Genomic DNA, 115,343 nt, shown 5'->3' on the forward strand with positions numbered 1-115,343 from the left:
GCGGTAATCATGGTTTCAACACCGATGATTGTATTGACACTTTCGGCATTGATCATGAAGGAACGCATGCAAAAACGAATGGTTTTTGGGATTATCCTTGGTTTAATAGGAACGGCTTTTCTTATTCTGTACGGAAAATCCATTGGCAGCGCCACAAATGCCGGATTGGGAAATTTTCTGGTTTTGGTCAACGCCATTTCCTATGGATTTTACCTGATTATCGTCAAGAAATTAATGGATAAATACAATGCCTTTACGTTTGTAAAATGGATCTATTTATTCGGTTTTATTATGGTTTTGCCTTTTGGCTGGAGCCAATTGCAAGCTGTTGAATGGGCTTTTGTTCCCGTGGACATTTGCTGGAAAATAGGATTTGTAGTCGTTTTTTCGACTTTTCTGACGTATCTCCTGAATTTACTTTCGATGAAAGAATTAAAACCAACCACGGTTGCCGTTTTTATTTATTTACAACCGCTGTTCGCAACTATTTTTGCGATACGCTTGGGCAAAGACGAATTAAATTTGGTAAAAATTGGTTCAGCAGTTTTAATATTTTTCGGCGTTTACTTGGTGACACAGAAAAAAAATTAGTTTTCAGTCTCAGTTTTCAGTCAAAGCGCTAAACTTAAATCGAGTCCGTAAATAATTTACCTTTGTAGTATGTTTTTTACCATTTAAAGACATTTGAGAAAATTAAAATTTTAAATAAATGAAATTTGCTCTGCTCCCAACTGAAAACTGTGACTGAAAACTGAACACTTTTTTCTTATCTTTGACCTCTTTTATATAACTATATGATACAATCAATGACGGGTTTTGGTAAAGCAACTTTGCAGTTACCAACCAAAAAAATAACGGTAGAAGTAAAATCTTTAAACAGTAAAGGTTTGGATTTAAATGTGAGAATGCCTTCGCTGTACCGCGAAATGGAATTGGGTTTACGCAACCAAATCGCACTGAAACTGGAAAGAGGCAAAGTAGATTTTTCTATTTTTATCGAAAGTACCGCGGAACAAACCTCGACCAAAGTAAATGTACCGATTGTAAAAGCCTACATCAATCAGCTTAGAGAGGTCTATGCTGATGCTAATGAAACGGAACTTATGAAAATGGCTATTCGCATGCCGGATACCATGAAAATAGAGCGTGATGAAATCGATGAAAACGACTGGGTACAAATCCAAACCGTTATCGAGGAGGCTTTGCAAAACATCTTGACTTTTAGAAGAGACGAAGGTATGTCTTTAGAGAAAGAATTTCAGTTGCGAATAGGCAATATTCGTCAGTACATGACCGAAGCTTTGGCACTTGATCCAGAACGTGTTCAAGCAATAAAAGACCGTCTGCAAACTGCAATCTCCGAACTTAAAGTGAATGTAGACGAAAATCGATTTGAGCAGGAATTGATTTATTATTTAGAAAAATTAGACATCACCGAAGAAAAAGTGCGTTTGACCAATCACTTGGATTATTTCCTGGAAACCATCAACGGAACTGAAGCCAACGGGAGAAAATTAGGTTTCATCACTCAGGAAATGGGACGTGAAATAAATACAATGGGTTCTAAATCCAACCACGCACAAATGCAAAAATTAGTCGTTCAAATGAAAGACGAATTGGAAAAAATCAAAGAACAAGTATTGAATGTCCTCTAAGATTATATAAATATCATTTAAAAAACTAATATATTAAATTATGATAAATTTTAACCTCTTTTATGTGATTTCAGGAATTGTTGTGTTTTTTATTTGTGTTTATCTAACCAGATGGATATTTCAATTAGATGAATTAATAAGACTAAAAAGAGAAAATAACGATCTTTTAAAATCTATTAATGAAAAATTAGACAAAAAAGAATAGGAATTATTGTAAAGAAACAAATGAGTACAGGAGGAAAATTAATCGTATTCTCAGCACCATCAGGATCGGGAAAAACTACTATCGTTAGACATTTATTAAGCAAAGAAGATTTGAATCTTGAATTTTCAATTTCGGCAGCTTCCCGCGAACCAAGAGGCGAAGAGGTAAACGGAAAAGATTATTATTTTATGTCTACCGAAGAATTTAAAAAACACATCAAGAACGAAGACTTTCTCGAATGGGAAGAAGTATACCGCGATAATTTCTACGGTACTTTAAAAAGCGAAGTGGAACGCATTTGGGCCAAAGGAAAAAACGTGATTTTTGATATTGACGTATCTGGCGGATTGCGTATCAAGCATAAATTTCCCGAAGAAACCTTAGCTGTGTTTGTGAAACCACCCAGCGTAGATGAACTTAAAAGACGATTAAAGGAACGTTCCACTGAAAGTGAGGACAAAATCAACATGCGTATCGCTAAAGCTTCTGTTGAACTGGCAACAGCACCACAATTTGATGTTATTATAAAAAACTACGATTTAGATATTGCTTTGGAAGAAGCGTATCAATTGGTAAAGAATTATGTGAAATAAAAAATTGGTTTTAGGTTTTAGGTGTTGGGTTTCAGTTATAATCAACACCTAAAATCCAAAACCTAAAATCCAAATAAATGAAAATAGGATTGTATTTCGGAACGTTTAATCCCATACATGTTGGGCATCTGATCATCGCTAACCACATGGTGGAGCATGCTGATTTAGACCAAGTATGGATGGTGGTCACGCCGCACAATCCTTTGAAGAAAAAAAACACTTTACTCGATGATTACCATCGCTTGCAAATGGTACATCTTGCTACCGAGGATTTTCCAAAGATAAAACCTTCGGATATTGAGTTTAAGCTGTCGCAACCCAATTATACCGTAAATACGTTAGTCCATTTACAGGAAAAATATCCACAGTACGAGTTCTCGTTAATCATGGGCGAAGACAATTTGAAATCTTTGCACAAATGGAAAAATTACGACGCGATTTTGGAGAATCATGACATTTATGTGTATCCCCGAATATCCTTGGAACCAGAAAATGTAACTTTCAAGAATCACTCAAAAATTCATGTGATTGACGCGCCTGTTGTCGAAATATCATCGACATTTATTCGGGATAATATTAAAAAAGGGAAAAATGTACAACCTTTATTACCTGCTAAAGTTTGGGAATTTATTGATCATAATAACTTTTATAAGAAGTAATTACGCCAAAACCTTTTTCAATTCGAGTTGGATATTCTCAAAAATAGAATTCAAACTATCGTTTTTACCTGACAATAAAAATACTTCTGTACAGGGCATTTGCTTGCTGTTCCACAACAATTGGATTTTGTTTTCTTCTATTAAATTTTTCGCATTGCAATTCCAAACGACAGCTATTCCGGTATTTTCCGAAACTATTTCCAGCATTTCATATTCGGATGGAATAATGTAATTGGCAATCATCGACGGTCTTTTTTTATTAAAAACATGCAGCCAAAACAATTTGATATGCGGAATTTGCGCATTGTTACTAAACCATTTTTGGTCGTTCAACCATTGTTCAATCGCTGCGAAATCTTTCCTTTTAATATTGGACTTTAATTCGGAAGCATCAATAGTATTTGAACCTACAATCACTTGTTTAATTTCTCCAACCTTTTTTTGAACTGTGTCAAACGTATCATATTGTTGGGTGACAATAGCAAAATCAAGTTTTTTAGAATCGACTAGTTCAAAAAGAATGTCGTTTTCATGAAAACGGAAGTCGATAAAATCAAATTTCGAAACCAAAGCACTACCCAGACTTCGCATCAAATGTTTGGAAATTCCAATTGAGATTAAACGATTGGCATTGAGCGCTTTGGCGCGAAAACCGTTTTCTACATTTTCCAATCGATCGAGTGCTTCTATAATTAAATTATTGAGTAACTTAGCATATTCAGTTGGCTCTACTCCTTTCGACTTTCGATTGAAAAGTTTATACCCTACATGGGCTTCCAACATTGATATCTGCTGACTAACAGCAGGTTGACTGATAAATAATTCTTTGGCAGCAAAAGAAAAATTGCCGATTTTATAAACGGATTTGAACGTTCGATACCATTCCAGATTAACCATGATATAAATATATTTATCACAAACATAATTTAAATTATTTTTACTAATAGCATATTCGCAGTAAATTTGTAACAAGAAAATTATAAATGAAGAAAATCGCATTATTTGCCATTATAGCATTAACCGCAAGTTGCATTTCCGCAACGGCACAAACTAAAAAAGATATGAAAAAGGTATTATTTGTTGTTACCAGTCATGATAAATTAGGCAACACAGGAGAGAAAACAGGATTTTGGATAGAAGAATTCGCAGCTCCATATTACGAATTATTAGATAAAGATGTTGTTATTGACATTGCCACTCCACTAGGAGGACAGCCGCCGATTGACCCAAAAAGTCAAGAAACATCTGCTGCCACTGAGTACACTAAACGATTTGATGCTGATACTGAATTATTGGCAAAACTGAAAAACACAAAAAAATTAGCGGATGTAAAAGAGTCTGATTACGATGCCGTTTTCTATCCAGGAGGTCACGGTCCGTTATGGGACTTAGCTACGGATAAAAATTCAATCGCTTTGATTGAAGCATTTTACACCAGTAACAAACCAGTCGCTTTTGTTTGTCATTCACCCGCAGTGTTGAAAAACGTAAAAATAAATGGAGAATTTTTAGTAAAAGATAAAAAGGTAACCGGATTTTCTAATACGGAAGAGGAAGCTGTTAACTTAACTAATGTCGTTCCCTTTTTATTAGAAGATGCTTTGCGAGCCAATGGTGCAATGTATTCAAAAGCAGATGACGGGCAGCCTTATGCCGTAGAAGACGGTTTATTGATTACAGGACAAAACGCAGCTTCGCCAAAACTAGTTGCAGAAAAATTATTAAACCAATTAAATTTAAAAAAATAAAAAGATGTTAAATTTTGAATTATACAACCCTACCAATTTAATTTTTGGAAAAGGACAAATTGAAAAACTACCCACTTTAGTGCCAAAAGGAGCAAAAATTCTTTTGGCTTATGGAGGAGGAAGTATTTTTAAAAACGGAATACACGATCAAGTAATCAAGAATCTGGCAGGTTTTGATATTGTGGAATTTGCCGGAATAGAAGCAAATCCGCATTTTGAAACATTGATGAAAGCCGTAACTATTATTAAGGAACAAAACATCGATTTTATTCTTGCTGTAGGTGGAGGATCTGTAATTGACGGCGTAAAATTCATTTCGGCTGCGGCACACTTTGACGGAAATCCAATAGACATTCTTCAGAAAAGAATAATGACTACTGATTTGACAACGATTGTCCCTTTTGGAACCATTTTAACTTTACCCGCTACAGGAAGCGAAATGAATTCCGGCGGAGTAATAACTATTGAATCTACACAAGAAAAATTATCCTTTGGCGGTAGTGCCTTGTTTCCGAAATTTTCAATTTGCGATCCAACCGTAATTGAATCTTTGCCAAAAAGACAATTGCAAAACGGAGTTGTTGATGCTTACACGCATGTTTTGGAACAGTATTTAACCTATCCGCATGAAGGGTATCTTCAAGACAGAATCGCTGAAAGTATTTTACAAACCTTGATACAAATTGGCGCTGACGTTGTAGAAAAACCGACTGATTATGCTTTGGCTTCTAACTTTATGTGGAGTTGTACAATGGCGTTGAACGGATTAATCCAAAAAGGAGTTCCATCGGATTGGGCGACACACATGATCGGTCATGAATTGACGGCTTTATACGGAATCGATCACGCGAGAACTTTGGCTGTTGTGGGTCCAAATTTATACCGCGTTATGTTTGAAACTAAAAAAGGAAAATTAGCTCAATACGGAAAACGTATTTTCAATTTAATTGGAACTGATGACGAAATCGCAAATGAAGCCATCACTAAAACAGTTGAATTTTTCCATACCATGGGAATGGAAACTAAATTATCTGATTACACCAAAGATTTTGACAAAACAGCTGATTTTATTGTAAATCGTTTTGAAGAAAGAGGTTGGTTAGGATTAGGAGAAAAACAAAACATCACTTTAGAAAAGGTAAAATCTATTGTTGAAATGAGTTATTAATTCAAAAATTATCATTGCTGGTCGTTAGTACCGCATAAAAAAAGGCGTTCTCATTTTGTGGGAACGCCTTTTAAAATTCTAAATTATAACTAACTAACTCAATTCTCATTATTTTGTTAAATTATTAAACTATAAATAAAGATAACGAAATTCTATTATTTATATTGTGTTAAAAAACAAAAAAAATTAAAATTATTTTTCAATCGTTATAAATCCCCTTTTTTAATCCGGTTAAATCGCAACGTTCTTGGCCTATTTTTATTTGTATAATCAATAGTTTTTTAAGTACTTTTGATGAAATTGAATAAAAAAATGGCTGATAAAGTAAAATTCGCAGTAATAGGTGGTGGAAGTTGGGCGACAGCGATAGCAAAAATGTTATGTGTAAATCTTACCGAAATTTCATGGTACATGCGTAATGACGCTGCTATAGAACACATTAAAGCATACAAACACAATCCAAACTATTTGAGTTCAGTAGAATTCGACGTCAATAAACTGAAACTGACCAGCGATATCAATGCAGCTGTAGCGTATGCCGATTACATTATTTTTGCAATTCCGTCCGCTTTTTTGGATGCCGAATTAGAAAAATTAACGGTTTCATTATCAGATAAAATAATATTCTCAGCGATTAAAGGCATTGTACCAGAAACAAGCTTAATTGTAGGAGAACATTTTCATGTGAAATATAACATTCCTTATTATAATATAGGTGTAATTACGGGTCCTTGCCACGCTGAAGAAGTAGCAATGGAGCGCCTTTCTTACCTGACCATTGCGTGCGGCGATCCCGACAAAGCAAAAACTATAGCTAAAAATTTATCTGGAAATTACATCAAGACTAAAATCACAGATGATATTATAGGAACGGAATATGCAGCCATGCTAAAAAATATTTATGCCATAGCGGCAGGAATGGCACACGGCCTAGGTTACGGCGATAATTTCCAGTCCGTATTAATGAGTAATGGGATTCGGGAGATGAAAAAATTCATCAAGAAAGTTCATAAAATGAAACGTAACATCAATGATTCTGCTTATTTAGGGGATTTATTGGTTACTGGTTATTCTATATTTTCCAGAAACAGAATGTTTGGCAACATGATTGGTAAAGGCTACACGGTTAAATCAGCAATGATGGAAATGAGTATGGTTGCCGAAGGCTATTATGCGGCCAAAAGTGCGTATCAGCTCAATCAAGGGTACGGAGCCAAAACTCCAATTATAGATGCCGTTTACAGTATTTTGTATGAAGGACAGGACGCTAAGTCCGTGTTTAAAAAACTTACTGATAAGCTGGATTAATTCACTTGTAGATGTAACAATTAAAATACAATCATTTTATGAGCGAAAGATGGAAATATCAAATTAAAACTGGCGGGATTTGGGGTGTGTTTATGACAATTTTCAATGTTTTATTCGACATCAAAGAAATTCCTTTTTCAGAACAGGTTGCTACCGCTAATTTTTATATTCGAGCAGCTGCTTACATCCTTGTAGGGATATTTGTTTTAGGTTATTTCACTTGGAAATCCAAAGTCAAACAACAAGCCGTTAAATAATTTTTATGAGCGAAAGATGGAAATTTCAGATTAAAAATGGGATGATTTGGGGATTCCTATTTTCATTTGTCCTGGCTGCATTTGACTTATTCCAAATGTCTTTTGAAGATGCCTTTTTGTCCAAAAAAAATCTACTCCGAACACTTTATTTCGTTTTAGCCGGAATATTTTTGGTCAGTTATTTTCGTTGGAAGAAAAAAACAAGAATAGAAAATAATACTGAATTATCTCACGACAACTCCGTCAACAAATAAAATAGGCACTTCTTCGACTTCGGTTTCATTAATGGAATTTGCTTTAAAAGCGAACTTTTTATCGTATAATTTGCCGTCCATGAAAAACGTGAGCATGAATTCATTGTTTAGTGCCAAAACACTTTTTTCAATCATTTCGACTTTAACAACAGAAACCGCAGGAATTTCAGCAAAAGCGTGACGTAACAATGATGTTTTTTTCATTTCACCATTGATGGTTCCAAAAGCTTTGGAAACTACCATGACACTTTCAACTAAGAAATCGCTGTCATTGACTAAATAAGCGTACCACACTTTTTCCATGAAATCGTCACTCCATTCTTGGACTGCTGCAAAAAATACGTTCTCTACTTCGGGGATAATGATGTCTTTTTTCATGTCATTTGGCAGAACGAAGCAACTCTTCATTCATTATTAATTATTGTTTCGCATTCAAAATAAATGTATTGTGAACTTAAAAGCCCTAGCCCAGATAGCAGTGGAAATCCTTTTTTTAGGCTTTTGGCCTCAAAAAAGATTGTAACGAATAGCTGGAAATAGCTCTTAAAAACGCAAATTTAAAAATTGTATCAGCTTGTATCGTTTCTCGAAATGCCTAAATGCTTGATTTAAATTGCTCCAAAAAGCGAACGTCATTTTCGTAAAACATACGGATATCGCCGATTTGATACAGCAACATCGCAATTCTTTCAATTCCCATTCCGAAGGCAAAACCGTTGTATTCATCTGGATTGATGCCGCAGTTTTTTAAAACATTTGGATCCACCATTCCGCAACCCATGATTTCTAACCAACCGGTTCCTTTGGTAATTCTATAATCGGTTTCTGTTTTCAGACCCCAATAAATATCGACCTCAGCACTTGGCTCGGTAAACGGGAAATAGGACGGACGCAAACGGATTTTTGATTTTCCGAACATCTCTTTGGTGAAATATAAAAGGGTTTGTTTTAAATCAGCAAAAGAAACGTCTTTGTCAATATATAATCCCTCCACCTGATGAAAAATACAGTGAGAACGGGACGAAACAGCCTCGTTACGGAATACTCTTCCCGGAGAAATGGTACGAATGGGCGGTTTATTTTCTTCCATGTAACGCACCTGAACGGATGATGTGTGCGTGCGCAACAAGATATCAGGATTGGTTTGAATGAAAAACGTGTCTTGCATGTCACGCGCCGGATGATATTCCGGTAAGTTTAATGCGGTGAAATTGTGCCAGTCGTCTTCAATTTCCGGACCTTCGGAAACGTTGAAACCAATGTTTGAAAAGATATCTATAATTTGGTTTTTCACCAATGAAATAGGGTGACGGGAGCCAATAATCATCGGTTCAGCCGAACGGGTCAAATCTCCATAAAACCCTTTGATTTCTTCTTTACTTTCTAAAGCTTCCTGTATGGTTTTTACTTTGTCTTCGGCAGAAGTTTTAAGCAAATTGATAACTTGTCCAAATTCCTTTTTTTGATCGTTTGGAACGTTTTTAAATTCAGCGAAAAGATCTTTTAAAAGACCTTTGCTTCCAAGAAATTTAATTCGGAACGTTTCTAACTCTGCTGCGTTTTGCGTTGAAAAAGCTTGTGCTTCACCAATATATTCTTTTATCTTGTCTATCATTTTCATCCAATAATTGAGAGTGCAAATTTAGGAAAAAGTTTTCAGTTTTCCGTCTCAGTTTTCAGTAGATTCGTTCTGAAAACTGAGACTGCGACTGCAAACTACGAAATTAGTTCTCTTTCCAAAAAATAATTGACAATGGCTTCTTTCATCAAAACGGATTGTTCTCCCGCTTTTAGCGGAGGCAATTCTTCTTTTACTTTGTAATGAGGCCATCCTTCTTCATCAAAAAATTCAAATTCATAGAAGCCATACGGTTCTAATAACCTGCAAATCGCAATGTGCATCAGGTTTAATTTTTCGTCTTTTTTATATTCACTGTGTACTTTTCCGAGTTCTTGCACTCCAATTAAATAAATAATAGCGTCTAAATCTAAATCCTCCCCTTGAGAGAATTGATTGGATAATATAGTTACAAGCTGTTCCCAGCGTTCTTTAAGTTGCGTGTCTCTTGACATTTTGATTTTTGATTGTAGATTAATGATTTTTGAATGCAGATTTGTATCGCAGATTTTCAAAAAGAATAATCAAATTATTTTGCGCAAAGATAAGAACTTGAAAATTGGCAATTGATACGGAACAATTCTTTTATATTTGCAATTTTATTTTTCTAATTTAAGTATCATGGGACTTTTGGATATTATTTTGGGTGTACTGCTCGCTTTTGCTTTTTTCAAAGGCCTTCAAAATGGTCTTTTCATAGAGCTAGCTTCTTTGGTTTCGTTGTTAGCGGGAATTTATTTTGCGGTCAAATTTTCTTCGTTTATGAAGGATATACTATCGGGACTTGTCAAATGGAATCCAAATACAATTCAAGTAGTAGCTTTTATTCTCACGTTTATCACCGTGGTGGTAGTAGTGTCACTAATAGGAAAGTTCCTGACCGGAATAGCTGATTTTGCCTTTTTAGGATGGCTGAACAAGCTAGGCGGCGGTTTCTTCAGGGTGCTAAAAACGATTTTAATTATTAGTATCGTTTTTGCAATTTTCGAAAAAATAAATTACAATCATATCTTAGCCAAAAAAGAAACGCTGGACAGTTCTCTTTTCTACACTCCAATCCAAAAAACAGCGGGTTACATATATCCTTCATTAAAGGAATGGTATAGTAGTTTGAAGAAAAAGTAATTTGTAATACATTTTAGTCGCAGTTCGCAGCCTCAAACTACAAGCGCAAAATCTTGATTATTTGCCTTTTAAACCCATAATTGTTTGTGTAAGCTTTTCTATTTTTTCTCCGTATTGCACATTTAGTTTTTCAAAAAGTTACTTTATATTAATTGCATTATTGAAAATTGGATTGGGGAGAATTACGAATCCGTTGGTCAATGTTGGGATACTATTTAAGCAACGTACTTTTTACAGCGAATATTGGAGTACTTTTTAGATCGTGTATTTAATCCCTGAACTCTAAACTACTTCACCTCCTTTATCGCGCTACTCTCCATCCAGCCTTCGGTTCCGTCCGTTAGTTGTACTTTTTTCCATTTTCCAATGACTTCTTCCACATAAACTTTAGTTCCTTCGTGCAGTATAAAAATAGGTTTACCGCCATTTCTAGGTTCACTTTTTACATTGGCTATTTCATCAAAAACGATGGCTGGCTTTTCGTTATCAAAATGACTTTTTTCAAAAATTGTAGCCGAAACACTGATTAGAATTAGCAAAAAAAGCATAAACATTCCAAAAAAGAAAATCCTTTTTGACAGTGTAATTTGTGAAAAATAATACCCAATAAAAACCAACAGGAACGCCATTGCCAATCCAACAGAAATCCATGCCCACGTATTGTACGGATAGATTCCCGTAAAATCCCGAATCAGCTTTCCAAAACCTACTTTTGGAATTACTTTAATTTCATCGATAGTTCGTTTTTGAGCGAATTTCAAGTTGTTAATCGCCTCGTTATTATTTGGGTTTAATACCAATGCTTTTTCATAATTGTAAATAGAAGGCGCTACTTTATTCAACTTATAATACGCATTACCTAGATTAAAGTACAATTCAGAAGAGTGTTTCCCTGCTGTCAAAACACTTTCATACGCTTGAACTGCCTGATCGAATTCCCCATTTTTATACAATTCATTTCCTCTTTCAAAACCATTTTGGGCAAAGAAAATTTGGGTTGTCAATAGTAATATATAAAGTATGTTTTTCATAAAAATTTAAACACGAAGTTCACAAAGAAGCCGCAGAGGTCACTATTTAAAGTGACCCATTTATAACTCTTCTCACTCCTTCTTTTAGTAATTTAACATTAAAATTGATTAGTAATCCTAATCTGCAATCTGACAATCTCAAATACGTTAATAATTGAGCCAAATGAACATCTGTTAAAGCTTCAACAGACCTCAACAATAAACTTATCCTCAATAATTATATCAATTCTGTAACCAACATCCAGTTTCACTTCTTCATAAGTCAAGGGCAGTGCGTTTTGTTTTTCAACTTTTAAATCAAATTTTCTAAGCTCATAAAACAGGCATTCTTCGTAAGCACTTTCCAATAATCCGGGACCTAAAACCTTGTGAACTTTTAGCGCACTTTCAAATACAATTTTTGATATTTCGTTTTCAGTCATTTATTTTTTAAACTTAGTGTACTTAGCGTCTTCTTTGTGCCCTTTGTGGTCAAGCAATCTGTTTTTCTAAGTCTGAAATAATCAAAACGGCTTTGTCAAAATCCTGTTGAATAGCCACACTTGATGACGGTGCATATCGTGCCACTTCACAGTTCTCCGTAAGTGCAATAAAATCATTCACCGCTTCTGGATTAGCATTTCTTGACAACAACAATTCCTGAATATTATCCTTGCTCATTTCAGACGTTTCAATATGCAACTTGGCTTTCAAGAAATTGTGCATCGCTCTTTCAAGCGCAATGTAAAACAGTTCTTTGTTATTGATTTGTTTCTTGGCTTCTGATAAATATTTCTTAGCCAATCTATTATTCATTCGAATTCTGTTTCCGGAAATATCACCATCAATAGCTTCTTTTTTCTTTTTGAATAATACGATTAAAGGCAGCATTAAAAATGGGAAAAAGAACAATCCATAAAATAAAGTAGATCCAAAGAAATCTTTCTTATTAATCGTCAAAAGGTTGCTTTTCAACTTTATGAATTTAAATTCCTCTACTTTGTCTGTTGCATTCTTGTTTGCATCCGCACCAGAAGCTACTGTCGCATCAGTAGGCAAAGGACCATCGAGAACATTAATCATGATCTCTGGAGAACTTAGCGTTTTATAGGTTTTGGAACCCAAATCAAAATACGTGAATTTTAATGGTTTTATCGGGTAATTCCCTCTGTACTGCGGAACGATCGTATAACTGTCTGAAATTTTTCCGGCCATTCCTGACAGCGGTGTGTTGACCTGCTCGCTGTGAGCGGCGTCATACATTTCCAAGGCATTTGGCGCGATCGGTTTTGGTAAGCTGAATAACTTCAAATTTCCTTTTCCGGTTACACTTACCACTAAATCCAGACTTTCTCCGTTTTTTAAATTGGTTTTTGTTGGCGTCACTTTGAAATCAAAATTTCCAACTGCGCCTGAGAAGTCCTCTGGTTTTCCTGCTTCGGGAAGGGCCTTTACATTTATGGTTTTAGATCCAGCAGAAACTCGCTTCCTTCCTTGGGTGACAACCATTCGACCAAACATATCCCTGCGATTCGACGGTAATTCAACGTCAATATCTAATGCCAGCGGTTCAATGACTAACTTTCCTGATTTTTGAGGATATAAAACTATTTTTTTAAGCACAATAAAACGGTATTTCTCCCCTTTAAACATACCTTCTTCAGCAACAAACTGTTTTATATCAATATTTTGGCTCCAAAAATCGTTGTATTTTGGCTTATTAATTTCAGTAGAGTTTGTAATTCCGATATTGTTAAAATACAATTTATAAACCACCGTAATGGGCTCGTTGACATATGGATTTGTTTTAGAAATATCAGCAACCAAATAGAGATTTCCATCCGCAGAATTTTGAGGATCATTAGGATCTCCCGGCTGTTCCGTCGCTGCAGTAACATTTATTTTTATGGGCGATGTTTTATAAATTTGCCCATTATATTCTATAGCCGCTTGCTTGATAACCAATGTTCCTTTTTGATTTGGCAAAAGAAAATAAGAATATATTTTTTCAAAAGAACTTCTTCCATTGACCCAAGACTGACTTACCTGCTGACTTGGTCCTGCAATAATTCTAAATCCTTCAAAAGACGGTTGGACAAAATTATCCCCATCGACATTCATCATAAAATCGATGCGAAGTCTCTCGTTGATTCCTAGCGTAGCTTTACTGACTCTAGCCTCAAATTGTACTTGAGCGCTAAGTAAATTGCACACCATAAAAACAAGTACTGCTATAAATCTTTTCATTTTCAAATTGTCTAATTGAACTACCAATCTTTCTCTGTCTTAACTGGTTTTCCTTTTACTTTCTGGGCGTTCACTTTATCCTGCACCTTTTTTTCTTCTCTATTCACTGCATTCAATAAGTTCTCTAAACGTTCTTTAGAAATTCCTCCTGGAGCTGGTTTTGGCTCTCCATTTTCATTAGGCTTAGGCTCTTTATTTTGTTTGTCTTTATCTCCCTTATCGTCTTTTTTGTCGTTGTCTTTTTTATCCTTTTCTCCGTCTTTCTTATCGTCTTTTTTGTCTTTATCGCTCTTTTTGTCGTCTTTTTTATTGTCATCCTTTGGAGGATTTTCTTTCAGCATTTTTTTTGCCAACGCATAATTATAACGTGTTTCATCATCTGTTGGGTCATTTCTCAAAGCATTTTTGTACGCCTCAACTGCTTGCGTATAATCTTTTTCATTCATAAAAACATTTCCTAGATTATGAAAGGCCCTGTGTTTTTGCGGTCTTGTTTTGGAATTTTTCAATGCCTTAGCATACGCAAATTTTGCTTCCGAGGATTGTTTTTGCTTGTAAATAGTGTTCCCAAGATTGAAAGGTGCAGTGGCTTTATTTGGAAATTTTGAATCCGAAATTCTATAATTAGCTTCGGCATCTACAAATTTATTTTCGGCATATTCCTCGTTCGCTTTGGGCAATATTCTATCTTTCTGTTGGGCGTTTGCACCAAAAGAAAAAAGCAATACCAGATATAAAATTATGTTTTTCATTGTGTTTTTAAATGTAAGTGTCAAAGTATCCGAGTATTTTTGTTCCAATAATGGAGCCAATGCAATACGTTACTTTTTAAACTTTTTTATTCTCGTTAAATAAATTCAATTTGTTTACCCAACTTGTTTTTCTTTCCAAAAGGAAAATATCCAGAAATAAGAAAACAAAAGCAAAACCTAAAAACCATTGAAATTGCGATTGAAAATCAGCCATTTCTGTCGCTTCAAATTCTGTTTTTTGAATGTTATTCAATGCGTTCTTAATATATTCAAGCACCTCTTTAGTGTTATTTCCATTTACATAACCGCCTTTGGTTGCTTTGGCAATCGCTGTCAGGCTTTGTGGAACTAATTTTGTTATAACCACTTCATTATTGTTATCTCTTTTAAAACCTTCGACAATTCCATTTTTTTTCAATGGAATAGTTCCTCCTTTTTCAGTTCCAACACCTATTGTAATGATTTTTATTCCAAGTTTATTTGCCTCTTCTGCGGCTTCTTCTGCACCTTCATTATGGTCTTCCCCATCAGAAATCATAATGAGCAGCTTACTTGTTTTTTTATCATCAAAATACGTTGACGATAATTTGATTGCGTCGTTAAATGATGTTCCTACGGAGGAAACCATATCTGTATTCATGCTTTGCAAAAACATTTTTGCAACGCTGTAATCCGTAGTAATGGGCAGTACCGGGAAAGCGCTTCCTGCATACGCGACAATTCCTATCCTGTCGCTTCCAAGCTGGTTGATGATTTGCGAAACGATTTGCTTGCTTTTATCCAGACGGTTTGGCGCCACATCTTCTGCAAGCATACTTTTAGAGACATCTATTGCAAAAACAATGTCGATTCCTTCTCTCTTTACGGTTTCCATTTTAGTGCCAATTTTTGGATTTACCAATCCAAGAATTAATCCGGTCAATGCCAAAAGCAACACTCCTAATTTTAAAACTGGTTTAAAAACAGAACTTTCCGGGCTCAGTCTTTTCACCATCTCTAAATCCCCGAATTCGCGCTGTTTCTTTCTTTTCCAATATAAATTGACTAGAAAAACCAACACCAAAAGAGGCAGTACAAAAAGGAGGTATAAATATTTTTTTTCGTCTAATTCCATTTTTTTACTTTTAGTCACAGTTTTCAGTCGCAGTTTTCAGTTTGCGACTGAAAACTGCGACTGTCATTATATAAAGCTTTTAAAAACTGTATTTCGCAATCCTAATTCCAGCAATAATAAAAAACCGGCAAACCATATAAAAGGTCTGAATTTTTCATCATAATCATAAAATTTTAATTCTTCGATTTCGGTAGTCTCTAATTTATTGATGGAGGCGTAAATCTCCGCTAATTTGCTGTTGCTTGATGCTCTAAAATATTTCCCATCGGTCTTTCTAGCAATGCTTTTCATCAATTGCTCATCAATCTCCACCTTCATCATTTGGAATAAAAACTGACCATTTGCACCAATTGCATAAGGAGACATTGCCATTCCATTTGTTCCTATTCCTATTGTATATACTTTTATTCCGTATTGTTTTGCAATGTCCGAAGCGGTTTCGGGCTCAATAAATCCGGCATTATTTACTCCATCCGTCATTAATATCACCACTTTGCTCTTCGCCTTACTATCTTTTAACCTATTTACTGCGGTGGCTAATCCCATTCCAATTCCTGTTCCGTCTTGTAAAACCGTATCGTATTTTATGCTTCCTATTGCATCAAGAATAACAGCTTTGTCGCTGGTTACCGGTGTTTTTGTGTACGCTTCCGAGGCATACACTACAAGTCCAATCCTGTCGTTTGGTCGTTCGTCAACAAAATCAGCGGCAACTCTTTTTAGGGCTTCCATTCTATTTGGTTTCAAATCTTTGGCTAGCATACTTCCTGAAACGTCTATTGCCATAACAATATCAATTCCTTTTGTAGTTTTTGTTTTATTACTGACATCAACCGTTCTTGGTCTTGCCATGGCTATAATCAAAGAACACAATGCTAAAATCCGAAACACATTCAACATCGGCTTTAGCTTTGTCAAATACGAAGTAGAACCTTTAAATCCTTGCAATGAACTTATTTTTAAGGTCGCTGATTGATGGTTCTTTTTTCGCAACAACCAAACAATCGCCACTGGAATCAACAGAAACAACCAAAAAAATTCTGGGTTTAAAAAAGTTATTTTCTCCATTATTTATTTGCTTGTTTTAATTCGACAGAGTTCAAAACTCGTTCTGATATTTCATTTGAATAGGTATCCCCTTCTTCGTGAAAAAGTAAAATCTGCTGCAATCCGCCTTCTTGACTGAACAATATTGCTTCATAGTACATTTTTACACTTGACTTGCTGTCCCCATTAATTTGCGAAAAAGTGCCATACGCTTTAATTCCTTTAACACCTTCTTTAGTTTCAAATTCTTCCTGTTTTACAATCATGTTTTGAGCTCCTTGAGCTTCGAGTGATTGTAAAGCTCCATCCATAGATTTAGCCAAATCTATTTGTGTTTCCTGTTTAAATTTTAACGTAGAAACCATCAGATAAAAACGATCTAAAACACTTCCATAGGCAAAAGATTGCATTTCTTTAATTAAAGCCATTCCATCTTTAGGGAGTGTTTTAGTCAAATCTACTCTCTTAAGCACTTTTGGTGTTTCTATGATAATTCCAGGATTTCCATACTCGCTTTTTACCCATTCGCCTTCCAATAATTCTTTGGTCGGATGGCCTATAACATTATCTTTTACATAACTAAATCCTTTGGTAACAATGAAAAAAGTTGTGGTCGCTGCCAATAGAAAAATAACTGAAACCACCGCAGTGACAATGCGTTTGTTCCTTTGTTTGCGCAATAGAATTTGTATCTGTTTTTGTCTTTGCGCTTCATTCAACAACACATCTTCCTCGACTGGTATTTCCACAGGAATTGAACTGTCAAGTGTCAAGATGGCTTTTTGAATCTTATTTCGGTCTTCGGTAATTTCGAAATCCAATGGTTTTGATTTAGCAAATTTCACTAAATCGGCTTGTTTTAAAACACGCTCCAGATTTTCGATGATTTCCTGCGAAAGTGTCATTTTCTTTTTAACAGAAGCCGCTCTAAGTCCTTGAATCAATTCTGAAGTAGTGCTCTCCATTGCTGGTATTTCTATTGCTTCTTCAATATAATTTCTAGCAATATCCGTTAACTCGCTGTAATAGGCTTTGACTTCTCCCTTTTGCCAAAGTTCTTTTTTCTCTAATGTGTCTAGCAAGCTGGTCGCTTTCTCAATAGGGGTTTTATAAATTTCTTGACGTAATTTCTTTTCTTGACGTAATTTTATGAACCAATAAATAAACGCTCCAATGCCAAGAATCAATGCGACAATCAACAGGTATTTCCACCAGTCTCCAATCAGGTTGTCCGCTGGAGCAATGTCCTTGATATCGAACATTTTTTGTTTTAATGTATCCACTTGAACATTCGCTACTTCAACCAAAAGCGAATCGGTCATAAACGGTTTGCTGTTGATAAAAATATTGATACTTGGAACAACATATCTACCGGAATCAAATTGGGTTAAACCGTATTTTTTGATTAATTCATATTGACCATCGATCTTGACGGTATCAATAGGATAGGACTGAATCACCTCTAAAGCGCCTAAATTTTTTAATTTTGGGAAAATTACTTTAGACGAAGTATCAACGGTGGTTTTTATGGATAGTTTAAATTCGGCACCAATTTTATTTTTAATCGTGTCAATACTAGTGACTACTTGCTTTTGTTGTGCAAAAACAGCCGTGGAAAGCAGCAATAATAGTAGGTAAAGTCTAATTTTCATTTTTATATTAAATATTTTTTCCTCTCCCCAACCCTCTCCAAAAGAGAGGGAGCCGAGTCGTGAAAATTATAATCCTCTTTCAACTCCTCCCCTTTGGGGAGGCTGGGAGGGGATTTATCTCGATTTAAAATAACTCAGCAGTTTTGTCACATAACTTTCGTCAACTCTAGTATTTACCACACCTGAACCTGATTTGCTAAATGTCTCTTTAAAATAATTTACTTTGTCGTGGTACTGCTTTTCATACTTCATTCGCACTGATTTCGAACCCGTATTTATCAATTCAATTGCTCCAGTTTCGGCATCAAGCATCGAAACCATGCCTAAATCCGGCATTTTTTCTTCTCGAATGTCGTATACGCGAATGCCTGTTATATCGTGTTTTTTGGATGCGATTTTCAATGTTTGTTCATAATCTTCTGAAATAAAATCAGAAATTACAAATACAATTGCTTTCTTTTTTTGGGTTCCCGATAAAAATTTCAGAGCTTGAGCAATATCTGTTTTTCGACTTTTAGGCTGAAATTCGATCAATTCTCGAATGATTCTCAACACGTGTGATCTCCCTTTTTTAGGAGGAATATACAATTCGATGTCATCCGAAAACAAAATCAAACCTATTTTATCATTGTTTTGAGTCGCCGAAAAAGCCATCGTTGCCGCAATCTCCGTAACAATGTCCTTCTTGAACTGATTTTTCGACCCAAAACTTTCTGAACCCGAAATATCCACCATTAACATCATCGTCAATTCACGTTCTTCCTCAAAAACTTTTACGTGTGCTTCGTTGTACCGTGCCGTTACATTCCAGTCAATCGCACGAATATCATCTCCGTACTGGTATTGACGCACTTCGCTAAACGTCATTCCACGTCCTTTAAAAGACGTATGATACTCTCCCGAGAAGATATGATCGCTCAATCTTCGGGTTTTGATTTCTATTTTTCGTACTTTTTTTAAGAGGTCTTTTGTATCCATTTTTTTTAGTTTTCAGTCGCAGTTTTCAGTCGCAGTTAACAAGACACAGCCTGTAAACTGGGACTGAAAACTGAAAACTAATTTTTAAGGTACTTCTACTTCGTTTACGATTTTGTTAATGATATCCACTGAAGTAATATTTTCGGCTTCGGCTTCATAGGTAACTCCAATTCTGTGACGCAGCACATCATGAACTACAGCACGCACATCTTCCGGAATTACATACCCGCGACGTTTGATAAAAGCGTAACATTTTGCGGCATTCGCTAAATTAATACTTCCACGTGGCGACGCTCCAAAACTAATCAATGGTTTCAAATCAGCTAATTTGTACTGCTCTGGATACCTGGTGGCAAAAATAATATCAAGTATGTATTTTTCTATTTTTTCATCCATATAAACCTCACGAACTGCTTCTTGCGCGCGTAAAATTTGTTCAACGGAAACTACAGCATTTACTTTTTCGTAACTTCCTTTTAAGTTTTGACGAATCACTAAACGCTCGTCTTCCATTTTGGGGTAATCGATAACCGTTTTTAGCATGAAACGATCGACTTGGGCTTCAGGCAATTGGTAGGTTCCTTCTTGTTCGATTGGATTTTGAGTAGCCAAAACCAGGAATGGTCGATCTAACTTGAAAGTAGTATCACCAATAGTCACTTGTTTTTCCTGCATGGCCTCCAGTAAGGCCGATTGTACTTTAGCAGGCGCACGGTTAATCTCATCGGCAAGGACGAAATTAGCGAAAATTGGTCCCTTTTTTATCGAAAATTCATTTTGTTTAATGTTGTAAATCATAGTTCCCACAACATCAGCTGGTAATAAATCCGGTGTAAATTGTATCCTGCTGAAAGAGCCGTGTATCGCTTGTGAAAGGGTATTTATTGCTAGGGTTTTAGCTAATCCCGGAACTCCTTCTAACAAAATATGTCCTTGACCTAAAAGTCCAATTAACAAACGCTCCACCATGTGCTTTTGACCTACGATGACCTTATTCATTTCCATTGAGAGAAGGTCTATAAAAGCACTCTCTCTTTCAATTTTTTCATTGATTGCTCTAATGTCTAAAGTCGCTGTATTTTCTTCCATTTTATAAATTTTAAAACCTTGAATTTAATGCCGTCGTTTTGATGGTGCAAATTGAATTTTTTTTTAGAAGTAAGATGTTAAAAAATGGTTAAAACTTCGACAAAAGCCTTAATTTTAAGGATGAATTATGATACAATTTTTATATTTTTAAGAACTTTGAAAAATATACTTTGAAATCGAAGAATTATGAATTTCAATAAAAAACAAAAACGATGAATAAAACAAAATTATCACCTATCGTAGCAGGTGTGATGAATTGGGGAATCTGGGATAAAAATCTCAGTACCAAAGAAATGGAAAACATGATTAATGTGTGCTTGGAAAACAAAATTACGACGTTTGATCATGCCGATATATACGGTGATTATACAACCGAATTTGATTTTGGAAAAGCTTTTGACTCCAGTAAAATTGACAGAGAAAAAATACAATTAATATCCAAATGTGGCATTCAGATGGTGACCGAAAACCGAGTTAACACTATAAAACATTATGAATACTCCAAAGATTATATCATTTGGTCTGTTGAAAATTCACTAAAAAATCTGCATACTGATTATCTGGATGTGCTTTTATTGCATAGACCCAGCCCTTTAATGCAGGTAGATGAAATTGCCGAAGCCGTTTTAAAACTAAAATCAGATGGTAAAATTATTGATTTTGGACTTTCTAATTTCACGGCTACACAAACCGAATTGATTCGTCAAAAAACAGCAGTTTTGTACAATCAGGTGCAGTTTTCAGCTACCAATTTTGAGCCTATGGTAAATGGAAGTTTTGATTACATGCAAACCAATAACATTCGTCCGATGTCCTGGAATCCACTTGGGATCGTTTTTAGACAAGATATTCCACAAACCAGACGTTTGAAACAATTACTGGCGACCTTAGTTTCAAAATATCATTTTGGTTCTGATACCATATTGCTTTCCTGGATTTTAAAACATCCTGCAAAAGTGATTCCTATTGCGGGAACGGTAAATGTGGCCCGAATTCAATCCCTAATGAAAGCTGTCGAATTAGAATTAGACAAAGAAGATTGGTTTGCGATTTGGTCCGCTAGCATGGGAAATGACGTAGCCTAAAATTAGTGTTCCGTTCAAAAATTTAGACTTTAAAACAGAAAAAACTCATGACAAAGACAGCCTTAGTAACCGGAGCCACCAGTGGCATTGGTAAAGCAACAGCCCAAATATTAGCTAAAAATAATTATAAAATTATTCTTTGCGGACGCCGCGAGGATCGATTAATAGCGCTTGAAAAAGAACTTTCGGAATTTACCGAAATTCACAGTTTATCTTTTGATGTTCGGGATAAAAAAGCGGTTTTTGAAAGCATCAATTCCTTGCCGGAAGCCTTTTCTAAAATTGATATTTTGATTAATAATGCTGGAAATGCACATGGTTTAGACTCCATACAAAACGGAGATTTAGACGATTGGGATGCGATGATCGATATTAATGTAAAAGGGCTTTTATATGTTTCGAAAGCTATAATGCCGCAAATGATCGAACGCAAATCGGGTCACATCATCAACATTGGTTCCATCGCAGGGAAAGAAGTATATCCAAACGGAAACGTCTATTGTGCCACAAAACACGCTGTTGACGCGTTGAACAAAGCCATGCGCATGGACTTAAATCCTTACGGAATTCGAGTGGGTGCCATTCATCCTGGAATGGTGGAAACGGAGTTCAGCGAGGTACGTTTTAAAGGCGATACCGAAAGAGCTGACAATGTGTATAAAGGTTTTCAGCCATTGCTTCCAGAGGACATTGCTGACATTATTCACTTTGTTGTTTCTAGACCTTATCATGTTAATATCGCTGATTTAATGGTGTTACCAACGGCACAAGCTGCTGCTACTATTTTAAAAAGAGATTAATTATTTTTTATTTCTATTATTATTTATAAAACCTTCGAATATGGCGAATTACAATTCTTTCGAAGAAATGGGAATAAACGATAATCTTAACGGGTACAAAAAATTTAACCGCTAATTCGCAGATTATAAAATTAATTGAAAAATCTGCGAATTAGCGGTAGTTTATTTTCAAAAGTTCTGATCGAAAAGGGTCAAAATATGATTAACAAACGTGCCTTAATAACAATAAAAAATAGAAATAAAAAATAAATAGCAATGATCAACAAACGCATTCTTATTAAAAATCTGCTCGCTCACAATGATGAGAGCAGTTTTTATGATAAAAAGCGTCAGTTGAATTTGCATACACGAGAAGGAAAAGCCAAGTTCCTCAAACACATTTGTGCGCTGTCCAATTCAAATCCTACCAATAATTCCTATATCGTTGTGGGTGTTGAAGATCAGGATAACACAATCGTGGGTGATGATTTCTTTGACGACAGCAGGATTCAAAACTTAGTGAATGCCTATCTCGAGAATCCTCCCAAAATTCAATACGAAAATGTGCCTTTTCCAAATTTGCCAAAAGACAAAGTTATTGGACTGGTAACGGTCAAGCCCAAAAACAAAACCTCGCATTTCAAAAAAGGAATTCATACCATCCCTGCCAACAGCGTTTTTATGCGACGAGGAAGTAATACGATGCCAGTTGAGGGCGAAATCGAAAAGAATTATCAAAATACTGAAACCGTTATTGGCATTGAAAACAACTCCAGAAACAGTATCGAATACACACTCGATGGCGTAATTGATTTCATGAATTTTCGCCACAAGGATATGGCGCCAAAGTACAAAGTATTCAAGGAATTATTTGTGATTTGCTGGGCAGGAATTGCCAAGAAATCCCGCGACAAAACCTATTTGTCCCGCGTAGATATTGAATTAATAAATGAGCAAATCAAACTATTTTATTCGGCTCAGGATGTCGTTGAAATTATTTTCGACGAAGATACTTTTACGATTATTGAATACGTTCCTTTGGGTTTGAACGACAAAACAAGCTATTATCCTTTAGAAAAACAGACCATTCATTTTCATGATAATGGCTACTACAAAATAGAACGAGAGATACTTTTTCAACCGCCAGAATTCAACAAAAAAATGTTATTCCATATTTACAATGCCAATATTGCTTTGTTAAAAAAACTCCAAAAAGGACTATCGTTAACTGAAAGAGAGCACAAAGATTTAGAAAACCTGCCTTCCACCTTCATGATCTGTTACCTCAACGGTTTTGAAGAAGCCAAACAAAAACTGATTGATGCAAAAGAGCTTTTGAAACCTTTCAACCACGTGTATTTATCGTTCAAAGAAGCGTTGCGAATTTTGAGGAAAATGAAATATGATGTGCAGTAGGTAACCTTTACAAAAATCTTTTTTCAAAGCTAATTAAGAATTCAAAGCAAAAAAAAGCGGTTTTAGGATTGAGCAAAAACCGCTTTTAAAACTATTTTATTCTCTAATTTTTAATGATTTTAAGCGTCATCATTTTGTCTTTTACCTGCGCTTTAATAACATAAATCCCAGCTTTCAAATTAGATAAATTAATTTGGTTAGTTGTATTTGTCTTGAATACCATACTTCCGTAAATATCGTAAACTGAAACTTTAACCTTATTTGTATCCTCCGGAACATTTATTATCTCGTATAAATCATTGCTTATTTTACTTATTGAGGGCTGAGAATAACCTATACGACTATCCGCATATCCTGACATCAAAACTACGGGATAACTTGTAGTGCCACAACTATTTGTTAGAGATACATTTATAGTTATACTCGAATTATTATTGGGAAACAATACTGTTCCGTAAAAACCATCACCGCTAAAATAAACATCGCCTCCTTCCTGGGCTATTTTATTCCACGAAATTGCATTAATATCCACCCCTTGTTCATCTAGAGCAGCACTACCATAATCCGGTGATAATGATAAATCTATAAACAAATCACGTGGCACATAATTTATTTGAAACATCGGTTTACCAATAGTCAGCGTTTTGGTAAGTGTTTTTTGCTGTCAACAAGCATTCGTTATTGCAGCAATTAAATTAAATGTCCCTTGCGTAGCAACTGGATTTACAGTTACTTGACTGCCGGAAACAGGGGTAACCGTCGCAATTGAAGCATTTGATGTACTCCAACTAATAGCAGAGGCCATTACCAAAATCAGATACGCTATAAACAGCCGAAGTAGATGGGCAAATCGCGTTATTTCCTGTTATTGATAACGAGTTTGTAAAAGGAGCTAAACTAACTGTAATCATTTTTTGCGCTTGTGTAACACCATTCAAAACAGGCCAAACATAAATATTTGAAGGTGAGAATGAATTTGGGACTAAATTAACAGTATTGGTTGTCGTAATGAACGTATTAACAGCAACACCATCCTTTTTCCATCCAGAAACACTCCAATAATAAGACAAAGTACCCGGAGAATTATATACATTATTCACAGTAAATGTTACAGGAGCTGTTGAACTACATGGAATACTTACACTTGCTGGTGAAATTGTAAATGTTGGCGTTGGGGTTTTCTTTAATGGATATTCACAACTGCTAGTTTTCACACTGCTATCAGTTGTACATTCAATTAAAATACTACTGCCTGAAACCTGGATTTCACTTTCCGAAATATTACAGGTGATTGTTCCAATAAATTCAGTATTATTATTTGCCCAACTTCCCGATTGAATAATAACATTCGCTCTTTGAGAACCAGAAGTAGAAGTAGAAGTAGAATATTTGAGCAAAATTTTTAAATTACAATTTCCAATAGCTTGAGAAGAAGGCTTTGTCAATTTAAAATGAACCGTTAAATTATTATTGGAAACTGAACCAAAATCAATTAATCCACAATTATTAACGGTGGTCTGATTGTTAACCAAAATATCTGTTATTGTTGTTGAAACTTTCGCAAAAGATTTACAAACACAAAATATTGTAAAAAATAGGAAAAAGCTTGATATTACGTTTCATAATGATTATTTTAAAAGTTATTTTTCTAAATGTATTTGAAATCCAAAAGCTATATTAAAATCATTTGAAGTATTGCGGTTGAATTTGCTTGAGCCGTAATTTAATGTTAATTCTAAACCAACACTACTATTGAAATAAATTACAGGACCAGCCTTGAACCTATAACTACTGCCATTGGCTGAATCAAATCCTTGTGTTTTTGAAATGAAATAATTGTAGTTTGCCTCTACTAAAACATTAACTCTTTGCTCATGTTTTAAAAAATAATACCTAACAAAAGGACCTCCACCAAAACCAGTATTTGAAGAGCCTCCAGATGGCTTACCATAATTAAAATTCCCATTAATTCCTGCGACAAATTTAGTAAGGAAAAAGTACCCTATATTAGGATATATCCTGATTCCATTACTACTGCCTAATGTTTGTCCGTTTTCATCTTTTACATTGGAATTAAAGAAACTTGCATCTCCTCCTACCATCCAGTTGCCTTTGATAATTTGAGCATTGGCTGCTGCAGTGAAAAAAAGTGTAGCGATAAAAAGTAATTTAATTGGTTTTATAATTGGTTTTAAATTTATAATTGTTAAAGGTCCGTTATTCTGGTTTTTTTGGTGGACTATTGACCTGCAATAGATTTCTTTCCATACCTTTATATTCTGGCTATTTCCAATAGCTTTTTGCAGCTACTAAATTTCAATAAATACGTACAACTTTTCCGAATAAAATGAATAAATATATGTTCTTTTTCTTTCTTTTTAATACCTTTTAAAATTATTGAGTATATCTTCTGGATTTAAATTCAAAAGGACTATCGTTAACTGAAAGAGAGCACAAAGATTTAGAAAACCTGCCTTCCACCTTCATGATCTGTTACCTCAACGGTTTTGAAGAAGCCAAACAAAAACTGATTGATACAAAAGTGCTTTTAAAACCTTTCAACCACGTGTATTTATCGTTTAAAGAAGCATTGCGGATTTTAAGAAAGATGAAATATGATGTGCAATGATTTTTGTTGAAAAAATTGTTTTCTCATGCCTTTATTTTGACAATTGGAATACCCTTTTTTGATCTTTAACAAAAATTGCTTTTGCTTTGGGAATCAATATTATATACTCATTAAAATCTCCATAGTATCTTGACAACTGCGAAATTTTAACTGACTTTCCATCTTTTATAAAAACCAAAAGATTAAAGCTATCAAACGAATTTTTACGAATTTAATTTTTTCTGGATTCGAATTAATTATTATCAGACTACGAAGCAAAATTAAAATTCAGCAGCAATAAAAATATTTTAGTTTTCATAAATTTTAAATAAAAGCCAACATTTCTTTTAAAACTTGACAGATTAGTTTAGCTAATAGCAGCGATAATGCGAGGAGTGCATCCATTTGTAAAATAATTTTGTTTTTGTAAAATTAATCTGAAAAAACCAATAAAACAATCACCTAAAACAGTGATATTTTGGCTTCCAATTAAAATACGATTTCGAAGAATTTCCAGCTCCAATTTTTAAAAAAATTATACCCTTCAAAATACAACTCCTTTTAATTTAGTTAAAAAAATAAGTTAAAAAGTATTACTTCATCACTCTTTTCCTTAATTTTATGACTTGTAAAATAGCATTTACGTCCCGTTATTTTCATACTAATAAAAGAACAACCAGTACATGAGAACACTTGTTATAGGCGACATCCACGGTGGTTTGCGAGCACTACACCAAATTATGGACAGAGCCAAAGTTACTAAAAGCGATACCCTGGTATTTCTGGGAGATTATGTTGATGGCTGGAGTCAATCCCCTCAGGTACTTGATTTTATAATTGATTTAAAAACCAAACAAAACTGTATTTGCATCCGCGGGAATCACGATGATTTATTGCTGGAATGGCTAGATAAAAGTAAAGACAATCTGCAATGGTATAAACATGGTGGAGAAGCAACTGTTGTGGCCTATGAGTCCGTCAGCGTAAAGACAAAGCAAAAGCATATTGAATTCTTAAAATCATTAGAAAATTTTTATTTGGACGAGCAACGTCGTCTGTTTGTTCATGCTGGTTTTACCAATATGAATGGTGTCGATTTTGAATATTTTCCCGGGCTTTTCTATTGGGACAGAACATTATGGGAAACGGCTTTGGCATTGGACAAGACTATGAAAAATGATGACGTTTTCTACCCAAAACGCTTTACTTTATATACCGAAATTTATATAGGTCATACTCCCGTAACCCGAATTGGGGAAACAATCCCAATACAAAAAGCAAATGTTTGGAATATAGATACCGGAGCAGCTTTTAAAGGACCATTGACTATTCTGGATGTTGACAGTAAGGAATTCTGGCAAAGCGAACCTTTAGACCAATTGTATTTTGACGAGAAAGGAAGAAATTAGATTTTATTGACCTACTTTTGCACCCACTTTAAAAATTAAGAGTATGAAAAAGATTACCACATTGGTATTGCTATTGACAGTTGGCTTAATCAATGCACAAGCGTTCAAAGGAAAAGGAGATGTTAAATTTGATGTTGGAGGTAACTTTCAAAACGGAGGATCTGGAATTCGTGTTTCTTCTGATTTTGGAGTTGGAGAAAACATGTCATTCGGATTTGTCACTTCTTATTTGTTATCCGTTTCTAATGATGATTTAGGAAATAAACCTGATTTTGGAGACAGAGTAGATATTAAAGGAAGATTCAATGCAAATTTGGGAAATGTTTTTGAATTAGATCCAAAGATGGATCTTTACCCGGGATTGGATTTAGGTCTGAGAAATTTTGGTGCACATTTAGGTTTCCGTTATTTCTTTACGGAAGGTTTTGGTATTTTCACCGAAGCAGGAATTCCAATTGCCAGTTACAAAACAAATCCAATAGGTTTCGATAAATTAAATAACCAATTCACGTTTAACATTGGTGCTTCTTTCAATTTGTAGAACGATTACCCGCAACGTTTACGAAGCAATTTTTAATAAAAAAAGGCAATTTGAATATTTCAAATTGCCTTTTTTTATTTAATATATTTTGGTCCTACAAATCAAATTTGATTCCTTGTGCTAATGGTAATTGAGTTCCGTAGTTAATGGTGTTAGTTTGTCTTCTCATGTAGGCTTTCCAGGCATCGGAACCGGATTCACGTCCGCCACCAGTTTCTTTTTCACCGCCAAAAGCACCACCAATTTCTGCTCCCGAAGTCCCAATATTCACATTGGCAATTCCACAATCAGAACCCGATTGAGAAAGGAACAATTCCATTTCTCGCATGCTGTTTGTAAAAATAGAAGAAGAAAGTCCTTGTGGAACTCCGTTTTGCAATGCAATCGCCTCTTCAATTGTGCTGTATTTCATTACGTATAATATAGGCGCAAACGTTTCTGTTTGAACGATATCAAAATGGTTCTCCGCTTCAATGATGCAAGGCCGTACATAACAACCGCTTTCATATCCTTCACCTTCGACTAATCCGCCTTGAACAATTATTTTTCCACCTTCTTTTTTGGCGCTTTCAATTGCAGTCAAATACTCCTGAACAGCGCCTTTATCGATTAGTGGACCAACGTGATTATTCTCATCCAGTGGATTTCCAATTTGCAGCTGACCATAGGCATTTTTCAGTACACTGATGGTTTTATCATACACACTTTCGTGAATAATTAAACGTCTGGTTGATGTACAACGTTGCCCTGCTGTCCCTACTGCGCCAAAAACGGCTCCAACCAATACCATACTAATATCCGCATGTTCCGAAACGATAATCGCATTGTTTCCTCCTAATTCAAGGATGGTACTTCCGAAACGTTCTGCTACAGTTTTTGATACGTGACGCCCAATTCTTGTTGATCCCGTAAACGACACCAACGAAATTCTTTTGTCGTTATTGATTAAATCTCCAGATTCATTTCCTGTTACTAAACAACTAACGCCTTCAGGAACATTATTTCTTTTTAAAACAGTTTTGATAATATTCTGACAAGCAATTCCACACAACGGTACTTTTGAACTTGGTTTCCAAATGGCAACATCACCACAAACCCAGGCAATCATCGCATTCCAGCTCCAAACTGCTACCGGAAAATTAAATGCTGAAATGATTCCAACGGTTCCTATTGGATGGTATTGCTCATACATTCTGTGCAAAGGTCTTTCAGAGTGCATTGTTAATCCGTACAATTGACGGGATAATCCCACCGCAAAATCACAGATGTCAATCATTTCCTGTACTTCGCCATATCCTTCTTGAAGGCTTTTTCCCATTTCATACGAAACTAGTTTTCCAAGCGGTTCTTTGAATTTTCGTAATTCATCGCCCATCTGACGAACGATATCCCCTCTTTTTGGAGCTGGAACCATACGCCATTCCAGGAAAGCTTCCGAAGCTTTTTGCATTGCTTTTTCATAATCTTCTTTAGAAGACGTTTTTACTTTTCCAATTAAAGTTCCGTCTGCAGGTGAATAACTTTCGATGATTTTACCGTTTGCAAAATTAGTTGCTCCGGTTGATGTTCCTTCATTTATTTCGTCAATCCCTAATTGCTTAAGGGCTTCTTTGATTCCGAATTTATCTGCTATTGTTATCATTGTAACTTTTTTATTAAAAATTGTTATATTTTTTTACAAATATATTGATTTAACGTGAAATTCTAAACATTGCTACTTTTATTTATTATACTGTTCGCATAGAAAAATATCTTCGATAAGATTGCTCCGTTTGCGCCAGGAAAAAACTCATTAATAATAAATCTTGTTATGAGATTATAGCATGTGGCAATTACTTTCCTTTAATTTTATTTTAACCGGCGATCCATAAATTTCTCTTGCAGTGGCATCTTTTCGTGGATTTATTAAAGGCTAAAAGACGAAACGGATATGGAACACAAGCGAAGCGCCCTGATGAAGTAAAAAGCTCCTAAAATTATTTTTTGGCAACAAATCGTGGATCCGTTTCCATTTTGGTTCCACATTTCTCGCAGGTTCTCAACTTTTCTGAATTAAAGAAATATTCAAAATGAGGCAGAAAATCGTTCTCGATATTATGCAGTTCAAAATAAACATCATGCAACTTATGATTGCAATTATCGCAAAACCACATTAACCCATCGGTATATCCTTTTCCAACTCTTTTTCGCTCAATGACAAGGCCTATTGAACCTTCGGAACGCACTGGAGAATGCGGGATTTTAGCGGGATGAAGGTACATGTCACCGGCATGCAATTCCATTTCTTTACGCTCACCATCTTCTTGAATGATTACTTTAATGGAGCCTTCTAGCTGGTAAAACAATTCTTCGGTTTCGTTGTAATGATAATCTTTTCGGGCGTTTGGTCCCGCCACAATCATAACAATATAATCACCAGATTCTCTGTACAAATTTCTATTGCCAACAGGCGGTTTAAGAAGATGACGGTTTTCTTGAATCCATTTGTTGAGGTTGAAAGGTTTTGCTACTGCCATAATTTTGATTTTAATGTAAAGTTATGAAATAATAAATCGTTATTTTTTCTCCTTGATCAAATAAACATAGACGGGGAAGTGGTCGCTAAATCCTATTTCGGTGGTGGAATGGCGCAGGGGATATCCTTTATATTGTCCGCTGCTTTGTATCAAAAATGACTTGTTATAAATTCCGGCTTTCCAATATCTAAAACTTGAATAATCAGGTTTTAATAAGTTTGCTGAAACCATTATTTGGTCAAAAACATCCCAGGCATCCCGAAATGCGATGGTTCCAAATCCTTTTTTGGCTAGTTCTTCGAACGGATTATAAATTCCAAACGGAAGTACCTCCGTCTTTTTTGCTTTGGCACCAAGTCCTAATTTGACACTTTTATTATACGGTCCATCATTGAGATCACCCAAAATAATCACTTTTGCATTTGGATTTATCCGTTGCAAAGAATCAATTATTTTCCGGTTTAATGCTCCGGCGGCTTCCCGGAAAGGACTGGATTTTTTCTCACCACCAGAGCGGGATGGCCAGTGATTGACAATGATATTGATTTCCTCGCCATCTAGAAATCCCGTTACCAATAATTGATCTCGCGTGTAAACCCGATAATTTTTAGTGCTTATTTGCAGTTCATCATCTGTTTTTTCCTCGAAAGTGGCTTTGGAACTTTCAGTCTTCATTCCTCCTTCTTTATAAATATATAAGGGAACGTTTGCATAACTTGTAGGCTGAAATTTATTTTTCTGATACAACAGCGCCACATCGATTCCTCTTTTGTCTGGCGAATCAAAATGGACGATTCCGTAGTTTTTTTCGATTAATTTGGGTTGCTTGACTAAATCTTCCAAAACACCTCTGTTTTCTATCTCACAACCTCCTATAAATGTAGGTGCATCGGCGTTTTCAGCAGACCCGATTTCAGATAAGACGCGGGCTAAGTTCACCAGTTTTTTTTCGTACTTATCGAATGTCCAACGTTGCAACCCTTTTGGCGTCCATTCTTCATCAAAAGTGGCCGGGTCGTTTATGGTATCAAAAAGATTTTCGAAATTATAAAATGCAACGGTATGAATGACATATTTTTTTTGTTGCGCAGTCGATCTTGCAATTGGAAAAAATAAAAAAAGAACAGGAATCCAGCGCGTAATTCTCATAAGTTTCATTTATTTCCAGCGGTTTATCTGACTCGTTTTTGAATCTTGTTGTTGTAAAAATAGTCATTTGACCCTCAACTTAAAATTATTTTCAAATAGTCTATCTTTGTTTTTTGTCTTTTACAGACGCTATGATTCCAATTATTTTAGAAAAATCCTAAAACATGAATACAAACCGATTTACTTTTACGCCTCGCCTTCCTGTTTTATATAAATTTCTTTTCCTTATTTTTGTTTTACAATCTTTCAATAGCCAAGCCCAATCACAAATGATCACACCACCACAATTACAAAAAGGAGATACAATAGCTATTTTGGCAACAGCCAGAAAAAATACTGATAACAACTTGAAACCCGCCATCGATTTGTTGCAGAGTTGGGGACTGGAAGTTGTCATTGGCAGTACGATTGGCTTAGACTACAATCAATTAGCCGGGACTGACGAACAGCGTGCAGCCGATTTTCAGCAGCAACTGGACAACCCAAATATCAAAGCGATATGGTGCGTGAAAGGCGGATATGGAACCGTGCGTATAATTGATTTATTACATTTTACAAGGTTCAAAAAAAAACCAAAATGGATTGTTGGCTTCAGTGATGTCACCGTTTTACACAACCACTTGAATACTATGGGTTTTAAAACCATCCACGGTATCATGCCCATCACCGCTCCCAGAGCAACGCCGCAAGCCAAAGAAACACTACGAATTGCTTTATTTGGCGAAAAATTGTCGTACCAAATTGATTCTTTCTTGATGAATAGACCCGGAAAAGCTACTGGAGAATTAGTGGGCGGTAATTTATCGATTCTTTACAGTTTGTTCGGTTCTCCATCAGCGATTGATTGCACTGATAAAATCTTATTCCTGGAAGACTTAGATGAATATCTGTATCATATTGACCGAATGATGATGAATTTAAAACGGAATGGTTGTCTGGAAAGCATTAGAGGAATTGTTGTGGGTTCCATGACAAAAATGAAAGACAATGATATTCCTTGGGGCAAAAATGCAATTGAAATTATTGAGGATATCACAAAAAAATACAATATTCCAATCTTATATAATTTTCCTGCCGGTCATATTCAAGACAATAGAGCCTTAATTTTAGGAAACAATGTAACTCTTGATGTCAATGAAAAATTCAGTACGCTGGTTTTTGAATAAAGGCAATTTGAATTAAAATTACCGATTTTTGATTTCCTAAATTTGAAAACAGGAACAAGACACAGAAAACTTACTTCATGGCGGAACACAACGAACTTGGAAAACTTGGAGAAGAAATGGCGGTTGAATTTCTAAGGAAAGACGGCTATATTATTTTAGAAACTAACTGGACCTTCCAAAAAGCCGAAATAGATATTCTCGCCCAAAAAGAAAATACACTTGCCGTTATCGAAGTTAAAACACGCACTTCGTTAGAATTTGGTTTGCCTCAGGATTTTGTAAAACCAAAAAAAATCCGGCTTCTTGTGAAAGCAGTAGATGCCTTTGTTAACGAAAGAAATTTAGAAATGGATGTTCGTTTTGATATAATAGCCATACATAAAGAAGGTAAATCTTTTATAATTGAGCACCTTATCGATGCTTTTTATTATTTTTAATTCATTTTTTTTGAATGTTATATTTGTAACAAATTGTTTTTTATTTACATTTGCACTGTTTTTAACACACAATCTACCTTAACTTACAAATCTAACTAACTAAAAAAACTCAGAAATTATGAAAACTGTTTCTTCGATAGTAGAAAATTATATTAAAACTAAGCCCTTTCTGCTAAATGCTTTATCACTTGGAATCATCAATTTGACGTCATTATCTAGAAACATAATGACTGAATTAGAAAGTGAATTTGGCAAAGAAGTAAAACAAGGCGCTGTTGTAATGGCATTAAAAAGATTAACCGAAGAATTAGACTTTAGATTAAATCATAAGATCAATAAAGTAATAAAAAACATTGGAGAAATCACCGTTCGTTCCGCTTTGACTGACTATACCTTTGCCGCCTCTGACACCGTTCTAAACAAACAGGCCGATTTAATTACGGACATCAATTCATTTCCGGATATTTTTTACACGTCATCCCGTGGTGTGAATGAGACTAACATTGTGGTTAGTAATAGCATCACTCACTTAGTTGACAAGCATTTTGTTCATGAAAAATTGATTCAAAAACTAGACAATCTCGCTTCGATCACGGTAAAACTACCTAAAGAAAATATTGTCGTTCCAGGGATTTACTATTTCATTTTTCAGCGTTTGGCTTGGGAAGGAATCATCATCAATGAAGTGATTTCGACTTCAAATGAGTTCACCATTTTAGTAAGTGAAGACCAAGTGGATGTGGCTTTCAAAGTAATTAAAGATCTGAAAAATTAAAATAATACTCATTAGTGATTAATAAATCGTCGTCAGAGTAGTCTTAAATTCAAAAACAACAAATCCCTTTGTATAATTTAATTAAAATTATGATTAAAGGGATTTTGAATTTGTAGACTTTACCTTAAGTACTTAAAGTCATAAAAAAATAATTTATGCTAGAAACCAGCGCTGTAATACAATGCAATAAACAGTAACCTCAGAAATAAGCTTAACGCCATTTCAATATGTAATTTTGAAAAATTAATAAGACACGAATTTTAAAATTAAACTTTAGCTTTGCTAAAACAAAAACTAAGACAATGAATTTTCGATCCACACAAATGTCGCTAACACTTTCGATCACCAAAAAAATAGCTTTATTGCTGTTTGTGTGTGCAAGTCCGCTCTGGACACAGGCGCAAGTGATAACATCTCCAAACAAGAATCTTTCTTTTGAATTTGAACTTACTGCAAACGGAACACCTACTTATCAATTAAGTTACAAGGGAAAACCAGTTGTAAAACCGAGTACTTTAGGGCTAGAACTAAAAAATGCGCCATCGTTTATGGATGGTTTTAGTATTACGAATTCAGCACAAAAATCAGTTGATGATTCTTGGAACCCTATTATGGGGGAGGAAAAAACAATTCGTAACACTTACAACGAATTGGTCGTTACTTTGGCGCAAACCAAAAACAACAATCGATACATTCGCATTCGTTTCCGTTTGTTTAATGATGGTTTAGGCTTTCGATATGAATTTCCAAAACAAAATGATTTAAACTATTTTGTAATCAAGGAAGAACATTCTGAATTTCAATTGGCGGGAGATCATAAAATTTTCTGGATTCCGGGCGATTATGACACCAATGAATATGCCTATACCACATCGAAGATTTCCGAAATTCCTTCGTTGATGAAAAAAGCGACTATCGAAATCAATTCGCAATTTCCCATCAAAAATCTGGCGGTACAAACACCTTCCATGATGAAATCAACAGATGGACTTTACATCAACATTCACGAAGCGGCGCTGATCAATTATCCGGCAATGTCTTTGAACGTTGATGCAACTACTTTTAAAATGAGCAGTCATCTTACACCTGATGCCGTAGGAAGCAAAGGATACATGCAGACAGATGCGCAAACACCATGGAGAACTATTGTGGTAAGTGACAAAGCAACGGATATTTTGGCTTCAAAATTAATCTTAAACCTCAACGAACCTACTAGTTACAAAGATGTTTCTTGGATAAAACCCGTGAAATATATTGGCATTTGGTGGGAATATTTTGTCGCTGGAAAAAGCACTTGGGCTTATGGTAAAGAAACTAATGTAAAACTAAACCAGGATTTTACGAAGCTTACGCCAAATGGGAAACACGGCGCTACCACAGAACACGCTAAAGAATACATTGATTTTGCTGCTGCAAATGGTTTTGATGCCATTCTTATCGAAGGATGGAACATTGGTTGGGAAGATTGGATCAACAACTGGAAAGAAGAAGTTTTTGATTTTGTAACTGCTTATCCTGATTTTGATGTAAAAGCGGTACATTTATACGCTGCTTCCAAAGGAGTAAAAATCATCATGCACCATGAAACTTCAGGAGCGGCGACAAATTACGAGCGTCGCTTGGATCGTGCTTTCGAATTCATGAATGAAAACGGTTATGATGCTGTAAAAACTGGTTATGTAGGCCAGATTATTCCCCGCGGTGAACACCATGACGGACAATGGATGGTGAATCATTACATACACGTTGCCAATCGTGCTGCTGATTATAAAATAATGGTAAACAGTCACGAAGCAGTACGTCCTACTGGTTTAAATCGTACGTATCCAAACTGGATTGCACAGGAATCAGCGAGAGGATCTGAGTTTGAGGCTATGGGCGGACTAGCACCGGAACACACTACTATTTTACCTTTTACAAGATTGATGGGCGGACCAATGGATTATACGCCTGGTATTTTTCAAACGGATCTTACCTATTACAAAACTGGTGGAAATCAACGTGTGAATACGACTTTGGTCAAACAATTGGCGTATTACGTGACTATGTACAGTCCCATTCAAATGGCGGCGGATCTTCCGGAGAACTACAACCGTTTTCCAGATGCTTTTCAGTTTATAAAAGATGTTGCCGTAGACTGGGATAACAGTTATATCCTAGAAGCTGAGCCAGGAGATTATATAACTATTGCACGTAAAGCAAAAGGTAAAAATGAATGGTTTGTAGGTGGGATTACAGATGAAAATTCAAGAACAGCCACCGTTGTTTTTGATTATCTTCCAAAAGGTAAAAAATTCATCGCAACGATTTATGCTGATGCAAAAGATGCAAACTGGAATGAGAAACCACAAAACTATACCATTCGTAAAGTTGTTGTAACTTTCAAAAGTGTACTGAAACAATACATTGCTCCCGGTGGAGGAGTTGCAATAAGTATTAAAGAAGGAACTTTCTCTGAAATGAAAGGTCTGAGAAAGTTATAAAAACATATTTATTGAATAAAAAAAGGGGTTGGTTTTCAATAAACCAATCCCTTTTTTATGTTTAAATAATTAATTACAAATTGGCTCCGCCCGAAACTTCTATGCGTTGTCCATTTATCCATTTAGCATCGTCTGTACACAAAAAGGCGACTACGCTTCCTATATCATCTGGCAAACCCACACGTCCTACTGTTGACGAAGCAATAGATTTATTTAACTGTTCGTTATCCCGAACTGCACCTCCGCCAAAATCGGTTGCTATAGCACCCGGAGCCACTATATTAACTCTGATTTTTCTTTCTCCCAATTCTTTCGCTTGGTATTTAGTCAATGTCTCCATCGCTCCTTTCATACTTGCATAGGCAGAATATCCTAAAAATGAAAAACGGGTCAATCCTGACGAAATATTTACAATTCCACCTCCATTATTTATCACTTCCAATGCTTTTTGAGTCAGAAAAAAAGGTCCTTTAAATTGGATATTTACCATATTATCAAATTGGGCGGTAGTAGTATTCGAAAAACTTTCGTGAAGGCCAATACCCGCATTGTTAATTAAAAAATCAATTTTCTCGGCCCCAAAAGTGCTTTTTAAAGTGCTCGCCACATTTTGGAAAAACAAATTAAAACTACTCACTTCAGCAACATTTAATTGAATGACAGCGGATTTTTGCCCCATTTTTTTAATTTCGGTTACAACATCGTCAGCTTCGTCTTTTTTGCTATTGTAGGTTAGGATTACATCAAGCCCTTTTTTGGCAAGATTCAAAGCCATGTCTTTTCCTAATCCACGGCTTCCTCCGGTTACTACTGCTATTTTATTGCTTATTAATTCCATCAGTATTTGTTTTAAATTGTTAATAAAAAGATAGTAAAGAGTAGCACAAGCAAATTGTAAAATCGATGTTGACGAAATATAAATCAATCTATTTGTTAAGAAAAGACATCGGAGTTAACTTGCTTTTTTTTGAAAAAACTAGAAAAATGACTCTAGCAGTCCTCAATTGTGGTGATTCTCCAAAGTGTACTAGCTCCCACACATAATTCTGAATCAAATCATATTTATACACTAAATCAGAATTGATTTTTTTTAGAATTTTTTCAATATAAAATCAATTCCTGTTGCCTCTTAAGTAAGATATTCAAAAAAAAGCGCAGCCTAATGATTCACAAACCGGAAGTTCTTCAATTTAAATTTCTTTTAAAATTTTCGATGCGAATAATGCATTCAGTTCCGCTACAGAGTCTCCAAAGATTTCAAGATAAAAGGTATCTCTTAATTTAAATTTCATTTGGATAGAAGTGGTAAAAATCAAATATAAAAAAGCAAAACTTTTGCTTTTTTTTTACTGCCCACCTAACAACTCCATCAATTCCAATGCTTTTCTGGTATTTTTCACATTGTCAAAAGTCAATAAAAACCTTAATTCAGCGGGCGTTTGTTTTTCTTTCATTTTGCAAATAGAACTGTGTTTTTGAACAAACTGCAAAACATCCTGAAAACGATTCGACTGGTAATGACTTCACCATTTTAGTAAGTGAAGACCAAGTGGAAGTGGCTTTAAAAGTAATTAAGGATTTGAAGAATTAGAATTCGCCCCGCCGTCCGACGGAGGCAGAGATTAAATGTTAAAATATTTAATGTACTTACATTACTGAATAACTTCGTACTTCTCTCTCAAAAACTACATCATTATTAATGCTTTTCATTTTGTATTCAGATTGTAAAATGTAAATGAAGGTAAAAGTTAGCGTGAAATTTTTATATAAAAAATTAAAAGAAAAAACTTATATTTATGAATTATAAATAATTTCAAAATTGAAAAAATTGACTCTATTTTTTTTGCTAACATTTCAAATGCTGTTTTCACAAGAAATAGCAGTAAAAGGTCAAGCATTTAATTCAGGAGAATTTAATGATCGAGTCGTTTATATTATTAAAAATGACACTATAAATAAATTAAGAAAACATAGTAAATCCTTATATACGTATTGGAAAGAGCATTCAAAATTTAAGAATAGAAATGACGATTCCTATTTAGAGTTTATTAAATGCTCAAAGGTTCTTGAGCGATTATTAAATGATAGAAATTATAGAACAAAAACAGATAATTTAGGTAATTTTGAAATAAATGCTAAATTTTCGGATTCCCTATTTTTTGAATCTGAATACCATACCACAAAAAAATACTGGTTAATGATTTAGTCAAGAAGAAAAAAAATACTATTAAATTAGAATTAGAACCCTGTGAAGTTTGGCCTCAACATACAGAAAAGCCAACAAAACTATATGTATTTATAGGCAAGAAAATTAAAGCTTGGATTTCTCCTTCTAGTTATTGCAATTCCTTTGCCCTAGATTCTAGAACTTTATCAAAATATTTAGTAGTTAAAAATATCTATGGTAATTTTAAAAAAGACACTATTCAATTTACATCTTACATACACTCATCTCCATTTGAACAAAATTACATTCCATTTAAGACTAGTTTTCTTGAATATGATTATTGTTTATTCTATGTGCTAGAATTCAAAGAAGAATTAATTCAAATAAAATATTTATTTGATGATGTTTATATGACAAAAGAAGGAAGGTGGGCATCGCCATCAAAACCTAAAGGACTTTATAATACAATCTCTCCCGATTCCTTTAAACCAAAGAAAATAAGTTTCACAAAGCCAATTGAATTCGAATATGAAGATAGGTTTTATGAAGAAATATATCAAAGTTTTCCAGCTGCTCACAACACAGTAAGCGATGGGAAAATTACAATTAACGAGGGCTATTATGTAGAAGATCTATTTGAAATTAGAAAAGTAGGAAAATTAAAAGAGTATAATTATTTAATCAAATAATCATACTCTTTATCTTTATTCACCACCTAACAACTCCATCAATTCCAATGCTTTTCTGGTATTTTTCACATTGTCAAAAGTCAATAAAAGTCGTAATCCAGCTGGCGTTTGTTTTTCTTTCATTTTGCAGATAGAACTGTGTTTTTGAACAAACTGCAAAACATCCTGAAAACGTTTCGACTGGTAATAATTCGATTGTTGATCGGACACAAAGTAGCCAATCATCTTACCTTGTTTCATTACCAATTTCTCGATTCCTACTCGGGTCGCAATCCATTTTATTCGAATGCTATTCATCAAAGCGTTGGCTCGTGGTGGCATAGGACCAAAACGGTCAATCAATTTATTCTGAAAAATGATCAATTCTTCTTCATTTTTAACGCTTCCTAGTTCATTGTACAAACTCAATCGTTCCGAAACGTTATTGATATATTCGTCAGAAAACAACAACTCAAAATCCGTGTCGATTTGCAGGTCTTTTACATATTCTTTGGTTTCCAAATTGTTTTCCTGCGGATACAAATCTTTGAATTCATTTTCTTTTAGTTCGTCAAGGGCTTCGTTCATGATTTTTTGATAAGTATCAAAACCAATCTCGTTGATAAAACCACTTTGCTCGCCTCCCAATAAATCTCCTGCACCACGAATCTCTAAATCCTTCATCGCAATGTTAAAACCACTTCCCAATTCACTAAATTGTTCCAAAGCCTGTATTCTTTTCCTCGCATCATCCGTCATCGCAGAATACGGCGGACAAATAAAATAGCAAAACGCTTTCTTGTTGCTACGCCCTACCCGACCGCGCATTTGATGCAAATCAGATAATCCGAAATTATTCGCATTATTAATGAAAATCGTATTGGCATTGGGAACGTCCAAACCGCTTTCGATAATGGTCGTTGCCACCAAAACATCGAATTCTCCGTTCATAAAAGCCAGCATCAATTCTTCCAGTTTTCTGCCTTCCATCTGGCCGTGACCAATTCCCACTCTGGCATTTGGAACCAAACGTTGAATCATTCCGGCCACTTCTTTGATGTTCTCGATGCGATTATTGATAAAGAAAACCTGTCCGTTGCGTTGAATTTCGTACGAAATCGCATCCCGAATCAATTCTTCACTAAAACCGACTACATTCGTTTCTATAGGATAACGATTAGGCGGTGGTGTTGTAATTACGGATAAATCACGAGCAGCCATTAATGAAAATTGTAATGTACGTGGTATTGGCGTGGCCGTCAAGGTCAATGTATCAACATTGGCGGCGATCGTTTTCAGTTTGTCTTTTACATTGACTCCAAATTTTTGTTCCTCATCCACAATCAACAACCCAAGGTCTTTGAAAACTACATTTTTGTTTACTAGTTGGTGTGTTCCAATAACAATATCTAGTTTTCCTTCAGCTAATAATTTTAGTGTTTCCGCTTTTTGTTTGGCCGTTCTAAAACGGTTTAAATAGCCAACGGAAACCGGCATATCTTTTAATCGTTCTGTAAAAGTTCTGTAATGCTGGTATGCCAAAATAGTAGTAGGAACCAGAATTGCAACTTGTTTGCTGTTGTCCACCGCTTTGAAAGCCGCACGAATAGCGACTTCGGTTTTTCCAAAACCCACATCACCACAAACCAGTCGATCCATCGGGCGATCACTTTCCATATCCGCTTTTACTTCTGCCGTTGATTTGGTTTGATCCGGCGTATCTTCGTAAATGAAGGAACTTTCCAGTTCGTTTTGCAAATAACTGTCGGGGGCAAACTGGAATCCTTTTTCCAATCGCCGCTTGGCATACAACTGAATCAAATTGAAGGCGACATGCTTAACGCGCGCCTTCGTTTTTTGTTTTAAAATCTTCCAGGCATTCGAACCCAATTTGTAAATTTTGGGTGGCGTTCCGTCTTTTCCGTTGTATTTTGAGATTTTGTGCAGCGAGTGAATACTCACATACACAATATCATTATCAGCATAAACAAGTTTGATTGCTTCTTGCGTTTTATTTTCGACTTGTATTTTTTGTAATCCCCCAAAACGTCCAATTCCGTGGTCAATATGCGTCACATAATCGCCAACAGATAATGTCGTGAGTTCTTTTAAGGTAATATTCTGTTTTTTTGAATAGCCATTTTTGATGCTGAATTTATGATAGCGCTCAAAAATTTGATGATCAGTGTAACAAGTGATTTGGTTTTCCTCGTCTATAAATCCTTGGTACAAAGGCAAAACAATCGTGTTATACTGCTTGCGGATATTCTCAGAATTGGCTTCATCCAAGGTTTCAAAAATATCATGAAATCGCTTGGCTTGAGTATCATTGGAACAAAACAAATAGTTTTTGTAGCCATTGAAATGATTCTCATTCAGATTATTTAGTAACAAATCAAACTGTTTGTTGAACGACGGCTGTGGCTGAATGTGGTATTCAAATTTTTTAGTGGTTCTAAAAATAGCTTTCGAACTGAATTCCACAATCGAGAAATCCAACGCTCTTTTTATAAACTCCTTTTGATTCAAGAATAATTCTTCCGGTTTCGAACGTTTTATTTCCTGTGACAATTTAGCGAAAGCTTCTTCGGCTTTACCAAATTGCTTGTCTAACTGTGATAAAAAATCTTCGGTATTCTGGATAAAAAGTACCGTTTTCTCCGATATATAATCCAAGAAACTCTCTCGATTTTCCTGAAAAACTTTGTTCTCCACATTTGGAATTATCGTGATTTTTTGTTGTTGCAAAATCGATAATTGCGTCGCTACATCAAAACTCCGAATACTCTCCACTTGGTCACCAAAAAACTCAATTCGATACGGATTGTCATTCGAAAAAGAAAACACATCGACAATTCCTCCACGAACCGAAAATTCTCCGGGTTCCGTAATGAAATCAACCCTTTTAAATTCATATTCGAACAAAACTTCGTTGATAAAATCGATAGAAATTTTGTCTCCAACACTTACTTTCAAGGTGTTTTTGTCCAATTCTTTTCGGGTTACCACTTTCTCGAATAATGCTTCGGGATACGTGACAATAACGGCTGGTTTTTTGCGGGAATTGATTCGATTGAGGACTTCGGCGCGAAGCAAAACATTGGCATTATCGGTGTCTTCAATTTGGTACGGACGACGATACGAACCGGGATAAAACAGCACATCTTGTTCGCCAATCATTTGTTCTAAATCGTTCAAGTAGTATGCGGCTTCTTCTTTGTTATTTAAAACAATTAAAAAAGGAAGCTCCGATTGTTTAAAAACAGAACGAATTACAAACGAAACTGCAGAACCCAAAAGTCCCGACAGCTGTATTTTTACTTGATTATTTTCCAATAAACGAGCAACTATTTGCTGTGTTTTTGGCGCATTATCGTAGGTGCTGTATAGGAATTTTTTACTCAACGCGTGGGATATTTGGATCTATAACTGGTGTATTGGGAATGGCTCTTGCCGTATCCATCATTCTCCTTAATTCAGATTCACCTTCCTCAATAGGGATTCTACTTTTCTCCACAATTTTGTCCATTTGTCTTTGAAGTGAAACCAATTCCAAGTTGATTTCTGAAACTAATAAGGTTACTTTTTTATCCGGAATGTTATCCAAATGAATGAATAAATCCAACAATCTAACTTTAGTAATCAAAGTCGAAATTCTGCTTTTTATTTGAGGTTTGTTGTATTCATAAGGAATATTGTCGTTTAATGCCATCACTTTTTTAGAAAGGGATTTTGATTTTTGTTGAAATGCTCCAATTGTTTTTTTGGGTTTTTGCGTTAATTCAGCCAAAAAAATGCGCCATTCGTTCCAAGTGGCGATACTTTTCTCCGACGCCTCCGTTACCGGCGTGTCATAAAAAACCCAGCCTTTCTCTACGTTTTTAAAAATGACTTCTCTTTTTTGCATCTCCTTTTTATTTTCGGCCATGCGTTTTTGATTGTCATTTTTACAGGACAACAACAGAAAAACCAAAGAAAAGAAAACTATTATTTTATATTTCATGTGTCGCGATTTATCCTTTTTTAATGATTGCATGTAATTCACATACGGTCTTGATTTTATAAACGAAAACCAGTTACGCTCCTTTCAAAAATCATTATTAATTGCCGTACAAAGTTACAAAGTAAATTTACAATTACGAATTACAGCATCGGAATAACAATCTAATATTCTTGAAGCTATTTTTAAGTTTAAAAATTTAAAAATTAAGAAACTCTGCCGCATATTAAATACCATTTTAAGAAAATTATACTATTTTTATCAAAATAATGGTATTTACGAAAACGTTACCTTTGTTTTTCAAAACAGATAAAAATGAGTACTAAAATATTGATAATTGGCGCTTGCGGACAAATTGGAACGGAGCTTACCCAAAAGCTACGAAAAATATACGGAACAGACAATGTAATTGCTTCGGATATCCGAAAGTTAAATATTGATGTTGTTAATTCCGGTCCATTTGAGGTAGTGAACGCCTTGGATTTCAATCAAATTGAACATTTAGTGGAATTGCATCAAATTGACGAAGTGTATTTGATGGCCGCATTATTATCGGCGACAGCCGAGAAAAACCCAGCTTTTGCATGGGACTTAAATATGAATTCGTTGTTTCACGTTTTGAATTTGGCGAAAGCCGGAAAAATAAAAAAAATATTCTGGCCTTCGAGTATTGCCGTTTTTGGTCCAACAACACCCAGAGAAAACACGCCACAATACACGATCATGGAACCTTCAACGGTGTACGGAATCAGTAAACAGTCGGGTGAAAGATGGTGCGAATACTATCATAATATCTTTGGTGTAGATGTAAGAAGCATTCGTTATCCAGGTTTAATCAGCTGGTCATCGCCTCCTGGTGGCGGAACTACGGATTATGCGGTGGATATTTTTCACAAAGCACTTTCGGATAAAACATACGAATGTTTTTTATCCTCAGAAACTAAAATGCCGATGATGTATATGGACGATGCCATTGCTGCGACCATCCAGATTATGCAGGCGCCGGTGGAACAAATAAAAATTCGTTCTTCCTACAATCTAGCCGCAATGAGCTTTACGCCAACGGAGATTGCTGCCGAAATCAAGAAACACATTCCTGAATTTACTGTTACTTACAAACCGGACTTCCGTCAAAAAATAGCGGACAGCTGGCCCGCGAGTATTGATGACGCCGAAGCCAGAAAAGACTGGAACTGGAAACATGAATTTGATATGGAAACGATGGCTGAGGATATGTTGAAAAATTTGAGAGCCGAAAAAGAATAATACTTTCGTTAAAAAAGAGTTTGGGGTTTAAAAAATCAAGGTTGCTGTCCTGATTTTTTAAACCCCATTTTTTTTTGGATATGAATAATCCTTCCACCTATTTTGTGCAATTCCAACTCCATCATGTATTTGAGATAGTTATTGTCGCACCTGTTTTTATAAAATAATTCCTATATTTGAATAGCTTTAAAAAAAACAAGAAAACACTTTAATGAAAAACACTATTGTAGACAAACACCAAGGATGGCAAAATGTTTTGCAAATAATACTGCCTTATTTTGTAATAGTTGCGGTTTTCCAAGCAATTGGGTACTATTTTGCAGGGCTTGACATCAGTAACATTCAATTTGTTGACAGAACTCCGGCTCAGGTTTTTATTGTGTCATTAGCCAGTTTTATTGGAACTTTTGTAACTGTATGGCTTTTTATGATATATGTTTTAAAAGAACCATTCCTAAGTGTCGGATTTGAAAAAAAGTATATCAAACAAGATGTTATTCGTGGAATATATTACGGATTAATCATCATGTCTGTTGGTTTTATTAGTCTGATCCTTTCCGAAGAAATTGAATTTAAAAACTTGAACTTCAACTTGTTGTCCTTCGCGTTAAGTTTGGGACATTTTATATTCGTGGCGCTTTCAGAAGAATTATTACTTAGGGGTTTTATTTTAAACAACTTGATGAAATCGTTTAACAACTATTTAGCCTTAATTATTTCCTCTGTGATTTTTAGTCTGCTACATGCCTGGAATCCAAACATCACTTTATTTGGGCTACTGCAACTTTTCGTGGCTAGTATTTTACTGGGATTACCTTATTTATATACCAAGAATTTATGGTTTTCCATCGCATTACATTTTAGCTGGAATTTCTTTCAGGGAACTGTTTTTGGATATAATATTAGTGGGATGACCAATTATTCTATTATTGAAACGAATTTTAAGTATGCTTCTATCTGGAACGGTGGGGATTTTGGTTTTGAAGGATCTATTCTGGCATTAATTTTACAAATCATAGCGATTGTGATTCTCTATCTGTCATTTGAAAATAAACTAAAAAACAAGTTAAGCACGCAACAGAACACCAAGCTTTGAACAATATCCGAATAAACAAACAGAATAAATTTTTTGATTTCTCAACACTATTTTTGCTAAATTTGATCAAAACCTCATCAGCATGAAACTAAAATCAAGCGAACCTTTTTGGCTAGTGAAAAATGGAATCATCAACTCCTATCCTTCATCAAGGGAAAACTTGGACACAGAAATTTTAATCGTAGGCGGTGGAATAACAGGCAGCCTTACAGCACATCAATGTATAGCCGATGGGTACAAAACCATACTGATAGACCGCAGAGAAATAGGTCATGGAAGTACTTCGGCCACGACATCAATGCTACAATACGAAATCGACATTCCTTTGTACCAACTTATAGATTTGATTGGTGAAAAAGCCGCCGTTGAATGTTATTGGGCATGTTATAAATCGATTGATGATCTGAAGAAAATAGGACAAAAGGTAAAATCTGATTGTGGGTTTAAGAAAAAAGAATCGCTGTATTTTGCGGCTTTCAAGAAAGATGTTGGCTGGTTAAAAAAAGAATTCGAGGCGCGAAAAATAATTGGAATACCTGTAAAATGGTTGGAAGCCGATGAAATTGATAAAAAGTATCAAATCAAACATTGTTATGGTGGCATTTTGTCCGATCAAGGAGGAAGTATTGATGCGTTTAAATTAGCCCACGACATTCTTGCTTATAATCACGAAAAAGGATTAAAAATATTCGACAAAACGGATATCAAAAAAGTTACCCATAAGCAAAATGGCGTAACGGTTGTAACGGAACACGACACAATTATTACCGCAAAGAAAATAATTTACTGCACCGGCTTCGAAAGTACTGAAATCATTAAAGACAATTTTGTAAAATTACTTTCGACCTATGCTATCGTGGGCGAAAGATTTGAAGATGATCAATCGTATCTTACTGACACCTTGTTTTGGAATACCGCAGCACCTTATATGTATATGCGGACTACAGATGACAACAGATTGCTTATAGGCGGAGCGGACGAGGATTTTATAAACGCCAAAAAAAGGGATGCATTACTAAACGAGAAGTCCGGTAAATTAACCAAATATCTTAAGAAAATTTTACCAAATTATGATTTCAGAATGGATTTTGTCTGGGCAGGAACCTTTGGCGAGACCAAAGACGGCTTACCTTACATTGGCAAACATCCTAATTTTCCAAGTGCTTATTTTGTTTTGGGATTTGGTGGCAATGGCATCACATTCTCGGTCATAGGAATGAAACTGGTTTCTGCAATGTTGAAAAATAAGAAACATAGTTTAGCGGAATATTTTAAATTTAGACGATAAATTATAAAAAAATCTAATTTTTAAGTCAATCCCGTAATTGATTTGCATAAAAAAAGCCCTTTTTCAGGGCTTTTCAAAATTATACCATTGTTATCATAAAATAGTCCAATTGTCAGTTCGAGCGCAGTCGAGAACCGTTGTGACATCTCGACTGCGCTCGATGTGACAAAAATAATTGGACTATAATGAACTAATTAATAGTATTACTTTATCTCATAGGAATTATTTTCCTTTTTTAAATCGGCCATTAACGCACTTGGATCAATAGTGATTTTCTTAATGGAAGTTTTCGGTTTAGCAATGTTGAATTCAAACGTTGGATACGCCCAAGCCCAATCATTCAAAATGGTTCTTTTAACCGCAGGATTCGGATTTTCTTTTTCAAAACTCATCATACGCAACGGAATGTAGAAACTTTCTGTTGTTCCATCCGTGTACTGCACTACTAGATCAATAGGCATTGGCATTCTACCAATTCTTTCTAAAGTGACAGTTGTTTTATCTCCATTTTCCTTTACGTCTTTGATTCCATAATCAATAGTATTGGTGGTTTCTGTCCAATCCACTAAGTACCAATCGAGATTTGCTCCAGAAATTCGTTCTGCAGATCTTTTAATATCATTTGGCGTAGGATGCTTGAATTTAAAATCGCTGTAATATTTCTTCAATGTCTTCATGACATTATCTTTCCCTATCAAATACATCAATTGAGTTAAGAAAATTTCCCCTTTACTATACGAAGTAATGCTGTACACTCTGTTTTCGTCAAAGCGGTCTGCATGCGTTCCTTGTGGTAATTCTTTTCCTGAATTTGCCATAGAAAAATAACCGGTATACGCTCCAGCAAAAGGATTTTCTACTTTTTTATCAGAAATCTCATTCAATCCAAAATCTTCTAAGAAAGAAGTAAATCCCTCGTCCATCCATCCGTGTTTTGATTCATTTGAAGCCAATACATGCTGAAACCAAGAATGCGCCATTTCGTGAGCGGTTACGCCCAGCAACCCGTCAAAAGTACCTTGACCCAAAATCAACGTGCACATGGCATATTCCATTCCGCCATCGCCACCTTGAATCACAGAATATTGTTTGTACGGATAATCGCCAACCGTTTTGTTATAAATCTCCATTAACTGAACCGTTTTCGGTTGCAGGTTTTTCCAGTTTTGAATGTATTTCGGATTGTTTTTGTACAAGAAATGCAAATCAACACCATTAGGTCCTTTTACCACATCATGAATATAATTTGGATCAGCAGCCCAAGTAAAATCATGAACCATTGGCGCATTAAAATGCCATGTCAATGTTTTAGTTTTCTTTGGAACAGTTACAACAACGCCTTGATCTTGGTAGCCGTGCCCTATTTCATTTTTGTTTTGCAAATAACCGGTACCTCCTAAAACGTAGTCCTTGTCAATAGTAATATTTACGTCAAAATTTCCCCAAACGCCATGAAATTCTCTGGCGATATAAGGATCAGCATGCCAACCTTCAAAATCAAATTCGGCAAGTTTTGGATACCATTGCGCCATTGATAATGCTACGCCTTCGGCATTATTTCTTCCGGAACGGCGAATTTGAATTGGAACCTGACCGTCAAAATCTAATGTGAATGTAGTTTTTGAATTGGGTAATAATGGCTTTGCCAAAGTCACTTCAAGAATTGTTCCCACCTCTTTTGCGCTGGCAACTGCTCCATCTTGTTTGAAATTAGAAATTCGCAAAAAACCAATTTCATTTGGCTTCAAGTTTTTAATGCGGCTTTCTTTAACTTCGGTATCACCCACTTTTACTTTGGTGACCATTCTGCCGTCAGGATCTTTAATGCTTTGGATTCTGGCATCCATTTCGCTTCCGGGCTGAAAGGCATTATTGAACAGGTGATAATATACTTTTCTCAAAGTATCTGGAGAATTATTGGTGTAGACCAATTCCTGTGTTCCGTTGTATTGGTTTGTTTTTACATTCATGGAGACATCCATTTTGTAATCGACATGTTGCTGCCAATAGTAATTGCTTTGGGCAAAAACAGTTCCAAAGCCAAAAGCAACAAAATAAAATAAAAGTGATTTTTTCATGTAGGTTTTAAATAAAAATGGAAGGGCAAAATTGCCCTTCCATGTAATGAATTTTTTAATATTATTTAGACATTCTTTCTGCCATAAGTAAAGCATTGTATGCATTTACTATTTTTCCTGACTTAGACAGTGCGGTAAATGAACGTACATCATTTGCTTTTCCACCTACGATAACATCAGTAGTAATGGCAATTCCTGAATCCATCAAAATATGCTTTACTTGTTTCGCAGATAATTTTGGATAGTACGAACGAATTAATGCGGCAACTCCGGCAACGTTTGGCGAGGCCATCGAAGTTCCTTGTAAGTATTTATAGGTATTGTTTGGAGTTGTAGCGTAAATTTTTACTCCAGGAGCAAAAACGTCAACATTAATTTTTCCAATATTAGAAAAACGAGCCACAACTTTATTTCCGTATTCAAAATTCAAAGCACCAATTGTGATTAGGTTATCCGCAAACTCAGTTACTTTGTCTTCAGAATCGTTTGGGAAATTTTCAGCAAAGTCAATATCTTTTGCATCATTACCAGCTGCGTGAACAATTAACACATCCTTTTTTTCTGCATATTTTATAGCATCATAAACCCATTGTTTATGTGGAGAAAAGCTTTTTCCAAAACTTCCGTTGATTACTTTGGCACCATTATCCACTGCATACCGAATTCCAAGTGCAATATCTTTATCATATTCATCTCCGTCTGGCACGGCACGAACGGTAAGAATTTGAACGTTGTTAGCGACACCGTCACCTCCTAATACGTTGTTTCTGCTTTGAGCAACAATTCCGGCAACGTGAGTTCCATGAAGAATTTCGTTCTTGTCTGGTCCCATTACATTGTTATTTCCGTATGTAGTATCGGTAATATCGTTTGGATTATCTCCTACTACTTTACGGTAATCAGTTTTTAGGTTGTCTCCATTTATAAGTGCTATCTGATCATCTAATTGTTTTTGAACAGCAACTTTTAGTTCTGCAATTGGCAATCCATATGAAAGCATTTGTTGCATAGCCGCCTTGCTCTTTAGTATTTCCGAATCTTGCGAAACGATCGCATTTACCTCCTCAATAGTATAGACTGACTTGCCAAAATGTTTCATTAAAGTAGCATCGCTCGTCGCAAGGGCCTCTAACATTTGCTCTGAACGCGTTTTTCCTGCCGCTGCATCAGCCACTTTTTTGTCATTGAGTGCTTTTGCCGATTGGTACGTAGCATCATCAACTAAGGTTTTATCTTTGATAATTCTTTCGTATTCCAAATTTTCTTTGGTACTGTCTCCAAGAAAATTCCAGCCGTGAATATCATCAATATATCCGTTTTTGTCATCATCAATACCGTTTCCGGCGATCTCTTTAGTATTGGTCCAAAGTACAGATTTCAAATCTTCGTGTTCGATATCTACACCAGAATCTACAATTCCAACAATTACAGGCACGCCTTTTTTACCTTTTAATAATTCGGCGTAAGCCTTATCAACACTCATTCCAGGAATGGTATCAGTCACTATATCTAAATGACTCCAACGTTTCAAGTCGTTCTCAGCAATTGGCGCCTTTTTCGTAATGTTTAAAGGGGCGCTTATGGCAACTAGTTCAGCATTTGAGGTATTTGAAACTTGTCTTGAAGCGCCACAACCTACTAATGCTAAAAAAGCAAAAGCAGAAATGTAAATGGGTTTAATGGTATTCATTGAAAATGTTTTTGTTAATTTTAAAATATTTGTCTAAAATAATTTTTTTTGTTACATAAGGAACTATGATTAACACTAAGTTAAGATTTGTCCGCACGTAAAAACATCCTTTAACCGCACGCCTTTTTCCGTTTTCTCTACAGTAATAATTTCATTATGTGCATCGTGTTCCAAAAATAAATAATAATTATTATCCGCTGCGGAATTTAGAAATTTTGCTTTTTCGGGCATAGTCAATAATGGTCTGGTATCATAACCCATCACGTAAGGAATAGGTACGTGTCCGGCTGTTGCCAATAAGTCAGCGCAAAAAACGATGGTCTTATCCTTATATTGAATGTGCGGAATCATTTGCTGTTCGGTATGGCCATCAGCGAAGAAGATACCAAAACCCAATTCTGATTTTTCTAAAAAATCGCCTTCGGGTCTTTGAATGAAATTCAGCTGACCACTTTGCTGCATCGGCAAAATATTTTCGGATAAAAATGACGCTTTTTCTCTGGGATTTGGTTTTGTTGCCCATTCCCAGTGCTTTTCATTAGACCAAAATTTTGCGTTTTTAAATGCTGGTTCATAGCCTGTTTTTTCAGCATTCCATTGCACACTTCCCCCACAATGATCAAAATGTAAATGAGTCATAAACACATCAGTGACATCATCCCGATGAAATCCGTGTTTTGCCAGCGATTTATCCATGGAATGTGTACCCCAAAGCGAATAATAGCCAAAAAATTTATCGGATTGTTTGTTTCCCATTCCGGTATCAATCAAAATAAGTCGGTTACCATCTTCAATCAACAAACAGCGTGCGGCAATATCAATTAAATTATTTTCGTCGGCGGGATTTGTTTTGTTCCAAATTGTCTTTGGTACCACGCCAAACATTGCGCCGCCATCCAATTTAAAATTGCCTGTTTCTATAGGATATAGTTTCATTTTTTTTTGTTGCTTTTGATAGGTTTCAAAGTTAAGGAATTCAAATGCTTTTAGCGGTTTCAAATAGCTTTTTTCTATTTTTGCATTGGTTATAAAAATGTTATCAAGTATGTAAAAAGCTTTTTATATACTATCTTTGTCCTTAATTTAGACAAAATCAATATAAGCTATGATAAAAGTTTCTGACACGGCAAGAAAGAAAATCATCGATCTAATGAAAGATGATGGTTTTGATGCTGCAATCGACTACGTAAGAGTTGGTGTAAAAAGCGGCGGATGTTCTGGATTGTCTTATGATTTAAAATTTGATAAAACAAAAAGTGACGACGATAAAGTTTTTGTAGATAACGATATCACTATTGCAGTCGAAAAAAAATCTTTTCTATACTTAGCCGGAACAATTTTAGAATTTTCTGGAGGAATTAACGGAAAAGGATTTGTTTTCAATAACCCAAACGCAAACAGAACTTGTGGATGCGGAGAGAGTTTCTCTTTATAGTCGAAAGTCAAAAGTCATAAAGTCGAAAGACTTAAATTGACAGTAAGACACCGGACTTTAAAACTTTAAGACAAAAAAAAACATGAGCAAATACACAGAAGACGACTTAAAAATCGAACTCGAAAATAAAGAATACGAATATGGATTTTACACCGAATTAGAATCAGAAACGTTTCCTGTTGGTTTAAATGAAGATATCGTTCGGGCTATTTCACAGAAAAAAGGAGAGCCCCAATGGATGACCGACTGGCGTCTTGAGGCTTTTCGTGCTTGGGAACAAATGACTGAGCCAGAATGGGCAAATGTGCATTACACCAAACCTGATTTTCAGGCCATTTCCTATTATTCAGCGCCAAAAGCGGTAGATCCTAGCAAAACATTGGACGATGTAGATCCAGAACTTTTAGAAATGTACAAAAAGTTAGGCATCTCAGTCGATGAGCAAAAGATGATGAATAATGTTGCGATGGATATCGTAGTCGATTCGGTTTCAGTAGCGACTACTTTCAAGAAAACATTGGGCGAAAAAGGAATAATCTTTATGAGTATTTCTGAAGCCATCAAAGAACATCCGGAATTAGTCCGTAAATATTTAGGAACGGTTGTCCCACAAAAAGATAATTTTTATGCTGCGTTGAATTCGGCAGTATTCTCTGACGGTTCTTTTTGTTATATTCCAAAAGGCGTTCGTTGCCCAATGGAACTTTCCACTTATTTTAGAATCAATCAGGCAGGAACCGGACAATTTGAAAGAACATTGTTAGTTGCTGACGAAGGAAGTTATGTAAGTTACCTTGAGGGCTGTACGGCACCTTCTCGCGATGAAAACCAGTTGCACGCTGCGGTAGTGGAATTAATTGCTTTGGATGATGCCGAAATAAAATATTCAACCGTACAAAACTGGTATCCAGGAAACAAAGAAGGAAAAGGCGGAGTTTTTAATTTTGTAACCAAAAGAGGAATTTGCGAGAAAAACGCAAAAATTTCTTGGACTCAAGTAGAAACCGGTTCTGCTATTACTTGGAAATACCCTTCGGTTATTTTAAAAGGAGATAATTCGACAGGAGAATTTTATTCGATTGCGGTCACCAATAATTTCCAACAAGCAGATACAGGAACAAAAATGATTCATTTAGGTAAAAACTCTAAATCGACTATAATATCGAAAGGAATTTCTGCCGGAAAATCACAAAATAGTTATAGAGGTTTGGTTAAAATTGGACCAAATGCGGATAACGCCAGAAACTTTTCACAATGTGATTCCTTATTAATGGGCAACAATTGTGGCGCACATACTTTCCCTTATATCGAAAGTAAAAATCCATCGGCAAAAATAGAACATGAAGCTACGACAAGTAAAATTGGCGAAGACCAAGTTTTCTATTGTAACCAACGTGGAATCCCAACCGAAAAAGCCATTGCTTTAATCGTAAACGGTTTCAGTAAAGATGTATTGAATAAGTTACCAATGGAATTCGCCGTAGAAGCACAGAAATTATTAGAAATTTCTCTTGAGGGAAGTGTTGGATAACCTTTAAATCTAAATAATTATGGATCTGGTTTTAAAAAATGTAAAGAAAAAAGATTTTCCAGTGTTAAAATCATTGGCAAAATCGCTTGGATTTGAAATTGTAGAAGAAGAAAAACCATATAATCCAGAATTTGTAAAAGAAATTTTGGAAGCAGAACAAAGTATTAAAGACGGGAAAGGGATAAAAATGACGATGGAAGAAATACGTGCTTTATGCAAATAGTATTTACGACTAAAGCGAAAAAAGATTTAGATTTTTGGATTAAATCTGGAAATAAAAACATCTTAAATAAAATTACAGATTTAATAGAAGACATTCAATTACATCCTTTTGAAGGAATCGGAAAGCCGGAACAATTAAAATACCAGCTTTCTGGAAAATGGTCAAGAAGAATAAATCAAGAACATCGCATTATATATAAAGTTACCGAAGAAAATACAATTGAAATATTAGACATTTTATCACTAAAAGGTCATTAAGAATAAACAAAGAAACAAATGTTATCAATAAAAAATTTACACGCCTCCATTGGAGACAAAGAAATACTAAAAGGAATCAACCTTGAGGTAAAAGCGGGAGAAATCCACGCGATAATGGGACCAAACGGTGCAGGAAAAAGCACATTGGCTTCGATCATTGCAGGAAATGAAAACTATGAAGTGACCGAAGGCGAAATCACTTTGAATGGTGAAGACCTTTCAGAATTGGCCCCCGAAGAAAGAGCACATAAAGGCGTATTTTTATCGTTCCAATATCCGGTGGAAATTCCGGGTGTTTCAGTAACGAACTTTATGAGAACAGCCATCAACGAGACTCGTAAAGCAAACGGTCAAGAAGAAATGCCAGCCAACGAAATGCTGAAAGTCATTCGTGAGAAATCAGAATTATTAGAAATCGACAGGAAATTTCTGTCTCGTTCTTTAAACGAAGGTTTTTCTGGTGGAGAGAAAAAACGTAATGAGATTTTCCAAATGGCGATGTTAGAACCAAAATTAGCAATTCTTGATGAAACTGACTCTGGACTTGACATTGATGCCTTACGTATTGTTGCCAACGGTGTTAACAAACTTAAAAGTGACAAAAATGCCATCGTAGTGATTACGCATTACCAAAGATTATTAGATTATATCGTTCCTGATTTTGTTCACGTTTTGTACAACGGAAAAATTGTAAAATCCGGTGGAGCAGCATTAGCGCACGAACTGGAAGAAAAAGGATACGACTGGATTAAACAAGAACAAGAAGCTTAAAATTAAAATAGTCTAAAGTCAAAAGTCATAAAGTCAAAAGAAAAAAGAAAAAAGTAATGGGGAAATTTAATTCTTTCGAAGAAATTAATTCTTGGCAAAAAGCAAGAGTTTTTAACAAAAGGATTTATCTAATTACTGAAAACACAAATTTTAAGAAAGACTTTGATTTCATTAGACAAATTTAGACGAGCATCAATTTCTATATCATCAAATATCGCTGAAGGCTTTGAGAGAAATACAGACAAAGAGTTTATTTACTTTTTATATGTTGCAAAAGCTTCCGCTGGAGAAGTTCGTTCTCAATTATATTTTGCATTTGATTTAGATTATATTACTAAAGAAGAATTTGAAAAACTTTTAGAATCAGTAACAGAAATATCAAAATTGTTAAGTGGTTTTATTAAATACTTAGAATCTAGTCGTAAAGTTTAAAAGTCGAAAGTCGAAAGTCAAGAATAGTTGAATCAGCTATTTTATGCTTATACCGACTTTAAGACATTTGACTTTCGACTTTAAGACTTAAATAAAAATGGAATTGAAAGAAAAATTACTATCGTCTTTTATGGCTTTCGAAGAGCGTATTGATGTTCACGCTGAACTTCATGACGTGAGAACTGCCGCCATAAAAAACTTTGAAAATAAAGGTTTTCCAACGAAAAAAGACGAAGCTTGGAAATACACGTCATTAAACGCCATCTTAAAAAATGACTTTACCGTTTTTTCAAAACAAGATAATGCCGTTGAATTCAACCATGTAAAAAAATATTTTTTACACGAAATAGACACCTATAAAGTAGTGTTTATTGATGGGGTTTTCAGTTCGCATTTATCGTCAACCACACACGAAGGAATTGATGTTTGCTTGATGTCATCGGCGTTGACCAAACCAAAATACAAAATGGTTATTGACACTTATTTTAATCAAATCGCCAACAAAGACGAAAGTTTAACGTCCTTGAATACGGCTTTTGCTATTGAAGGCGCATACATCAACATTCCAAAAAGTAAAGTAGCGGATAAACCAATCGAGATTATGTACTTCTCAACAGGAAACGACGCCGCACTTTTAGTTCAACCTAGAAACTTAGTAATTGTAGGTGAGAATTCTCATGTTCAAATTATTGAGCGTCATCAAAGTTTAACCGAAAACGCGGTATTAACAAATTCTGTCACTGAAATCTATGCTCAAAAACGTGCTATCGTAGATTATTACAAAATTCAAAACGATACGCTTGAAGCAAATTTAATTGACAACACTTATGTTTCTCAGAAGCAAGAAAGCCATGTATCCGTTCACACTTTTTCTTTTGGTGGAAACCTTACGAGAAACAACTTGAATTTTTATCACTTTGGAGAACACTTGACAAGTACTCTAAACGGAATAACAATTATTGGTGAAAAACAACACGTAGATCATTATACTTTAGTGAAACATTCCACTCCAAATTGTGAAAGCTTTCAGGATTATAAAGGAATTTATGCTGATCGTTCTACAGGAGTTTTCAACGGAAAAGTGTATGTGGAGAAAGATGCTCAAAAAACAAATGCGTTCCAAAAAAGCAACAATATATTATTGAGCGACAAAGCAACGATCAATGCAAAACCACAATTAGAGATTTTTGCTGATGACGTAAAATGTTCGCACGGTTGTACCATTGGACAATTAGACGAAACTGCAATGTTCTACATGCAACAACGCGGAATCCCTAAAAAAGAAGCCAAAGCGTTATTGATGTATGCGTTCTCGAATGCCGTTATCGAAAACATTAAAATACCGGAATTGAAACAACGAATTACCAAAATTATCGCTACGAAATTAGGCGTGAAAATAGGATTTGATTTGTAATCAACACTAAGAAGAAGTTATAATGGTAACCCTGTCAGACTTTAAAACTCTGACAGGGTTTTTTATCCAATCATTTCCCCAAACTCCCCACAATCCCTTTCAACATTCCATTGAAATCAAATTCAGGTTCTTCGGTTAAACCCATTCGTACAACTACTAAATCAAGTGACGGAATAATCGCTATCATTTGTCCTTGAAAACCGCTGCAATAATACATATCTCTTGGAACATCAGGAAAATGTCCGCCAGCATTAAGCCAAAAGTGTCCGCCGTATCTTCCGTTCGAAGTATTCGTAGGAGTTGTAGTGTATTTTTCCCAACTTTCGTTGAAAATTTGTTCTCCGTTCCAGTTTCCTTTGTGCAAATACAGCAACCCAAATTTTGACCAATCGCGTGTTGTAGCCCAACCGTAGGACGAACCTACATAATTCCCGGCCATATCCGTTTCGACAACCATCGAGTTCATTCCTATTTTATCAATTAGCGCGGAATACCAAAAATCTAAATACTCCTGATGCGTTTTGAACTGCTTCCGCAAAATTCCCGAAAGCAAATTTGTCGTTCCCGAAGAATAATTCCACCGCATATTGGGTTTATAATCCGCCGGTTTCTCTAATTGCACCCGAGTCATATCTTCGGCCTGAAAAAGCATTTTGGTGGCATCAGAAATAGTCTCGTAATCCTCTACCCATTGTAAACCAGAATTCATGTGCAGCAAATCGCTGGTTGTAATCAATTTTCGTTTGTCATTCGCCCATTCCGGAATTGGAGCAGGATCATCAATATCAAATTTTCTTTGTTTCTCCAAAATTCCAAACATGGCACTAGTAATACTTTTAGTCATCGACCAACCCAATAATTTGCTGTTTTTATCGAAACCGGTATCGTACTTTTCGGCAATGATTTTGTCTTTATAAACAACTAAAAGGGAACGTGTTCTTTTTTTGATTTGCTTCGCCTGTTCGCCTTTTAGGCTCGAGTCATCTTTTACATCAAAAGCATTGGCGACAGCCACATTCAATTTAGTATAATCGACATTTGCAAAAACGATGTCTTTAGGTTCGTTATTTCCATACGGAAAAGGTAAATTGTTATTCAATTTTGTTCTTTTAGGGACTTCATACGGTTTTGTAACATCAAAATCATCGTTGATTAAAGTGGCTCCCAAACCTTCGCGGTAAATCGCTTTTCGTTCCTTCAACCCATAAACCGAAGCGGCTGCAAATTTCCCGACATCTTCAATTTTGTTTTTGGCCAAATCAATCATATCGATATCATTGTCGCCTTTCTCAATCATTTCCTGCGAACGATTATCAATAAAATGCCCCGAAGCGATACTTTTGGCTGAAAAGCCAGAAATTAAATCCAGCTTGGGATACGTAGTGAATCCAAAATAAAAGATTCCGATAAAAGAAACCAAACCAACGACCTTCAAGAATTTTTTCATAGAAAATTAATTTGAAGCAATTTAATAAAAAAGAACCACATTTATAAACCAATGCCGGACCGAGAAAATCAGGTTTTATTAACAAGTGTTTGCCATAAATTAATTCCAATTTCACTACTTTTGTATTTAGAAAAATTCTAAATAAAGAAACACCAATAACAAATTGGGTTATCTAAAAAATGTTGACTATTGGCGTGCTATCTGACCAATAAAAAACAATAAAAACATGCAGCTAAATGTTAGACATAAATAAAATTAGAGCCGACTTCCCTATTCTTTCCCAGAAAGTAAACGGGAAACCACTGGTGTATTTTGACAACGGAGCCACTTCGCAAAAACCACAGGTTGTGATTGACGCGATTTCAAAATACTATAAGGAAATAAATGCTAATATTCATCGTGGTGTTCATACATTAAGTCAACTAGCAACTGATGCTTACGAAATTTCACGTGGTAAACTTCAAAATCATATTAATGCAAAATTTACTCATGAAGTCCTTTTTACTTCGGGAACAACGCATGGAATTAATTTAGTTGCCAATGGATTTGCTTCGATTTTAAAACCGGGCGATGAAGTCTTGGTTTCGGCGTTGGAACACCACAGCAATATTGTGCCTTGGCAAATGTTATGTGAGAAAACGGGAGCGATTTTACGTGTAATTCCAATGAATCAGGATGGCGAACTGATAATGACAGAGTACGACACATTATTATCTGATAAAACCAAAATCGTAACGGTAAATCATATTTCGAACGCGCTTGGAACTGTCAATCCAATTAAATATATGATTGACAAAGCGCATGAAGTTGGCGCAGCAATTTTAATTGATGGCGCGCAAGCCGTTCCTCATTTAAAACCGGATGTTCAGGAACTAGATTGTGATTTTTATGTTTTTTCCGGACATAAAATGTGTGGTCCTACTGGGACTGGAATTTTATACGGAAAAGAAGCGTGGTTGAATAAATTACCTCCCTATCAAGGTGGTGGCGAAATGATTAAGGAAGTGACTTTTGAGAAAACAACCTATGCTGATTTGCCTCATAAATTTGAAGCGGGAACACCAAATATTGCTGGAGGAATTGTTCTGGGAACTGCCGTTGATTACATGAACGAAGTTGGTTTTGAAAACATTCAACAACAAGAATTGGAATTACTGGACTACGGCACAAAACAATTATTGGAAATTGAAGGGTTGAAGATTTTTGGTACAGCCAAGGAAAAAACGTCTGTGATTTCGTTTAATATTGAAGGGATTCATCCGTACGATATTGGTACAATAATTGACAAACTAGGAATAGCTGTAAGAACCGGCCATCATTGCGCGCAACCCATCATGACTTTCTTTACCATTCCGGGAACAATACGAGCTTCCTTTTCTTTTTATAATACCAAAGAAGAGATTGACATCATGGTTGAAGCCATTAAAAAAGCACAACTTATGTTGTCATAAAAATTTAAGAATAGGACAAGGCGATGACTAAAAATGGCAACACAATGTTCCCATAAAAAACAAATATTATCTACACATGAAAATACTATCTTTATTATTCCTGACTATTTTTCTTGGAAAAGGATGTAACGGTGCGCAAGCGCAGGAAATTAGAAATGCTGTAATTGAATATGAAGCCAACACCAGAGGTTTTTATCAAAAAATAACCATAGAGAATCAAATGGTGACTATTTCAAAAGATAGAGATGGAAACGACAAAGCGACACCGACAAAAATATCGGAGGCTGACTGGAAAGAACTTGTTGATTGTTTTGAAACGATGAAATTAGATAGTTTGGAAACATTAAAAGCCCCTACTGAAAAACGTTTTCATGACGGTGCGGCTATAGCCAATTTGAAAATCAATTATAAAGACAAATTTTACAAAACGGCAAGTTTTGATCATGGTTTTCCACCAAAAGAAATTAAGAAGTTCGTAAATAAAATCAATTCATTTGTTAAAAAAGAATAATACTGAAATAAATTCAGCATACTATGAAAATTAAAGACATACAAGAAGAAATCGTTGATGAGTTTTCTATGTTTGATGACTGGATGGAACGCTATGAGTACATCATCGAATTAGGAAAAAAACTTCCTATGATAAAAGAAGAATTCAAAACAGAAAACAATCTGATTAAAGGCTGTCAGTCGAAAGTTTGGCTGCAAGGGGAGAAAAAAGACGATACAATTGTTTTCACCGCCGATAGCGATGCAATTTTGACAAAAGGAATTATTGCGATTTTAATTCGTACTTTTTCAAATCAAAAAGCGTCTGATATTTTAGACGCCGATCTGAATTTTATTGACGAAATAGGTTTGAAAGAACATTTATCGCCAACACGCGCCAACGGATTGGTATCGATGATAAAAAACATCAAAATGTATGCTTTGGCATTCAGCACGCAGAATTAATTTCTACACCAATTCTTTTTAACCTTATAAGACATTTACGAAAATAGAATAACTCTGATAATAAACGAGTTTTGAAGTGCATTCCGCAACTTTAAACCTTAAAATTTAAACTAAAAAAAATTATGGAAGAAACAATTATAGACACTGCCGAATTAGGAGAATCAATCGTAAAAATATTAAAGACTATTTACGATCCGGAGATTCCTGTAGATATTTACGAATTAGGATTGATTTACGACGTGATGGTCAATACGGATTATGAAGTAAAAATCCTGATGACGCTTACATCGCCAAATTGTCCAGTTGCAGAAAGTTTACCACGAGAAGTAGAAGAAAAAGTAAAATCGATTACCAATGTTAAAGATGCCGAAGTAGAAATCACTTTTGATCCGCCTTGGAGCAAAGATTTAATGAGCGAAGAAGCAAAATTAGAACTGGGCATGCTTTAAAAAGTATTCAGTTTTCAGTCGCAGTTTTCAGTCTTACAACTGTGACTGTGACTGTAAACGAAAAAAAAAAAAATGGAAATAATAAATAAAGTTGCCAATAGTGTTTTGGAAGTCTTCGATCTTGAAGATTATTATCCAAAGGGAATTCGCACGCAAATCGATATTTCGCAGTGGCTTTTAGAAGGATTTTTATTGAAAGAAAAAGACTTTAGAGCGCAACTTAAAAATCACGATTGGACACAATATCAAGATCAGGACGTCGCCATTAATTGCAGTACCGATGCTATTGTTCCTGCTTGGGCTTCTATTTTGGTTGCAATTCAATTAGCGCCATTTGCAAAGAAAATCATCAATGGAACTTTGGAAGATTTAGACGCTTCACTTTATGAAGAATTACTGTCTGAAATTGACTATTCAGTTTATGAAAACAAGTCTATTATCATAAAAGGATGCTCCAGAAAACCGGTTCCCATGCGGGCTTACGTAGTAGCCGCGCACTACTTACAACCTTTTGCTAGAAGTATTATGTATGGTGAAGCGTGCTCTGCCGTTCCATTGTATAAAGCGCCTAAAAAGGACTAACATTGTGTTTATTTTATACTTTAATTGCCACATTTAAAATATAAAGTCATGAAAAAAATAGCTGTTTCTTTTGTATTCTTTTTTATCCTGATTTCTGTTTCTGCACAAGAAACAGCAAGAGACACTACAAAGTTTTGGACCAAAAAAGGAAATATCTCATTGCTTTTTAATCAATCTGCATACAACAAGCAGTGGTTGGGTGGCGGAACTTCGAATATTGCGGGGAATTTTGGTTTGAATTACGATTTCAATTATAAAAAAGAAGACATCGTTTGGGATAATAAATTCATTTTAGCGTACGGTTTAACCAAAATAAAAGGAGATGAAAAAACCGCAAAAACAGACGATCGTCTGGAACTGAATTCTCTTTGGGGAAAGAAAGCCAAAGGACAATGGTATTATTCGATGTTTTTTAATTTCAAGACTCAAATGGATACGGGATTAGACAAAAATGACGAAAAAATATCCCATTTTTTCTCTCCGGCTTACTTCCAACTGGGACCTGGAATGCTCTGGAAAAAAAGCAACAATTTGAGTGTCAATTTTTCTCCGGCGACAGCAAAACTAATTATTGTTCATCCTCATTTTACTGAATTTGGGCCTTCTTTTGGAGTATTGCAAGGCGATTCTTCCCGATTTGAATTTGGAGCAAGTATTTCAGCCTATTACAAATTCAATATCATGACAAATGTATCGGTTGAAAATAGACTGAATTTATATTCCAATTATTTAGACAATCCACAAAACGTTGATGTCGATTACCAAATGAATGTCATTATGAAAATCAATAAATACCTGTCGGCAAATGTGGCTGTTCAGGCAATTTACGATGATAATTCCGTTCAAGCCGTTCAGGTAAGAGAAGTATTTGGACTAGGCGTTAATTACGGTTTTTAAGAATCTATAACTTCCCGAAATAGCGTTGTTGTAGTGATTAGCGTTGCAACCGCTCCGATTTATCTTCAAATTTAAGTAGGAACTCGTTGGGGAGTATACAAACGAGAGGAATTTATTTATAAAAATGTCAAGCCAATACGTTTGTTTAGTCCTAATTCAAAAATCCTAATTAAAGTAGAGAGCTGAATATTTCCTTTTCCATTCTCAATTCTAGAAATGTAACTTTTTTTAGTTCCAGTTTTTTCTGCTAATTGTTCTTGAGTAATTTTTGCTTCTTTCCTGGCATTTTTCAGCATTTCACTGATGATAAACATTTGCGTTTTTTCTTCGTAGTTATTTCTACTTTCAGTTCCAATTTTTCCGTGTTCAACTTCGACAAGTTGGTCAAAATTTGTTATAATTTTATAATTTTCCATTTTATTAGTTTTTATGTTGAAAATACTCATTCATTAAAATCAATGCTTTGTCCAATTCATTTTTTGGTGTTTTTAGTGTTTTCTTCTGAAAACCATTAAAAAGCACCACCAATTTTCCTTTGTCAAAACAGCAAAATATCCTATAAATATTCGACTGATATTCAATTCTAATTTCATATAGTCCATTTGTTCCAGTTAAATGTTTTAAAAATTTCTCTGGAACTTTTTCAACTTGTTTTATTAATTCAAGAACATACTTTATTTTTTCTTTTACTTTTTCATCTTGTTTTTGATAAAATTCAATAAAATGATTTTCATAAAATATAATTTCTCTGCTCATGGTACAAAGTTATCTTAAAAGTTAACAATTTGCAAATAAAAAACTAACTTGTTTAAAAGTTTTTCTGAAGATTCAAGAGCATTACTCCAGCTTTAGCGACCGAGTTGCAAACGTTTTTCTTTGGGAGATTGCAGCGTACAGCCTGACGCAGTTGTAACGCAGAGAAAGCTGGGGCATGCCAAAAAAAAATCCCTCTTGAATTTTCAAAAGGGATTGCTGTATTTTATGTTTTAGAGAAAATTATTCGATTTCTTCCTCGTCTTTGTCTTCTTTTTCCACTGCATCTTTATAATCCGGATATAAAAACTTATTGTACGGAAAACGGGTGATGTGAATGTGTCGTACCGCTTCGTAAACGCGTTCTCTGAATTCCTCGAAATTTTCTTTCTTGGTAGCTGAGATAAACAACGCATTTTGCTCGCCTACTCGACTCATCCAAGTCGATTTCCATTCTTCCAGCGTGTAATGTCTTGGCGTTTTTTCGGTCATTAAATCATCTTCATCAATGGTCAAATGCTTGTAAGCATCGATTTTGTTAAAAACCATAATTACCGGCTTGTCATTTGCCTTGATGTCCAATAAAGTTTGATTTACGGATGCGATATGATCTTCAAATTCAGGATGAGAAATATCAACCACATGCAATAACAAATCAGCTTCGCGAACCTCATCCAACGTACTTTTGAAAGAATCAACGAGTTGTGTTGGCAATTTCCGGATAAATCCGACAGTATCCGAAAGTAAGAAAGGCAAGTTTTTGATGACCACTTTTCGAACAGTGGTATCCAAAGTGGCAAAAAGTTTGTTCTCAACAAAAACATCACTTTTTCCTACGGCATTCATCAAAGTTGATTTCCCAACATTAGTATATCCCACCAAAGCCACACGAACCATTGCGCCACGATTGCCTCGCTGTGTCCCCATTTGCTTGTCGATACTTTTTATTTTTTCTTTCAATAATGCGATTCGGTCACGAACAATACGCCTGTCGGTTTCGATCTCCGTTTCGCCCGGTCCACGCATTCCAATTCCTCCTTTTTGACGCTCCAAGTGCGTCCACATTCCGGAAAGTCTTGGTAATAAATATTGGCATTGTGCTAATTCTACTTGCGTTCTGGCATACGAAGTCTCGGCACGTTGCGCAAAAATATCCAGGATAAGGTGTGTTCTATCGAGGATTTTACATTCGACAATTATTTTAGATATATTTTTTTGCTGTGAAGGCGACAATTCATCATCAAACACCAAAGTCGAGATATCGTTTTCTTTTACAAATTGATGTATTTCTTCAATTTTTCCAGTTCCAACAAAAGTCTTGGGATTTGGACGTTCCATTTTTTGCGAAAAACGTTTCACTACTTCACCTCCTGCGGTAAAAGTCAAAAATTCCAATTCGTCAAGATACTCCTTGAGTTTTTCTTCACTTTGGTTTTGAGTTACGATACCAACAATAGCCGTTTTTTCGAAATTTATTACTTCTTTTTCTAACATATTTTTGAATAAGCTACAAATTTAATGATTTGTCAGGGACTTATTGAGTTATAGGTTTATAAAAAATTAGAAGCCGTGAATAATGATAGTTTTTGTATTGAGCCAAAAATTATATTACTGAATAATTTTGCCACGGATCACCATTTGATTTCAAAAAAAATCAGTGAAAACTCGGGTAATTCGTGGCCAAAAAAATTTGGCAAATTTGCAGTTATTTTGAAAACTCTTGTTTTTGACTTGCGCACATTAAATGTTAGTTCTATTTTAATAAATCATATCATTTGAAAACAGTTTCGGCACTAATTTTGACGTACTATCAGTTAAATTGAACAAAACAGCACATCATCTCAAATTTTATTCGGGTGGAAAGCGTCTGAAATAAACATTAAACAGTTTACTTTTGCTTTCGCACCATCGAAATTTGAATTAAAACCGTTGAATTTTTCAATAAATCGATTTCTTAAAAAAATATCCGAATGCTATTTCCAAATTTGGATTAATTATTAATTTATATTATAAAAAATGAAGCAATTTCTTTTCACAGCCTTACTATCGTTAGCATTTTTAAGCCCCGCAAAATCGCAGCAGTTAAAATCACCAAATGGAAAATTTGTGATGGAATTTACATTACTAAATGACGGAACTCCAAGTTACAGTTTAAATTACAAAAGTAAAGCAGTTGTCAAACCCAGTAAATTGGGTCTTGAATTAAAAAATGACAAAAAATCATTATTAAATGATTTCACTGTTATAGACACCAAAACAGCAACTTTTGATGAAAATTGGAAACCAGTTTGGGGCGAAGTTGCCGTAATTCGCAATAATTATAATGAATTGGCAGTAACCTTAAATCAAAAAGAAACCGACAGACAAATTGTGATCCGCTTTCGTTTGTTTGACGATGGTTTAGGATTTCGTTATGAATTTCCTTCGCAAAAAAACCTAACTTATTTTGTAATAAAAGAAGAAAGAACCCAGTTTGCCATGACTGGCGATCACACGGCATTTTGGATTCCAGGCGATTATGACACGCAAGAATACGACTATACCACCTCAAAATTATCAGAAATTAGAGGTTTGTCAGAAAAAGCAACTACTGCAAATGTTTCTCAAAAGTCCTTCTCTACAACAGGAGTTCAGACTTCACTCATGCTAAAAACAGCAGATGGCTTGTATATCAATTTACATGAAGCGGCATTAATCAATTATTCTTGTATGCATTTAAATCTGGATGATAAAAATATGGTCTTTGAATCCTGGTTGACACCAGATTCTAAAGGCGATAAAGGATACATACAAGCTCCAAATCATTCGCCTTGGCGCACGATAATTGTTAGTGATGACGCAAAAGAAATTCTAGCTTCAAAAATGACGTTGAACTTAAATGACCCCTCTAAAATTGAAGATACTTCATGGATAAAACCTTTAAAATATGTGGGTGTTTGGTGGGAAATGATCACCGGAAAAAGTACTTGGGCGTACACTGATGAATTTCCTTCGGTACAACTTGGTGTGACTGATTTTTCAAAAGCAAAACCAAATGGAAAACATGGTGCAAATGCCGCCAATGTGAAGAAATACATAGATTTTGCCGCTAAAAATGGTTTTGATGCCGTTTTAGTCGAAGGCTGGAATGAAGGTTGGGAAGACTGGTTTGGACACTCCAAAGATTATGTTTTTGATTTTGTAACGCCGTATCCCGATTTTGATGTCAAAGGTTTACATGAATACGCCAAATCAAAAGGTGTTAAGATGATTATGCACCACGAAACTTCGGGTTCTGTGCGTAATTACGAACGCCACATGGATAAAGCGTATCAGTTTATGAAAGACAATGGATATGATGCCGTAAAAAGTGGTTATGTTGGTTCTATCCTTGAAAACGGTGGAAATCATTATAACCAATTTATGAACAACCACTTTCAATACGCCATAGAAAAAGCAGCCGATTATAAAATTATGGTGAATGCGCACGAGGCGGTTCGTCCAACTGGTATTTCCAGAACGTATCCAAACTTAATTGGTAACGAAGCCGCAAGAGGAACAGAATATCAATCTTTTGGCGGATCTAAACCTAATCACGTAACGGTATTGCCTTTTACACGTTTAGTGGGCGGACCGATGGATTATACGCCGGGAATTTTCGAAATGGACTTAAGCAAATTAAATCCTGACAATAATTCTCATGTTAACAGCACGATTGCCAATCAACTGGCATTGTATGTAACGATGTATAGTCCGTTGCAAATGGCGGCTGATCTACCAGAAAATTATGATCGCTTTCCGGATGCTTTTCAGTTTATCAAAGATGTAGCAGTAGATTGGTCTGACAGCAAATACCTTGAGGCAGAACCAGGGCAATATGTCACTGTGGCTCGTAAGGCAAAAGTGACTAACAACTGGTTTATTGGGAATGTAAATGGTGATACATCTCGAACCTCAACCATCAAATTTGATTTCTTGGAAAAAGGAAAGAAATATACGGCCACGATTTATGCTGATGCAAAAGACGCTCATTATAAAACCAATCCACAAGCGTATACGATTCGCAAAATGACCGTGACCAACAAATCAAAACTAAAACAACTCAGTGCTCCCGGTGGAGGTTACGCCATAAGCATCGTTGAAATCAAATAATAATAATCTGTATATTGTAATTCATTTTACCACATAGATTTATAAAACAGAAAAGGCTGCCTAGAAAATCTAGACAGCCTTTTTTAATTTTATCATACTTTGAACTAATTTACTTTAATCAGTTTAACATTAAAAACAAGAACAGAGCCTCCTGGAATGGGTCCGCTACCATTGCTTCCATAACCAAGGTGAGCAGGAATTAAAAGAATTCCGTTTCCACCTTCTTTAAAAAAGGGAATGCCTTCTGTCCAACCTTTTATAACTTGATTTAATCCAAAAGAAATACCTTCTGCTTTACTTTCATCAAAAACATTTCCATTGGTAAAATACCCTTTGTACGCTACCGTAACATTAGATGAAGCTGTTGGTTGAGCGCCAGTTCCCGCTTCAGTAACCACATAATACAAACCTGAATCGGTTTTTGTGGCAGTCAATTTATTTTTGGCAATATAATCCACGATTTCTTTTTCATTTTGAACGGTGTAATCAACAGGTTTAGATGCTTCATTATCCGATAAACAAGAAACAAATAATAAAGAAACTAATGCTAATAAAGTAGATTTCATAATTTAATTTAAATGTTAAGGCTGCAAATATAGTAATTCAAGCAAAGCCTTTTATAAAAATTATTTAATCCCAAAAACCTGTACATCATCTACTTGAAAAGCACCATCCAAAGCTAGATTTTTCCCGGAACCGGTATATTTAAAAGCAATGTTAATTTTACCTTTGTACGAAGATAAATCTACTGCGCCACTTCCTATAAATTGATACCAAGGTGTGGCTTGCTTGGGCAAATTAAAGGCTAACGGAACCCAAGTTGCAGCAGCAAAATTCAACCCGTCAAAATTACTGGAAACATATACTTCCAAAGAATTTAATTGGGAATCAACGTCTAAATGATGTTGAGCCGATCTAAAAGATAAAACTTCTTTCGTGTGAACCTCCATATCTATTTTAGGCGAAATCAACCACGCTACATTTGAAACAACTTTAGTTCCAGAAATATTAAATTCGGCATATCCATTTCCCGAATAAACGGTGCCTTTCCAGAAAAGCGTTCCTTTCTGCACCAAATTGGACCAACCCGGAAGACTTAATTTCGATTTATCAACCACGGTTTCAAAATTTTCAACGAAGAAAGGAACCAGTCGCGTTCCGGTCATCACAACATCTTTTTCGGAACGCGGCAATAATTGGTAATCCGTTCCGTATTTCGTCAAAATTCCCCTTACTTTTCCGCTACCTTGCGGAACTATTTTAGTCGCAAAATCAGAGAAACTACTGGTTCTAAAATACACTTTATTGCCTAATTTATCTATTAAACCCCAATTTGTTGCGCCGCCCACGTTATTGATTTCCTCAAAATAATGTCGTCCTATAGCTTCGGCTGAAAATTGAACATCAGACAATTCGACCAGCGTATTCAAATTAGCATCATTCAGCAATTCGGGTAGTGATAACGACCGCACCAAAAGCTCCTCGCCAACATTCGTACAAGACGTGTTCAACACTTTTTTATACTCATTTTGCGAAAGCCGTCCTACTCCGCCTTCATTATAGGAGTTCACGAAAATACTTCCTATACGCATCCCGCCAAATGAAATATCAGTGTATTGGTCTTTCAATTTTAAGTACACTTTATTACCCAATCTGAAATCAATGTATAAATTTGTAGCATCCACGGGAACACTAAATCCTACAGGTGGTGTTGTGGCTGTCCCCAAAGTCTGAAAGGAAATAGACTTGAAAAAGTTCCCCGATTCATCGCTTGAAACCACATACGCCTCAATGATATCATCGTATTTGTATTGCGTTACAATGGCATTCGCAGTAGCGCGAACATCGCCAACGGTTGTATTAGTTACTAAATCCGGTTGCGTACAAAGGAGTTTTGGTGCCGCAACCTCATCTGTTACACAACTGCTGAAAGTAATTGTCAACAGTAAAACCGATTTATAAAATGTTGATTTCATATGCTTTAATTTATAAATTGATATAAAGATTTACAAAATACGTTCTGCCGTATCCGTAGAAATATTTTGGCCCAAAAGAAGGCGTGCCACTGGAAACATCCTGATTAATTTGTCTGAAATTGGCATTTCGGGCTTGTTCATAACCGCCTGTTTTATACGTAACATCAAGTACATTATTGATGCTGGCAAAAATCCCGAAATTTTTTCCATAAATCCGCCATGATTTTCCGCCCACAAGATTGAACAACGTCGTTGGATCAAATTTTTCTTGTTTTAATAGCACTGCTGCCCGTTCTTCGGTTGCTTCCGGAAAATTAAAAGCACTTGCGGGATTTTTATAAAATATCTCAGTTCTGGAAATGGGTGAAATATCAATATAACTGTTGGTGAGGTAATTTACATTCGCGCTAATCCACCAATATTTTGGATCTCTATATTCAATTCCCACGGAATACGCGCGTTGTGGCATTCCCGCTTGCTTGTAATTTTTAAGGGAAGCCGTTCCAAAATCAAAAACCGGGCTGGTATTTTCTGGAGTTGCTTCGGCATCGTTTGTCAACGTCACTTTCGGATTACTGTCAAAAATGTATTCCCCAAAAGCCGCTGAAAAAGTGGTTTTAAATGTTTGTGTCAATTGGTATTCCAAACTAAATTCGGCACCCATATTCTTCTTATTTAATTGCGTTAATGTTTGGCTCACAAAAGCATCGGTGTTTAAGTAACCTGCGCCATCATCAAAAATTCCTTCCGCATAAAAAAAAGAAATTTGAGTAGCGTTTTTAATTAGAGAATAATACGCTGTTAGTCGGGCTTTGAGTTTTGGGGAACGATAGATATAACTGACGTCCAGACTGCTGATATTTTCACTTTCGAGTTCGTCAACAATGGAATTATTCAAACGGGAATTAGCAAAAGTATTTCTTAAAGAAGGTGCTTTAGTCAAATGTGCTGCATTAAAAGTCACCAACTGTTTGCCGGAAATTTTCAAATTTAATCCGGCTTTGAAGCCAAAATTTTCAAACACCACTTTTTCGCTTTTCCCGAAGGAATTGGTTTCATAGATTCCGTTTTTGTACAAACCTTCCCTTTGATAATCCGCTCTGGAAAAATTTTGCGCCAGATAAAAATCCGCTTTACTGTAGGTAAATTTAAATTGGGTAAACGCTTCTAAAGTATTGGCAAAATAATTATAATTGTATCCGTACGTATCTCCAACAATTACTTGTCGGTCTACATTATTCAAATCAGACTGGGATTGATTCCCGCTGTAAAAAGCATCGATATCTTCAAAATAAGAACCGCCAAGTAAGTCAAGCAATTTTTGTGAATTATGCGATTTTAGTTTTTTGAACGATGCTCCTGCATTCAAAAAAATGTTTTCGGACAATTGCGCGCTTAAATTTGTTGTGGCTACCGCCATTTGGTCTTCTACTTGATCTTCATACAAAACGTATTTACTTTTTGTTGGTTCGTAGCCCAAAATTGTTCCATTGGAATTCACAACTGGATTTTGATTGGCTTGGTACAATGCCGTCCAATCGATTTGAGAATTTGCTAAAAATTCCGCTTTACTTTTCTCCGCATTGTCATAATCCGGAGTAAATGCTCCCGAAAATTCCCCGTTATCTTGTGCATAAAGCGAGCTGTAATAACTGGGTAGTTTTCTGTAATACGTAGGATCCGGACTATTCGCATTTTGATAATCGATGTTGCTGTTGGCAATTTTCCCAAATTGATACATTACACTTGAATTCAGATTGGTTTTATCATTAATTTTAAAATAATGATTCAGCATTATCGTAGGTTCTTCAATCGTTTTTATGCGGGCATTTCTCTTTTTACCGTCTTGAAAACCCCAATAGGAATTGTATTTTATACTGGTCAGTTGCGCGACTTCGGCTGTGTTTGGGGAATTTTTAGCTCTGGAATTAGGCGTGTACATTGCCGTCAGATTCAACGAATGCTTCTCGCTTAACTTCTTTTCGAGACTGATAAAAAAGGAATTCGCATCATAATTAGTTCCTTCAAAATAGCCTTCCTGCGCCCAGCGCTTTCCTGCCGAAACTACAAATGCCCAACCACGGGCACTCATTCCGGAAGCATGCGTTGCCATCGTGCGCCAACTATAATTAGTGTTAGTTGATGAAAAGGAGATTCGAGAACCAGGTCTATAAATAGAAGCCCGCGTATTGATTTCCTGTGTTCCTAAAATCCCGCCAAAGGTATAATCCGAAGGTGTGGTTCCGAGTGTAAATTCCTGATTGCGGAGTGCGTCATTCAATCCGCCCCACTCGCCCCATTGTGGTCTTCCATCATAGATTTTATTCATGGAAACGCCATTTATCATCATCGTGGAATACTCGCTGTCTAATCCGCGGACTCTAAAACGAGCTTGTCCCCAATTAAAAGCGGCGGCCTGCAAAAAAGCATCGCGCGAGGATTGTAACAGTCCGGAAGTGCTTTCGGAACTGCTGTTTTCATCACTAAAATCGCTCTCTCCAAGCGTTACTATACTATTTTGCTGTTCTGTGGTTTGGTCTTCTTCTAAGGTTATGGTTCCTAAATCCAGCATTTTACCTTCGCTAATTTCTATGGGATACAAAGCGTCTTTGAATCCTTGACTGTGAAGAAGTATCAGTACATTCCCCGAAGGAGTTGTTTGAAAACTGAAATTTCCATCGTCTTTAGTGAGTTGCATCAAAGTCGTATTTTGAATGCTGACGACCACAAAACCCAAAGAATTTTGGGTTTTTGAGTCCACGACTTTTCCAAAAAATCCTGTGTTGTCTTGTGCCGTAATGCATCCCAGTTGAATGATAAAAAAGAAAGCAACGTAAAATTTATTCATAGATGCAACGGATGACGGTTTATATTTTTTAAAAGCTTGAATTGCAATAATAAGTTCAACCGTTACAATGAATTGCAACGGTTGAACTAAAAACATTGAAAACGTTATCCGAAACGGGATACCGCTAAATTAATTAAAAGTGAATTTTGGAAAAAGTGGTATAAACCTTAAATACGATACTGCCAACTAAGTGGTATTTTGTATGCAGTATCAATCAAAATAATCTATGAAAGAATTATAATGTTAAATGTATAAAAAAAATACTAACATATTGATTTTCAATGTAATTATTTTTATGAATCCGTTTTCGAAACTATTTTTTGGAAAAGTTCTTAAAAAATACAACCGAATTCAATAGCCCCGATGGCAGCAAGTATCCCACGCTTTTGTGCGTGGATACTGCGAACAGCGGGAGGATGTGTTTTTATAAAAACGAAATGTAGTGCTCCTAAATACTTTTATTTATTCGATTGCTTTGATTCGGGATACCATCAATGTGATGAGAATTCCAAAAATACCGATGAAAGCAAATGAAAATCGCAGGCTTGATAACTCAGCGATGTAACCAATAATAGGAGGTCCCATAAGAAAACCTAAGAAACTGACACTTGAAACGGTAGTCAATGCCACACTGGGAGACACGTTTGGATTTTTACCTGCAACGCTGTAAACGGTGGGTACTATCGTGGAAACTCCCAATCCGACAAACATAAACGCAATGGTTGCGGGGATTACAAACGGGAAAAATACCGCTGTAAAAAGCCCCGCTGATATCATGATTCCGCTGATTTGCAAGACCGTTTTTCGACCAAATTTACGAATCAGACCATCTCCTAAGAAACGTCCGCCCGCCATCATAATCATGAACGAAGTGTACCCCAAAATCACCAATGGTCCGGGTGCTTTGATGACATCTTTGAAATAAACGCCGCTCCAGTCAAACATAACTCCCTCACTTGCCATGCAACAAAAGCCAATGATTCCAAGCCAAATTAAGGCACTGTCCGGTTTTGAAAAAAGTTTTTTCTTTTCGACTTTGATGGTTTCCTTTGCTTTTATTAAAAATTTATAATTAAAAGCAATCATCAAAAGCACCATTCCGGCTACGATTAAAAAATGCTGATATGGATTGAGTTTTAAAGACAGCATTGCTAAACCTATCAAAGCTCCCGTAAATCCTGCAAAACTCCACATTCCATGAAAAGACGACATAATAGTTTTTTTGAAAAGTACTTCGGTATAAACACCTTGAGTATTGACCGCAATATTTGATAAATTACCAAAAATTCCAAAGAAGAATAAGCCCAGTGACAATTGCCATGCCTGCACAGCCAAGCCTAAATTAGTCAAACATAAAACATAAAATAGTAAGGAGGCGATCAAAATACGGTGACTTCCAAAACGGTCGACCAACTTACCGGAAAAAGGCATGGCTACCAATTGTCCTAATGGTAATGCAAATAAAATACTACCTAAATCACCTTCGCTTAACTGCAATGCGGTTTTAATATCCGGAATTCGGCTTGCCCAAGTGGCAAAACACAAACCCATTGCAAAATAAAACATGGAAACTGCCCAACGAGTTCTTTTCAAATACGAAATCTTAGCGTCTTTATATTTTTTTTTGAATTTTGCTTTGGTTCTAAATCTGGATATGAAATTTAAGTCTATCAAGTTAGGTGAATTTTGAAATTTAATTTGTCAAAATTACAAAAAGCAACCATTGGTTGTGTCAAAACAACACATAAGAAAAAAAAATACATCGTTATTGTTTATAAAAAGTGAGCACCGCTAATTTCTATATTTTTAAAAATTAGCGAATTCGCGGTAGATTTTATAAATCTAACAATTGATTTTTAAATAAAAAGGCCACCGATTCACTAATTTTTACCTTTATGAAATCTGTGAATCTGTGGCTAGATTTCTATTTTCATAAAACAGTTATTACAGATCGATTACTTTTTTCTGCGCGCTGCTTTGAATTGCGGCTTCAATAATTTGCATCACATGAACGCCCTCTTGTGACGTTACCGGTTCAATAGTATCATGAGTAATTGAATTATAAACACCGTCAAAAAAGTCATAATAATTCCCCTGAAGTGTTGGGACAAGTTCCTTGACAATTTCACCCTTTATTTCGGTGTGTAAAAGTCCTTTCATAATTGAAGATTCAGTTCCCCAAGCATCTAAATTGGGTTTCATTCCTAATTTTAATTCATCTTCCTGTACATCACCACGCACTTTTAGGAACGTTCCTTTCTTACCATGAACCACAAAAGACGGAATGGCTTCACGTATAAAAAATCCAGCTTTTAAACGGACACGAAAGTTCGAATAATACAGTATAATATCCATGTAATCATCCACCAAAGAATGTTCCCTTGTAATGCGAATGTCCGCAAAAACGGATTGTGGCAAACCAAACAAGCATAGTGCCTGATCAATTAAATGGGGACCTAAATCCTTTAAAATTCCGGCCCCTGAATTGGCCGTTTCTTTGTGTTGCTTTGGACTTAAAACAGGATTATAACGGTCAAAATGGAATTCGGCTTCGACAATTTCGCCAAGCACATTATCTGAAATAATTTTTTGTACGGTTTTGAAATCACTGTCCCATCTTCTGTTTTGGAAAACAGTCAGTTTTAATCCTTTTTCCTTGGCCAAGGCCGCCAATTCTTGAGCTTGAGCAACAGTTGTGGTGAATGCTTTTTCGACCAAAGCATGTTTTCCAGCCAAAAGGACTTGTTTTGCATATTCATAATGTGTATCTACGGGCGTATTAACGACCACCAAATCAACATCATCTTCCAACAACTCTTCCATCGTGGCGTAACTTTTTACCGCGGGAAAATCATGATGAATTAATTTTTTACTTCGCTCCCAAGAACCAAGCAGCTCAAATCCGGGATGAAAATTTAAAAAAGGAGCATGAAATACTTTTCCGGACATTCCATAGGAAAGTAAAGCCGTTTTTATTTTTTGCATGGTATTATTTTATATAGCGTTGATTTATATTTCTTATCTGCTTCAAAGTTTAACCATTTGAGGACGGTAAGTTTATTAAATAGGTAACCTAACTTATTTAATTTTGGCTCTTTCGTACTGTTTTGGCCAATGGGCATCAGCCTGAAGTTCCTCGGCAAATTTCAATCCTAAACTTGGATTCCTAAGAGACTCTCTGGCAAATAACACTAAATCTGCCTTCCCTGAAGCGACAATTTCCTCCGCTTGCTCAGTTTCGGTGATCAAACCAACTGCGCCAGTCATTATTCCGGTTTCCTTTTTTATGCTTTCCGCAAAAGGAACTTGGTAATTTGGTCCCAACGGAATTTTTTGGTGTGAAACTAATCCCCCCGAAGAAACATCGATTAAATCCACTCCTTTTTCTTTTAATATTTTCGAAAGTTGCACTGATTCCTCAGCATTCCATCCACCTTCTGCCCAGTCTGTCGCGGAAATCCTAACGAATAAAGGCAAATTGTCCGGCCATTCTGACTGAACTGCATCAACAACTTCGAGCGTAAAACGGATTCGGTTTTCAAAACTTCCGCCGTACTCATCCGTTCTAAAATTAGACAAAGGAGAAAGAAACTGATGCAACAAATAGCCGTGCGCTGCATGGATTTCCAATACTTGAAAACCCGCCTGAACCGCTCTTTTTGTAGCTGATTTAAAGTCGGAAATTACTTTTTTAATCCCCGTTTTATCTAATGCAACAGGTGTTCTTTCATTGTCATGATAGGCCACCGCACTTGGCGCTACGGTATTCCAGCCGCCTTGGGTTTCGTCTACTTTTCTCCCGCCGTCCCACGGAGCGGCGCTACTTGCTTTTCTTCCGGCATGCGCCAATTGGATTCCGGGAACCGATTTTTGACTAACAATAAATTGATTAATTTGTTGCATTTTTTCGATTTGTTCGTCTTTCCAAAGTCCTAAATCGCCAGGAGAAATTCGGCCTTCAGGAGAAACCGAAGTTGCTTCCTGAATGATTAGTCCCGCTCCTCCGGTGGCACGACTTCCTAAATGCACGAGATGCCAATCATTGGCGAAGCCATCTTGAGCAGAATATTGGCACATTGGAGAAATTGTAATTCTGTTTTTGAGTGTGATACTCTTTATTTGGAGAGAGGAGAATAATTGAGATTGCATAATTTTAATTTAAGGGTACTAATTTGAATGTTGACAATAGAATTTCTATTTAAAAAAGTAAAGTTAAGGGTCAGTAACGAAAGGAGAGATTGTATTTCCATTAATTAACAAACATTTAAAGTCTTATGGGACAATATTTGCAAATTAAACAAATAGAAAACCTTACTTTTGTGAGTTGTAAAAAGAACTAAAATTAAAAAATGGACATAGTTATCAAGCTTTCTCAATTTTTATTGAGCTTATCATTACTTATTATACTTCACGAATTAGGACATTTTATTCCTGCTAAATTGTTTAAAACCAGAGTCGAAAAATTTTATTTGTTTTTTGATGTTAAATACTCCCTTATAAAAAAGAAAATTGGCGAAACTGAATACGGTATCGGATGGTTGCCTTTGGGCGGTTATGTGAAAATTTCCGGAATGATTGACGAAAGCATGGACAAGGAACAAATGGCTTTGCCTCCGCAACCATGGGAATTTCGTTCTAAACCGGCTTGGCAACGTTTGATTATTATGTTGGGTGGCGTTACCGTGAATTTCATTTTGGCTTTTATCATTTATATCGGAATGGCATTTGCTTATGGCGATACTTTTATTGCTAATGAAGATTTGAAAGACGGTTTATTAGTAGAAAACAAAACCATGCAAAACGTGGGTTTTAAAACGGGAGATCATATCATTTCCGTTGATGGTGAAAAAATCGTCAAATTTGATAATGACCTTACTATGAAAGTTATCATGGCAAAAGAGGTTCTTATTGTACGAAATGGCGCGGAACAAGCTATTAAAATGCCAAATGATTTTGTAGACCAATTATCAAAACAAGAAAAAAGTGTGTTGCTGGATATCAGAACGCCATTTGTCGTGGGAGCTATTTCTGCAGATTCTAAAAACACTGCTTTACAACCAAAAGACATTATAATAGCGATCAACGGACAATCTACAAAGTATTTTGACCAAGCCAAAACGGTTCTGGAAAGCAACAAAAACAAAACGGTTACAGCTACTATTTTAAGAGATGAGAAAGAAATTAAAGTCCCAGTTATTGTTTCTAATGATGGAAAATTAGGCATTGGCATCGGACAATTGAGCATGGCCTCACTTGAAAAATTAGGCTACTATAAAGTCAGCAAACAGGAATTTGGTTTACTGGAATCAATCCCTGTAGGATTAGAGAAAGGAAAAGATCAATTAGTAGGATACGGAAAACAATTGAAAATGATTTTCAGTCCAAGCACCGGTGCTTACAAACAAGTAGGTGGTTTTAAAGCGATATTTGATATTTTTCCTAATACATGGAGCTGGGAAGTTTTCTGGAATATCACTGCTTTATTATCGATAATGCTTGGAGTAATGAACTTATTGCCTATCCCCGCACTTGATGGTGGACATGTAATGTTTCTATTATATGAGATTATCAGCGGTAAAAAACCAAGCGATAAATTCTTAGAAAACGCGCAAATGGTTGGTTTCGTATTACTTATAACACTGTTGTTATTCGCTAACGGAAACGACATTTACAAGTCAATTGTAGGGAAGTAAAAAAAATAAATTTTTTTTTAATTTTTGCTTGCAAAAATCAAATTAAGCCCTATCTTTGCACCGCTTTACAAGTGAAACACACTTCACAAATAAGCATATAAAAACGTTCATTCATTATCAGAATAAAAACATACAGTTTCCTTCTTAGCTCAGTTGGTTAGAGCATCTGACTGTTAATCAGAGGGTCCTTGGTTCGAGCCCAAGAGAGGGAGCTTTTTAAAAAGACTTTACAGCAATGTAAGGTCTTTTTTGTTTTATAGAGTGTACTTTCATATTAGAACTCCTATTTATTCTCTACATAATTGTTTATTCCAACATATCGCGTTCTTTCAAAAAATCAAAAATTAACTTATCCACCTCTGATATTTTATTTTTATCGGAATAAGTCAACCAGATCATTTCTTCGATTTCTGAATTCGCTTTTAGCAAACCAGTATAACTTGCAGCATAACAAGTCATTTTGACAATCGTGTCTTCAGAATGCCCATGAGCGTGTGCTTGAAATACGCCAATAAATTTTAGCGTATCTGCAATTAACACTACACTCAATTCTTCTTTTATTTCACGACATAACGCCTGTTCGTCAGTCTCAAAAATTTCTCTTTTACCCCCAGGAATATAATATTTATCTTTGCCAAAAGATTTTGTAGATAGAATTTTATTGTTTTTAATTTCAATCCAGGCGAGCTTATCAATTATTTTCATTTGCAGTGTTTTTACATCATCTCAATGATTGCCTCCAAAATAACTAAATTCCCTACTGATAACCTCTTTTTCTACTGGTTTTTTTAAAGATCTTCGCTGTCGCTAAAAAGAAAAAGATCACAACAACCAAGGAATTATGCACACTATAAAATAAGACCCTAAAAATAGAGTAGCAATAGATAAGGTTTCAAGACACTAACCAGTAACCTTTTTTTATGCGAATCCATTCAAACAAATAAAAAGCATTATTTTTCTATTTTCTTTTTTAAAGTTCGATATTTACCTTTTAAAAAAATAAATTGATGATACGTAGAAGATTTATAGGTTTCGCAACTTTACTTGGAGTTGCTGGCATTATGGGCTTTGCAATACGTCCAAAGAAAAAATCATTGTTGCACCATGTATTTTTTTGGTTAAAGAACCCACAATCCGAGGCTGATAAACAGCAATTAATTTCTGGTTTGAAAACCTTAACGGGAATTCCATCGATTCGTCAAATTCATGTTGGAGTTATAGCTTCAACCGAGAAACGGGAAGTTGTAGACACCTCTTGGGATGTTTCAGAACTTATGTTTTTTGATGATGAAGCCGGGCAAAAAATATACCAGGATCATCCCATTCACCAGGACTTCATAAAGAACTGTTCTCATTTATGGAAAAAGGTCTTGGTTTATGATGCCATTGATGTGTAAATATTGAAAAGGTAGCTATCACCAATTCGAGGGGAAATATAAATAAAACAGGGGTGTCAAGAAATATATCTTGCGGCCCCTGTTTTTATGCACACTATTTTAGATAACTACGGAATCAATCGATCCGTACGAAGCTGTTCAAATAAATCGTTAAATGAGTCTTCCGTTCTTTGAAAAACAAGGAAACCGAGTTTGCGACTTTTAGACATATCGGTCATCACTTCTATGGGGCGTCCCAAGTCAAGATCAGTATGCCAGGGTGAGGCCAGTTTGTTCAAATCAGACTCGTTAAGAGCATGTTGATTGGCCATTTTTTTCCATGCCAAAGCTTCATCTTTCATTTGTTCCTCAAGAGGATGAATCGTACCATCATAACCTACAGCTTTAATCCCAAACGATGCAGCTATTTTGTTCCAAAGCCATTTCCAGCGAAAAAAATCTCCATTGACCACGTTGAATGCTTCATTACGGGCCGCTTCTGTTGTGGAAGCCCATATTAAATGTTCTGCCAATATGCTGGCATCGGTAACATCTGAAAGTCCATTCCATTGTGCTTCTGAACCCGGCCACTGAAACGGTTTGCCTGTTTCTTTACAAATGCTGGCGAACACAGCGAGCGTAGTGCCAAGATTCATTAAGTTGCCTACCGCTTTTCCTATAAGAGTATGCGGGCGGTGAATGCTCCAAGTAAAACCATCACGCGCTGCAGCAATATAAACTTCATCTTCTTGCGCATAATAAAAATTCTCTATTTCGAGACGGGGTTGTTCTTCCCTAAGAGGCGTTTCGGGCAAGAATCCTTCTTTGGCGTAAGCCTCAAACGGCCCCAGATAATGTTTTAGCCCTGTAACAAGCGCTACGTGTTGCACAGATTTTTTAGGCGATAATGCCTCCAGAAGGTTTCTTACCATTAAGCTGTTTATACGTATGTTTTCGGCTTCAGAATCTTGTCGCATCCAAGTTGTAATGTAGATGTGAGTGGGGAAAACGTCTTTTAAAGCTATCTTTAAATTTTCCAGATCCAAAAGATCTGCAGCAACTGGCTTTAGATTTTCGATGTCTTTTCGTGGGTTTCTGGCTAAACCAAAAGTTGTCCAGTCTTTAGCAATAAGCTTTTCTGAAAGATTACTACCCGTTATTCCGGTTGCCCCAACTACTAATGCTATATTTTTCATGTTTACGTTTTAAAATTTTTATTGTACAAAATTAGACAACATTCTATAGATAATAAAGGACTTACCGCACATATAATTGGTGATCTATATCACGTCAATGCGATAGACGACTCAATGTTTCTCTTGAAATACCCAGATAGGAAGCTATCAGAGTTTTAGGAATACGGTGAATTAAATCCGGATACAATTGAATAAATTGCGTATATCGTTCCTCTGAATTCTTGCTTTTAAGTGAAAGAGTTCGGTTACCTTAATTTATCAGCAATTCGATTAATATTCATTAAGGTGAATCCATTTTTTATCACTGTTCAGTTTAAAAGTCCCAATATGTTCCTTATTCCATTCATCTGGTCCTATCAACGAAAGAAAATTTACGCCTTCAGCATCTCTATATAAATGATAAATTTCACCAATTACAGGTTCAAATGAAAATTTAGCGCTGTACACTAATTCATTCCATTCGTATTCTTGCATTAACTTCTGATATTGCAGCTTGAGTTCGTTAAACTTATTACCTAGCTCTTTATTCACATTGTCAATCCCTCTACTTTTCCAAGAAACTACATCATCAACCCTGATTACAGGGGCTCCAACATTTGTAGCGTAAGGCAATACATTCGCATTAAAACCTTTTTCAACTGAATATACGACACTATCTGGTTTTTTATTTTTCATCAAATTTTAATTTATCTTTTCTAATTAATTACAAAGAATCAATCAGTGACATTTCATTAATAATTTTTAAAATGAGTTTAAAATGTTTATTCGTGCAATACTTTTTTATACTTACCAATATTCTGGTGAAACAAAAGTGGTATTCCAAAACTTCAAAACGTAAATTTTAAAAACTATTTTGTTTAATAATTTTTATGTAAAGTTAAACAAATAATTTAAAGTGGTAGTACAATTCAACCGTTTAACGGCAATATTAATTTTGTTTAAACTTCTTAAACCAAAACTAATAAAATATCTTTTTTCAAGGTGTCGTATTAAAGCTTTTATTATTCAAATTTGTAAAACAATAAAAAGTTTTTTGAATTCTGACAGCAAAAACAAAACTTCTATCATTGCGTTTTGTTAATTCTAAGCAAAATTAAAAACTTATTTATCTTTTTAAATCCGCATTTACTACCTTTAAAAGATTTCTTTTTTAAAAGATTAAAAATCATACTCATGAAAAAAACAACAATAGTTTCTCTCGCGATTCTTTCATTCCTTTCATTCAGTTGCAAGGCACAAGTGAAGTCGAATGATATTCCCCTACAAGATGAAGTTAAAAATTACACCCTTGAAACCGTTGCCGCAGATATTGCTGCTCCTTGGGGAATGACTTGGTTGCCCGACGGTGCAATGTTAGTTACTGACAAAAGTGGTATTCTGTATCACATTAAAAACGGGACAAAAACCGAAATAAAAAATGTTCCCAAAGTGTATTCTCGTGGACAGGGCGGATTACTAGATATTGCTTTACACCCTGATTATGTAAAAAACGGCTGGATTTATATGACCTTTGCCTCAGAAGATGGTGAAGTACCTGGTGGCCATACCAAACTTATTCGAGCAAAATTATTGGACGGAAGTCTGACACAGATCGAATCGCTTTATAAAGCCACTCCCAACACTACAAAAGGGCAGCATTTTGGTTCCCGAATTGTATTTGATAATGATGGTTATTTATATTTCTCCATTGGAGAGCGCGGCGAACATTTTGTAAATCCGCAAGATATTAAACGCGACGGCGGAAAAATATACCGTTTAAATGATGACGGAAGCATTCCTAAAGACAATCCATTTGTAGGACAGGCTGGAGCAAAAGAAGCCATTTACACTTATGGGAATCGCAATCCGCAGGGAATGGCAAAAAACCCCGTAACAGGAGCAATTTGGGCACATGAACACGGGCCTCAAGGTGGAGATGAAATCAACATCATCAAAAAAGGAGCCAATTATGGCTGGCCTGTAGTTACTTATGGCATCGATTACGACGGAACAACCATTAGTAAAGAAAACGAAAAACCAGGCATTGAAAAACCTATTTATTATTGGCTGCCTTCTATCGCTCCAAGTGGAATGACTTTTGTTACCAGTGATAAATATCCGGATTGGAAAGGACATTTGCTGGTTGGCTCTTTAAAGTTTCAATATCTTGAACTACTAAAATTGAAAGGCACTGAAGTGATCGGCAGACAAAAAATTGCAACCGGAATTGGTCGCGTGCGCAATGTGGCACAAGGTCCAGATGGCTATATTTATATGGGCGTTGAAGGAAAAGGAATTATTAAAATCATACCTAATTAAACTATGTTTACAACGAAATTATTTTTAGGATTTGGAGTATTTGTATTGGGAAGCTTCTCGATTGCAAACCCCTTTTCCCCAGACAACTATATTGACTTGAATAGCGAAACCGCAGTTGTTTCAAAATTTCAGTCACCCGGAAAAGAAATTTATGCTGATTTTTGCATGCAATGTCATGGTGCAAATGGTAAAGGAGATGGTAAGAACTTCCCTCCTCTTGCCGGTTCTAGTTGGTTAAAAACCAAGAGAAATCAAAGTATAGCTGCGGTAAAATTTGGGCAAAGTGGCGAAATTGTTGTCAATAAAATTAAGTACAACGGCAGCATGCCAGCCATGGGACTTACGGATCAGGAAGTGGCCGATGTGATGAATTACATCATGACTTCTTGGAACAATAAACAAACTAAAATCGTTACAGTGAAAGAAGTAGCTGCCATTAAAAAATAAAATTGCAATCAGGGATTATTATCTAAAAAACATAAGCAGCCGAAAAACCTCCATAAAAATTTATAGCATTTCCGGGATAAAAATAGCGTGGAGCAGCTGTACCAAAACCAACTGCATTTGGTAAAATGTTAGCTGCATATTTGGTGTCCAGTACATTATTAATTCCGGCATTCAGCTCTGTTGTTAAGAATTTAAGAATTGTAAAAACATACGTCGTTTTAACATTTAGCAATGCATACCGCTCACTGTATTTTGTATTGGCATCGTTTAACGGAATAGTACCCATTGTTTGGAAAGACGTGTTGATGCGGAATCCGTTTTTTATATTTAAATCTAGTCCAATATTAAATTGTTTTTCGGGAACGCCCGTAAGTTGGTTTCCCGAATAATCAGTACCACCATCCACAAACTCTTTAAATTTAAAATTATTTACCGCTCCGGAAAAGTAAGGCGTAATTTCAAGTTGGGTCAATTCTAAAAGTTTATAATTAACCAAGAATTCCAAACCCGTATGGGAACTGCTACCCGCATTAATGCCTACAAATTGATCATCAGCGGTGCGCCGTGCCACCAATAAATTTTTAATTTGTGTGGTATAAAAAGTTACTTCCGTGTATATTTTATTTGTAAGCCAATTTCCTTTGAAACCCAATTCATAATTCCACCCAATTTCTGGTTTCAAATCGGTATTTATCTGACCATCGGGAGTCAATGTTTCGGCAACTGAAGGAACAGAAAATCCTTTGCTGACAGATGTAAATATGTTTTTCCCTTTGCTTACTTTATAAGACAAACCAACTCTTGGCGACCATACATTTCCAAAAGTAAATGGCATCTTTTGACTTCCCGAATTATTTTCGAAAACATCTTTTAACGAATATTTGGTTGTGTTAAATGCTACTCCGGTTTCCAGATGTAGTTTTTGTGAAATCCAAAGTTCCATTTGTAAAAAGTAGTTGCTGTAATTCCGATTTTGTTTTATCGCGCTGAACGCGTCGCCTTTTATACTTCCTTGGCCAGGTTGGGATTGATACAAGTTTTCGAAAAGGGAATACTCGTACTTTTCCGTTAATAATTCCGTGCCAAAACTTAGTTCAAATGGTAAGGAAAACACTTTGTCTTTGTAATTCACGTTGGAACGAAACCCGATAAGACTTGTTTTTTCATCCAAAATGTCAAAAGGTCTGGGTTCGTACGCGTCTTTAAAATTAGAAAAAATACTGGTTTGTATAGACCATTTTTCAGACAATTGATGGTCGTATCCTAATCCGAACATAAATTTGTCATACGACTCATAACCTTGTGCCGCTGCCCAAGTATTGGCTGCCTTTTCAGGATTATTTTTTAAGTCTGTCTCATTGATAGAACTTGGAATAAAAGCTTTCAGTCGGGTGAAAACTCCCAAAAATGACAAGCTACCATTAGAAGCAATTTTTTGTTTAGCGTGCAGGTTAAATGATTTCCGGTCATAAGAACTGTTGGCTCTAAATCCGTCACTTTGTAAATCTGTAAAGCTGGCAAATAAATTCGTTTTGGAATCGCTGTATCCTTCAGAAAGTCGCTGCTGCAACAAACCAAAACTTCCAAAAGTGACCGTTGATTTTCCAAAAGATTCCAGTAAAGGCGTCTCTCTTGAAAACAATTGAATTACACCACCCAAACCAGAGCCAAAACTAGTGGAATTTGGTCCTTTTATAATTTCAATTTTTTCGATTGAAGCCAAATCGATATCCTCTATTGTAGTTTCGCCTTCACCAGAACTCAATGGAATCCCATCAAAATAGGCTTTTATTTTATTCGTTCCATATTGAGATCGAGCCCCGATGCCACGAATCGTAATTCTGTTAGTGTTAAAAGCACCTTGCTGCATCGTAACGCCCGGGATTTTATTTAAAAACGGAGTGAGAATAATTCCATCACTTTTATTGATGTCAGCTGTGGTAATCACTGAAACGGAAGAAGCAGTGTTTTGAAGAACATTTTTTATAGGCGAACCCTTTAATATGATTTCTGAAAGGGCAATCGTATCTTTTTTTACTTGGCTAAAAACCACAGAAGTGCTGAATAATAAAAGAAGATACGAAAAAGGCTTTTTGAACAATTGTTTGGTATTTAGATGAGTAAAAACTTTTATAAAGTTAGCCTTTTCTTTGTATTTTCCCTACCCTATTTTGAAATTGTGTTAAAAGTAAACTCCCTTTTTATTAAAATTAAAAGCTGAACAATTAACTAAGGTGCATTCCGTTCAAATCTAAAGTCTAGAGAAAATAGTGTTATAAATAAACACGTAACATTCCCTTAAATGAATTGTATTCTTTTTTTTCTATCCTTGCACAGTTTAAAAACATTAAATACAACTAATTTAAAATCTTCAATGAGTCGAATAGTCATTTATTTTTCCCTTTTTCTGTGTCTTTTTACTGCGGTTTCAAAAGGACAGTCTCCCCCTGACGAATTAAAAATTGCTTTTCTGGCAGATGTTCATTTTCAGGATATATATGGAACTTTACACGACAGCAATTACAAAGGAATTATCAATCCTAAGAACGGAAAGCATACGCTACTAAGAACAATGGAATCGCAGTTACATTCCACTCGGATTTATAATGAAAACTATTTTGCCTTTCTCGCAGCCCTTGATGATATTGCAAAACGAGGTGTGAAAATCGTCGCGCTTCCGGGTGACTATAGTGATGATGGACAACCGCTTCACATTCGGGGATTGAAGCAAATCCTTACTGATTATTCTAAAAAACATCATATTCAATTTTTTATCACCACAGGCAATCACGATCCTTCAGGACCATTCGCTCAAGAATCAGGGAAGGATGATTTTTTGGGCGCGGGCGGAAAACGACAACCTATTTTTAGCAAAAAAGAATTGTATCAACCCAACAGTAATACTGAAAACACATTAGTAATTAGCCAAGATATTGCCAAAATGGGATATCTCGGCATTACAAGCGAACTAAAAGATTTTGGTTTTTTTCCAAAAGAAAATAATTTATTCTGGGCCACTCCTTTCAGCACGTATTCAGCTGACAATTACAATTATATTAAAGCTACTGAAGCCGCTTCTTTGACTGGCCGAACCTATTCCGTAGCACCCGGATATTCCGTTCCCGATGCAAGTTACGTGGTAGAACCTGTTGCAGGGCTTTGGCTACTGGCCATTGATGGTAATGTCTATATTCCTAAAAAAGAGGCCCCTGAAAATTCAAAGAATTCTAAACACTTTTCAGATGCAGGATTAGGGTATAATAAGGTTCTTATCCATAAAAAACACCTGATACCATGGATTGAGAAAATAAGTGCTGAGGCTAAAAAAAGAGGAAAAACCCTGATCGCATTTAGCCACTTTCCTATGGTAGAATTTAATGACGATGCTTCCCCTGAAATTGCAGAATTAATGGGTAAAGACAAATGGCAATTAAATCGTGTTCCAACAGAAGAAGTCGCACAAACTTTTGCTGATGCCGGATTAAAAATCCATTTTGGCGGACACATGCACATCAACGATACAGGTGTTCGAAAAACCAAAAAAGGAAACACGCTGGTAAACATTCAAACCCCTTCTTTGGCAGCCTACATTCCCGCCTACAAACTACTCACCATCAAAAAAAATGAAGTTATGGAAATTGAAACGATACCAATCAATGAAGTACCCCGATTTAATGAACTATTCGATCTTTATAAAATGGAATATGATTTTTTGAAAAGCCAGAACACGACAGACATTTGGGATACCGCAATTTTAGAAACAAAAAACTATCATGATTTTACCGATTTTCATCTGAAAGAATTAGTTCGATTGCGTTTTTTACCAGACGATTGGCCTGAATTATTTAAGAAATTTATTTTAAATATTTCAGGTGAAGACTTACTGATACTTGCTAATTTAGAATCTAAAGCAGATTATGACACAATTATAAGCCACAAAAGTAATCTTGAACAGGCTTGGAAAAAAGCGGAAAAGAAAGTTAAACAACAATTAAAAAAGAATCAGCTCAATCAAAGTGATTTTAAATGGTCCGGTTTAGAGCTTATCACTGATTTTTACCGCATTCGAAGCGCCGATGAACTCGCTATTGCAGCCATTGGAAAAGAAAGAATAAAACAATATCAGTTTATTATAAGGTCGCATCTTGATCATCAAAAGCAAAGAAAATTAAATCCAGAAAATATAACAGAAAAAAATACAATTCTTTTTCTGACTATTCTGAAAAAATTCTTAAACGGAGCTCCGGCGGATCATTTTTTTATTGATTTGAAAACAGGCGCTATTCAGGAATAAACCATGGACTTAAAGTCCATAGATTTGGTTGGCAGACTTAAAAGCCTACATGGTTAAAATGGGAACAAAAAAATTAAACCGCAAATTCGCAAATTAAATACATCAAAGCTATATAAATAATTTGCGAATCTGCGGTAAAAATTTTTAGAAGCTAAAGCAAAATGCACAAAGTACATAGTTTTAACTATTTTTGGGACCAATAAAAGAACCTGTTTTATATCATTAACAACTATATTAAAGTCAATGGTTCTCGACTGCGCTCGAACTGACAATTGATCTAATCTATAAACACCATTGTATTCCATAAAAAAAGAGGTTTCTAAAACAGGAAAACCTCTTTTCTCTTACACTGCTGTTGCGTTTAAAATTTACTTAAAGAAAAACAATAGCATTATTTAAGTTGCAACACTTGCTTGATTTTATGAAAGACTTCATTGTTTTCATACACTCCCGAAAAAATATCCGATTGGGGTCCATAAGAAAATATCGGCACCATAATTCCGGTATGATCATAAGTTGTAAAATCGCCTTCAATCATTTTCTCTTTTGAATTCCCTTGCGGAAGAGAAAGTCCGGAAGTCTCATGATCTGCGGTAACAATGACCAAAGTGTTGCCAGTTTTATCTGCAAATTTAATCGCTTCGGTTATAGCTCTGTCAAAATCAATCCCTTCTGAAACAATTCCCGGTACATTATTCGCATGTCCATAGGAATCTATTTGAGCCCCTTCGACCATAAGAAAGAACGGTTTATTCTTGGCATTTAAAAATTCAAGTCCTTTTTTTGTAGCTTCTGCCAATAGGTTTCCACGCCCATTTAAAACACTGTCAACATTGTTTTCAGAGAAAAAAAGACCTACTTGATTCTTGTTACTTTTGGCAACATCTGCAAGGGAGTCTAAAATGATGAAATCAGTATTTAAAAAACCAGCCGAAAAATTAGCACTTCCTCCACCCATAAAAAGAGAAATTTTACTATTTGTAAGTTCATTAGCGATTGCTGCTGTCAAATCACGCTCTTTTTGATGGGCATAAAACGAAGCCGGTGTCGCTCCTGTTATACGATCCGTTGTAATTACACCTGTGCTAAATCCCTTTTTAGTAAGGATTTCCATAATATTTTCAGCGGGTTTCCCTAAGGAATCTACTCCAATTGCTCGGTTATAGGTTTTTTGTCCAATAGCAAGAGCAGTTCCTGCAGCTGCTGAATCTGTAGTAAAATCATCCGAGGATTGTGTTTTTATAAACCCGATAGATTTTAATTGCGTCAGCGTCAATTGACCGCCGTTAGCCAAAACAGAACTAGAAATCTGTGCAAGTCCGTTTCCATCGCCTATAAGCAAAATAACATTTTTTATCGGACTGTTTTTCCTGTCAGATAAGTACGTTGGGGTATATACCGGCGAAGCGATCGTATTATAAAAAACTCTGCTGTCTAATGTATTCAGATAACGGGAACTCTCGTAAGGCATATCGGTGTTTATAAAATCGACTCCAAGATCTTTGAACGTTTTCCATGCGGTTTTAGAATCTGGACATCCCCAAAAACGAAATGGTTTTCCATAACTATGTGCTTTATTAATCGCTTCAGATACCTTTTTGTAATCTTCGGCAGTAAGTCGACCTTTTCCGTTCCAAGAAGAAAATTCATTGAAACTTTTGCTAATTAAAGCGACTTTCTCCCATTGTTCTTTTTCAGGAATAGAATCTAAACTTTGATAATCAAATTGAATGTAAGTCGGATACTGCTTATAATTCTTTACTTCTGGTCGGTTTCCCGATATGACAACAGAAAAGTTTTTATTGTTTATAACGGCCGGATACGTTTCTAAAACGGCTATTAGTTTTTTCAACGTAGCAAAAGGCTCGGTTTTAATATCAATGAGTAATTGTATCGCTTGCTGATTTCCCAATTTAAGAGCCATTACTTGTTGCAAAGGATCTAAGTATAGCTTTTCGATAGTGCGTTCTTTTTTGATATTGGACTCGGTATGGCTTACATACAGGCTGTTGTCCTTCAAAAAAATATCAGCTTCAATCGAATTTAAACCATTGGCGTAAGCACTCCAAAAAGGGATGTTTTGCTCATAATCATTATGGGAATGTATTTTATATTTTTGTACTTCTTGCGCCTGAATAAACTGCAAGGAAAATAACAAGCTGAGAACTAAAATTTTAATAGATTGGAACATAGTATAATTGATCAAGAAAGAGTAGCGTTAATAAGTGCATTTAATTATTAAGACCTTTCGGTTACTAATACAGTTTGCCGAAAAGTCTTTAATAAAATTATATTTTAGGACGCGAATTTAGTAGTACGGTTTAACATTTTTTTAAAATAATACTATTTATCACACGTTTTAATTTATTTAATATCCTGCGTTTTGAACTAAATAGCCAGGTTTGTCAGAAGCGCCATCAACTGCAGATTGCGGGATTGGGAAAAGACGTTTTTGAACATTGCCATCCGTTTTTTCGGTCCAAGTTCCTTCATATTTACCAAAACGAATCATATCTGTACGTCTTAGCATTTCCCAATAAAATTCAAATCCACGTTCTCTAAACAAAAGATCGAGTGTCATTGCGGTCAATGCTGGCGGAACAATTCGTGCAGTTCTTGAAGCTCTTACTAAGTTTACATCTGCAAGCGCGCCAGCTGCATCATTTAATTTACGAAGTTTTGCTTCAGCACGCATCATATAAACATCGGCCAATCTAAGAATAACAATATCGGCATCACCTCTATTTCTCCCATTATCTGATTTTTTACTGAACTCATATTTCAATACTCTATACCCACTGCTGTAACCACTTCCTTCTGCTGTGAAATCTATTTTCTCCGTATGGTTGACTAGTTTTGTTTTGTCGGCTCTGGTTATATTTCTGAGTTTTCCTATTTTATACCCAATTCCGTCACCACATCGTAAAAAAGGTTGACCGTTAGCGGTGGTAATCAATCCATACTGCTGGCCTCTTATGATTCCTCGGTCAATTTCAAAATTAGCTGCCGTAACACACGAATCCGCCGGTATTATAAGATTCTTTTTAGAAAACCTAGGATCCATTATTGCAGGATCCTGGGAACCATAAGCAGCAACCCAAGTCCGATAAAAATCAGATGTAATGGCTGGGCCGTCTGTTCCATTTGCTTTTACAAAAGCTGCTAGCGGGAATCGGTCTCCTGATAAAGAGAAATAAGCCAGTCGGTTATGACCGTTCAATTCTGCTCGTTGATCAACAGCAAAAATTAACTCTTTGTTCGTATGGTTTTCATCATCAAAAATTTCAAAATATTCAGAAGAAAGATTGTATTGACCGGATTCAATAATTTTAGAAGTATACGAAATCACCTTATCCATGTCCTCCGATTTGAAATCAAATTTTCCAGCATAAGGATCTCGATACACCGCGGCATTTAAATGTAAACGAGCTAGAAGTCCCCACACGGCGCCCTGCGTAATACGACCCGGGCCTTCATTTTTAGAAACTTCGTTTTCAATAGCTAAAAATTCGTTTTTGATATATTCTACGGCTTCACTGCCGCGCAAAATAGTTGAAACTTCTGCGGGGTTTTCTTTTACAAAAATTAATCCGAATAAATCTAAACTCAACATAGAATAGTACGCTCGTAAACCTTTGGCTTCCGCCAAATAAAGTTTAGCGGTAGGATTGCTTGCTGCCTGCGGGGTGAGCGCATTTATTGCAGTCACTGATCGCGAAATACCTTGAGTAATGGATCCCCAAGTATCTTTTATACGAATGTGAGAGCTGGTGTAAGTATGACGGTGCATATCAATAAAAATGCCATTGTCCCCCCAATCAGTTCCTCCTCGATAAGGCAGGATCGCTTCATCAGTTGCTATTTCTTGCAAAGTAAAATAACTGGTGTGTAAAAACAATCCCGGCAAAACCGCATATGCTGGCGCAATACTTCCATCTGCGACTGCATTTGAAGAAGCGCCGCCAGTTAAGGACTCGTCCAAAACCTCTTCCTCAAGAGTAGTACAGCCAAATTGCATAAAAGTTAATACAGTCAGTAATAGTATAATTTTATTTTTCATGTGAATTTTATTTAATTAGAATGAAACAGTAAATCCGAATAAGAATGTTCTTGCTTTTGGATAACTCAAATAATCAATACCGTAAGATGTTACTCCAGCTACAGATCGATCTGAATTGACCTCTGGATCGTAACCGTCATATTCCGTAATGACAAATAAATTTTGCCCGGTTACTGAAAATCGCATTGCAGTAATCCAATCTCCAACGCCTATAAACAATGGATTTAAATTATAACCTAGGGAAACATTGTTTAAACGGAGGAATGCTCCATTTTTCAAATATCGTGTTGAAATTGAAGCTGGGTTTGTGATCGATTCCGAAGGAAATTCTCCCGCTGGGGCGGTTGTGTTTAGTGATTTAGCTAAACGTGCTTTGTAGAAATTAGAATTGGCAGTATTGTCATAAATTTTATTTCCTGCTACTCCATTAAAATTAAAGTTAAAATCAAATGCTTTGTATGCTAGATTACCATAAAAACTGAATAATTTGTCTGGTAATGCACTACCGGCAACAACACGATCCGCATCCGTATCCTGGCCATCCATGTTGGCATCTCGAAACTGGCTCATTCCCTGAGCATTAATTCCAGTAAAATCTTTCATGAAAAAGGTACCAATAGGTTCGCCATTTACATAACCATTTATCGTAGCCGAGGAAAGACCAGATCCTGATGCACTTCCTGTTGTCAGAACCGTAAAGGGAGATTTCTCAATTTTATTGGCAATAAAAGATACATTACCACCTAATCCAAATGAAACTCCTTTTTCACTTTTGTATTGATAAGCTAGTGCTAATTCTAACCCCTTATTTGTGATGGTCATATCTTTGACATTGGTCCAATAAGTAGAAGCTGGCTGTATGGGATCTGAGGGCACCACTTCAAGTAAAATATTATCGGATACTTTATTAAAATAATCTACGGTTCCGGATAAAGCCCCTTTAAAGAATCCAAAATCTAAACCTACGTTGGTTTGTGTTGATACTTCCCACTGAATATCTGGATTGGCAAAACGAGCAAAAGTAGTTCCTCCAGGATAAGTACCTGATGGATAAAGGGGATAACTGGTGCTACCACTCACTGAAGTTGTCGAGGAAGCTTGTGTAATTTTAGATGGGATTTCTTGATTTCCGGTTCGACCCCAACCAGCTCTAATCTTTAGATTGCTAAACGGACTTGCTTGCATAAACTCTTCTTCAGAAATTTTCCATCCTGCTGAAAAGGAAGGAAAATTTCCGTATTTATTGTTACTTCCAAATTTTGAAGAACCATCTCTACGAAAAGTAGCAGTTAATAAATACCGATTTTTAAAACTATATCCCAGTCTTCCAAAAAACGATTGTAATTCATTCTTAACCGCCGATCCCGAAGGCTTATTGTCTATTAAATCCAATTCTTGTCCCAAACCTGGATTGTATTTTGGGTCGATCCCATTATCTTTAAATCGGTCAATGCTCCAATGTCGGTATTGCACGAATGTTTTTTGAAAGGAATGACCCGCCAAGAATGAAAAATTATTCTCCCCTAAATCAAAATTATAGGTGATGTAATTCTCAATCAAAGTATTTTTATTATTGCTATAAAATGAATCAAGACGTCCGTCCTCTTGGGGCAAAGTACTTGGTCGGTTTTGAATATCGCGATCAGAACTGGAGTTGTCAACACCAAAATTGAGTTTGTAATCCAATCCTTTGATGATTTCAAATGAAGGAGAAATATTCGCAATAATACGGTTCGTTTGAGTCATATCTTCATACAATTTAAGACGAATTAAAGGATTGAAAACATCCGGAAATATAGAAGGAGTTCCATTTTCATCATAAGCAGGATAGGTCGGATTGAGACTTAATGCAGTACCTATCAGACTTTCAATTGCCGGTCGTTCGCTAATGGTATTAGTAGCATTCAGGTTCAAATCAATCTTGAGCCTATTATTAAGTAATTTTTGCGTAATATTAATTCTGCCGGAAAGTCTTTTTAATTCACTGTTTTTTATAATTCCTTGCTGATCCTGACTTCCAATAGAGGCAAAATAGGTCATATTATCAGCGCCACCACTTAAGGATACGTTGTGATTTTGTGTAAAAGCAGCTCTTGTAATTTCTTTTTGCCAGTTAGTAGATCCACCTAAATCCGTGAGCTCTCCGCCAATTTCAACAACCCTTGATCTAAAGGCGTCAGCACTATAAACCGGAATTTCTTTGGCCATACTCGAAGTTCCCAAACTAGTGGAATATGTTACTTTAGACACCCCTTTTTTTCCTCGTTTAGTAGTAATCAAAATAACACCATTTGCCCCTCTTGCTCCATAAATAGCGGTCGCAGAAGCATCTTTCAATACATCAATTGATTCTATATCATCCGAATTAATAAAACTAAGCGGATTGGTAGCTCCTCCTGTCCCGGAATTATCGAGCGCAAAGCCATCGACAACAAATAAAGGCGTACTTCCCGAACGAACACCACCTTGACCACGTATGCTTATGGTTTGATTACTGCCTGGTTCTCCACTTGCTGATGTGATGTTAACCCCCGAAACCTTACCTTGAATCAATTGTTCTGGAGAAGTAACGATACCGCGATTAAACTGATCGCTTTTTACAGAAGTAACTGCACCCGTAACGTCGCTCTTTTTTTTAGAACCATATCCAACTACAACCAAATCATCTAATTGCATAGCGCTTGACTGCAACTTTATATTTAATTTATTGTAGTTTTTGAGGATTATTGATTGTGTTTCTAATCCTATGTAAGAAAAAACTAAAACATCTCCAACGGTTGCCTTTATACTAAAACGACCATCCAAATCAGTTACTACTCCTTGATTATTTCCTTTTATCAAAACATTAACACCTGGTATTGGGTAATTTGCATCATCTAATACTACTCCTATCACTTCTGTTTGTGCCCATGAAGCGACAGAAAACACCATTAAAAGAAATAACATCAAAAATTTAATTTTTTTCATTTTTTATTAATTTATTTATAATGGGCAAATGAAGTCGTAAATTGCCAAACAAATGTTAATTACGAAACAACAAAAAGTAAATTTTTCGGAAACAACAGAGTGTATTTTGATACAAAAAGAGAAAAGGGAAAATACTAAATAATTGCAAAAATGGATAGAAATTAGGTGTTCAAAAAAAGGATTCTAATCGCTGTTTTTTACGATCGATTAGATAAAAGTATATTGTCGAAAACTAATTTAACGCTACTAAAATTAAATTAAACTTAAAAAAAAAATTAGCAAGCAACTGATTAAAAGAACCGCTTCATAAATTATAAATATTTATTTGACTAATGAAGAAGACCTTCCCAAGGACTAACTGGTCTAATTCTGAATTAAAAAAAGTATTTAAATAAATGATACTAATAGTAAACCCTTGATGAAAAACGGCTAAAAATTAATTCAAAGAGCAACAGCAAAAATTATTTTTCAGATAACAAAGAGTTAACATTTGCATAGTATAAACAATAGTTTAGTAATGGTACAACCTCTTTATTTATTCTTAAACGTTACCAATAATATAAAAAATGAGGTTTTACAACTGCAAAAAATAATCAAATTGACCAGCACTTTTCATTTACACTTGATTGTTTAATTTTGGGACAAGCTGATACTACAAACTATTATTTTAAAGACAGTTTACAAATTTAAAGGCTTCCGTAAAGGAGGGCTTTTCAAATTATTCGTTAGTAGCGTTAACCAGAGTTGGCTCTTCATTATATATAATCTAAAAGCCGCAGTTATGTGTGAATTATATAAAAAGTTCTACCTTAGAACACTATTTTAATGGACCAGCCGTTTCTAAAATATTATATCTTTACATTGAAAATAAATAGAATTAATTTATGAAAAAATCAGCTATTGCATTTATTACACTTCCATTACTGCTTTTAAATATTTCCTGTGAAAAAGGAAAAGCGGCTGATGTTGTAACCGGTTCAGAAATATCAGACACTGTAAAAACGGATACCACCGAAAAAACGACAACCCTTACAATCGACACGGTCGACTACAACAAGAGAATGTTAGCCTTAAGCAATAATGACACTACGGGCAGATGGCCTGTAAAAGCACCGTATCCTTTGCCTGGCGCTCTACTGCCATACAATAGAATCATTGCTTATTACGGAAATTTATATTCCACAAGAATGGGGATTTTGGGCGAAATACCGAGAGCTGAGATGCTTAAAAAATTACAAGGTGAAGTGGCCAAATGGCAAGCAGCTGACCCTACTGTTAAAACAATTCCTGCTTTGCATTACATTGCCGTTACCGCTCAAGGCGCTCCGGGAAAAAATAATATGCACCGCATGAGAATGCCATTCAAACAAATAGACACTATTATAAGTTGGGCAAAGCCAATCAGTGCATTGGTGTTTCTGGACATTCAAGTAGGACACAGTACTGTTAAATCAGAAGTAGCTGAACTAGAAAAATACCTTTCCATGCCGAATGTTCATTTAGGTATTGATCCAGAATTTTCGATGAAAAACGGAGAACGTCCGGGTTCCAAAATTGGGCATTTTACTGCCGCTGATATTAATGATGCTGTTACTATTTTGGCAAACATCGTGCGCAAAAATAAACTCACTCCAAAAGTATTGGTGGTACACCGTTTTACTCAAGGAATGGTAAAAAATTACAAAGAAATTAAAACCGTTCCCGAAGTTCAAATTGTAATGGATATGGATGGTTTTGGAAGTAAAGTATTAAAAAAAGATTCGTACAGAAGTTATATTTATAGAGAACCTGTGCAGTTTGCAGGATTTAAGTTGTTTTATAAAAATGACAACAAAAAAGATTGGAAAATGTACAGCCCAGAAGAGTTGGTAAAATTTACTCCAAAACCAATTTACATTCAGTACCAATAATTACTATTTGATTTATGAAAACTATTCTATACGTTATTTTAGGTGGATTTTTAGTACTGGTCAGCTGTCAATCAGAACCTCGCAAAACAAAACCCGAAACATCTCTCATTACAGCGCCTGCAAAAATTGTTGCTCCAAAAAAAGTAGCTGCTGATGCCGCGACCATTCTTTCGAAAAAAGAAGTGCCAATTTTATGTTATCATAACATCAGGGATTTTAGCGCCAGTGCGAGTGGAAACATGAAAGTGTACACCGTAAAACCTCCCGCTTTTGCAGAACAAATGAAAGCCTTAGCCGATGCCGGTTACGAAACTATTATGCCGGAACAATTGTATGACTATTTAGTCTACGACGGTCCATTACCGGCAAAACCTATTATGATAACTTTTGATGATACCCGAGAAGAACAATTCAGAATTGGCGCAGCTGAGATGAAAAAATACGGGTTTAAAGGCGTGTTTTTTATCATGACTGTCTCTATTAATCGACCTGGATACATGAGCAAAGAACAAATTAAAAGCTTGTCTGACGACGGGCATATTGTAGGAGCTCACACTTGGGATCACCATATGGTTACTAAATACACTGGAGATGACTGGAATACGCAATTGGTAAAACCAAAAGCAAAATTGGAAGATATAATAGGAAAACCAGTTAACGATTTTGCCTATCCATTTGGTTTATGGAATACAACAGCACTTCCTGAAATAAAAAAGAGCGATTACAAAATGGCCTACATTTTATCAACCAAAAGAGATTCTTTAGATCCATTGTACACCATCCGACGTATTATAGTTTCTGGAACTTGGTCTACCGAAGGAATGATGAAATCTGTAGTTTCTTCATTTGATAAAGCAAAATAGTTGGTTAAGCAATCCTTTTCAAGATCAAAAGCCATTGGTTTCCTTACGTTACGTTGGTTGCAATACTTCTTTCTATTCTATTGATAAATGCGTATTAACCAGCCATTAATTCGTCGGTTCTAAGTCTTTGATAATTAGATATATTTTCCATAAAAAAAGCACTATTATATTCAAATGAATTAATAGTGCTTTTTTTATGGAAATAAGATTCTTATCTTGGTGACAACCAACCCTCAGGGTTATTGTACGTTGTATTTTGAAGAATTAAAAATTTAATTATTGTTTTTCCAGTCTCGCCATTAGTTCTCACTTTTCCAAGGCTTTGCTTAATACTTACTTTATCTCCTTTACTAACATTCACAGAACTCAAATTTTGATATACTGTGAAGAAATCTCCATGTTGTATCATTACCGCTTTGTTTACAGGTGATAAAACAATGACACTCGTTACTTCTCCGCCAAAAACAGCTCTTGCGCTTGCACCACGATCTGTTGTAATCTCGACACCACTGTTGTGAACGGTGATGGTGTTGAATAATGGATGCGTTTGATTACCATAACCTAGTGAGATGTACCCTTTTTCCACAGGATAAGGCAACCTTCCGCGATTGGCTCTAAAATTATCCGCAATTAATTTAGATTCTGGGGTTAATTCTATTCTTGATGAGGAAACGGCAGCCTTTGAAACTGGAGCACTCGGATTTGCTTTTGCTTTTTCTAAAGCCGCTTTTCTATTGGCTGCAGCAATCGCTTCTCGAATTAATTTATTAATTTGTCTGTCAATAATTCTGTATTCCTGTTGTCTCTTTCTAATTTCTTGTGAAATCTTATTCTTATCTTTTTTGATAACGCTGACCAATTTCAATTGCTCTTTTTTCTCTTTTTCGAGCGACAATCGTTCTTTTTCGTTTTCAGCAATCAGTTTTTGTTTTGCAGTTTTTTGAATGTTCAGTTTTTGATTAAAATCCGTAAGCTTGTCAGACTTTGTTTTAATTTCTTCACCCTGCGTTTTTCTGTAGCTGGTGTACTGTTTCATGTACTGGGCTCTTTTATACGCCTGCAAAAAATTTTCCGACGATAATAAGAACATAGCTCTACTTTCGGACGAACGGCTTTTATATGATTTTACAATCATTTCCGCATAATTTTCCTTAAGTATAACCAATTCCTTTTTAAGCTTATTGATTTGCACTTGATTGATATACATATCATTTCCAAGCAATTTCGTTTGCTTTTCGGTCGTATTTATTAATTTTTCTTTAAGCTTTATTTTAGTGCTTTGAACAATAACTACATTGACAGCAGATTTTTCTTTTTTCTTTACGGTTTGTAACAACCTTTCATTTTCTCTAATTTCTTTTTGAATTTGAGCTTTACGTTCTTCTAATTTTTCTTGTTGGGAACCTTGACTCCATAATAATGAGGTCATACAAATAAAGATCAGGCTAAGGAGAAATTTTGGCATATTAAAAAAATATTTTTGCTAATTTACTTAATTATAATTCTTTTGTACCCATTGGGAACACTATAAGGAAAAGAAAGTTCTTCATTGAAAGTAACCGTGTTATAATCTAAATTAATTTCGGTATTCCCCTTCTTCTGAAAAGTATTGATAAGCACACGTGTAGGTAAGGTTCCCTCATTGTAAACTTTATTCTCGGCATACGCCACTTTTATCATGCGTTCTTCAGCAGTTTGTGTGATTTCTTGTTTTTGAACCAAAAACGTGCCCGCATCTAAAAAAAACGACTTTTTAGTATTTGTATTCGAAGCATCATCTAATCGGTACGTTTGTTCCAATAATGACGCTAGATATTTCCCTTTTGTCAAATCATCCATTGCTTCTCCCAATAACATATTTTGAATTTTACTGTAATTTAAATCCGTTCCTAGAAATTGACTTAAACTGCTGAAATCACCTTCAAAATAACTACTGTTTATTTTTTCATAATAGTTAACTGAAGTTGGCGTAATCAATGCCTTCGCCATTGTAATTCCAAGAAAACGGATACTTACCAAAATTTGTTCGTCTTTCTTAATCCTAATTTCGGCCGTAACATTCTGAGTTTGTTTGTTGTCAGCATATCGGGCACTTGACTTTATATATAATGTAGAAAATTGATTTTTATTGTTGTAATGATTTTCTATAATTTTTTTGGATGTCATATAACCCGCCTCCGTTGTTGGCGCATTACTGGATGCAACGGCCATGGCTTTCGATTTACAAGACACGAGCGCGAACGAACTGGCGAAGCACACCATGACGGCCATACGTATTACTACTAATGCGTTTTTTTTCATTATTTTTTTTCTTTTAATAATTGATTGGCTTTGGAAAAATACACTTCTTTTTTCTTGAAATCCCCTAAACCGTTGTAAGCTTCGCCCAACTGAATGTTGAAATTTATCTCTAATGCTTTGTCTTCAACCAAGTAATCCAAGCCCATTTCCAGTATATCCTTGGCTTTTTTAAATTGTTGCAATTGATTACTCGCCATACCCGAATAGTAGTAAAACTGTGGTTGCGTTGGAAAAATATCTACCATTGCCGATGCTTTTTTAGCTACTAATTCAAACTGCTTTGTCTCGGTATAGCTTTGAAGCAAAAGCAAATTAGTTTCAATGTCATCTCCTGCGCCATTTTTTAAAGCTTGTTCATAATACTTAATCGCCTTAATCCATTGCTTTTTCGCATGGTAGAACTTTCCTATTTCTTTAGCTACATTGACTTCTCTGTCAGTGTCGAAATACGAAATCGCTTTTTCTAAATCAGTTGTGTATTGAGGATTTTTATCCGCAAAAATCAAAAACTCATTCAGTATTCTGTGTTTTATTTTAGAATCTATTTTGGCACTGGCCAAAACTACATTCATGGCCTTTATCGCGTTAGGTCCGTCATTAGTATCCAAATAATTTTTGAATAGCGTAACTTGAGCCCATTCAGAATTAGGCAGCGCTTTTTCCAGTTTTTTGACAATTTCAAAAGCTTTGGCTTCTTCATTGTTTTTAGAATACAAAACTATCAAGCTGATATAATTAGACTCTTCTTTTGGGTTCTTTTCAATTTGATCTAACAAATTTGAAGCTTCGATGTTTTGAAATTTCCCTTCGGAAAGAATCTGGCTCTTGTATAAATCCCTTCTGTCTGTTTTTCCAAATGTTTCATTTAACTCGTTGATTAAATCCAACGCTTTGTCAAACTGTTTTGTTCCCATATAAAGCGATGTCAAATCTTCTTTATACTTAACGTCAAATTCTATCAGTTTATTGATCACCGTGATTGCCTGATTATAGTTGCTGGTTTCATAACTCACATCATACATTCCCAACCAAAACCATTTGTTTTTTGGATCAATTTGTGCGGCTTTTTCAAATGAAGAATACGCGTTTTTATATTCCTTTAACGCTAAATAATTTTTTCCTAATTCATTATATACCGTGGCATCATTCGGTTTAATTTTGATGCATTTATCCAAAGCTACGACCGCTTTATCGTAATTTTCGATTCCTTTTTGCAGCAATGATTCATAAAAATATTCCTGAAACTGATCGGTTTCAAGCTTAATTTCTTCGGGGTTCGTTTGCGCCCATAGCAACGCTGAATTGCAGTGCAAAACTAGAAATAAAAGTATTAAAGCGCTTTTTTTCATTCTGTCGTTTTAATTCTAAATTGTTTTAAATCACACAAGAACTGAACCATATTATTCTAAAACCGAATAATCACCAATACTTATGCTTGTAAAGTTACCATCAAAACTAGTATGATTTCCAATCATCGCGTTATTTAAATTCGCATTTTTTATATGAGAGTGCGTCTGTACCAAACTATTTTTAATAGTGCTGTTTACTACATGACATCCTTTTCCTAAAGAAACATTAGGTCCGACGGTTGCATTTATCAGTACCACATCTTCGCCGATGTAACATGGCGGGATAATTGTGGAGTTTTCTAACTTGACATCAAAATCTACCAAATGTGTTCCGTCATTGTGTAAGAAACCCAGCATTCTAGAATTTGTTTCTACGGTAACGTCTTTATTACCACAATCCATCCACTCATCAACTTTACCGGGTACAAATTTCATGCCTTTTGCCATCATTTGCTTGATCCCATCGTTAATTTGATATTCTCCACCGTGAATAATGTTATTATCTAATACTAATTGAAGTTCATTTTTTAAAACAGCAACATCTTTAAAATAGTAAATTCCAATAACGGCAAGGTCCGAAACAAATTCCGAAGGTTTCTCAACCAGTTCAACAATTTCATTCGCATCGTTTAAGTTTATCACACCAAAAGCTTCGGGATGATCTACTTGTTTTACCCAAATAACACTATCGGCATCTTGATCTAAATCGAAATCGGCACGAATTAAAGTATCGGCATAAGCAATAACTGCAGGTCCGCTCAAAGAATCTTTAGCACACATAATGGCGTGACCCGTTCCTAAAGCTTCATTTTGGTAATAAATAGTGCCTTTGGCGCCTAATTTTTGTGCAATAGCAAGTAGTTCTTCCTCTACTTTTTTGCCAAAACTTTCATGGATAATAAAGGCCACTTCTTCTATATCTTGATTCAATACGCCAGCAATATCTTCCACTAAACGGTGAACGATTGGTTTTCCAGCGACAGGAATTAATGGTTTAGGAATGGTTAATGTATGTGGTCGAAGTCGTGATCCACGACCGGCCATTGGAACAATTATTTTCATTTAATATTTTTTTTAACCGCAAAGTTCACGAAGGTTTTCGCAAAGTTCACGAAGATTTTTATTGTTTTTTGTTTGCACGATTGGCGAACTATCTCTTTTATTCGCCACACATTACGCGGATTAAACGGATTTTCGAGCGATGTATTTGAAATGTATTTTTAATTCTGCTATTTCACAACTGCTAACTGCGACTGAATACCGAAAACTATTTTACTCCAGTGCTTCCAAAACCGCCTTCTCCTCGTGACGTTTCTGTTAGCTCCTGTACTTCAATCCACTGCGCACGTTCGTGTTTTGCGATGATCAGCTGAGCGATGCGCTCTCCGTTTTCGATAATAAAATCTTCATTGGATAAATTTACTAAAATAACTCCAATTTCTCCACGATAATCGGCATCTACTGTTCCAGGAGAATTCAGGACCGTAATTCCTTTTTTGGCAGCCAAACCACTTCTTGGACGTACTTGTGCTTCATAACCTATGGGCAATTCAATGAAAAGACCTGTTTTTACGATCGTTCTTTCCAATGATTTTAATATGATGGATTCAGTTAAGTTGGCTCGTAAGTCCATTCCTGCAGAGGCTATGGTTTCATAGTTAGGCAAGGCATGTTGTGATTTGTTGATTATGTTTACTGTCATTGTTTTTTTATTTAAAAATGGATGTAGGAGGGACAAGTCGCGACTTGTTCTTACATGTTCTTTCGTATTGTATTAGATTTTTTTAGCCCTGATAAAAGTGGAAATCCTTTTCCTTTTTTCTTTAAAAAGGAAAAGATTACTTCACTATACTTTTATTTTCATTTGAGTTCAGTGAATTTCATTTGCAACGAATAGCAGGAAATAGCTCCTGAAAATTACATTCTAATTCTTTTTTCTGCTGACGATTTTGGTTAATAATTCTTTTTCGTTGTGGTATATAAAATACATGAATGCAAGTAATAATGTGATTCCGACATAATAATTCTCTCTGAAACCATAAAAGGAGACTGCCGAAAATCCTACCGAAATCAATAGATACATGAAGATTTTATTAGTATCGTATGGAATGGGATAATATTTATTTCCAAAATAATAGGAAATACACATCATGCTTCCATAGGCCGCAATTGTGGCAATTGCCGACCCGTAATAACTCATTGTTGGGATCAGCAGGTAATTTAACCCGAGTGTGATTATGGCACCCACGATGGAAATATAGGCACCAATATGTGTTTTGTCGATCAGTTTGTACCAAACGGAAAGATTGGTGTAAATTCCTAAGAAAAAGTTGGCCAAAATAATGAGCGGCACTACTTTCATGGCTTCCCAATAGGACTTATCGCGAATCATAATCACTTTCAGAACATCGGCAAAAACGATGACAGACAGTAATATAAATGACCCAAAAATCACAAAATATTTAGTAATTGTAGCGTATGTTTGTGGTGCATCCTCATTGTCAGCGTGGCTGAAAAAGAAGGGTTCGATTCCTAAAGTATAGGCCGTTCTGAACAAAACCATGAACAAACCAAGTTTGTAGCAGGCGGAATACACTCCTACTTCGGCATCAGCAATGTCAGGAGGCAATAAGTATCCCAATAAAATTTTGTCAAATTGGTCGTTGATGGCAAATGCTACTCCAGCAATCATAATAGGCATACCGTATTGCATCATTCGTTTCCAAAGCGAATAATCAAAATGCCATTTCAATATAAAGTAATTGGGTGACAACACTATAAAGGTCAGTAGACTGGCAATTAAATTAGACACAAAAATATAGCCTATCTGAAAATCTTCCAAGTAAAAAGAACCTAAAAAACTATCCGGATTTGATTGTGAAATCACCGGTAAATAACTCAAAAAGAAGACGTTCAAAAACAAATTGACAGCTACATTTCCTATTTTGATTATGGCGTATTTTATCGGTTGTTGATTGACTCTTAATTTAGAAAAAGGAACAATCACCAAAGCGTCGAGCACTAAAATCCAGATGTTATACGTAATAAATTGCGCTTCAATTCCAGCCCAAACGGCTAATTTATTGCGGAATAATAATGCTATGAATAGAAACGAAATGGAAGTCCAAAAAAGCGAAACGGATGTGGTTTCCACTACCAATTTCTTGTCTGTTTCTTTATTGTAAAATCTGAAAAAAGCGGTTTCCATTCCGTACGCAAGAATGACATTAAAAAAAATCATGCCGGCAAAAATGATGGAAACTTTTCCGTATTCTGCCTTTGGCAGTAAATCAGTGTATAAAGGGACCAAAAAAAAACTGAACATCCGCGGGATGACCGTTGCTAATCCGTAAATGGCAGTCTGTTTAAAAAGATTTTTATATAATCCCAAAATGATGTATCTATTACTATTTATAAAAACAAAAATAACGAATTCTTTGGTTTAATCAACTGAAGTGAATATTAGTTTTGGAACAGAGATACCACTACAACCTTTGATTCATTTTTACCAAAATTACCGCAATGGCTTTTCCATGACATTCGTTATTTTATAAAAAAAAGTTTTATTCTCTTGCTTATATTGCAAAACTGCCTCGTTGGATTTTAAATCAAATTTAGATTTTTGAATCCGCGGCGCCTTATTCCCATATTCATTGGCAGGATTACTATCCAAAATCAAATCTTCTTTTTTAATTTGAAAAAAATGTGATACAAAGGTATTTTTAGTGATTACTTCAACCGGAGATTCTTGATTGTGAAAATAGATTTTCTCCAATTTGATGCTTGCGGTAATTGGTTTTTTGAATTCGATATAAAAATGTGTCTGGTTATTTTCGGCACCATCGTCCCCATTCTGAAAAAAAACCGATTGTATTTCCTGTGGAAATTCCGTTTGAAATTCTTGTTTCATGGCACAAAAAGTCAGGCTGATCGCGACGATAAATAAGACGCCAATCGATTTATATCTTTTCATAATTTTCAATTTAACTTAATCCCTCTTCGTTTAAAATCTTAAGAAAGTGAAATCCTTTAGGAACATATCCTTGATTGTAATAAAAGCGATGTGCCGTGTAATTTCCGGTAAAAGCATCTAAAACGATCATGGTACAGCCGGTTTCCTTCGCCAATACATCAACATAATCCGTCATCATTTTGCCCAAACCTTTGGAACGGTGATCCGGGTGCACAATAAAATTATCAATCTCGATGTATTTACCCGACCAAAGTTTTGTCCCAGACCAAAATCCGGAAACCGCCACACAAACCTCGTTTTCAAAAACAGCTATTTGTTTGTAATTATGCGGAATCATCTCCGTAAGATACGATTCGTATTTTTCTACCGTAAATGCGGGGTATAAAAATCGCATTACTTCAATGTTTTTAAGCATTTCTTCTACTGTGGTAAGTTCTCTTAATTGTATTTTCATGGTTGTTTTTCAAAAATGTAAAATTAAAGAAAAAAAGAATGGTTTGGAAGAATAGAAATTATGATTTTCCGGAAAGACATTACAATCCTTATTTTCTAAAAAAAATGAATTACTCTCTTTTATTAAACAACCTATCGGAATTCACGGAATTTAGACACGGAATTCCGCGAATTCCGATAACAAGTATTTGTGTAGGAATTTTTATCGCTCTAGTTTTGGGAACAGAAAATCAAACAAGTTTTTAGTAAGACGTTATTGAAAGTAAATTTGATTTGAAAAAATTTATTATTCACGATTTAAGAGATATTCATTATTCTTAGATCTCGCCACAAACAATTTAAAGTTTTAATAAAACTAATTTAAAAAACATGAAAAAAAAATTATTTAAACCGTTTGCATGGCTCACGTGTATAACCATTCTAACCAGCAGTTGCAGTAGTGACGAGTATACAACACCTCAAACACAAAATACAATAAGTGCAGAAATTCCCTTTACATCTATAAACATGGATGAAAATGGACAATTAAAAATGAAATTTGCGGAATCTCTTGCCAACGCATTAATTGCTAATCAAGATTTACGACGATTAGTAAAAGAAGAAGCCTTAAAGAAATTTGACAAGGATTATGATGTAATGTATCAATTGGTCAAAAACAAAAGTATTATACCAATTGATTATAACGGGAAAAGTAATGGGAAAATTGACAAAAGTACCTTAATTAAATCTTCTCAAGCTACTACATTTAGACAAGCTATACTTCCTTTTTTTAAAAATGAAGCAGAGTTAATTGAAATTGAACAAAAATTACCCCTGTTAACTATATTTGTTCCTGAATTGCCATTAGGCTACTTTTCGGCAGAAACATGGGATGTAAATGATGAAAACCAAGTTCCTGAAGTCGCGTTTCGTTTAAACACCTCCAATGATATTCCTGTTATTGGTAAAGATGGAAATAAATACGTAATTGAATCCGAAGTAACGCCAGGATTTCCTATTATTGTAATTAAAGAAAATGAAAGATTGAGGGTGAAACAAAATCATAACAATATAAACAAAAGCGCAAAATTAGCAAATGTTGGTTTTGAAGATTTTGAGTTTATTGATGAAAATTTTGATCCAAATGCTTCGACCAATAATCCCCCAATAGTAAATAATAACGGTATTGACCAATTTTTAATAGACTCCTACAATGTGTGGGAAGGATACGGGCCAGGTGGTTGGCAAAGAGATAATATTTATTATGGTTTGACTCCAAGTATTTCAAATGGCAAAGTTTCAGGTAAATATAGGGAATACATTACGTCCTTTGCAATGAAAGGTGATCCAAATGTCGCTTATTTAACAGTTTCTGGTCATACTAATGACCCTTCAAAAGTTACAGATTACAGATTGAATGATTCCTCGGGATGGACGGATGGCAAATTTGAATTTAGAGCCTATTGCTTTTTTGGAGCACCTGGTGCCGCAAATAACTCTAGTGTTGTAGCAGGAACTAGTACAACTAAAGGGATGTCATTTAAACCCTCAGATTTATTTGAATTAAAATATGAAGCCTTTAGTAGATTTAACTGGCCTTTCAAAAAAACATATATCAGAACTACTGTTGTTGGAATAAAAACCATCAACTTTTTAGACCCAAAATACAATTTATCTCCTGAGCTTGAAACATGGGATTTAGAACGTTTTTCTAATGAGTGGAAATTTTCTTTTGAAGAAGTCGATAATACGTTTGAAATCACCAAAAGTGAAACAATAAACCAAAAAAGCAATATGAATTTTGGTATAGATGCAAATACTGGAGAAAAAGTTAAATTAGGCATTAAGTTTGGAATATCTAACGAAAAAACTCAGGCAACCTTTTACTCCATAAAGTACACAGAAAAAAGTGATTTTCTTGGTGACATTTTTGTCCCATTTTATGACAATGTTGTTAATAAAAACCCTAATACTCAACAAATCTATACCAGATCCTATTCAACTGGTTATATTCAATTTGAAGTAAGACCAATACAAGTTCAATGGTAAAAAGTAGTAAAACAAACTCACAAAGTTTTTGCTTTGTGAGTTTATCATTAAAAATATTTCTTTCCTTTTTTATTTTATTTTTTTTCTCCTGTAATAAAGATGAAATAGAAAAAGAGGACATCAAAAGTTCTTTCGAAATTAAAATTGATAATGATCAATTTAAATTTACCAATGCTACGGTACACGCTATTGAAAATTGTGAAAGACTTTCTGTTGGTGTGCAGTCAGACAAATCAGCAAAAGAACATTTTACCATAGTAATCAACCTCTTAAAAAATGGCGGAATTGATGATATACGATTATTCGACTATCGTTTTAACAGCTATCCCTATGAAACTCCTGACTTTAACAAAGATGGATTGTTAACTATTTCTAACTTTGAATATGATGAAGTCAAAAAGTATCTGCATTTTGAGTACGAAGGTGAACTGATAAAAGTAGAAACTGATTTTAATTCATTGGATAAAAATCAACCAAGAAAGAAAATTAAAGGAGTCGTCACTATTAATGATATCGGTTCCATAAAATGCGATACATTTATTTCGCAATTAAATTTTAAAACAAACGCAATAAGTTTTGTAACCAATAGACCAGTGGGATTCTATGATTCCAGTTTAAAAACAAATCCTTACCAGTTTTTTTTCTATTCTGACAATGGTTATCGAGCCATAATCAAATCCAAAAAAGACTTATGGGATTTAGATAAAGGAACCTATACTTTTGACCAAAACAGTCTAGAAAACAGGATCGATTTAGAGCAATACATAGGCATCTTTAGAGCTACTCAATTACTATGGATTCGTCCCGTCGATTGGAAAAAATCTCAAACAGCAGGTAGTTATACTATCAAAGAACATGTCAACGTCAATGGTCTAAAAGTAACTAAAGGTGAAATAAATATGCAAGTTTATGATAATGGTGTGCTCTTGCATACCATAAATAATGGAGCATTTGAAGTAACTGGATTTAACTAAAATCTCCTATTTTATGACTGCTTAAAAAATCAAAAATAGGAATAGCCAACTGTTTTTCTATGTTGGGGATTAACAAAATGCATCCAAAAAAGTAATTACAATGGTAAAAAACATAAAAGTAAATTTACAAAGCAAAAACCTTATGAATTTCTCAGTTAAGATATTAATTTCCTTTTTTATTTTATTGTTTTTCTCCTGTAATAAGGATGAAATAGAAAAAGAGGAGATCGTAAATTCTATCGAATTACAAATTGAAAACGAAAAATTTAAAGTAGAAAATGAGACTTTTGTTGCAAATGAAAACTGCAACACTATTTTTGTTTCCTTTACCTATGATAGAGGGAAAAATGAACCTCATTTTATTTTTGAATTATCTATCACCAAAAAAGGAGTTGTCAGAAAAATTAGTTACACCAGATTTGGTGAGAGCACTAAACCTTTTGATACAGCAGATTTTAATCCTAAAGGATTGATTTCAATTAATAACTTCGTATCTGATGAATCAAAAAAATACTTGAACTTTGACTTTAACGGAGAAATCCTAGAAGTAGAATCAAACATTCCTTCGTTGGATCAACCCCAAAAAAGAAAAAGAATTATTGGAAAAATTACTGTTAATAAAATAAGTATTACTCCTTGTACTAGTTTCATTAGCGACTTAAATTTTAAAACAAACAACCTTACTTTTTCTACTAATTATCACGCTGATTCGTATGACCCAAATTTAAAGGTAAATCCATATAATTTTAGGTTTTATTCTGACAATGGTTATCGAGCCATAATCAAATCCAAAAAAGACTTATGGGATTTAGATAAAGGAACCTATACTTTTGACCACAACAGTTTAGAAAACAGGGTCGACTTGGAGCAATACATAGGCATCTTTAGAGCTACTCAATTGTTATGGATTCGCCCCATCGATTGGAAAAAATTTCAAACTTCGGGTAGTTATACTATCAAAGAACATGTCATCATCAACGGTCTAAAAGTAACTAAAGGTGAAATGATCTTGCAAGTATATGATAATGGTGTGCTACTACACACCATAAATAATGGAGCATTTGAAGTAACTGGATTAAACTAAAATATGTTTCGTTCTAAAATAAAAAGGTTTGTTTGGAGTCAAACCCTTTTATTTCATCTGTTTATAATATTTGTTTTATATTGGAAGATGGAACGCCTATAATCATATTGCTGTTTGTCAATGACGATTGTCATGGGCGTTTCATTTTCTGAATTCTTGAATTTTATAATAGCGATGTAAATGATCGTAAATCACCAACTCATACATCCTTTGCTTTGAAGTGTATTGTCTGTTTATCATCATATGAATATGACTCATCAAAAAATCGGATAAAGGGATTTGTAGTTTGCCCTTAATGAAATCAATCTGTTCATTGCATTTGTTGTGCTTTACTTTTATAATATTGAAAATCTCAGGATAATCATCTATTGCTATTCCTAGTAAAAACCGCTGCATTTCCATGAACAATTCTCTATACTGTTTATCTAATTCTTTTTTAAGGCTTCTATCCGCATTAAATTCTTTTTTAAAAGCCAGTTGTAACTGATCCATTAAAAATAATTTATCTGAATTACTTAATCCAAATGAATTTAAAAATGTGTCAATAGCAGTAAAGCTAAATAAAAGTTGTGTTTCCTTTTTTTTAAAAGAGGACTTTACCATTAAAAAATTCATTATCATTTCGCTATCATACCAAAATAATTTTTCTGAAGCAATCATCGTTTTTACACCATATCGTTCCATTTCTCTTTGGTACGTATCCGTTTGCACTTTCCAAATGCTATTTTGTTCCAACAACATATTTAAAACCGGATACATTCTGGCGATTACCGTGGCGGTATTTTCTAAGGTTTTACTGTAAAAACGGATTCTTAAGTGTTCATCAGGATCTTTATACCTGATAAAAAACCATTTGTAAATTATTTTTTCCTTTTGTAAATCTAAAATTAAGGGATACAACTTTTCAGACAATATAAGATCTGCTGTTTTTACTCCAGTGTATATTTTATAATACAGCCATTCACTCCCTATGCAAAAATCTCTTTCCATACTTTACAATTGCTCTTTAAAATAGGATAGTATGAACTGATTGGCGAAATTTTCACCAATGCTATTTTTCACAACAGATTCCTTGGTGAATAGAAATTCTTCTAAAGTTATTTTAGCATGATTTGCAACTGATTTTAAAAATAATTGAATCCCGATTTCTTTTTCAAAATCAAGTAATAATGTGTTGTCAAAATAGGCCCAATTTACAAAACGAGGAATGTTTCGTTGTTTTCTCCAACTCGAAAAAGCTTCAAATAACTGGTTATCATCCATTTTATAAAAAGGCATAATTTCAGTTTTACTTACCCGCCATTTTGATTTCGAAAGTAGTACTCCGTTGTACTCAACCCTTGGAAAAAAATCATTATGCGTTTCTAAAACACCCCAACTGAAACTATTAATGGGTTTTACATCTTGAGATTGTAAATCGCATAAAAAATGATAAATGGGGAGCGATTTATTAGCATAATTATGAGCATTTGACAAACAAGGAATAACTTCTTTATTGTGTTTCTTAGATCGTAAAATAATTTTGTTGTTGCGTATCGAGATCATTAAATCATTTAGATCAATCGTATAGTCTTGCTTTACTCCAGAGTTAGCCAAATAGGCAATTTCAAATGCTCTTAAAACAGGTCTTCTCAATATATTACCCGTTCTTGATTCCGGAATATGAACGATCTCAGCCAGAATTTTATCAGAATGATAGGCTACCTCTTTTTTTACAATTTCATTGGTTAAATTGCAAATAGCATCATTTCCATTGCAAAAACGTCCTAATAATTTTGCTGCGCTAACATCACTTGAAGATTCAATTGAAAGCAATTCTTTTTCTTGATGCAATGCAATTTCAATCATTACCGAAAATGTAGTCGGTGCATTATTCCAACTAGGATCAAAATCAGGAAAATCATTTTCAGAAAGCGAAATGACTTTTTCGTTCCTTAAGAGGCATGCTTGCAATTTTTTCTCCAATATAAAATCGTAAGCGGCCCAGGACTGACTGACTGACTCATGAGCTTTGCTTTTAAAAGAAAACTGCTCCAAAATCTCATGCGTATCATTCATTTCAGAATTTTGAAGATATCCAATTCCCGTTTCAGTATCCAAAACAGTTGCCAAAGGCATTTCTCTGGATTCATACCTTTGAGTGAATGCTTTTATAAAACTCGTATGGTTTTCAGACTTCTTTCGCTTTTGAATTCCGTTTAAAAAACGAACCGCTTGGAAGACTTTTTTTTGCGAACTAGTACTCAAAGTATTTACGGAAGCGGTCGTATTTAAATCAGTTTGAAAAAGATATTTTTCATCATGATCCACACCTATTTTCTGAATTAAATCCTTTATAGCTTCATAGTTTTTTTCATAAGGGACAAGCGTTTGGTCCAATACTAAAAATTGAGTTCTTATACTTTGCAAAAGTAGAGACTCTTTTTTAAAATTCGGAATTTTATCAATGATTGAAAAAACACGCGCCCATTCATCACTACCTGTAACTGTTGCATCCAATTCATTTACCAGAAACTGAAAATCGATAAGTTGATTAATGTATTCCAAAGCTTCTGCGGTTTCAGAATCATCATCGGCAAGAAGACAAACCATTTCATCAACTGTCTTCCCTGATGTTACTTTGAGCACTAAATCACTTAATAGTGTCGTTTTTCGCAATGCTGAAATGCTGTGCTCTCTTTTTGTTTTTACATAGTTGTATTCAACATATCGGTAAAAATCCCCAAGAGCATAGATCGAATTATTGGGATAATAGTTGAGATGAGGTATAACTTCTTCCTGTTTCGCAAATTGGTGTAATAGTGCCACCCAAAATTGCATGTCAAATTGAGTAAAACGGCTGAAATTTTGAGGATGATTAAGTATAATGTTCGTTTCAGAAGCTATTTTTCCAACTGAACAACCAGCAAATAACCCGAAAGGCGTACAACGAGTTGATATTCGCGCAAGATATTTCAATAAACTAAGCTGCAAACTCTCCCTTTTTTATTGGATAGACTGGAAGGATCAGCTTTCCATTTGTCTAAAGCCGTTAACAGTTCTGGTGAAGCCATACGAATGGCTTCTCTAACATAAGGGTTTTCAAACTGCGACAATATGGCCTCTTCGGAATACTTTTCCAATATATCCCAATAGAAAGACAATGGAAATAAAGGGGTTCTTAAAACATAGTGCGAGAAAGGAAGAACTTGGTAGATGTTCATTATCGTTTCTTTTTACTCACTTTTTTAGCGAGTTCCATCGCATCATAGACATTCAAAACCTTTCCAGATTTAGATAGTTCTGAAAATTTTACTTTTTTACCTTCTCCACCAGGAACCAAAACCTCAATATCATAAGCAGTACCCGAATCTAAAATGATTTGTTTTACCTCCTGAACTGTAAGTTTAGGATAATATGACCAGATCAAAGCAGCGACCCCTGAAACCATAGGTGCTGCTAATGAAGTACCTGAATCATACGCATAACTATTTCCTGCAGTTGTGGTATAAATTTTATCTCCAGGAGCAAATAAATCTACGTTCTTTTTGCCATAATTAGAGAAGGAAGCTACTAAAGTGCTGTCAATTTTAGCGGTAGTGGCTCCTACGTTAATAAAATTACCACATACTTCTTTAGAACCATCTTCATAAGCGACATCAGTTGGAAAATAAGGGTTTATGTCTACATTAAATTTATTGTTTCCTGACGAATGTACTAACAAAACATTATGTTCTTCAGCATATTTAAAAGCTTCCTCCACCCATTCTTTGTGCAAGGAGAACTCTTTGCCGAAAGACATATTAATAACTTTAGCACCATTATCAACAGCGTACCGTATTGCCATAGCTATATCTTTATCGTGTTCATCTCCAGAAGGGGATATACTCAAAGGCATCAATTTTACATTATTGGAAATACCATTAATTCCAATTAAATTTGCTCTATTTGATGCAATTATACCTGAGACCATGGTACAATGATTATTAATTGTTTTTCCAGATAAATTAGAACTAATGTTACTATTTCCATATCCTTTTTCCAAAACATCAGGATTCAGATCAAAAAAAGTTCTTTCATCATAGCCTACATTTAAATTTCTATTAACTATCGAATCTATTTCTTTTTCCTTAACTTGTATGTCACTCAGATTCTTTTGATTTACTTCGAATTGTGCCATCATAAAATCTACCATAGCACCTAAATCATCATCATCATCATCTCTCCTTTGCATGTACGTCTTATCATTAATCTTGTATTTCTTATACATACTATCCAGCTGCTGATACGAATAATCTTCTTTGGTGAAATACCGTTTAAGACTATCTTTTGCAATTGGAAATTTCACAAGATTATATTTCAGTGATTTCAGCCAATTCGCATAAAATCCTTTTTCTTGTTCAAGCTTTTTTATCGATCTATGATACTCATTATAAGAAGGTAAATCAGTTTTATTTATTTCAGAAGTTTTTTTACCATTATATAGCTTATCATAATCTCTCACTATACGAACAAACTCAAAATTTGCCCAAACAGTACTACGCTTTCCTGTACCAATAAAATTCCAACCATTAATATCATCAATATAACCGTTTTTATCATCATCGATATTATTGTTGGGAATCTCACTTTTATTTATCCAAAATGTATTCAGCAATTCATCGTGATTGGTATCGATTTGAGTATCAATAACCGCAACTGTAACACTTCTTTTTTTGGTTTTTTTATTTTCTTTGTACCACTTGTTTAAGGATATCCCCGGTATTTGTTCAACATTTACATCTTTATCATACCACACATTGGGATTAAATTCATCAATTGGGTTTAAGACTGATAAAACTGGTTGTTGTTCTTTCTGAGTAAATTTATTGGCTTTACAGTTGGTAAAAAAAACTAGAATAAAAAATATAAAAATAAATCGCATAATTTTATTAAATTCAATATTAATAGGTCTATCATTTACTAATTAGGTGGTGGAATGCATACTCTAGATGACCCTCCACTCAAAACTTTATCTGTGATAGTGACTGGTTCATCTCCAAAAGTATTATCTCCCCCATTGACTAAATGTAAATTATCCAACTTCGCTACTTTCATTTTTTCTAAATTAAACTTAGATACTTTAGCTTTTGGTTTGTTTGTTTTCATTTTTATAAATTTATTAATTATTATTTTTTCCAAATTTATACTGTCTCAGTGATTTTTCAGAAAAAAAATAAAAGTTAGTTATCGAAATTCCGTGAATTTCGATACCGTATAAAAACACATAACACTGTAATACAGCAACTTCACTCTATATTAAATTTTCTAACTCTTTTATAAAATATGTAGGTTTTATCTTGTACTTTTTATAAAAAGCAGATGAAAAGGACTCTGCACTATTAAATCCAAACTCATTGGCCAAAGCTTGTACCGTAAAATTACGGAGTTTCGGTTGTGCTTTTAATTGAG

Annotated in this window: 103 protein-coding genes, 1 tRNA gene and 2 pseudogenes (2 of these 106 only partly in view); 50 read left to right on the forward strand and 56 right to left on the reverse strand. The window is 35.2% G+C overall.

Going from position 1 to position 115,343, the window contains the following annotated elements:
* The 4 genes from ACNQGJ_RS00805 to nadD form a co-directional block, all read left to right on the forward strand.
* On the forward strand, positions 1-591 hold the 3' portion of the coding sequence (locus ACNQGJ_RS00805) for a DMT family transporter (RefSeq protein ID WP_417971036.1). The gene continues 291 nt to the left of window position 1, outside the view; only the last 591 of its 882 coding nucleotides appear in the window; its start codon lies beyond the left edge, outside the window; the stop codon is at positions 589-591.
* A 203-nt stretch (positions 592-794) separates the two neighbouring features.
* The gene (locus ACNQGJ_RS00810) at positions 795-1,655 is read left to right on the forward strand and encodes a YicC/YloC family endoribonuclease (RefSeq protein WP_417971034.1); all 861 of its coding nucleotides are present in this window, start codon (positions 795-797) and stop codon (positions 1,653-1,655) included.
* 225 nt (positions 1,656-1,880) lie between these two features.
* On the forward strand, positions 1,881-2,453 hold the full coding sequence (gene gmk / locus ACNQGJ_RS00815; protein ID WP_417971032.1) for a guanylate kinase: 573 nt from the start codon (positions 1,881-1,883) through the stop codon (positions 2,451-2,453).
* Positions 2,454-2,530: 77 nt separating this feature from the next.
* The gene (gene nadD, locus ACNQGJ_RS00820) at positions 2,531-3,112 is read left to right on the forward strand and encodes a nicotinate (nicotinamide) nucleotide adenylyltransferase (protein WP_417971030.1); all 582 of its coding nucleotides are present in this window, start codon (positions 2,531-2,533) and stop codon (positions 3,110-3,112) included.
* Here the strand turns inward: nadD and ACNQGJ_RS00825 are convergent, their stop codons facing one another.
* On the reverse strand, positions 3,113-4,009 hold the full coding sequence (locus tag ACNQGJ_RS00825) for a LysR family transcriptional regulator (RefSeq protein ID WP_417971028.1): 897 nt from the start codon (positions 4,007-4,009) through the stop codon (positions 3,113-3,115).
* An 86-nt stretch (positions 4,010-4,095) separates the two neighbouring features.
* On the opposite strand from ACNQGJ_RS00825, the gene ACNQGJ_RS00830 reads away from it, so the two are divergent.
* The 4 genes from ACNQGJ_RS00830 (at position 4,096) to ACNQGJ_RS00845 (ending at position 7,593) form a co-directional block, all read left to right on the forward strand.
* A complete protein-coding gene (locus ACNQGJ_RS00830) occupies positions 4,096-4,860 on the forward strand; it encodes a type 1 glutamine amidotransferase domain-containing protein (RefSeq protein ID WP_417971026.1) in 765 nt (254 codons plus the stop codon).
* Between the two features lie 4 nt (positions 4,861-4,864).
* Positions 4,865-6,028, forward strand: a complete 1,164-nt coding sequence (locus tag ACNQGJ_RS00835; RefSeq protein ID WP_417971024.1) for an iron-containing alcohol dehydrogenase — start codon at positions 4,865-4,867, stop codon at positions 6,026-6,028.
* Positions 6,029-6,340: 312 nt separating this feature from the next.
* On the forward strand, positions 6,341-7,336 hold the full coding sequence (locus tag ACNQGJ_RS00840; RefSeq protein WP_417971022.1) for an NAD(P)H-dependent glycerol-3-phosphate dehydrogenase: 996 nt from the start codon (positions 6,341-6,343) through the stop codon (positions 7,334-7,336).
* Between the two features lie 38 nt (positions 7,337-7,374).
* Complete coding sequence (locus ACNQGJ_RS00845; RefSeq protein ID WP_417971020.1) at positions 7,375-7,593, forward strand: hypothetical protein; 219 nt, start codon at positions 7,375-7,377, stop codon at positions 7,591-7,593.
* Positions 7,594-7,817: 224 nt separating this feature from the next.
* On the opposite strand, the gene ACNQGJ_RS00850 is transcribed toward ACNQGJ_RS00845, so the two are convergent.
* The 3 genes from ACNQGJ_RS00850 to ACNQGJ_RS00860 all read right to left on the reverse strand — a co-directional run bounded on the left by ACNQGJ_RS00850 (position 7,818) and on the right by ACNQGJ_RS00860 (position 9,920).
* Positions 7,818-8,225: a hypothetical protein gene (locus ACNQGJ_RS00850; RefSeq protein WP_417971018.1), complete on the reverse strand. Its 408-nt coding sequence runs from the start codon at positions 8,223-8,225 to the stop codon at positions 7,818-7,820.
* A 217-nt stretch (positions 8,226-8,442) separates the two neighbouring features.
* Entirely contained in the window at positions 8,443-9,462 is a 1,020-nt protein-coding gene (gene pheS, locus ACNQGJ_RS00855; RefSeq protein ID WP_417971016.1) for a phenylalanine--tRNA ligase subunit alpha, read from the reverse strand.
* Between the two features lie 101 nt (positions 9,463-9,563).
* Positions 9,564-9,920: a hypothetical protein gene (locus ACNQGJ_RS00860; RefSeq protein WP_417971014.1), complete on the reverse strand. Its 357-nt coding sequence runs from the start codon at positions 9,918-9,920 to the stop codon at positions 9,564-9,566.
* A gap of 166 nt (positions 9,921-10,086) precedes the next feature.
* On the opposite strand from ACNQGJ_RS00860, the gene ACNQGJ_RS00865 reads away from it, so the two are divergent.
* Positions 10,087-10,590, forward strand: coding sequence for a CvpA family protein (locus ACNQGJ_RS00865; protein ID WP_417971012.1), 504 nt, complete (start codon positions 10,087-10,089; stop codon positions 10,588-10,590).
* Positions 10,591-10,877: 287 nt separating this feature from the next.
* Here the strand turns inward: ACNQGJ_RS00865 and ACNQGJ_RS00870 are convergent, their stop codons facing one another.
* From ACNQGJ_RS00870 to ACNQGJ_RS00910, 9 genes and pseudogenes are all read right to left on the reverse strand, one after another.
* Positions 10,878-11,621, reverse strand: coding sequence for a tetratricopeptide repeat protein (locus ACNQGJ_RS00870; protein ID WP_417971010.1), 744 nt, complete (start codon positions 11,619-11,621; stop codon positions 10,878-10,880).
* A 46-nt stretch (positions 11,622-11,667) separates the two neighbouring features.
* Positions 11,668-12,043, reverse strand: a pseudogene (locus tag ACNQGJ_RS00875) (GxxExxY protein).
* Between the two features lie 49 nt (positions 12,044-12,092).
* The gene (locus tag ACNQGJ_RS00880; RefSeq protein WP_417971008.1) at positions 12,093-13,847 is read right to left on the reverse strand and encodes a BatD family protein; all 1,755 of its coding nucleotides are present in this window, start codon (positions 13,845-13,847) and stop codon (positions 12,093-12,095) included.
* 20 nt (positions 13,848-13,867) lie between these two features.
* Positions 13,868-14,599 (reverse strand): tetratricopeptide repeat protein, encoded by a 732-nt coding sequence (locus ACNQGJ_RS00885; RefSeq protein WP_417971006.1) that lies wholly within the window; start codon positions 14,597-14,599, stop codon positions 13,868-13,870.
* A gap of 76 nt (positions 14,600-14,675) precedes the next feature.
* Positions 14,676-15,713 (reverse strand): VWA domain-containing protein, encoded by a 1,038-nt coding sequence (locus tag ACNQGJ_RS00890; RefSeq protein ID WP_417971004.1) that lies wholly within the window; start codon positions 15,711-15,713, stop codon positions 14,676-14,678.
* Between the two features lie 66 nt (positions 15,714-15,779).
* Positions 15,780-16,781: a vWA domain-containing protein gene (locus ACNQGJ_RS00895; RefSeq protein WP_417971002.1), complete on the reverse strand. Its 1,002-nt coding sequence runs from the start codon at positions 16,779-16,781 to the stop codon at positions 15,780-15,782.
* A complete protein-coding gene (locus ACNQGJ_RS00900) occupies positions 16,781-18,412 on the reverse strand; it encodes a hypothetical protein (RefSeq protein WP_417971000.1) in 1,632 nt (543 codons plus the stop codon). Before ACNQGJ_RS00900 ends, ACNQGJ_RS00895 begins: the two co-directional genes overlap by 1 nt.
* 114 nt (positions 18,413-18,526) lie before the next feature.
* Positions 18,527-19,390, reverse strand: coding sequence for a DUF58 domain-containing protein (locus tag ACNQGJ_RS00905; protein ID WP_417970998.1), 864 nt, complete (start codon positions 19,388-19,390; stop codon positions 18,527-18,529).
* A gap of 84 nt (positions 19,391-19,474) precedes the next feature.
* The gene (locus tag ACNQGJ_RS00910) at positions 19,475-20,479 is read right to left on the reverse strand and encodes an AAA family ATPase (protein ID WP_417970996.1); all 1,005 of its coding nucleotides are present in this window, start codon (positions 20,477-20,479) and stop codon (positions 19,475-19,477) included.
* 212 nt (positions 20,480-20,691) lie between these two features.
* On the opposite strand from ACNQGJ_RS00910, the gene ACNQGJ_RS00915 reads away from it, so the two are divergent.
* The 3 genes from ACNQGJ_RS00915 (at position 20,692) to ACNQGJ_RS00925 (ending at position 23,759) form a co-directional block, all read left to right on the forward strand.
* Positions 20,692-21,564 (forward strand): aldo/keto reductase, encoded by an 873-nt coding sequence (locus ACNQGJ_RS00915; RefSeq protein ID WP_417970994.1) that lies wholly within the window; start codon positions 20,692-20,694, stop codon positions 21,562-21,564.
* Between the two features lie 47 nt (positions 21,565-21,611).
* Positions 21,612-22,364 (forward strand): SDR family NAD(P)-dependent oxidoreductase, encoded by a 753-nt coding sequence (locus ACNQGJ_RS00920; protein ID WP_417970992.1) that lies wholly within the window; start codon positions 21,612-21,614, stop codon positions 22,362-22,364.
* A 255-nt stretch (positions 22,365-22,619) separates the two neighbouring features.
* Positions 22,620-23,759, forward strand: coding sequence for an ATP-binding protein (locus tag ACNQGJ_RS00925; RefSeq protein WP_417970990.1), 1,140 nt, complete (start codon positions 22,620-22,622; stop codon positions 23,757-23,759).
* A 103-nt stretch (positions 23,760-23,862) separates the two neighbouring features.
* Here the strand turns inward: ACNQGJ_RS00925 and ACNQGJ_RS00930 are convergent, their stop codons facing one another.
* From ACNQGJ_RS00930 to ACNQGJ_RS00940, 3 genes are all read right to left on the reverse strand, one after another.
* The gene (locus ACNQGJ_RS00930) at positions 23,863-24,381 is read right to left on the reverse strand and encodes a T9SS type A sorting domain-containing protein (protein ID WP_417970988.1); all 519 of its coding nucleotides are present in this window, start codon (positions 24,379-24,381) and stop codon (positions 23,863-23,865) included.
* A gap of 166 nt (positions 24,382-24,547) precedes the next feature.
* On the reverse strand, positions 24,548-25,291 hold the full coding sequence (locus ACNQGJ_RS00935; RefSeq protein WP_417970986.1) for a hypothetical protein: 744 nt from the start codon (positions 25,289-25,291) through the stop codon (positions 24,548-24,550).
* Between the two features lie 108 nt (positions 25,292-25,399).
* On the reverse strand, positions 25,400-25,861 hold the full coding sequence (locus tag ACNQGJ_RS00940) for a hypothetical protein (protein ID WP_417970984.1): 462 nt from the start codon (positions 25,859-25,861) through the stop codon (positions 25,400-25,402).
* A gap of 323 nt (positions 25,862-26,184) precedes the next feature.
* Between ACNQGJ_RS00940 and ACNQGJ_RS00945 the strand changes: the two are divergent.
* From ACNQGJ_RS00945 to ACNQGJ_RS00955, 3 genes and pseudogenes are all read left to right on the forward strand, one after another.
* Positions 26,185-26,388: pseudogene (locus ACNQGJ_RS00945) on the forward strand (DUF5929 domain-containing protein); the annotation flags it as partial.
* Positions 26,389-27,050: 662 nt separating this feature from the next.
* The gene (locus ACNQGJ_RS00950; protein WP_417970982.1) at positions 27,051-27,776 is read left to right on the forward strand and encodes a metallophosphoesterase family protein; all 726 of its coding nucleotides are present in this window, start codon (positions 27,051-27,053) and stop codon (positions 27,774-27,776) included.
* A gap of 43 nt (positions 27,777-27,819) precedes the next feature.
* Positions 27,820-28,317 carry a DUF6646 family protein gene (locus tag ACNQGJ_RS00955; protein WP_417970980.1) on the forward strand — a complete coding sequence of 166 codons (498 nt, stop codon included), beginning with the start codon at positions 27,820-27,822 and terminating at the stop codon, positions 28,315-28,317.
* 94 nt (positions 28,318-28,411) lie between these two features.
* On the opposite strand, the gene amaB is transcribed toward ACNQGJ_RS00955, so the two are convergent.
* The 3 genes from amaB to ACNQGJ_RS00970 all read right to left on the reverse strand — a co-directional run bounded on the left by amaB (position 28,412) and on the right by ACNQGJ_RS00970 (position 31,982).
* Entirely contained in the window at positions 28,412-29,959 is a 1,548-nt protein-coding gene (amaB, locus tag ACNQGJ_RS00960; protein ID WP_417970978.1) for an L-piperidine-6-carboxylate dehydrogenase, read from the reverse strand.
* A 334-nt stretch (positions 29,960-30,293) separates the two neighbouring features.
* A complete protein-coding gene (locus ACNQGJ_RS00965) occupies positions 30,294-30,833 on the reverse strand; it encodes a 3-hydroxyanthranilate 3,4-dioxygenase (RefSeq protein WP_417970976.1) in 540 nt (179 codons plus the stop codon).
* A gap of 39 nt (positions 30,834-30,872) precedes the next feature.
* Positions 30,873-31,982 carry an endonuclease/exonuclease/phosphatase family protein gene (locus ACNQGJ_RS00970; RefSeq protein ID WP_417970974.1) on the reverse strand — a complete coding sequence of 370 codons (1,110 nt, stop codon included), beginning with the start codon at positions 31,980-31,982 and terminating at the stop codon, positions 30,873-30,875.
* A gap of 164 nt (positions 31,983-32,146) precedes the next feature.
* Here ACNQGJ_RS00970 and ACNQGJ_RS00975 point away from each other — a divergent pair, with 164 nt between their 5' ends.
* The 4 genes from ACNQGJ_RS00975 to ACNQGJ_RS00990 all read left to right on the forward strand — a co-directional run bounded on the left by ACNQGJ_RS00975 (position 32,147) and on the right by ACNQGJ_RS00990 (position 36,843).
* Positions 32,147-33,148: a S66 peptidase family protein gene (locus ACNQGJ_RS00975; protein WP_417970973.1), complete on the forward strand. Its 1,002-nt coding sequence runs from the start codon at positions 32,147-32,149 to the stop codon at positions 33,146-33,148.
* Positions 33,149-33,225: 77 nt separating this feature from the next.
* Positions 33,226-33,585, forward strand: a complete 360-nt coding sequence (locus tag ACNQGJ_RS00980) for a YraN family protein (RefSeq protein ID WP_417970971.1) — start codon at positions 33,226-33,228, stop codon at positions 33,583-33,585.
* Positions 33,586-33,703: 118 nt separating this feature from the next.
* A complete protein-coding gene (locus ACNQGJ_RS00985) occupies positions 33,704-34,360 on the forward strand; it encodes an aspartate kinase (RefSeq protein WP_417970969.1) in 657 nt (218 codons plus the stop codon).
* 302 nt (positions 34,361-34,662) lie between these two features.
* Positions 34,663-36,843: a glycoside hydrolase family 97 protein gene (locus ACNQGJ_RS00990; RefSeq protein ID WP_417970967.1), complete on the forward strand. Its 2,181-nt coding sequence runs from the start codon at positions 34,663-34,665 to the stop codon at positions 36,841-36,843.
* 73 nt (positions 36,844-36,916) lie between these two features.
* Here the strand turns inward: ACNQGJ_RS00990 and ACNQGJ_RS00995 are convergent, their stop codons facing one another.
* Positions 36,917-37,681, reverse strand: coding sequence for an SDR family NAD(P)-dependent oxidoreductase (locus ACNQGJ_RS00995; RefSeq protein ID WP_417970965.1), 765 nt, complete (start codon positions 37,679-37,681; stop codon positions 36,917-36,919).
* Positions 37,682-38,662: 981 nt separating this feature from the next.
* Between ACNQGJ_RS00995 and ACNQGJ_RS01000 the strand changes: the two genes are divergently transcribed.
* Both ACNQGJ_RS01000 and ACNQGJ_RS01005 read left to right on the forward strand, forming a co-directional pair.
* A complete protein-coding gene (locus ACNQGJ_RS01000) occupies positions 38,663-39,049 on the forward strand; it encodes a hypothetical protein (RefSeq protein WP_417980296.1) in 387 nt (128 codons plus the stop codon).
* Positions 39,050-39,420: 371 nt separating this feature from the next.
* Positions 39,421-39,699, forward strand: a complete 279-nt coding sequence (locus ACNQGJ_RS01005) for a hypothetical protein (RefSeq protein ID WP_417970961.1) — start codon at positions 39,421-39,423, stop codon at positions 39,697-39,699.
* 15 nt (positions 39,700-39,714) lie between these two features.
* On the opposite strand, the gene mfd is transcribed toward ACNQGJ_RS01005, so the two are convergent.
* Both mfd and ACNQGJ_RS01015 read right to left on the reverse strand, forming a co-directional pair.
* Positions 39,715-43,083 (reverse strand): transcription-repair coupling factor, encoded by a 3,369-nt coding sequence (gene mfd / locus ACNQGJ_RS01010; protein WP_417970959.1) that lies wholly within the window; start codon positions 43,081-43,083, stop codon positions 39,715-39,717.
* Positions 43,076-43,681 (reverse strand): hypothetical protein, encoded by a 606-nt coding sequence (locus ACNQGJ_RS01015; RefSeq protein WP_417970957.1) that lies wholly within the window; start codon positions 43,679-43,681, stop codon positions 43,076-43,078. Before ACNQGJ_RS01015 ends, mfd begins: the two co-directional genes overlap by 8 nt.
* A 312-nt stretch (positions 43,682-43,993) precedes the next feature.
* Here ACNQGJ_RS01015 and ACNQGJ_RS01020 point away from each other — a divergent pair, with 312 nt between their 5' ends.
* The 3 genes from ACNQGJ_RS01020 to ACNQGJ_RS01030 all read left to right on the forward strand — a co-directional run bounded on the left by ACNQGJ_RS01020 (position 43,994) and on the right by ACNQGJ_RS01030 (position 47,328).
* Positions 43,994-44,944: an L-threonine 3-dehydrogenase gene (locus ACNQGJ_RS01020; RefSeq protein WP_417970955.1), complete on the forward strand. Its 951-nt coding sequence runs from the start codon at positions 43,994-43,996 to the stop codon at positions 44,942-44,944.
* 211 nt (positions 44,945-45,155) lie between these two features.
* The gene (locus tag ACNQGJ_RS01025; protein WP_417970953.1) at positions 45,156-46,040 is read left to right on the forward strand and encodes a CPBP family intramembrane glutamic endopeptidase; all 885 of its coding nucleotides are present in this window, start codon (positions 45,156-45,158) and stop codon (positions 46,038-46,040) included.
* 82 nt (positions 46,041-46,122) lie between these two features.
* A complete protein-coding gene (locus ACNQGJ_RS01030; protein ID WP_417970951.1) occupies positions 46,123-47,328 on the forward strand; it encodes an NAD(P)/FAD-dependent oxidoreductase in 1,206 nt (401 codons plus the stop codon).
* Positions 47,329-47,531: 203 nt separating this feature from the next.
* Here the strand turns inward: ACNQGJ_RS01030 and ACNQGJ_RS01035 are convergent, their stop codons facing one another.
* The 3 genes from ACNQGJ_RS01035 to ACNQGJ_RS01045 all read right to left on the reverse strand — a co-directional run bounded on the left by ACNQGJ_RS01035 (position 47,532) and on the right by ACNQGJ_RS01045 (position 52,032).
* On the reverse strand, positions 47,532-49,406 hold the full coding sequence (locus ACNQGJ_RS01035; RefSeq protein ID WP_417970949.1) for a M1 family metallopeptidase: 1,875 nt from the start codon (positions 49,404-49,406) through the stop codon (positions 47,532-47,534).
* 61 nt (positions 49,407-49,467) lie between these two features.
* Positions 49,468-51,096, reverse strand: coding sequence for a S8 family peptidase (locus ACNQGJ_RS01040; protein ID WP_417970947.1), 1,629 nt, complete (start codon positions 51,094-51,096; stop codon positions 49,468-49,470).
* 75 nt (positions 51,097-51,171) lie between these two features.
* Positions 51,172-52,032 (reverse strand): MBL fold metallo-hydrolase, encoded by an 861-nt coding sequence (locus ACNQGJ_RS01045; protein ID WP_417970945.1) that lies wholly within the window; start codon positions 52,030-52,032, stop codon positions 51,172-51,174.
* A 169-nt stretch (positions 52,033-52,201) separates the two neighbouring features.
* On the opposite strand from ACNQGJ_RS01045, the gene ACNQGJ_RS01050 reads away from it, so the two are divergent.
* The 7 genes from ACNQGJ_RS01050 to sufD all read left to right on the forward strand — a co-directional run bounded on the left by ACNQGJ_RS01050 (position 52,202) and on the right by sufD (position 57,159).
* A complete protein-coding gene (locus ACNQGJ_RS01050) occupies positions 52,202-52,531 on the forward strand; it encodes a HesB/IscA family protein (RefSeq protein ID WP_417970943.1) in 330 nt (109 codons plus the stop codon).
* A gap of 82 nt (positions 52,532-52,613) precedes the next feature.
* Complete coding sequence (gene sufB / locus ACNQGJ_RS01055; protein WP_417970941.1) at positions 52,614-54,062, forward strand: Fe-S cluster assembly protein SufB; 1,449 nt, start codon at positions 52,614-52,616, stop codon at positions 54,060-54,062.
* A 19-nt stretch (positions 54,063-54,081) separates the two neighbouring features.
* A complete protein-coding gene (locus ACNQGJ_RS01060; RefSeq protein ID WP_416845728.1) occupies positions 54,082-54,285 on the forward strand; it encodes a DUF2683 family protein in 204 nt (67 codons plus the stop codon).
* Positions 54,276-54,542, forward strand: coding sequence for a Txe/YoeB family addiction module toxin (locus ACNQGJ_RS01065; protein WP_417970939.1), 267 nt, complete (start codon positions 54,276-54,278; stop codon positions 54,540-54,542). The genes ACNQGJ_RS01060 and ACNQGJ_RS01065 overlap by 10 nt, the downstream gene beginning before the upstream one ends.
* Before the next feature lie 18 nt (positions 54,543-54,560).
* Positions 54,561-55,313 (forward strand): Fe-S cluster assembly ATPase SufC, encoded by a 753-nt coding sequence (gene sufC, locus ACNQGJ_RS01070; RefSeq protein WP_417970937.1) that lies wholly within the window; start codon positions 54,561-54,563, stop codon positions 55,311-55,313.
* A gap of 162 nt (positions 55,314-55,475) precedes the next feature.
* Complete coding sequence (locus ACNQGJ_RS01075) at positions 55,476-55,745, forward strand: four helix bundle protein (RefSeq protein WP_417970935.1); 270 nt, start codon at positions 55,476-55,478, stop codon at positions 55,743-55,745.
* Between the two features lie 97 nt (positions 55,746-55,842).
* The gene (sufD, locus tag ACNQGJ_RS01080) at positions 55,843-57,159 is read left to right on the forward strand and encodes a Fe-S cluster assembly protein SufD (RefSeq protein ID WP_417970933.1); all 1,317 of its coding nucleotides are present in this window, start codon (positions 55,843-55,845) and stop codon (positions 57,157-57,159) included.
* 70 nt (positions 57,160-57,229) lie between these two features.
* Here sufD and ACNQGJ_RS01085 read toward each other — a convergent pair whose 3' ends face one another.
* Positions 57,230-58,606 (reverse strand): serine hydrolase domain-containing protein, encoded by a 1,377-nt coding sequence (locus ACNQGJ_RS01085; RefSeq protein ID WP_417970931.1) that lies wholly within the window; start codon positions 58,604-58,606, stop codon positions 57,230-57,232.
* Between the two features lie 236 nt (positions 58,607-58,842).
* Here ACNQGJ_RS01085 and ACNQGJ_RS01090 point away from each other — a divergent pair, with 236 nt between their 5' ends.
* The 6 genes from ACNQGJ_RS01090 (at position 58,843) to ACNQGJ_RS01115 (ending at position 62,939) form a co-directional block, all read left to right on the forward strand.
* Positions 58,843-60,057 carry an aminotransferase class V-fold PLP-dependent enzyme gene (locus ACNQGJ_RS01090; protein WP_417970929.1) on the forward strand — a complete coding sequence of 405 codons (1,215 nt, stop codon included), beginning with the start codon at positions 58,843-58,845 and terminating at the stop codon, positions 60,055-60,057.
* Between the two features lie 76 nt (positions 60,058-60,133).
* Positions 60,134-60,568 carry a hypothetical protein gene (locus ACNQGJ_RS01095; protein WP_417970927.1) on the forward strand — a complete coding sequence of 145 codons (435 nt, stop codon included), beginning with the start codon at positions 60,134-60,136 and terminating at the stop codon, positions 60,566-60,568.
* A 23-nt stretch (positions 60,569-60,591) separates the two neighbouring features.
* Positions 60,592-61,011: a SufE family protein gene (locus ACNQGJ_RS01100; RefSeq protein ID WP_417970925.1), complete on the forward strand. Its 420-nt coding sequence runs from the start codon at positions 60,592-60,594 to the stop codon at positions 61,009-61,011.
* Between the two features lie 122 nt (positions 61,012-61,133).
* Positions 61,134-61,460 (forward strand): SUF system Fe-S cluster assembly protein, encoded by a 327-nt coding sequence (locus ACNQGJ_RS01105; RefSeq protein WP_035669120.1) that lies wholly within the window; start codon positions 61,134-61,136, stop codon positions 61,458-61,460.
* 72 nt (positions 61,461-61,532) lie between these two features.
* Positions 61,533-62,042 (forward strand): DUF2480 family protein, encoded by a 510-nt coding sequence (locus ACNQGJ_RS01110; protein WP_417970923.1) that lies wholly within the window; start codon positions 61,533-61,535, stop codon positions 62,040-62,042.
* Positions 62,043-62,090: 48 nt separating this feature from the next.
* Complete coding sequence (locus ACNQGJ_RS01115; protein WP_417970921.1) at positions 62,091-62,939, forward strand: DUF3078 domain-containing protein; 849 nt, start codon at positions 62,091-62,093, stop codon at positions 62,937-62,939.
* A gap of 116 nt (positions 62,940-63,055) precedes the next feature.
* Here the strand turns inward: ACNQGJ_RS01115 and ACNQGJ_RS01120 are convergent, their stop codons facing one another.
* From ACNQGJ_RS01120 to hflX, 3 genes are all read right to left on the reverse strand, one after another.
* Positions 63,056-63,355, reverse strand: a complete 300-nt coding sequence (locus ACNQGJ_RS01120) for a helix-turn-helix domain-containing protein (RefSeq protein WP_417970919.1) — start codon at positions 63,353-63,355, stop codon at positions 63,056-63,058.
* 4 nt (positions 63,356-63,359) lie between these two features.
* Positions 63,360-63,695, reverse strand: coding sequence for a type II toxin-antitoxin system RelE/ParE family toxin (locus ACNQGJ_RS01125; protein WP_417970917.1), 336 nt, complete (start codon positions 63,693-63,695; stop codon positions 63,360-63,362).
* Between the two features lie 240 nt (positions 63,696-63,935).
* Positions 63,936-65,186, reverse strand: coding sequence for a GTPase HflX (gene hflX / locus ACNQGJ_RS01130; RefSeq protein ID WP_417970915.1), 1,251 nt, complete (start codon positions 65,184-65,186; stop codon positions 63,936-63,938).
* Positions 65,187-65,708: 522 nt separating this feature from the next.
* Here hflX and ACNQGJ_RS01135 point away from each other — a divergent pair.
* Positions 65,709-67,823 (forward strand): glycoside hydrolase family 97 protein, encoded by a 2,115-nt coding sequence (locus ACNQGJ_RS01135; RefSeq protein WP_417970913.1) that lies wholly within the window; start codon positions 65,709-65,711, stop codon positions 67,821-67,823.
* 104 nt (positions 67,824-67,927) lie between these two features.
* Here ACNQGJ_RS01135 and ACNQGJ_RS01140 read toward each other — a convergent pair whose 3' ends face one another.
* From ACNQGJ_RS01140 to ACNQGJ_RS01165, 6 genes are all read right to left on the reverse strand, one after another.
* Positions 67,928-68,389: an FKBP-type peptidyl-prolyl cis-trans isomerase gene (locus ACNQGJ_RS01140; protein ID WP_417970911.1), complete on the reverse strand. Its 462-nt coding sequence runs from the start codon at positions 68,387-68,389 to the stop codon at positions 67,928-67,930.
* 60 nt (positions 68,390-68,449) lie between these two features.
* Positions 68,450-69,799 carry a DUF5689 domain-containing protein gene (locus ACNQGJ_RS01145; RefSeq protein WP_417970909.1) on the reverse strand — a complete coding sequence of 450 codons (1,350 nt, stop codon included), beginning with the start codon at positions 69,797-69,799 and terminating at the stop codon, positions 68,450-68,452.
* A 10-nt stretch (positions 69,800-69,809) separates the two neighbouring features.
* A complete protein-coding gene (locus ACNQGJ_RS01150; protein WP_417970907.1) occupies positions 69,810-72,743 on the reverse strand; it encodes a carboxypeptidase-like regulatory domain-containing protein in 2,934 nt (977 codons plus the stop codon).
* Between the two features lie 366 nt (positions 72,744-73,109).
* Positions 73,110-74,321, reverse strand: a complete 1,212-nt coding sequence (locus ACNQGJ_RS01155) for an MFS transporter (protein ID WP_417970905.1) — start codon at positions 74,319-74,321, stop codon at positions 73,110-73,112.
* A 270-nt stretch (positions 74,322-74,591) separates the two neighbouring features.
* The gene (locus tag ACNQGJ_RS01160; protein WP_417970903.1) at positions 74,592-75,632 is read right to left on the reverse strand and encodes a Gfo/Idh/MocA family oxidoreductase; all 1,041 of its coding nucleotides are present in this window, start codon (positions 75,630-75,632) and stop codon (positions 74,592-74,594) included.
* Positions 75,633-75,725: 93 nt separating this feature from the next.
* Positions 75,726-76,796 carry an NADH:flavin oxidoreductase/NADH oxidase gene (locus ACNQGJ_RS01165; protein WP_417970901.1) on the reverse strand — a complete coding sequence of 357 codons (1,071 nt, stop codon included), beginning with the start codon at positions 76,794-76,796 and terminating at the stop codon, positions 75,726-75,728.
* 200 nt (positions 76,797-76,996) lie between these two features.
* On the opposite strand from ACNQGJ_RS01165, the gene rseP reads away from it, so the two are divergent.
* Entirely contained in the window at positions 76,997-78,340 is a 1,344-nt protein-coding gene (gene rseP, locus ACNQGJ_RS01170) for an RIP metalloprotease RseP (RefSeq protein ID WP_417970899.1), read from the forward strand.
* 138 nt (positions 78,341-78,478) lie between these two features.
* Positions 78,479-78,552: transfer RNA gene (locus ACNQGJ_RS01175), tRNA-Asn, on the forward strand.
* 94 nt (positions 78,553-78,646) lie between these two features.
* On the opposite strand, the gene ACNQGJ_RS01180 is transcribed toward ACNQGJ_RS01175, so the two are convergent.
* Positions 78,647-79,045: an NUDIX hydrolase gene (locus ACNQGJ_RS01180; RefSeq protein WP_417970897.1), complete on the reverse strand. Its 399-nt coding sequence runs from the start codon at positions 79,043-79,045 to the stop codon at positions 78,647-78,649.
* Positions 79,046-79,347: 302 nt separating this feature from the next.
* On the opposite strand from ACNQGJ_RS01180, the gene ACNQGJ_RS01185 reads away from it, so the two are divergent.
* Positions 79,348-79,737: a Dabb family protein gene (locus ACNQGJ_RS01185; RefSeq protein ID WP_417970895.1), complete on the forward strand. Its 390-nt coding sequence runs from the start codon at positions 79,348-79,350 to the stop codon at positions 79,735-79,737.
* Positions 79,738-79,844: 107 nt separating this feature from the next.
* Here ACNQGJ_RS01185 and ACNQGJ_RS01190 read toward each other — a convergent pair whose 3' ends face one another.
* Together ACNQGJ_RS01190 and ACNQGJ_RS01195 are read right to left on the reverse strand one after the other, a co-directional pair.
* A complete protein-coding gene (locus ACNQGJ_RS01190) occupies positions 79,845-80,912 on the reverse strand; it encodes an SDR family oxidoreductase (protein ID WP_417970893.1) in 1,068 nt (355 codons plus the stop codon).
* 270 nt (positions 80,913-81,182) lie between these two features.
* Entirely contained in the window at positions 81,183-81,587 is a 405-nt protein-coding gene (locus tag ACNQGJ_RS01195; protein ID WP_417970891.1) for a DUF2452 domain-containing protein, read from the reverse strand.
* 498 nt (positions 81,588-82,085) lie between these two features.
* On the opposite strand from ACNQGJ_RS01195, the gene ACNQGJ_RS01200 reads away from it, so the two are divergent.
* Together ACNQGJ_RS01200 and ACNQGJ_RS01205 are read left to right on the forward strand one after the other, a co-directional pair.
* Positions 82,086-83,210, forward strand: a complete 1,125-nt coding sequence (locus ACNQGJ_RS01200; protein ID WP_417970889.1) for a PQQ-dependent sugar dehydrogenase — start codon at positions 82,086-82,088, stop codon at positions 83,208-83,210.
* Positions 83,211-83,213: 3 nt separating this feature from the next.
* The gene (locus ACNQGJ_RS01205; protein WP_417970887.1) at positions 83,214-83,657 is read left to right on the forward strand and encodes a c-type cytochrome; all 444 of its coding nucleotides are present in this window, start codon (positions 83,214-83,216) and stop codon (positions 83,655-83,657) included.
* A gap of 22 nt (positions 83,658-83,679) precedes the next feature.
* Here ACNQGJ_RS01205 and ACNQGJ_RS01210 read toward each other — a convergent pair whose 3' ends face one another.
* Positions 83,680-85,758 carry a TonB-dependent receptor family protein gene (locus ACNQGJ_RS01210; protein ID WP_417970885.1) on the reverse strand — a complete coding sequence of 693 codons (2,079 nt, stop codon included), beginning with the start codon at positions 85,756-85,758 and terminating at the stop codon, positions 83,680-83,682.
* A gap of 273 nt (positions 85,759-86,031) precedes the next feature.
* Here ACNQGJ_RS01210 and ACNQGJ_RS01215 point away from each other — a divergent pair, with 273 nt between their 5' ends.
* Positions 86,032-87,951 carry a metallophosphoesterase gene (locus ACNQGJ_RS01215; RefSeq protein ID WP_417970884.1) on the forward strand — a complete coding sequence of 640 codons (1,920 nt, stop codon included), beginning with the start codon at positions 86,032-86,034 and terminating at the stop codon, positions 87,949-87,951.
* Between the two features lie 391 nt (positions 87,952-88,342).
* Here the strand turns inward: ACNQGJ_RS01215 and ACNQGJ_RS01220 are convergent, their stop codons facing one another.
* The 3 genes from ACNQGJ_RS01220 to ACNQGJ_RS01230 form a co-directional block, all read right to left on the reverse strand.
* The gene (locus tag ACNQGJ_RS01220; RefSeq protein ID WP_417970882.1) at positions 88,343-90,142 is read right to left on the reverse strand and encodes an alkaline phosphatase; all 1,800 of its coding nucleotides are present in this window, start codon (positions 90,140-90,142) and stop codon (positions 88,343-88,345) included.
* Between the two features lie 177 nt (positions 90,143-90,319).
* Positions 90,320-92,011: a RagB/SusD family nutrient uptake outer membrane protein gene (locus ACNQGJ_RS01225; protein ID WP_417970880.1), complete on the reverse strand. Its 1,692-nt coding sequence runs from the start codon at positions 92,009-92,011 to the stop codon at positions 90,320-90,322.
* 15 nt (positions 92,012-92,026) lie between these two features.
* On the reverse strand, positions 92,027-94,978 hold the full coding sequence (locus tag ACNQGJ_RS01230; protein ID WP_417970878.1) for a SusC/RagA family TonB-linked outer membrane protein: 2,952 nt from the start codon (positions 94,976-94,978) through the stop codon (positions 92,027-92,029).
* 884 nt (positions 94,979-95,862) lie between these two features.
* On the opposite strand from ACNQGJ_RS01230, the gene ACNQGJ_RS01235 reads away from it, so the two are divergent.
* Positions 95,863-96,888, forward strand: coding sequence for a hypothetical protein (locus ACNQGJ_RS01235; RefSeq protein ID WP_417970877.1), 1,026 nt, complete (start codon positions 95,863-95,865; stop codon positions 96,886-96,888).
* Positions 96,889-96,902: 14 nt separating this feature from the next.
* Positions 96,903-97,751: a polysaccharide deacetylase family protein gene (locus ACNQGJ_RS01240; protein ID WP_417970875.1), complete on the forward strand. Its 849-nt coding sequence runs from the start codon at positions 96,903-96,905 to the stop codon at positions 97,749-97,751.
* A 211-nt stretch (positions 97,752-97,962) separates the two neighbouring features.
* On the opposite strand, the gene ACNQGJ_RS01245 is transcribed toward ACNQGJ_RS01240, so the two are convergent.
* The 8 genes from ACNQGJ_RS01245 to ACNQGJ_RS01280 form a co-directional block, all read right to left on the reverse strand.
* Complete coding sequence (locus tag ACNQGJ_RS01245) at positions 97,963-99,180, reverse strand: murein hydrolase activator EnvC family protein (RefSeq protein ID WP_417970873.1); 1,218 nt, start codon at positions 99,178-99,180, stop codon at positions 97,963-97,965.
* A gap of 59 nt (positions 99,181-99,239) precedes the next feature.
* Complete coding sequence (lolB1, locus tag ACNQGJ_RS01250) at positions 99,240-100,022, reverse strand: lipoprotein insertase outer membrane protein LolB1 (protein ID WP_470303335.1); 783 nt, start codon at positions 100,020-100,022, stop codon at positions 99,240-99,242.
* A gap of 29 nt (positions 100,023-100,051) precedes the next feature.
* A complete protein-coding gene (locus ACNQGJ_RS01255; RefSeq protein ID WP_417970869.1) occupies positions 100,052-101,401 on the reverse strand; it encodes a tetratricopeptide repeat protein in 1,350 nt (449 codons plus the stop codon).
* A gap of 51 nt (positions 101,402-101,452) precedes the next feature.
* Entirely contained in the window at positions 101,453-102,463 is a 1,011-nt protein-coding gene (locus ACNQGJ_RS01260; protein WP_417970867.1) for a sugar phosphate nucleotidyltransferase, read from the reverse strand.
* Between the two features lie 205 nt (positions 102,464-102,668).
* Positions 102,669-103,103 carry a dUTP diphosphatase gene (dut, locus tag ACNQGJ_RS01265; RefSeq protein WP_417970865.1) on the reverse strand — a complete coding sequence of 145 codons (435 nt, stop codon included), beginning with the start codon at positions 103,101-103,103 and terminating at the stop codon, positions 102,669-102,671.
* 222 nt (positions 103,104-103,325) lie between these two features.
* A complete protein-coding gene (locus ACNQGJ_RS01270) occupies positions 103,326-104,792 on the reverse strand; it encodes a lipopolysaccharide biosynthesis protein (RefSeq protein WP_417970863.1) in 1,467 nt (488 codons plus the stop codon).
* 123 nt (positions 104,793-104,915) lie between these two features.
* Positions 104,916-105,374, reverse strand: coding sequence for a hypothetical protein (locus ACNQGJ_RS01275; protein ID WP_417970861.1), 459 nt, complete (start codon positions 105,372-105,374; stop codon positions 104,916-104,918).
* Between the two features lie 10 nt (positions 105,375-105,384).
* Positions 105,385-105,828: a GNAT family N-acetyltransferase gene (locus ACNQGJ_RS01280; protein WP_417970859.1), complete on the reverse strand. Its 444-nt coding sequence runs from the start codon at positions 105,826-105,828 to the stop codon at positions 105,385-105,387.
* A gap of 38 nt (positions 105,829-105,866) precedes the next feature.
* Between ACNQGJ_RS01280 and ACNQGJ_RS01285 the strand changes: the two genes are divergently transcribed.
* The 4 genes from ACNQGJ_RS01285 (at position 105,867) to ACNQGJ_RS01300 (ending at position 109,913) form a co-directional block, all read left to right on the forward strand.
* A complete protein-coding gene (locus ACNQGJ_RS01285) occupies positions 105,867-106,073 on the forward strand; it encodes a hypothetical protein (RefSeq protein ID WP_417970857.1) in 207 nt (68 codons plus the stop codon).
* Between the two features lie 123 nt (positions 106,074-106,196).
* The gene (locus ACNQGJ_RS01290; protein WP_417970855.1) at positions 106,197-107,855 is read left to right on the forward strand and encodes a hypothetical protein; all 1,659 of its coding nucleotides are present in this window, start codon (positions 106,197-106,199) and stop codon (positions 107,853-107,855) included.
* Positions 107,856-107,890: 35 nt separating this feature from the next.
* Positions 107,891-108,829, forward strand: a complete 939-nt coding sequence (locus tag ACNQGJ_RS01295) for a hypothetical protein (RefSeq protein ID WP_417970853.1) — start codon at positions 107,891-107,893, stop codon at positions 108,827-108,829.
* Positions 108,830-108,929: 100 nt separating this feature from the next.
* The gene (locus tag ACNQGJ_RS01300) at positions 108,930-109,913 is read left to right on the forward strand and encodes a hypothetical protein (protein WP_417970851.1); all 984 of its coding nucleotides are present in this window, start codon (positions 108,930-108,932) and stop codon (positions 109,911-109,913) included.
* A 141-nt stretch (positions 109,914-110,054) separates the two neighbouring features.
* Here the strand turns inward: ACNQGJ_RS01300 and ACNQGJ_RS01305 are convergent, their stop codons facing one another.
* The 6 genes from ACNQGJ_RS01305 to ACNQGJ_RS01330 form a co-directional block, all read right to left on the reverse strand.
* Positions 110,055-110,903, reverse strand: coding sequence for a thiopeptide-type bacteriocin biosynthesis protein (locus tag ACNQGJ_RS01305; RefSeq protein WP_417970849.1), 849 nt, complete (start codon positions 110,901-110,903; stop codon positions 110,055-110,057).
* Positions 110,904-110,906: 3 nt separating this feature from the next.
* A complete protein-coding gene (locus ACNQGJ_RS01310) occupies positions 110,907-112,886 on the reverse strand; it encodes a lantibiotic dehydratase family protein (protein ID WP_417970847.1) in 1,980 nt (659 codons plus the stop codon).
* Positions 112,868-113,116, reverse strand: coding sequence for a hypothetical protein (locus ACNQGJ_RS01315; protein ID WP_417970845.1), 249 nt, complete (start codon positions 113,114-113,116; stop codon positions 112,868-112,870). The genes ACNQGJ_RS01310 and ACNQGJ_RS01315 overlap by 19 nt, the downstream gene beginning before the upstream one ends.
* Positions 113,116-114,816 (reverse strand): S8 family peptidase, encoded by a 1,701-nt coding sequence (locus ACNQGJ_RS01320; protein ID WP_417970843.1) that lies wholly within the window; start codon positions 114,814-114,816, stop codon positions 113,116-113,118. The genes ACNQGJ_RS01315 and ACNQGJ_RS01320 overlap by 1 nt, the downstream gene beginning before the upstream one ends.
* Before the next feature lie 38 nt (positions 114,817-114,854).
* Positions 114,855-115,040, reverse strand: a complete 186-nt coding sequence (locus ACNQGJ_RS01325; protein ID WP_417970842.1) for a hypothetical protein — start codon at positions 115,038-115,040, stop codon at positions 114,855-114,857.
* Between the two features lie 145 nt (positions 115,041-115,185).
* Positions 115,186-115,343: the final stretch of a helix-turn-helix domain-containing protein gene (locus ACNQGJ_RS01330; RefSeq protein WP_417970840.1), read on the reverse strand. 1,564 nt of this gene lie beyond the right edge of the window; the window shows 158 of its 1,722 coding nt (coding positions 1,565-1,722); its start codon lies beyond the right edge, outside the window — the gene reads right to left on this strand; it ends in the stop codon at positions 115,186-115,188.

The organism is Flavobacterium cryophilum, assembly GCF_048286555.1.
GTDB lineage: Bacteria > Bacteroidota > Bacteroidia > Flavobacteriales > Flavobacteriaceae > Flavobacterium.

Bases quoted from the DNA above. Each gene is read 5' to 3' on its own strand.
- ACNQGJ_RS00810 (WP_417971034.1), top strand. From the start codon at position 795: ATGATACAATCAATGACGGGTTTTGGTAAAGCAACTTTGCAGTTACCA.
- gmk (WP_417971032.1), top strand. From the start codon at position 1,881: ATGAGTACAGGAGGAAAATTAATCGTATTCTCAGCACCATCAGGATCG.
- nadD (WP_417971030.1), top strand. From the start codon at position 2,531: ATGAAAATAGGATTGTATTTCGGAACGTTTAATCCCATACATGTTGGG.
- ACNQGJ_RS00825 (WP_417971028.1), bottom strand. From the start codon at position 4,009: ATGGTTAATCTGGAATGGTATCGAACGTTCAAATCCGTTTATAAAATC.
- ACNQGJ_RS00830 (WP_417971026.1), top strand. From the start codon at position 4,096: ATGAAGAAAATCGCATTATTTGCCATTATAGCATTAACCGCAAGTTGC.
- ACNQGJ_RS00835 (WP_417971024.1), top strand. From the start codon at position 4,865: ATGTTAAATTTTGAATTATACAACCCTACCAATTTAATTTTTGGAAAA.
- ACNQGJ_RS00840 (WP_417971022.1), top strand. From the start codon at position 6,341: ATGGCTGATAAAGTAAAATTCGCAGTAATAGGTGGTGGAAGTTGGGCG.
- ACNQGJ_RS00845 (WP_417971020.1), top strand. From the start codon at position 7,375: ATGAGCGAAAGATGGAAATATCAAATTAAAACTGGCGGGATTTGGGGT.
- ACNQGJ_RS00850 (WP_417971018.1), bottom strand. From the start codon at position 8,225: ATGAAAAAAGACATCATTATCCCCGAAGTAGAGAACGTATTTTTTGCA.
- pheS (WP_417971016.1), bottom strand. From the start codon at position 9,462: ATGATAGACAAGATAAAAGAATATATTGGTGAAGCACAAGCTTTTTCA.
- ACNQGJ_RS00860 (WP_417971014.1), bottom strand. From the start codon at position 9,920: ATGTCAAGAGACACGCAACTTAAAGAACGCTGGGAACAGCTTGTAACT.
- ACNQGJ_RS00865 (WP_417971012.1), top strand. From the start codon at position 10,087: ATGGGACTTTTGGATATTATTTTGGGTGTACTGCTCGCTTTTGCTTTT.
- ACNQGJ_RS00870 (WP_417971010.1), bottom strand. From the start codon at position 11,621: ATGAAAAACATACTTTATATATTACTATTGACAACCCAAATTTTCTTT.
- ACNQGJ_RS00880 (WP_417971008.1), bottom strand. From the start codon at position 13,847: ATGAAAAGATTTATAGCAGTACTTGTTTTTATGGTGTGCAATTTACTT.
- ACNQGJ_RS00885 (WP_417971006.1), bottom strand. From the start codon at position 14,599: ATGAAAAACATAATTTTATATCTGGTATTGCTTTTTTCTTTTGGTGCA.
- ACNQGJ_RS00890 (WP_417971004.1), bottom strand. From the start codon at position 15,713: ATGGAATTAGACGAAAAAAAATATTTATACCTCCTTTTTGTACTGCCT.
- ACNQGJ_RS00895 (WP_417971002.1), bottom strand. From the start codon at position 16,781: ATGGAGAAAATAACTTTTTTAAACCCAGAATTTTTTTGGTTGTTTCTG.
- ACNQGJ_RS00900 (WP_417971000.1), bottom strand. From the start codon at position 18,412: ATGAAAATTAGACTTTACCTACTATTATTGCTGCTTTCCACGGCTGTT.
- ACNQGJ_RS00905 (WP_417970998.1), bottom strand. From the start codon at position 19,390: ATGGATACAAAAGACCTCTTAAAAAAAGTACGAAAAATAGAAATCAAA.
- ACNQGJ_RS00910 (WP_417970996.1), bottom strand. From the start codon at position 20,479: ATGGAAGAAAATACAGCGACTTTAGACATTAGAGCAATCAATGAAAAA.
- ACNQGJ_RS00915 (WP_417970994.1), top strand. From the start codon at position 20,692: ATGAATAAAACAAAATTATCACCTATCGTAGCAGGTGTGATGAATTGG.
- ACNQGJ_RS00920 (WP_417970992.1), top strand. From the start codon at position 21,612: ATGACAAAGACAGCCTTAGTAACCGGAGCCACCAGTGGCATTGGTAAA.
- ACNQGJ_RS00925 (WP_417970990.1), top strand. From the start codon at position 22,620: ATGATCAACAAACGCATTCTTATTAAAAATCTGCTCGCTCACAATGAT.
- ACNQGJ_RS00930 (WP_417970988.1), bottom strand. From the start codon at position 24,381: ATGTTTCAAATAAATTATGTGCCACGTGATTTGTTTATAGATTTATCA.
- ACNQGJ_RS00940 (WP_417970984.1), bottom strand. From the start codon at position 25,861: ATGGTAGGAGGAGATGCAAGTTTCTTTAATTCCAATGTAAAAGATGAA.
- ACNQGJ_RS00950 (WP_417970982.1), top strand. From the start codon at position 27,051: ATGAGAACACTTGTTATAGGCGACATCCACGGTGGTTTGCGAGCACTA.
- ACNQGJ_RS00955 (WP_417970980.1), top strand. From the start codon at position 27,820: ATGAAAAAGATTACCACATTGGTATTGCTATTGACAGTTGGCTTAATC.
- amaB (WP_417970978.1), bottom strand. From the start codon at position 29,959: ATGATAACAATAGCAGATAAATTCGGAATCAAAGAAGCCCTTAAGCAA.
- ACNQGJ_RS00965 (WP_417970976.1), bottom strand. From the start codon at position 30,833: ATGGCAGTAGCAAAACCTTTCAACCTCAACAAATGGATTCAAGAAAAC.
- ACNQGJ_RS00970 (WP_417970974.1), bottom strand. From the start codon at position 31,982: ATGAGAATTACGCGCTGGATTCCTGTTCTTTTTTTATTTTTTCCAATT.
- ACNQGJ_RS00975 (WP_417970973.1), top strand. From the start codon at position 32,147: ATGAATACAAACCGATTTACTTTTACGCCTCGCCTTCCTGTTTTATAT.
- ACNQGJ_RS00980 (WP_417970971.1), top strand. From the start codon at position 33,226: ATGGCGGAACACAACGAACTTGGAAAACTTGGAGAAGAAATGGCGGTT.
- ACNQGJ_RS00985 (WP_417970969.1), top strand. From the start codon at position 33,704: ATGAAAACTGTTTCTTCGATAGTAGAAAATTATATTAAAACTAAGCCC.
- ACNQGJ_RS00990 (WP_417970967.1), top strand. From the start codon at position 34,663: ATGAATTTTCGATCCACACAAATGTCGCTAACACTTTCGATCACCAAA.
- ACNQGJ_RS00995 (WP_417970965.1), bottom strand. From the start codon at position 37,681: ATGGAATTAATAAGCAATAAAATAGCAGTAGTAACCGGAGGAAGCCGT.
- ACNQGJ_RS01005 (WP_417970961.1), top strand. From the start codon at position 39,421: ATGACAAAAGAAGGAAGGTGGGCATCGCCATCAAAACCTAAAGGACTT.
- ACNQGJ_RS01015 (WP_417970957.1), bottom strand. From the start codon at position 43,681: ATGAAATATAAAATAATAGTTTTCTTTTCTTTGGTTTTTCTGTTGTTG.
- ACNQGJ_RS01020 (WP_417970955.1), top strand. From the start codon at position 43,994: ATGAGTACTAAAATATTGATAATTGGCGCTTGCGGACAAATTGGAACG.
- ACNQGJ_RS01025 (WP_417970953.1), top strand. From the start codon at position 45,156: ATGAAAAACACTATTGTAGACAAACACCAAGGATGGCAAAATGTTTTG.
- ACNQGJ_RS01030 (WP_417970951.1), top strand. From the start codon at position 46,123: ATGAAACTAAAATCAAGCGAACCTTTTTGGCTAGTGAAAAATGGAATC.
- ACNQGJ_RS01035 (WP_417970949.1), bottom strand. From the start codon at position 49,406: ATGAAAAAATCACTTTTATTTTATTTTGTTGCTTTTGGCTTTGGAACT.
- ACNQGJ_RS01040 (WP_417970947.1), bottom strand. From the start codon at position 51,096: ATGAATACCATTAAACCCATTTACATTTCTGCTTTTGCTTTTTTAGCA.
- ACNQGJ_RS01045 (WP_417970945.1), bottom strand. From the start codon at position 52,032: ATGAAACTATATCCTATAGAAACAGGCAATTTTAAATTGGATGGCGGC.
- ACNQGJ_RS01050 (WP_417970943.1), top strand. From the start codon at position 52,202: ATGATAAAAGTTTCTGACACGGCAAGAAAGAAAATCATCGATCTAATG.
- sufB (WP_417970941.1), top strand. From the start codon at position 52,614: ATGAGCAAATACACAGAAGACGACTTAAAAATCGAACTCGAAAATAAA.
- ACNQGJ_RS01060 (WP_416845728.1), top strand. From the start codon at position 54,082: ATGGATCTGGTTTTAAAAAATGTAAAGAAAAAAGATTTTCCAGTGTTA.
- ACNQGJ_RS01065 (WP_417970939.1), top strand. From the start codon at position 54,276: ATGCAAATAGTATTTACGACTAAAGCGAAAAAAGATTTAGATTTTTGG.
- sufC (WP_417970937.1), top strand. From the start codon at position 54,561: ATGTTATCAATAAAAAATTTACACGCCTCCATTGGAGACAAAGAAATA.
- sufD (WP_417970933.1), top strand. From the start codon at position 55,843: ATGGAATTGAAAGAAAAATTACTATCGTCTTTTATGGCTTTCGAAGAG.
- ACNQGJ_RS01085 (WP_417970931.1), bottom strand. From the start codon at position 58,606: ATGAAAAAATTCTTGAAGGTCGTTGGTTTGGTTTCTTTTATCGGAATC.
- ACNQGJ_RS01090 (WP_417970929.1), top strand. From the start codon at position 58,843: ATGTTAGACATAAATAAAATTAGAGCCGACTTCCCTATTCTTTCCCAG.
- ACNQGJ_RS01095 (WP_417970927.1), top strand. From the start codon at position 60,134: ATGAAAATACTATCTTTATTATTCCTGACTATTTTTCTTGGAAAAGGA.
- ACNQGJ_RS01100 (WP_417970925.1), top strand. From the start codon at position 60,592: ATGAAAATTAAAGACATACAAGAAGAAATCGTTGATGAGTTTTCTATG.
- ACNQGJ_RS01105 (WP_035669120.1), top strand. From the start codon at position 61,134: ATGGAAGAAACAATTATAGACACTGCCGAATTAGGAGAATCAATCGTA.
- ACNQGJ_RS01110 (WP_417970923.1), top strand. From the start codon at position 61,533: ATGGAAATAATAAATAAAGTTGCCAATAGTGTTTTGGAAGTCTTCGAT.
- ACNQGJ_RS01115 (WP_417970921.1), top strand. From the start codon at position 62,091: ATGAAAAAAATAGCTGTTTCTTTTGTATTCTTTTTTATCCTGATTTCT.
- ACNQGJ_RS01120 (WP_417970919.1), bottom strand. From the start codon at position 63,355: ATGGAAAATTATAAAATTATAACAAATTTTGACCAACTTGTCGAAGTT.
- ACNQGJ_RS01125 (WP_417970917.1), bottom strand. From the start codon at position 63,695: ATGAGCAGAGAAATTATATTTTATGAAAATCATTTTATTGAATTTTAT.
- hflX (WP_417970915.1), bottom strand. From the start codon at position 65,186: ATGTTAGAAAAAGAAGTAATAAATTTCGAAAAAACGGCTATTGTTGGT.
- ACNQGJ_RS01135 (WP_417970913.1), top strand. From the start codon at position 65,709: ATGAAGCAATTTCTTTTCACAGCCTTACTATCGTTAGCATTTTTAAGC.
- ACNQGJ_RS01140 (WP_417970911.1), bottom strand. From the start codon at position 68,389: ATGAAATCTACTTTATTAGCATTAGTTTCTTTATTATTTGTTTCTTGT.
- ACNQGJ_RS01145 (WP_417970909.1), bottom strand. From the start codon at position 69,799: ATGAAATCAACATTTTATAAATCGGTTTTACTGTTGACAATTACTTTC.
- ACNQGJ_RS01150 (WP_417970907.1), bottom strand. From the start codon at position 72,743: ATGTTTTTAGTTCAACCGTTGCAATTCATTGTAACGGTTGAACTTATT.
- ACNQGJ_RS01160 (WP_417970903.1), bottom strand. From the start codon at position 75,632: ATGCAAAAAATAAAAACGGCTTTACTTTCCTATGGAATGTCCGGAAAA.
- ACNQGJ_RS01165 (WP_417970901.1), bottom strand. From the start codon at position 76,796: ATGCAATCTCAATTATTCTCCTCTCTCCAAATAAAGAGTATCACACTC.
- rseP (WP_417970899.1), top strand. From the start codon at position 76,997: ATGGACATAGTTATCAAGCTTTCTCAATTTTTATTGAGCTTATCATTA.
- ACNQGJ_RS01180 (WP_417970897.1), bottom strand. From the start codon at position 79,045: ATGAAAATAATTGATAAGCTCGCCTGGATTGAAATTAAAAACAATAAA.
- ACNQGJ_RS01185 (WP_417970895.1), top strand. From the start codon at position 79,348: ATGATACGTAGAAGATTTATAGGTTTCGCAACTTTACTTGGAGTTGCT.
- ACNQGJ_RS01190 (WP_417970893.1), bottom strand. From the start codon at position 80,912: ATGAAAAATATAGCATTAGTAGTTGGGGCAACCGGAATAACGGGTAGT.
- ACNQGJ_RS01195 (WP_417970891.1), bottom strand. From the start codon at position 81,587: ATGAAAAATAAAAAACCAGATAGTGTCGTATATTCAGTTGAAAAAGGT.
- ACNQGJ_RS01200 (WP_417970889.1), top strand. From the start codon at position 82,086: ATGAAAAAAACAACAATAGTTTCTCTCGCGATTCTTTCATTCCTTTCA.
- ACNQGJ_RS01205 (WP_417970887.1), top strand. From the start codon at position 83,214: ATGTTTACAACGAAATTATTTTTAGGATTTGGAGTATTTGTATTGGGA.
- ACNQGJ_RS01215 (WP_417970884.1), top strand. From the start codon at position 86,032: ATGAGTCGAATAGTCATTTATTTTTCCCTTTTTCTGTGTCTTTTTACT.
- ACNQGJ_RS01220 (WP_417970882.1), bottom strand. From the start codon at position 90,142: ATGTTCCAATCTATTAAAATTTTAGTTCTCAGCTTGTTATTTTCCTTG.
- ACNQGJ_RS01225 (WP_417970880.1), bottom strand. From the start codon at position 92,011: ATGAAAAATAAAATTATACTATTACTGACTGTATTAACTTTTATGCAA.
- ACNQGJ_RS01230 (WP_417970878.1), bottom strand. From the start codon at position 94,978: ATGAAAAAAATTAAATTTTTGATGTTATTTCTTTTAATGGTGTTTTCT.
- ACNQGJ_RS01235 (WP_417970877.1), top strand. From the start codon at position 95,863: ATGAAAAAATCAGCTATTGCATTTATTACACTTCCATTACTGCTTTTA.
- ACNQGJ_RS01240 (WP_417970875.1), top strand. From the start codon at position 96,903: ATGAAAACTATTCTATACGTTATTTTAGGTGGATTTTTAGTACTGGTC.
- ACNQGJ_RS01245 (WP_417970873.1), bottom strand. From the start codon at position 99,180: ATGACCTCATTATTATGGAGTCAAGGTTCCCAACAAGAAAAATTAGAA.
- lolB1 (WP_470303335.1), bottom strand. From the start codon at position 100,022: ATGGCCGTCATGGTGTGCTTCGCCAGTTCGTTCGCGCTCGTGTCTTGT.
- ACNQGJ_RS01255 (WP_417970869.1), bottom strand. From the start codon at position 101,401: ATGAAAAAAAGCGCTTTAATACTTTTATTTCTAGTTTTGCACTGCAAT.
- ACNQGJ_RS01260 (WP_417970867.1), bottom strand. From the start codon at position 102,463: ATGAAAATAATTGTTCCAATGGCCGGTCGTGGATCACGACTTCGACCA.
- dut (WP_417970865.1), bottom strand. From the start codon at position 103,103: ATGACAGTAAACATAATCAACAAATCACAACATGCCTTGCCTAACTAT.
- ACNQGJ_RS01275 (WP_417970861.1), bottom strand. From the start codon at position 105,374: ATGAAAAGATATAAATCGATTGGCGTCTTATTTATCGTCGCGATCAGC.
- ACNQGJ_RS01280 (WP_417970859.1), bottom strand. From the start codon at position 105,828: ATGAAAATACAATTAAGAGAACTTACCACAGTAGAAGAAATGCTTAAA.
- ACNQGJ_RS01285 (WP_417970857.1), top strand. From the start codon at position 105,867: ATGGTTTGGAAGAATAGAAATTATGATTTTCCGGAAAGACATTACAAT.
- ACNQGJ_RS01290 (WP_417970855.1), top strand. From the start codon at position 106,197: ATGAAAAAAAAATTATTTAAACCGTTTGCATGGCTCACGTGTATAACC.
- ACNQGJ_RS01300 (WP_417970851.1), top strand. From the start codon at position 108,930: ATGGTAAAAAACATAAAAGTAAATTTACAAAGCAAAAACCTTATGAAT.
- ACNQGJ_RS01305 (WP_417970849.1), bottom strand. From the start codon at position 110,903: ATGGAAAGAGATTTTTGCATAGGGAGTGAATGGCTGTATTATAAAATA.
- ACNQGJ_RS01315 (WP_417970845.1), bottom strand. From the start codon at position 113,116: ATGAACATCTACCAAGTTCTTCCTTTCTCGCACTATGTTTTAAGAACC.
- ACNQGJ_RS01320 (WP_417970843.1), bottom strand. From the start codon at position 114,816: ATGCGATTTATTTTTATATTTTTTATTCTAGTTTTTTTTACCAACTGT.
- ACNQGJ_RS01325 (WP_417970842.1), bottom strand. From the start codon at position 115,040: ATGAAAACAAACAAACCAAAAGCTAAAGTATCTAAGTTTAATTTAGAA.